This is a genomic window from Microbacterium sp. Root1433D1 (assembly GCF_001426835.1).
Taxonomy (GTDB): domain Bacteria; phylum Actinomycetota; class Actinomycetes; order Actinomycetales; family Microbacteriaceae; genus Microbacterium; species Microbacterium maritypicum.
Genome location: NZ_LMFN01000001.1, coordinates 398,281 through 509,379 on the forward strand (window position 1 = coordinate 398,281; position 111,099 = coordinate 509,379).

At 68.4% G+C, this 111,099-nt stretch carries 118 protein-coding genes, 5 tRNA genes and 1 other RNA gene (2 of these 124 cut by a window edge); 43 read left to right on the top strand and 81 right to left on the bottom strand.

Annotation, left to right across the window (positions count from 1 at the left end; genetic code table 11):
- The 3 genes from ASD13_RS01795 to ASD13_RS01805 form a co-directional block, all read left to right on the top strand.
- On the top strand, positions 1-552 hold the 3' portion of the coding sequence (locus ASD13_RS01795; RefSeq protein ID WP_017828926.1) for a response regulator transcription factor. It extends 141 nt beyond the left edge of the window; only the last 552 of its 693 coding nucleotides appear in the window; its start codon lies beyond the left edge, outside the window; the stop codon is at positions 550-552.
- 61 nt (positions 553-613) lie between these two features.
- Positions 614-2,308, top strand: a complete 1,695-nt coding sequence (locus ASD13_RS01800) for a sensor histidine kinase (protein WP_082524257.1) — start codon at positions 614-616, stop codon at positions 2,306-2,308.
- Positions 2,309-2,449: 141 nt separating this feature from the next.
- Entirely contained in the window at positions 2,450-2,737 is a 288-nt protein-coding gene (locus ASD13_RS01805; RefSeq protein WP_055865175.1) for a WXG100 family type VII secretion target, read from the top strand.
- A gap of 67 nt (positions 2,738-2,804) precedes the next feature.
- Here the strand turns inward: ASD13_RS01805 and groL are convergent, their stop codons facing one another.
- The 4 genes from groL to ASD13_RS01825 all read right to left on the bottom strand — a co-directional run bounded on the left by groL (position 2,805) and on the right by ASD13_RS01825 (position 6,468).
- Positions 2,805-4,424, bottom strand: a complete 1,620-nt coding sequence (groL, locus tag ASD13_RS01810; RefSeq protein WP_017828929.1) for a chaperonin GroEL — start codon at positions 4,422-4,424, stop codon at positions 2,805-2,807.
- A 124-nt stretch (positions 4,425-4,548) separates the two neighbouring features.
- Positions 4,549-5,127 carry a LytR C-terminal domain-containing protein gene (locus ASD13_RS01815; RefSeq protein WP_229778816.1) on the bottom strand — a complete coding sequence of 193 codons (579 nt, stop codon included), beginning with the start codon at positions 5,125-5,127 and terminating at the stop codon, positions 4,549-4,551.
- Positions 5,128-5,208: 81 nt separating this feature from the next.
- Positions 5,209-5,466, bottom strand: coding sequence for a DUF3263 domain-containing protein (locus tag ASD13_RS01820; protein WP_017828931.1), 258 nt, complete (start codon positions 5,464-5,466; stop codon positions 5,209-5,211).
- A 9-nt stretch (positions 5,467-5,475) separates the two neighbouring features.
- Positions 5,476-6,468, bottom strand: a complete 993-nt coding sequence (locus tag ASD13_RS01825) for a DUF2332 domain-containing protein (protein WP_055865182.1) — start codon at positions 6,466-6,468, stop codon at positions 5,476-5,478.
- A gap of 71 nt (positions 6,469-6,539) precedes the next feature.
- On the opposite strand from ASD13_RS01825, the gene msrB reads away from it, so the two are divergent.
- A complete protein-coding gene (gene msrB / locus ASD13_RS01830) occupies positions 6,540-6,944 on the top strand; it encodes a peptide-methionine (R)-S-oxide reductase MsrB (RefSeq protein ID WP_017828933.1) in 405 nt (134 codons plus the stop codon).
- A complete protein-coding gene (locus ASD13_RS01835; RefSeq protein ID WP_055865183.1) occupies positions 6,941-7,510 on the top strand; it encodes a nitroreductase family protein in 570 nt (189 codons plus the stop codon). The genes msrB and ASD13_RS01835 overlap by 4 nt, the downstream gene beginning before the upstream one ends.
- Positions 7,511-7,514: 4 nt before the next feature.
- Here ASD13_RS01835 and ASD13_RS01840 read toward each other — a convergent pair whose 3' ends face one another.
- Positions 7,515-8,426 (bottom strand): DMT family transporter, encoded by a 912-nt coding sequence (locus ASD13_RS01840; RefSeq protein ID WP_055865186.1) that lies wholly within the window; start codon positions 8,424-8,426, stop codon positions 7,515-7,517.
- Between the two features lie 102 nt (positions 8,427-8,528).
- Between ASD13_RS01840 and ASD13_RS01845 the strand changes: the two genes are divergently transcribed.
- The 5 genes from ASD13_RS01845 to ASD13_RS01865 all read left to right on the top strand — a co-directional run bounded on the left by ASD13_RS01845 (position 8,529) and on the right by ASD13_RS01865 (position 12,941).
- Positions 8,529-9,155 (top strand): SOS response-associated peptidase family protein, encoded by a 627-nt coding sequence (locus ASD13_RS01845; RefSeq protein ID WP_055866798.1) that lies wholly within the window; start codon positions 8,529-8,531, stop codon positions 9,153-9,155.
- Between the two features lie 95 nt (positions 9,156-9,250).
- Complete coding sequence (locus tag ASD13_RS01850) at positions 9,251-10,162, top strand: ABC transporter ATP-binding protein (RefSeq protein ID WP_055865189.1); 912 nt, start codon at positions 9,251-9,253, stop codon at positions 10,160-10,162.
- Positions 10,159-10,974: an ABC transporter permease gene (locus ASD13_RS01855; RefSeq protein ID WP_017828938.1), complete on the top strand. Its 816-nt coding sequence runs from the start codon at positions 10,159-10,161 to the stop codon at positions 10,972-10,974. The genes ASD13_RS01850 and ASD13_RS01855 overlap by 4 nt, the downstream gene beginning before the upstream one ends.
- A 9-nt stretch (positions 10,975-10,983) precedes the next feature.
- Positions 10,984-12,258 carry a sensor histidine kinase gene (locus ASD13_RS01860; protein ID WP_055865193.1) on the top strand — a complete coding sequence of 425 codons (1,275 nt, stop codon included), beginning with the start codon at positions 10,984-10,986 and terminating at the stop codon, positions 12,256-12,258.
- Positions 12,255-12,941, top strand: a complete 687-nt coding sequence (locus ASD13_RS01865; protein WP_055865196.1) for a response regulator transcription factor — start codon at positions 12,255-12,257, stop codon at positions 12,939-12,941. Before ASD13_RS01860 ends, ASD13_RS01865 begins: the two co-directional genes overlap by 4 nt.
- A 1-nt stretch (position 12,942) precedes the next feature.
- Here the strand turns inward: ASD13_RS01865 and ASD13_RS01870 are convergent, their stop codons facing one another.
- Both ASD13_RS01870 and ppk2 read right to left on the bottom strand, forming a co-directional pair.
- Positions 12,943-13,896, bottom strand: coding sequence for an aldo/keto reductase (locus tag ASD13_RS01870; RefSeq protein WP_055865199.1), 954 nt, complete (start codon positions 13,894-13,896; stop codon positions 12,943-12,945).
- A gap of 66 nt (positions 13,897-13,962) precedes the next feature.
- Positions 13,963-14,793 carry a polyphosphate kinase 2 gene (gene ppk2, locus ASD13_RS01875; protein ID WP_055865201.1) on the bottom strand — a complete coding sequence of 277 codons (831 nt, stop codon included), beginning with the start codon at positions 14,791-14,793 and terminating at the stop codon, positions 13,963-13,965.
- Between the two features lie 232 nt (positions 14,794-15,025).
- On the opposite strand from ppk2, the gene ASD13_RS01880 reads away from it, so the two are divergent.
- Positions 15,026-15,349, top strand: a complete 324-nt coding sequence (locus ASD13_RS01880; protein ID WP_055865203.1) for a DUF7882 family protein — start codon at positions 15,026-15,028, stop codon at positions 15,347-15,349.
- Positions 15,350-15,384: 35 nt separating this feature from the next.
- Here the strand turns inward: ASD13_RS01880 and ASD13_RS01885 are convergent, their stop codons facing one another.
- From ASD13_RS01885 to ASD13_RS01910, 6 genes are all read right to left on the bottom strand, one after another.
- Positions 15,385-15,663, bottom strand: a complete 279-nt coding sequence (locus ASD13_RS01885; protein ID WP_017828944.1) for a hypothetical protein — start codon at positions 15,661-15,663, stop codon at positions 15,385-15,387.
- A gap of 82 nt (positions 15,664-15,745) precedes the next feature.
- A complete protein-coding gene (locus ASD13_RS01890) occupies positions 15,746-15,958 on the bottom strand; it encodes a hypothetical protein (protein ID WP_055865206.1) in 213 nt (70 codons plus the stop codon).
- 97 nt (positions 15,959-16,055) lie between these two features.
- Positions 16,056-16,346, bottom strand: coding sequence for a hypothetical protein (locus ASD13_RS01895; RefSeq protein WP_055865210.1), 291 nt, complete (start codon positions 16,344-16,346; stop codon positions 16,056-16,058).
- Between the two features lie 9 nt (positions 16,347-16,355).
- Entirely contained in the window at positions 16,356-16,652 is a 297-nt protein-coding gene (locus ASD13_RS01900; RefSeq protein WP_157535557.1) for a hypothetical protein, read from the bottom strand.
- Positions 16,653-16,759: 107 nt separating this feature from the next.
- Positions 16,760-16,832 (bottom strand) — tRNA-Thr (locus tag ASD13_RS01905).
- Positions 16,833-16,877: 45 nt separating this feature from the next.
- A complete protein-coding gene (locus tag ASD13_RS01910; RefSeq protein ID WP_017828951.1) occupies positions 16,878-17,822 on the bottom strand; it encodes a DsbA family protein in 945 nt (314 codons plus the stop codon).
- A gap of 230 nt (positions 17,823-18,052) precedes the next feature.
- On the opposite strand from ASD13_RS01910, the gene ASD13_RS01915 reads away from it, so the two are divergent.
- Together ASD13_RS01915 and ASD13_RS01920 are read left to right on the top strand one after the other, a co-directional pair.
- Positions 18,053-19,156 carry an ABC transporter ATP-binding protein gene (locus ASD13_RS01915; protein WP_055865216.1) on the top strand — a complete coding sequence of 368 codons (1,104 nt, stop codon included), beginning with the start codon at positions 18,053-18,055 and terminating at the stop codon, positions 19,154-19,156.
- Between the two features lie 84 nt (positions 19,157-19,240).
- Complete coding sequence (locus ASD13_RS01920; RefSeq protein ID WP_055865219.1) at positions 19,241-20,545, top strand: DUF4032 domain-containing protein; 1,305 nt, start codon at positions 19,241-19,243, stop codon at positions 20,543-20,545.
- Positions 20,546-20,557: 12 nt separating this feature from the next.
- Here the strand turns inward: ASD13_RS01920 and ASD13_RS01925 are convergent, their stop codons facing one another.
- From ASD13_RS01925 to ASD13_RS01945, 5 genes are all read right to left on the bottom strand, one after another.
- A complete protein-coding gene (locus ASD13_RS01925) occupies positions 20,558-21,199 on the bottom strand; it encodes an NAD(P)-dependent oxidoreductase (protein ID WP_055865223.1) in 642 nt (213 codons plus the stop codon).
- A 22-nt stretch (positions 21,200-21,221) separates the two neighbouring features.
- Complete coding sequence (rlmB, locus tag ASD13_RS01930; protein WP_017828955.1) at positions 21,222-22,235, bottom strand: 23S rRNA (guanosine(2251)-2'-O)-methyltransferase RlmB; 1,014 nt, start codon at positions 22,233-22,235, stop codon at positions 21,222-21,224.
- Positions 22,228-23,628: a cysteine--tRNA ligase gene (gene cysS, locus ASD13_RS01935; RefSeq protein WP_055865226.1), complete on the bottom strand. Its 1,401-nt coding sequence runs from the start codon at positions 23,626-23,628 to the stop codon at positions 22,228-22,230. Before cysS ends, rlmB begins: the two co-directional genes overlap by 8 nt.
- Positions 23,625-24,860, bottom strand: coding sequence for a 2-C-methyl-D-erythritol 4-phosphate cytidylyltransferase (gene ispD / locus ASD13_RS01940; RefSeq protein ID WP_055865228.1), 1,236 nt, complete (start codon positions 24,858-24,860; stop codon positions 23,625-23,627). Before ispD ends, cysS begins: the two co-directional genes overlap by 4 nt.
- Before the next feature lie 71 nt (positions 24,861-24,931).
- Complete coding sequence (locus ASD13_RS01945) at positions 24,932-25,414, bottom strand: CarD family transcriptional regulator (protein WP_017201416.1); 483 nt, start codon at positions 25,412-25,414, stop codon at positions 24,932-24,934.
- A 137-nt stretch (positions 25,415-25,551) separates the two neighbouring features.
- Here ASD13_RS01945 and ASD13_RS01950 point away from each other — a divergent pair, with 137 nt between their 5' ends.
- The gene (locus tag ASD13_RS01950; protein ID WP_055865231.1) at positions 25,552-26,085 is read left to right on the top strand and encodes a hypothetical protein; all 534 of its coding nucleotides are present in this window, start codon (positions 25,552-25,554) and stop codon (positions 26,083-26,085) included.
- A gap of 87 nt (positions 26,086-26,172) precedes the next feature.
- Here ASD13_RS01950 and ASD13_RS01955 read toward each other — a convergent pair whose 3' ends face one another.
- Positions 26,173-26,856, bottom strand: coding sequence for a response regulator transcription factor (locus ASD13_RS01955; RefSeq protein WP_017828959.1), 684 nt, complete (start codon positions 26,854-26,856; stop codon positions 26,173-26,175).
- Positions 26,853-28,076: a sensor histidine kinase gene (locus tag ASD13_RS01960; protein WP_055866802.1), complete on the bottom strand. Its 1,224-nt coding sequence runs from the start codon at positions 28,074-28,076 to the stop codon at positions 26,853-26,855. Before ASD13_RS01960 ends, ASD13_RS01955 begins: the two co-directional genes overlap by 4 nt.
- A 216-nt stretch (positions 28,077-28,292) precedes the next feature.
- Between ASD13_RS01960 and phoU the strand changes: the two genes are divergently transcribed.
- Positions 28,293-29,003: a phosphate signaling complex protein PhoU gene (gene phoU, locus ASD13_RS01965; RefSeq protein ID WP_055865234.1), complete on the top strand. Its 711-nt coding sequence runs from the start codon at positions 28,293-28,295 to the stop codon at positions 29,001-29,003.
- Positions 29,004-29,074: 71 nt separating this feature from the next.
- On the opposite strand, the gene ASD13_RS01970 is transcribed toward phoU, so the two are convergent.
- Positions 29,075-29,824, bottom strand: coding sequence for a phosphoglyceromutase (locus tag ASD13_RS01970; protein WP_021199094.1), 750 nt, complete (start codon positions 29,822-29,824; stop codon positions 29,075-29,077).
- Between the two features lie 58 nt (positions 29,825-29,882).
- Here ASD13_RS01970 and ASD13_RS01975 point away from each other — a divergent pair, with 58 nt between their 5' ends.
- The gene (locus ASD13_RS01975; protein WP_055865238.1) at positions 29,883-30,710 is read left to right on the top strand and encodes a class I SAM-dependent methyltransferase; all 828 of its coding nucleotides are present in this window, start codon (positions 29,883-29,885) and stop codon (positions 30,708-30,710) included.
- Between the two features lie 23 nt (positions 30,711-30,733).
- Here the strand turns inward: ASD13_RS01975 and ygfZ are convergent, their stop codons facing one another.
- From ygfZ to ASD13_RS01990, 3 genes are all read right to left on the bottom strand, one after another.
- Positions 30,734-31,864 carry a CAF17-like 4Fe-4S cluster assembly/insertion protein YgfZ gene (gene ygfZ, locus ASD13_RS01980; RefSeq protein ID WP_055865241.1) on the bottom strand — a complete coding sequence of 377 codons (1,131 nt, stop codon included), beginning with the start codon at positions 31,862-31,864 and terminating at the stop codon, positions 30,734-30,736.
- A 1-nt stretch (position 31,865) separates the two neighbouring features.
- Positions 31,866-32,468, bottom strand: a complete 603-nt coding sequence (locus ASD13_RS01985) for an FABP family protein (RefSeq protein WP_055865244.1) — start codon at positions 32,466-32,468, stop codon at positions 31,866-31,868.
- Between the two features lie 150 nt (positions 32,469-32,618).
- Complete coding sequence (locus ASD13_RS01990) at positions 32,619-32,909, bottom strand: hypothetical protein (protein ID WP_017828966.1); 291 nt, start codon at positions 32,907-32,909, stop codon at positions 32,619-32,621.
- A 71-nt stretch (positions 32,910-32,980) separates the two neighbouring features.
- Here ASD13_RS01990 and ASD13_RS01995 point away from each other — a divergent pair, with 71 nt between their 5' ends.
- The 7 genes from ASD13_RS01995 to pstB all read left to right on the top strand — a co-directional run bounded on the left by ASD13_RS01995 (position 32,981) and on the right by pstB (position 41,080).
- Positions 32,981-33,664, top strand: coding sequence for a winged helix-turn-helix transcriptional regulator (locus tag ASD13_RS01995; RefSeq protein WP_055865247.1), 684 nt, complete (start codon positions 32,981-32,983; stop codon positions 33,662-33,664).
- A gap of 51 nt (positions 33,665-33,715) precedes the next feature.
- Positions 33,716-35,881 carry an RNA degradosome polyphosphate kinase gene (locus ASD13_RS02000; protein ID WP_055865249.1) on the top strand — a complete coding sequence of 722 codons (2,166 nt, stop codon included), beginning with the start codon at positions 33,716-33,718 and terminating at the stop codon, positions 35,879-35,881.
- On the top strand, positions 35,878-36,867 hold the full coding sequence (locus tag ASD13_RS02005; RefSeq protein ID WP_055865252.1) for an NUDIX hydrolase: 990 nt from the start codon (positions 35,878-35,880) through the stop codon (positions 36,865-36,867). Before ASD13_RS02000 ends, ASD13_RS02005 begins: the two co-directional genes overlap by 4 nt.
- A 150-nt stretch (positions 36,868-37,017) precedes the next feature.
- Positions 37,018-38,124: a phosphate ABC transporter substrate-binding protein PstS gene (gene pstS, locus ASD13_RS02010; RefSeq protein ID WP_055865256.1), complete on the top strand. Its 1,107-nt coding sequence runs from the start codon at positions 37,018-37,020 to the stop codon at positions 38,122-38,124.
- 92 nt (positions 38,125-38,216) lie between these two features.
- The gene (gene pstC, locus ASD13_RS02015) at positions 38,217-39,167 is read left to right on the top strand and encodes a phosphate ABC transporter permease subunit PstC (RefSeq protein ID WP_055865259.1); all 951 of its coding nucleotides are present in this window, start codon (positions 38,217-38,219) and stop codon (positions 39,165-39,167) included.
- A 1-nt stretch (position 39,168) separates the two neighbouring features.
- On the top strand, positions 39,169-40,272 hold the full coding sequence (gene pstA / locus ASD13_RS02020; RefSeq protein WP_055865262.1) for a phosphate ABC transporter permease PstA: 1,104 nt from the start codon (positions 39,169-39,171) through the stop codon (positions 40,270-40,272).
- A gap of 28 nt (positions 40,273-40,300) precedes the next feature.
- Positions 40,301-41,080: a phosphate ABC transporter ATP-binding protein PstB gene (gene pstB / locus ASD13_RS02025; RefSeq protein WP_017828973.1), complete on the top strand. Its 780-nt coding sequence runs from the start codon at positions 40,301-40,303 to the stop codon at positions 41,078-41,080.
- Between the two features lie 92 nt (positions 41,081-41,172).
- Here pstB and ASD13_RS02030 read toward each other — a convergent pair whose 3' ends face one another.
- From ASD13_RS02030 to sigK, 4 genes are all read right to left on the bottom strand, one after another.
- Positions 41,173-42,057: an aminodeoxychorismate lyase gene (locus tag ASD13_RS02030; RefSeq protein ID WP_055865265.1), complete on the bottom strand. Its 885-nt coding sequence runs from the start codon at positions 42,055-42,057 to the stop codon at positions 41,173-41,175.
- A 164-nt stretch (positions 42,058-42,221) separates the two neighbouring features.
- Positions 42,222-42,851, bottom strand: coding sequence for a hypothetical protein (locus tag ASD13_RS02035; RefSeq protein WP_017828975.1), 630 nt, complete (start codon positions 42,849-42,851; stop codon positions 42,222-42,224).
- A 29-nt stretch (positions 42,852-42,880) separates the two neighbouring features.
- Positions 42,881-43,681, bottom strand: coding sequence for an anti-sigma factor (locus ASD13_RS02040; RefSeq protein ID WP_055865268.1), 801 nt, complete (start codon positions 43,679-43,681; stop codon positions 42,881-42,883).
- Complete coding sequence (gene sigK / locus ASD13_RS02045) at positions 43,678-44,277, bottom strand: ECF RNA polymerase sigma factor SigK (protein WP_031205569.1); 600 nt, start codon at positions 44,275-44,277, stop codon at positions 43,678-43,680. Before sigK ends, ASD13_RS02040 begins: the two co-directional genes overlap by 4 nt.
- A gap of 195 nt (positions 44,278-44,472) precedes the next feature.
- Between sigK and ASD13_RS02050 the strand changes: the two genes are divergently transcribed.
- On the top strand, positions 44,473-45,129 hold the full coding sequence (locus tag ASD13_RS02050; protein ID WP_017828978.1) for a fasciclin domain-containing protein: 657 nt from the start codon (positions 44,473-44,475) through the stop codon (positions 45,127-45,129).
- 137 nt (positions 45,130-45,266) lie between these two features.
- Positions 45,267-45,339, top strand: a tRNA-Lys gene (locus ASD13_RS02055).
- A gap of 99 nt (positions 45,340-45,438) precedes the next feature.
- On the opposite strand, the gene ASD13_RS02060 is transcribed toward ASD13_RS02055, so the two are convergent.
- Both ASD13_RS02060 and ASD13_RS02065 read right to left on the bottom strand, forming a co-directional pair.
- Entirely contained in the window at positions 45,439-45,879 is a 441-nt protein-coding gene (locus ASD13_RS02060; protein ID WP_055865269.1) for a DUF1622 domain-containing protein, read from the bottom strand.
- 113 nt (positions 45,880-45,992) lie between these two features.
- Positions 45,993-46,448, bottom strand: coding sequence for a hypothetical protein (locus ASD13_RS02065; RefSeq protein ID WP_055865271.1), 456 nt, complete (start codon positions 46,446-46,448; stop codon positions 45,993-45,995).
- A 180-nt stretch (positions 46,449-46,628) separates the two neighbouring features.
- On the opposite strand from ASD13_RS02065, the gene ASD13_RS02070 reads away from it, so the two are divergent.
- The gene (locus tag ASD13_RS02070; RefSeq protein ID WP_017828981.1) at positions 46,629-47,174 is read left to right on the top strand and encodes a type 1 glutamine amidotransferase domain-containing protein; all 546 of its coding nucleotides are present in this window, start codon (positions 46,629-46,631) and stop codon (positions 47,172-47,174) included.
- Positions 47,175-47,180: 6 nt separating this feature from the next.
- Here ASD13_RS02070 and ASD13_RS02075 read toward each other — a convergent pair whose 3' ends face one another.
- The 14 genes from ASD13_RS02075 to ASD13_RS02140 form a co-directional block, all read right to left on the bottom strand.
- The gene (locus ASD13_RS02075; protein WP_082531367.1) at positions 47,181-48,125 is read right to left on the bottom strand and encodes a DUF1254 domain-containing protein; all 945 of its coding nucleotides are present in this window, start codon (positions 48,123-48,125) and stop codon (positions 47,181-47,183) included.
- Positions 48,126-48,206: 81 nt separating this feature from the next.
- Complete coding sequence (locus tag ASD13_RS02080; RefSeq protein WP_055865274.1) at positions 48,207-48,722, bottom strand: CGNR zinc finger domain-containing protein; 516 nt, start codon at positions 48,720-48,722, stop codon at positions 48,207-48,209.
- 230 nt (positions 48,723-48,952) lie between these two features.
- Positions 48,953-49,486: a DUF1697 domain-containing protein gene (locus ASD13_RS02085; RefSeq protein ID WP_055865277.1), complete on the bottom strand. Its 534-nt coding sequence runs from the start codon at positions 49,484-49,486 to the stop codon at positions 48,953-48,955.
- Positions 49,483-50,064 (bottom strand): isochorismatase family protein, encoded by a 582-nt coding sequence (locus tag ASD13_RS02090; protein ID WP_055866807.1) that lies wholly within the window; start codon positions 50,062-50,064, stop codon positions 49,483-49,485. Before ASD13_RS02090 ends, ASD13_RS02085 begins: the two co-directional genes overlap by 4 nt.
- A gap of 67 nt (positions 50,065-50,131) precedes the next feature.
- Positions 50,132-50,204 (bottom strand) — tRNA-Thr (locus ASD13_RS02095).
- A 69-nt stretch (positions 50,205-50,273) separates the two neighbouring features.
- Positions 50,274-51,827 (bottom strand): alpha/beta hydrolase, encoded by a 1,554-nt coding sequence (locus tag ASD13_RS02100; RefSeq protein WP_055865286.1) that lies wholly within the window; start codon positions 51,825-51,827, stop codon positions 50,274-50,276.
- On the bottom strand, positions 51,824-52,981 hold the full coding sequence (locus tag ASD13_RS02105) for a DNA polymerase III subunit delta' (RefSeq protein ID WP_017829060.1): 1,158 nt from the start codon (positions 52,979-52,981) through the stop codon (positions 51,824-51,826). Before ASD13_RS02105 ends, ASD13_RS02100 begins: the two co-directional genes overlap by 4 nt.
- Before the next feature lie 70 nt (positions 52,982-53,051).
- On the bottom strand, positions 53,052-53,681 hold the full coding sequence (gene tmk, locus ASD13_RS02110) for a dTMP kinase (RefSeq protein WP_055865287.1): 630 nt from the start codon (positions 53,679-53,681) through the stop codon (positions 53,052-53,054).
- Entirely contained in the window at positions 53,678-56,539 is a 2,862-nt protein-coding gene (topA, locus tag ASD13_RS02115) for a type I DNA topoisomerase (RefSeq protein ID WP_055865290.1), read from the bottom strand. The genes tmk and topA overlap by 4 nt, the downstream gene beginning before the upstream one ends.
- Positions 56,540-56,619: 80 nt before the next feature.
- Positions 56,620-56,946 carry a hypothetical protein gene (locus tag ASD13_RS02120; RefSeq protein WP_017829063.1) on the bottom strand — a complete coding sequence of 109 codons (327 nt, stop codon included), beginning with the start codon at positions 56,944-56,946 and terminating at the stop codon, positions 56,620-56,622.
- Entirely contained in the window at positions 56,946-57,323 is a 378-nt protein-coding gene (locus ASD13_RS02125; protein ID WP_055865293.1) for a TadE family type IV pilus minor pilin, read from the bottom strand. Before ASD13_RS02125 ends, ASD13_RS02120 begins: the two co-directional genes overlap by 1 nt.
- Positions 57,324-57,340: 17 nt before the next feature.
- Positions 57,341-57,538: a DUF4244 domain-containing protein gene (locus tag ASD13_RS02130; protein WP_017829065.1), complete on the bottom strand. Its 198-nt coding sequence runs from the start codon at positions 57,536-57,538 to the stop codon at positions 57,341-57,343.
- Positions 57,539-57,597: 59 nt separating this feature from the next.
- Positions 57,598-58,494, bottom strand: a complete 897-nt coding sequence (locus tag ASD13_RS02135) for a type II secretion system F family protein (RefSeq protein ID WP_055866810.1) — start codon at positions 58,492-58,494, stop codon at positions 57,598-57,600.
- The gene (locus tag ASD13_RS02140) at positions 58,494-59,501 is read right to left on the bottom strand and encodes a TadA family conjugal transfer-associated ATPase (protein WP_229778813.1); all 1,008 of its coding nucleotides are present in this window, start codon (positions 59,499-59,501) and stop codon (positions 58,494-58,496) included. Before ASD13_RS02140 ends, ASD13_RS02135 begins: the two co-directional genes overlap by 1 nt.
- A 402-nt stretch (positions 59,502-59,903) precedes the next feature.
- Between ASD13_RS02140 and acs the strand changes: the two genes are divergently transcribed.
- The gene (acs, locus tag ASD13_RS02145; protein WP_055865296.1) at positions 59,904-61,871 is read left to right on the top strand and encodes an acetate--CoA ligase; all 1,968 of its coding nucleotides are present in this window, start codon (positions 59,904-59,906) and stop codon (positions 61,869-61,871) included.
- A 106-nt stretch (positions 61,872-61,977) separates the two neighbouring features.
- Here acs and ASD13_RS02150 read toward each other — a convergent pair whose 3' ends face one another.
- Both ASD13_RS02150 and ASD13_RS02155 read right to left on the bottom strand, forming a co-directional pair.
- Positions 61,978-62,436, bottom strand: coding sequence for a RidA family protein (locus tag ASD13_RS02150; RefSeq protein WP_017829069.1), 459 nt, complete (start codon positions 62,434-62,436; stop codon positions 61,978-61,980).
- Positions 62,433-62,657, bottom strand: a complete 225-nt coding sequence (locus ASD13_RS02155; RefSeq protein ID WP_017829070.1) for a hypothetical protein — start codon at positions 62,655-62,657, stop codon at positions 62,433-62,435. Before ASD13_RS02155 ends, ASD13_RS02150 begins: the two co-directional genes overlap by 4 nt.
- An 89-nt stretch (positions 62,658-62,746) precedes the next feature.
- On the opposite strand from ASD13_RS02155, the gene ASD13_RS02160 reads away from it, so the two are divergent.
- The 6 genes from ASD13_RS02160 to ASD13_RS02185 all read left to right on the top strand — a co-directional run bounded on the left by ASD13_RS02160 (position 62,747) and on the right by ASD13_RS02185 (position 68,565).
- On the top strand, positions 62,747-65,311 hold the full coding sequence (locus tag ASD13_RS02160; protein ID WP_055865299.1) for a transglycosylase domain-containing protein: 2,565 nt from the start codon (positions 62,747-62,749) through the stop codon (positions 65,309-65,311).
- Positions 65,302-66,243: a metallophosphoesterase gene (locus ASD13_RS02165; protein ID WP_055865303.1), complete on the top strand. Its 942-nt coding sequence runs from the start codon at positions 65,302-65,304 to the stop codon at positions 66,241-66,243. Before ASD13_RS02160 ends, ASD13_RS02165 begins: the two co-directional genes overlap by 10 nt.
- 55 nt (positions 66,244-66,298) lie before the next feature.
- Positions 66,299-66,375: transfer RNA gene (locus ASD13_RS02170), tRNA-Pro, on the top strand.
- Between the two features lie 66 nt (positions 66,376-66,441).
- Positions 66,442-66,918 carry a VanZ family protein gene (locus ASD13_RS02175; protein ID WP_055865306.1) on the top strand — a complete coding sequence of 159 codons (477 nt, stop codon included), beginning with the start codon at positions 66,442-66,444 and terminating at the stop codon, positions 66,916-66,918.
- Positions 66,915-67,670, top strand: a complete 756-nt coding sequence (locus ASD13_RS02180) for an HAD-IIB family hydrolase (RefSeq protein WP_017829074.1) — start codon at positions 66,915-66,917, stop codon at positions 67,668-67,670. The genes ASD13_RS02175 and ASD13_RS02180 overlap by 4 nt, the downstream gene beginning before the upstream one ends.
- Before the next feature lie 52 nt (positions 67,671-67,722).
- Positions 67,723-68,565, top strand: a complete 843-nt coding sequence (locus ASD13_RS02185; RefSeq protein ID WP_055865309.1) for a DUF1295 domain-containing protein — start codon at positions 67,723-67,725, stop codon at positions 68,563-68,565.
- 43 nt (positions 68,566-68,608) lie between these two features.
- On the opposite strand, the gene ASD13_RS02190 is transcribed toward ASD13_RS02185, so the two are convergent.
- The 16 genes from ASD13_RS02190 to ffs all read right to left on the bottom strand — a co-directional run bounded on the left by ASD13_RS02190 (position 68,609) and on the right by ffs (position 87,725).
- The gene (locus ASD13_RS02190; RefSeq protein WP_055865311.1) at positions 68,609-69,868 is read right to left on the bottom strand and encodes an alpha-hydroxy acid oxidase; all 1,260 of its coding nucleotides are present in this window, start codon (positions 69,866-69,868) and stop codon (positions 68,609-68,611) included.
- 10 nt (positions 69,869-69,878) lie between these two features.
- On the bottom strand, positions 69,879-70,601 hold the full coding sequence (locus ASD13_RS02195; RefSeq protein WP_055865314.1) for a FadR/GntR family transcriptional regulator: 723 nt from the start codon (positions 70,599-70,601) through the stop codon (positions 69,879-69,881).
- Positions 70,602-70,762: 161 nt separating this feature from the next.
- Positions 70,763-71,416: a thymidine kinase gene (locus tag ASD13_RS02200; RefSeq protein ID WP_055865320.1), complete on the bottom strand. Its 654-nt coding sequence runs from the start codon at positions 71,414-71,416 to the stop codon at positions 70,763-70,765.
- Between the two features lie 9 nt (positions 71,417-71,425).
- Entirely contained in the window at positions 71,426-72,898 is a 1,473-nt protein-coding gene (locus tag ASD13_RS02205; protein ID WP_055865323.1) for a malate:quinone oxidoreductase, read from the bottom strand.
- An 83-nt stretch (positions 72,899-72,981) separates the two neighbouring features.
- Positions 72,982-74,052 carry an aspartate-semialdehyde dehydrogenase gene (locus ASD13_RS02210; RefSeq protein WP_055865326.1) on the bottom strand — a complete coding sequence of 357 codons (1,071 nt, stop codon included), beginning with the start codon at positions 74,050-74,052 and terminating at the stop codon, positions 72,982-72,984.
- Positions 74,053-74,233: 181 nt separating this feature from the next.
- The gene (locus ASD13_RS02215) at positions 74,234-75,514 is read right to left on the bottom strand and encodes an aspartate kinase (protein ID WP_031205603.1); all 1,281 of its coding nucleotides are present in this window, start codon (positions 75,512-75,514) and stop codon (positions 74,234-74,236) included.
- 128 nt (positions 75,515-75,642) lie between these two features.
- Positions 75,643-76,560, bottom strand: coding sequence for a DMT family transporter (locus ASD13_RS02220; protein ID WP_055865328.1), 918 nt, complete (start codon positions 76,558-76,560; stop codon positions 75,643-75,645).
- The gene (gene recR / locus ASD13_RS02225; protein WP_017829084.1) at positions 76,557-77,150 is read right to left on the bottom strand and encodes a recombination mediator RecR; all 594 of its coding nucleotides are present in this window, start codon (positions 77,148-77,150) and stop codon (positions 76,557-76,559) included. The genes ASD13_RS02220 and recR overlap by 4 nt, the downstream gene beginning before the upstream one ends.
- Positions 77,150-79,438: a DNA polymerase III subunit gamma and tau gene (locus tag ASD13_RS02230; protein WP_055865333.1), complete on the bottom strand. Its 2,289-nt coding sequence runs from the start codon at positions 79,436-79,438 to the stop codon at positions 77,150-77,152. Before ASD13_RS02230 ends, recR begins: the two co-directional genes overlap by 1 nt.
- A 45-nt stretch (positions 79,439-79,483) precedes the next feature.
- Entirely contained in the window at positions 79,484-81,988 is a 2,505-nt protein-coding gene (locus ASD13_RS02235) for a glycoside hydrolase family 65 protein (protein ID WP_055865336.1), read from the bottom strand.
- A complete protein-coding gene (locus tag ASD13_RS02240) occupies positions 81,985-82,743 on the bottom strand; it encodes an HAD-IA family hydrolase (RefSeq protein WP_055865339.1) in 759 nt (252 codons plus the stop codon). Before ASD13_RS02240 ends, ASD13_RS02235 begins: the two co-directional genes overlap by 4 nt.
- Before the next feature lie 100 nt (positions 82,744-82,843).
- Positions 82,844-84,064, bottom strand: a complete 1,221-nt coding sequence (locus tag ASD13_RS02245) for an acetate/propionate family kinase (protein ID WP_055865342.1) — start codon at positions 84,062-84,064, stop codon at positions 82,844-82,846.
- The gene (pta, locus tag ASD13_RS02250) at positions 84,061-86,193 is read right to left on the bottom strand and encodes a phosphate acetyltransferase (RefSeq protein ID WP_055865346.1); all 2,133 of its coding nucleotides are present in this window, start codon (positions 86,191-86,193) and stop codon (positions 84,061-84,063) included. Before pta ends, ASD13_RS02245 begins: the two co-directional genes overlap by 4 nt.
- A gap of 65 nt (positions 86,194-86,258) precedes the next feature.
- Positions 86,259-86,954 carry a hypothetical protein gene (locus ASD13_RS02255; protein WP_055865349.1) on the bottom strand — a complete coding sequence of 232 codons (696 nt, stop codon included), beginning with the start codon at positions 86,952-86,954 and terminating at the stop codon, positions 86,259-86,261.
- The gene (locus ASD13_RS02260) at positions 86,951-87,562 is read right to left on the bottom strand and encodes a rhomboid family intramembrane serine protease (protein WP_055865351.1); all 612 of its coding nucleotides are present in this window, start codon (positions 87,560-87,562) and stop codon (positions 86,951-86,953) included. The genes ASD13_RS02255 and ASD13_RS02260 overlap by 4 nt, the downstream gene beginning before the upstream one ends.
- Positions 87,563-87,628: 66 nt before the next feature.
- Positions 87,629-87,725: signal recognition particle sRNA small type (gene ffs / locus ASD13_RS17105), an RNA gene on the bottom strand.
- A gap of 144 nt (positions 87,726-87,869) precedes the next feature.
- Between ffs and ASD13_RS02265 the strand changes: the two genes are divergently transcribed.
- Genes ASD13_RS02265 through ASD13_RS02275 form a run of 3 tightly spaced genes read left to right on the top strand, consistent with a single transcriptional unit; the run spans position 87,870 to position 92,315 of the window.
- Positions 87,870-88,859 (top strand): AAA family ATPase, encoded by a 990-nt coding sequence (locus ASD13_RS02265; protein ID WP_055865354.1) that lies wholly within the window; start codon positions 87,870-87,872, stop codon positions 88,857-88,859.
- 11 nt (positions 88,860-88,870) lie between these two features.
- Positions 88,871-90,061 carry a DUF58 domain-containing protein gene (locus tag ASD13_RS02270; protein WP_055865356.1) on the top strand — a complete coding sequence of 397 codons (1,191 nt, stop codon included), beginning with the start codon at positions 88,871-88,873 and terminating at the stop codon, positions 90,059-90,061.
- Positions 90,048-92,315 carry a transglutaminase family protein gene (locus tag ASD13_RS02275; protein WP_055865359.1) on the top strand — a complete coding sequence of 756 codons (2,268 nt, stop codon included), beginning with the start codon at positions 90,048-90,050 and terminating at the stop codon, positions 92,313-92,315. Before ASD13_RS02270 ends, ASD13_RS02275 begins: the two co-directional genes overlap by 14 nt.
- 42 nt (positions 92,316-92,357) lie before the next feature.
- On the opposite strand, the gene trhO is transcribed toward ASD13_RS02275, so the two are convergent.
- The 14 genes from trhO to mpaB (ASD13_RS02325) all read right to left on the bottom strand — a co-directional run bounded on the left by trhO (position 92,358) and on the right by mpaB (ASD13_RS02325) (position 103,004).
- Complete coding sequence (trhO, locus tag ASD13_RS02280; RefSeq protein WP_055865361.1) at positions 92,358-93,248, bottom strand: oxygen-dependent tRNA uridine(34) hydroxylase TrhO; 891 nt, start codon at positions 93,246-93,248, stop codon at positions 92,358-92,360.
- A gap of 63 nt (positions 93,249-93,311) precedes the next feature.
- Positions 93,312-94,046 carry a hypothetical protein gene (locus ASD13_RS02285; RefSeq protein WP_055865364.1) on the bottom strand — a complete coding sequence of 245 codons (735 nt, stop codon included), beginning with the start codon at positions 94,044-94,046 and terminating at the stop codon, positions 93,312-93,314.
- Positions 94,043-94,771 carry an ABC transporter permease gene (locus ASD13_RS02290; protein ID WP_055865367.1) on the bottom strand — a complete coding sequence of 243 codons (729 nt, stop codon included), beginning with the start codon at positions 94,769-94,771 and terminating at the stop codon, positions 94,043-94,045. The genes ASD13_RS02285 and ASD13_RS02290 overlap by 4 nt, the downstream gene beginning before the upstream one ends.
- Complete coding sequence (locus tag ASD13_RS02295; RefSeq protein WP_055865370.1) at positions 94,768-95,484, bottom strand: ATP-binding cassette domain-containing protein; 717 nt, start codon at positions 95,482-95,484, stop codon at positions 94,768-94,770. Before ASD13_RS02295 ends, ASD13_RS02290 begins: the two co-directional genes overlap by 4 nt.
- Positions 95,465-97,141 carry a daptide biosynthesis intramembrane metalloprotease gene (mpaP, locus tag ASD13_RS02300; protein WP_055865372.1) on the bottom strand — a complete coding sequence of 559 codons (1,677 nt, stop codon included), beginning with the start codon at positions 97,139-97,141 and terminating at the stop codon, positions 95,465-95,467. The genes ASD13_RS02295 and mpaP overlap by 20 nt, the downstream gene beginning before the upstream one ends.
- Before the next feature lie 16 nt (positions 97,142-97,157).
- Positions 97,158-97,985 carry a daptide-type RiPP biosynthesis methyltransferase gene (gene mpaM / locus ASD13_RS02305; protein ID WP_055865375.1) on the bottom strand — a complete coding sequence of 276 codons (828 nt, stop codon included), beginning with the start codon at positions 97,983-97,985 and terminating at the stop codon, positions 97,158-97,160.
- A 63-nt stretch (positions 97,986-98,048) separates the two neighbouring features.
- Entirely contained in the window at positions 98,049-98,168 is a 120-nt protein-coding gene (gene mpaA3 / locus ASD13_RS17770; RefSeq protein WP_017829101.1) for an MpaA3 family daptide-type RiPP, read from the bottom strand.
- Between the two features lie 36 nt (positions 98,169-98,204).
- Positions 98,205-98,330, bottom strand: a complete 126-nt coding sequence (gene mpaA2 / locus ASD13_RS17695) for an MpaA2 family daptide-type RiPP (protein ID WP_255162400.1) — start codon at positions 98,328-98,330, stop codon at positions 98,205-98,207.
- A 40-nt stretch (positions 98,331-98,370) separates the two neighbouring features.
- Positions 98,371-98,505 (bottom strand): MpaA1 family daptide-type RiPP, encoded by a 135-nt coding sequence (mpaA1, locus tag ASD13_RS17700; RefSeq protein WP_017829103.1) that lies wholly within the window; start codon positions 98,503-98,505, stop codon positions 98,371-98,373.
- Complete coding sequence (gene mpaC, locus ASD13_RS02310) at positions 98,506-99,696, bottom strand: daptide-type RiPP biosynthesis dehydogenase (protein WP_055865378.1); 1,191 nt, start codon at positions 99,694-99,696, stop codon at positions 98,506-98,508.
- Positions 99,693-100,232 carry an aminotransferase class III-fold pyridoxal phosphate-dependent enzyme gene (locus ASD13_RS17705; RefSeq protein WP_268776178.1) on the bottom strand — a complete coding sequence of 180 codons (540 nt, stop codon included), beginning with the start codon at positions 100,230-100,232 and terminating at the stop codon, positions 99,693-99,695. Before ASD13_RS17705 ends, mpaC begins: the two co-directional genes overlap by 4 nt.
- Before the next feature lie 44 nt (positions 100,233-100,276).
- The gene (locus ASD13_RS17710; protein ID WP_268776179.1) at positions 100,277-100,951 is read right to left on the bottom strand and encodes an aminotransferase class III-fold pyridoxal phosphate-dependent enzyme; all 675 of its coding nucleotides are present in this window, start codon (positions 100,949-100,951) and stop codon (positions 100,277-100,279) included.
- Complete coding sequence (mpaB, locus tag ASD13_RS02320) at positions 100,948-101,997, bottom strand: daptide biosynthesis RiPP recognition protein (protein ID WP_055865381.1); 1,050 nt, start codon at positions 101,995-101,997, stop codon at positions 100,948-100,950. The genes ASD13_RS17710 and mpaB (ASD13_RS02320) overlap by 4 nt, the downstream gene beginning before the upstream one ends.
- Positions 101,997-103,004, bottom strand: a complete 1,008-nt coding sequence (gene mpaB, locus ASD13_RS02325) for a daptide biosynthesis RiPP recognition protein (RefSeq protein ID WP_235562447.1) — start codon at positions 103,002-103,004, stop codon at positions 101,997-101,999. The genes mpaB (ASD13_RS02320) and mpaB (ASD13_RS02325) overlap by 1 nt, the downstream gene beginning before the upstream one ends.
- Before the next feature lie 236 nt (positions 103,005-103,240).
- On the opposite strand from mpaB (ASD13_RS02325), the gene ASD13_RS02330 reads away from it, so the two are divergent.
- Positions 103,241-103,328 (top strand) — tRNA-Ser (locus ASD13_RS02330).
- Positions 103,329-103,390: 62 nt separating this feature from the next.
- On the opposite strand, the gene ASD13_RS02335 is transcribed toward ASD13_RS02330, so the two are convergent.
- Complete coding sequence (locus ASD13_RS02335) at positions 103,391-104,167, bottom strand: tyrosine-type recombinase/integrase (RefSeq protein ID WP_235562448.1); 777 nt, start codon at positions 104,165-104,167, stop codon at positions 103,391-103,393.
- 309 nt (positions 104,168-104,476) lie between these two features.
- Here ASD13_RS02335 and ASD13_RS02345 point away from each other — a divergent pair, with 309 nt between their 5' ends.
- Positions 104,477-104,782 (top strand): hypothetical protein, encoded by a 306-nt coding sequence (locus tag ASD13_RS02345; RefSeq protein ID WP_055865390.1) that lies wholly within the window; start codon positions 104,477-104,479, stop codon positions 104,780-104,782.
- Positions 104,779-105,072 (top strand): hypothetical protein, encoded by a 294-nt coding sequence (locus ASD13_RS02350; protein ID WP_055865393.1) that lies wholly within the window; start codon positions 104,779-104,781, stop codon positions 105,070-105,072. The genes ASD13_RS02345 and ASD13_RS02350 overlap by 4 nt, the downstream gene beginning before the upstream one ends.
- 52 nt (positions 105,073-105,124) lie before the next feature.
- On the opposite strand, the gene ASD13_RS02355 is transcribed toward ASD13_RS02350, so the two are convergent.
- Positions 105,125-106,030 (bottom strand): hypothetical protein, encoded by a 906-nt coding sequence (locus ASD13_RS02355; protein WP_157535558.1) that lies wholly within the window; start codon positions 106,028-106,030, stop codon positions 105,125-105,127.
- Positions 106,031-106,119: 89 nt separating this feature from the next.
- Here ASD13_RS02355 and ASD13_RS02360 point away from each other — a divergent pair, with 89 nt between their 5' ends.
- Genes ASD13_RS02360 through ASD13_RS02370 form a run of 3 tightly spaced genes read left to right on the top strand, consistent with a single transcriptional unit; the run spans position 106,120 to position 107,514 of the window.
- Positions 106,120-106,569, top strand: a complete 450-nt coding sequence (locus ASD13_RS02360) for a hypothetical protein (protein ID WP_055865401.1) — start codon at positions 106,120-106,122, stop codon at positions 106,567-106,569.
- Positions 106,569-106,913 (top strand): hypothetical protein, encoded by a 345-nt coding sequence (locus ASD13_RS02365; RefSeq protein ID WP_055865404.1) that lies wholly within the window; start codon positions 106,569-106,571, stop codon positions 106,911-106,913. Before ASD13_RS02360 ends, ASD13_RS02365 begins: the two co-directional genes overlap by 1 nt.
- A gap of 19 nt (positions 106,914-106,932) precedes the next feature.
- Positions 106,933-107,514, top strand: a complete 582-nt coding sequence (locus ASD13_RS02370) for a DUF3824 domain-containing protein (RefSeq protein ID WP_157535559.1) — start codon at positions 106,933-106,935, stop codon at positions 107,512-107,514.
- Positions 107,515-107,759: 245 nt separating this feature from the next.
- Here the strand turns inward: ASD13_RS02370 and ASD13_RS02375 are convergent, their stop codons facing one another.
- The 3 genes from ASD13_RS02375 to ASD13_RS02385 form a co-directional block, all read right to left on the bottom strand.
- A complete protein-coding gene (locus ASD13_RS02375) occupies positions 107,760-108,290 on the bottom strand; it encodes a hypothetical protein (protein ID WP_157535560.1) in 531 nt (176 codons plus the stop codon).
- A 90-nt stretch (positions 108,291-108,380) separates the two neighbouring features.
- The gene (locus ASD13_RS02380; protein ID WP_055865411.1) at positions 108,381-109,076 is read right to left on the bottom strand and encodes a hypothetical protein; all 696 of its coding nucleotides are present in this window, start codon (positions 109,074-109,076) and stop codon (positions 108,381-108,383) included.
- Positions 109,077-109,085: 9 nt separating this feature from the next.
- On the bottom strand, positions 109,086-109,334 hold the full coding sequence (locus tag ASD13_RS02385) for a hypothetical protein (protein ID WP_157535561.1): 249 nt from the start codon (positions 109,332-109,334) through the stop codon (positions 109,086-109,088).
- A 111-nt stretch (positions 109,335-109,445) separates the two neighbouring features.
- Between ASD13_RS02385 and ASD13_RS02390 the strand changes: the two genes are divergently transcribed.
- Positions 109,446-111,099, top strand: partial view of a phage tail tape measure protein gene (locus ASD13_RS02390; RefSeq protein ID WP_268776180.1) — the 5' portion only. Its footprint extends 743 nt past the window's final position; only the first 1,654 of its 2,397 coding nucleotides appear in the window; its start codon is at positions 109,446-109,448; its stop codon lies beyond the right edge, outside the window.

The following is a 111,099-nucleotide window of genomic DNA, read 5'->3' on the forward strand; positions in this document are numbered from 1 at the left end:
CCAGACCTCATCATCCTGGATGTCATGCTGCCCGACATGAACGGGTTCAGCGTGACCAAGCGCCTCCGCGGCGCGGGTTTCACCGCCCCGATCCTGTTCCTGACGGCGAAGGACGGCACCGACGACAAGATCGAAGGCCTCAACGCGGGTGGCGACGACTACGTCACCAAGCCGTTCAGCCTCGACGAGATCGTCGCCAGAGCCCAGGCGATCCTCCGCCGCACGATGCAGGCCGACGAGGAGTCGATCATCCGCGCCGGTGAGCTCTCCATGGATCAGGACACGCACGACGTCCACGTCGGCAAGGAGCCGATCGAGTTGAGCCCGACGGAGTTCAAGCTGCTCCGCTACCTGATGCTCAACCCGAACCGCGTGCTGTCGAAGGCCCAGATCCTCGACCACGTCTGGGAGTACGACTTCAACGGCGACGCCGGCATCGTGGAGAGCTACATCTCCTACCTCCGCCGCAAGATCGATCCGCACACCGAAGAGTCGTTGATCCAGACCAAGCGTGGCTTCGGCTACATGCTCAAGGTCGGCAAGACGGTCTGACGACCACCGCACCACCATCGACGCCGCCCCGCGGCGGAGTCGCCGCATGAGGGAGGACCGCATGGCGCACAAGCCCGATGCGGTCACCAGCTGGTGGCGACGCATCAGCCTTCGGGCGAAGGTCACCGGCGTCACGGTCGCGGTGCTCGCCCTCGGCCTGCTCGTCGCGGGTATCGGCACGGTGCCGATCCTGCGCAACGCCCTGGTCGCGAACATCGACGCCCAGCTTCCCGCCCTGGTCTCCAGTGACCTGGTCGATCGCTACTTCGACACCGTGACGGTCGATGGCGTCAGCACCTACACCCCCCGCGACGAGCAGCCTCGGGACTTCTCCTTCGCGATCTACGACGCGACGGGCGAGCTCCGCGCGACGGCACGCGGCACCGCGGGCCAGGCGCCTCTGTTCCCCGCCCAGTACTCCCTCACGAAAGCGACGGCGAACACCGACCAGATCCCGCTCGAGATGGAGGGAGCCGACGGCCAGCGCTTCCATGCCGCCGTCGCCGTGGTCCCCTCGGAGGGCGGAGTGCTGCGCATTCAGCTGGTGGCCCTGCCCCTCTCGCCTGCCGATCGCATCATCAGCCAGTACTTCGGCATCTACATCACGATCGCCCTGATCACCATCCTGATCGCCGCACTCCTCACGCGTGGACTCGTGACCCTGACGTTCCGCAGGCTCGGCCAGGTCGAGGCGACAGCCATGTCGATCGCCGCCGGCGACTTCCGGCAGCGGCTGACCGACCTCGAGCCGACCACAGAGGTCGGGCGGTTGAACACTGCCATCAACACGATGCTCGATCGCGTCGACCGCTCTCTCGCGCAGCGGGACCGCACGGTGCAGCACATGCGGCGGTTCATCGGCGATGCGAGCCACGAGCTGCGCACGCCGCTGGTGAGTGTCCGCGGCTACGCGGAGCTGTACCGCATGGGCGCGATCAAGGGCGAGGAGGATACGGCCCGGGCCATGGAGCGCATCGAGAAGGAAGCCATCAGGATGGGTGTCCTGGTGGAGGACCTCCTCGCTCTCGCCCGGTTGGACGAGGAACGCGAGCCGGAGATCGTGCCGCTCGATCTGCGGCCGATCGCGAGGGACGCCGCCCTCGATCTGCGTGCCGCGGCTCCCGGACGCACGGTCACCGTGATCGACCGCACCGCCGACAGCAAGACCGTGATCCCCGTTCACGAGATCCCACCGCTTCAGCCGCCGCAGCCCCCGACCCCGCGCGGCCTGTCGCGCGCCACGCTCTCGCGCCTTCGCCGTCGTCCCCGGCCGCAGGAGCAGGCCCCAGCCATCGACTTCACAGAGGTCACCGATCTCCCTGTGCGCACACCGCCGATCGTGCTCGGCGAAGAGAACAAGGTCCGTCAGGTGGTCACCAATCTGCTGGGCAATGCGCGCCGATTCTCCCCGGAAGACGGTCCGATCGAGATCGTCGTCGACTCGGACCGCGTCGCGGGAACCGGAAGCATCGCGATCGTCGATCACGGCGAGGGGATCCCTCCGCAGATCCGGGAGCAGATCTTCGAGCGGTTCTGGCGAGCCGACACCTCACGCGCCAGGGAGACGGGAGGCTCCGGCCTCGGGCTCGCCATCGTCGCATCGATCCTGAAGGCGCTGCACGGCGGCGTCGACGTCTCGGAGACCCCTGGTGGCGGCGCGACGTTCACCGTCACACTTCCTCTCGCACCGGCGCAGGCCACTCCCGCGCATCTCCTCGAGGACACGCAGCCTCTGGAACGGCTCGATCTGCCCTGAGCCCAGGCCCGGACCGCCTGCGCTCCTGCACCACCGCTGCCGCGCACCGATTGCGCACAGCACGCGGAGCTCACTGTCTTCGTCGGTGCACACGGCAGCGACGTCCGCTTAGCCTCGGAACCCCTACGAGAAGGAGTTCCCATGTCTGTCTTCACCGTCGACACCGAAGCCGTCCATGCGGCCCACGGAGCGACACGCGCCACCATCGAGCGCTTGCAGAGCGAGTCCGCGACCCTGATGGCCCAGCTCCGCCAGCTGCAGTCCACCTGGTCGGGGACGGCGTCCAATGCCTTCCAGACGTGCGCGGAGCAGTGGCAGGGCGCTCAGGTCCACGTGGAGCAGGTGCTCGAATCGATCGGCACCTCTCTCGGCTCGGTGGCCACCCAGTACGCAGACGCCGATCAGTACTCGGCCAGTCTGTTCCGGTGACACCACCTCGGCATCAACGCAGAACGCCCCCGGCCGAAGCCGGGGGCGTTCTGTCAGGAGAGCTGGATCAGAAGTCCATGCCACCCGACGGGTCACCCATGGGAGCTGCAGCCTTCTCGGGCTTGTCAGCGACGACGACCTCGGTGGTGAGGAAGAGGGCCGCGATCGAGGCTGCGTTCTGCAGCGCCGAGCGGGTCACCTTCGCCGGGTCGATGATTCCCGCAGCGAACATGTCGACGTACTCACCCGTGGCCGCGTTGAGGCCCTGGCCCGAGGGGAGCTCGGAGACCTTGTTCGCGACGACACCCGGCTCGAGACCGGCGTTCAGCGCGATCTGCTTGAGCGGAGCCTCGATCGCGACGCGGACGATGTTCGCACCGGTCGCCTCGTCGCCCGAGAGCGAGAGGGAGTCGAGGGCCTTGGTGCCCGACTGGATGAGCGCGACGCCACCACCGGGGACGATGCCCTCCTCGACGGCTGCCTTCGCGTTGCGAACGGCGTCCTCGATGCGGTGCTTGCGCTCCTTGAGCTCGACCTCGGTCGCGGCTCCGGCCTTGATGACGGCGACGCCACCGGCGAGCTTCGCCAGGCGCTCCTGGAGCTTCTCGCGGTCGTAGTCGCTGTCGGTGTTCTCGATCTCGCGACGGATCTGCGTGACGCGACCCTCGATCTGGTCTGCCTCGCCGGCACCTTCGACGATGGTGGTCTCGTCCTTGGTGACGATCACCTTGCGTGCACGACCGAGCAGGTCGAGCGTGGCGTTCTCGAGCTTGAGGCCGACCTCTTCGGTGATGACCTGACCACCGGTGAGGATCGCGATGTCCTGCAGCTGCGCCTTGCGGCGGTCGCCGAAGCCGGGAGCCTTGACGGCGACCGACTTGAAGATGCCCTTGAGCTTGTTCAGCACGAGCGTCGCGAGAGCCTCGCCCTCGACGTCCTCGGCGATGATGACGAGCTCCTTGCCGTCCTGGATCACCTTGTCGACGATGGGCAGGAGGTCCTTGATGTTGGAGACCTTCTGGTTCGCGATGAGGATGTACGGGTCCTCGAAGACCGCCTCCTGGCGCTCCGGGTCCGTGACGAAGTAGGGGTTCAGGTAACCCTTGTCGAAGCGCATGCCCTCGGTGAGCTCGAGCTCGGTGCCGAACGTCTGCGACTCCTCGACGGTGACGACGCCCTCCTTGCCGACCTTGTCGATCGCCTCGGCGATGAGCTCGCCGATCGCGGGGTCAGCAGCGGAGATCGAGGCCGTGGCGGCGATCTGCTCCTTGGAGTCGATCTCCTTGGCGCTGGCGAGCAGCTCCTCGGTGATCGCAGCGACGGCCTTCTCGATGCCGCGCTTGAGCGAGATGGGGTCGGCGCCGGCTGCGACGTTGCGCAGACCCTCGCGGACCAGAGCCTGGGCGAGGACCGTGGCGGTCGTGGTGCCGTCACCTGCGACGTCGTCGGTCTTCTTGGCGACCTCCTTGACGAGCTCCGCGCCGATCTTCTCGTACGGGTCGTCCAGCTCGATCTCCTTGGCGATGGAGACGCCGTCGTTCGTGATCGTGGGGGCGCCCCACTTCTTCTCGAGAACGACGTTGCGGCCGCGCGGGCCGAGGGTGACCTTGACCGCGTCGGCGAGGATGTTCAGGCCGCGCTCGAGGCCGCGGCGGGCCTCCTCATCGAAAGCAATGATCTTTGCCATGAGTTTTTTCGTCCCTCCTGGACGTAGACGTTGGGTTTAGCACTCAGAGTGAGAGAGTGCTAACGCCATTCTGGCACTCGACACCTTCGAGTGCAAGCCGCCGGAGGTGAGATCCACCCGGGGGTCAGGGGGCCGGAGTCTCCCCGGGCGTCTCGGACGCCGAGCTCGATCGATCGAGGCCGATCACCACGGTGAACTGCTTCTGCCCGTCCTCCGTCTGACCGGAGTAGTAGTCGCTCTGCTGCACGGCTGCGCCGCCGAGGAGGTTCGCCAACCCGATCGCTGCGAGCTCGTCCTCGTCGTTGAGGTAGAAGACCGTCGTGGCGGGGAAGTCCTGGCTGGAGCTGTCGCCCGCGAAGACGATGTCCGACGCCCACCCGTTGTTGATGAGCAGATCCCTCATCTGCGTGTCCAGGCCCTCGTCCGGCGTGCCGTTGAGGATCAGCACGGAGATCGAGGTGTCCACCACGCCGGTCTCCTCCGGGGTGGGCACGGCGGTGGGCACGGCCTCGGGGAAGAGCGAGACGCGACCCATCACCACGAGGGACCCGAAGATCCCGCCGATGATGAGCACGAGCGCGGCGACGAAGGACCACAGCAGCACGACCCAGCCGTTCATCCCCGGCGCTTCGGCGCGGTGCGCTCCTACACGTCCGGAGGAACGGGGAACGTCATCGAAGCGATCGCGGGAGGGCTTGGACACCCCTCGATGCTAGCGGCACCTTCCTGGCAATCCGTTCCTCGGCGCGGATCATGCGATGCACAAGGCTGTCAGTGCGTGCGTTCAGCCCACGAAACCCGGCGTCCGGGCCGAGCGCTGCCTGGCACGGGAATCCCGGATCCGACGCAGTCTCCGCACCAGCATCGGGTCGTACTCCAGAGCGGCTTCCGATTCGATCAGTCGCCCGAGGAGCTGGTAGTAGCGCGCCGCGCTCATCCCCAGCTGGGCACGGATGACCTCTTCCTTGGCCGAGCCGTGGCGCGGCCACGCGACCTCCATCGCGAGGATCGCGCGGTCGCGCTCCGTGAGATCTCCGAGCATGGGTCCAGGTTAGGACGCTTCCGCGGGGAGGGCTGTTCGCCACTCCCACCAGGCGCCGAGAGGATCCGCGGCCGCACGCACCTGCCCGTCGATCGCGACGACGAAGCCCGGCCAATCTTCCGTGTCCACCGGAGGCACCCAGACATCCAGGGCACCGGGCGGATCGATCGTGACCCAGCGCGCGTCCAGGGCGGAGATGCGCGCGACCAGGGCGCTCCTGCGCTCCCGCGGGATGTGGACAAGAACGCCGGGTGTCGTGATGACGAGCGTCGCCTCGGTCGGTGCGGCGGCCGCGAGCGCCTCGATACCCTCCAGAGCATCCCCGGCGACGAGCAGAGGCGGATCGGATGCCGCGATGTTCAGCGCGGCATCGATGCGCTCCTCCCTCCCCCTCTCCCCCGGCCACACGAGTCCGCGCAGCCACCTCCGATCCCGTTCGTCCGCCGCATCCAGCGGAGCCAGATCGATGCCTGCCCTCCAGACGATCTCCGGAAGACGCAACCGGGGCAGAGGTCCGGTCACCGTGCTCTCCAGCACGACTGTCGACGGTCCTTCCAGGGGGTCGAGCGCGGCTCGGAGCGCGCCGTCGTCACCGAGGAAGCGATACGAGTAGCGGTCCGGGTATAGGCAGAGCCCCGCAGAGGCTCCGACCTCGAGCAACGCGATCGGGCCGTCGATCTCGGACAGCACGGGAAGCAGCGCGGCGAGGCGGAGCGGCTCATTGGTCTGCAGGCTGCGACTCGCGCACTCCGCGACGACCTCGTCGGCGTTGCGGAGCACGAACTCCCGCCACTGCGGATACGCCGCGAGTCCGGCGCCGAGCATCCGGGTCACGGCGAACACGAGAGGCGGTTGCCTCCGCGTCTCCGGAATCCGCAGCAGGACACCCCGCACCTCTTCGTCAGCGGCGACTCCGGCGGCCCATGCCGCGTAGAGGGCGCTGCGACCGGGCGCCTCGTCACGGGCGAATCGTGCATAGCGCTCCTGCACAGCATCCGTCATCCGTCCATTCTGACCCGGAGCACCCGAGACCTCGCCGCGCGGGGGAGAATGGAGACGACTCAGGAGGACACATGTCGTACAGCGTGGACAAGACCGAAGACGAATGGCGCGAAGAGCTCGGCGAGGAGCAGTACGCCGTGCTGCGGCAGGCCGCGACCGAACGGGCCTGGACCGGTGAGCTGCTCGATGAGGAGCGTGCGGGCCTCTACACGTGCGGCGCCTGCAACGCCGAGCTCTTCAAGAGCGGCACGAAGTTCGACTCCGGATGCGGATGGCCCAGCTTCTACGAGTCGATCCGCCCCGATGCGGTCGAGCTCATCGAAGACGACAGCCTCGGGATGGTGCGCACCGAGGTGCGCTGCGCCAACTGCGGGTCGCACCTCGGCCACGTGTTCCCCGACGGGTTCGGAACTCCGACGGGCGACCGCTACTGCATGAACTCGATCGCACTGAACTTCACCCCCGACGCGTCGTGAGCGCCCTCGACGCCGTCCGGGCACGGCAGTCCTGGTCGAAGGTCGAAGACACCGCGCCGACCCGCGAGGAGCTGCTGACGTTCGTCGCTGCGGCAGGCCGCGTCGCCGACCACTCATCGCTGCGGCCCTGGCGGCTGATCGAGCTTCGCGGCGCGGATCGCGAGGTGCTGGGCGCGGCGATCGCGAAGGCCCAGGGAGATTCCTCCCCCTCGTCGAAGCCGCTTCGCGCTCCGCTGCTCATCGCCGTCGTCGCGAGCTACCGCAAGAGCGAGAAGGTGCCCCGGTGGGAGCAGGAGGCGGTCGCGTCCGGTGTCGCGCACGTGCTGAGTCTTCTGCTCGACGAGGCCGGGTGGGGCGTCATCTGGCGCACGGGCCACTACACGCGTGCCAAGGCGGTGGCCAAGGCCCACGGGCTCGGCAAGAACGAGGAGCTCCTCGGCTGGCTCTACGTGGGTGGCAAGCCCGAAGGCAAGAAGCCCGGCCGGCGCAAGAGCGTCGATGCCCGCAAGCTCGTCACGCGCCTGCCCGCGGCGAGCACCGAGAAGGCGAAGAAGAAGAAGAAGTAGCGCCTCAGCGTCGACGCCGCCACGGCACGGCCACGACGACCGACCCGACGGCGACCACGACCATCGCGAGCACCTGCCAGAGCGCGGGTCCCGCCGCCGGTGGCCACAGGAGGTCGATCACGACCGACGTGACCAGCTGCCCGAGCACCGATCCCAGGCCCATCAGCAGCACACCCGTCTGGGCCACGATGAAGGTGCCGAGCAGGATGTAGGCGGCGCCCAGGAAACCTCCGAAGTAGAGCCAGGGCTCCCCCGGCAGCGCAGCAGGTGCGCCGCGGAACGCGATGCTCACGCCCGACGCGAGCGCGAGGACCACGGTGCCGGCGATGAAGCTCATCAGCGTCGCGGCCAGCGGCGAGCGCGCGCGCTGCGCCAGCCGCCCGTTGGTCGCCGCCTGCCACGCGATGCCGACGCCCGCTGCGAACGGCAGCAGCAGCATCCACAGCGGTGCGGAGGCGAGCACATCGCCGGAGAGCGAGATGCCGACCGCCGCGAGCGCGAGCAGACCGCCGAGGACCCGACCGGGAGTGACCGCGACGACGCCTGCCGGACCGAAGCCGATCCGATCGAGCACGAGGCCGTGCACCGTCTGCCCGGCCACCACGCCGACGGTGAACAGCGAGACGCCGAGCACCCCCGCCGTGAGTCCCTGGGTGGAGACCGTGAGCGCGCCGCAGGCGCCCCCGAGCAGCATCCAGAACGGGATCGTCTGCTGCCGGATGCCGTCGCGGAGTCTCGCCACTCCTCGTCGGGCCGAGGGGAGACAGATGATCACGACCGCGAGCGCCAGAAGACCCACGGAGAAGGAGACGAAGCCGGCGACGATCCCATCGTCGACACGCACTCCGAGCACTCCGTTGATCCGCGCCTGGATCGCCGTCATCACCCCGATCGCCACCGCACCGCCCAGTGCCACCGGGGCGGGAAGTAGACGGGGCTCTGGCACCTGTCGACCCTACCCGAGCCCGTGGGCGATCCCGTCCCTGCGGATGTCGGAGCCCGGCGCTACGCTGACGGCATGTGCGCGAGCTACGGTCTCGATCCCCGATTCACCGATGCGGAACTCCTCGCCGCCGCCGACGACGCGGTACTCGAGGGCCTGCGGGTGTGGGCACGCGAGAATGCGGGTGAGACCGTCCGTCCCACGGGCAAGAACCTGCGCAACCTCAATCCCCTGGTCGTGCAGCCCGATGCCGCGCCGACCCTGGAGCCCGCGTGGTGGGGCTTCCTCGTGAACGGCGAGCCGGCAAAGTTCCCCTCGATCAACACCCGCGCCGAACGCCTTCAGGAGCGTCCAGGAGGGGCGAAGTCGAGAGCGATCGTGCCGGCGACGAGCTGGTACGAGATGCAGAAGCCCTCTCGCCAGTGGAACGAGTTCATCATCGACGACGGCACCCTGTTCGGCATGGCCGCGGTCACCCAGCGCGGGCGCACCGCCGACGGCGAGTGGTTCACGTGCTACTCGATCGTGATGCGCCCCGCCCCGGCACACCTCGTCGATCTGCACGATCGGATGCCGCTGCTGGTCCCCGCCTCGTTGAGCCACGACTGGCTGACCGCGCCGGCGTCGAGGGAGATCATCGACGAGGCGGTCCTCGCCTCCGACGAGATGGCCGCGCGCGTGCAGACACGTCCTCGCCCCTGAGGTGCGGATGTCCGCCGCCGGGCGGACCCTCCCTCCGTCAGATGTGTACCTGAGGAGGACGCGCGATCCCGGGGTCGCTCCGTAACGTTGTCCTCATGATCACAGCAGAAGGCCTCACCAAGAGATTCGGAGACAAGACCGCCGTCGATGACGTGTCGTTCACGGTCAAGCCGGGCAGCGTCACCGGATTCCTGGGCCCGAACGGCGCCGGGAAGTCGACCACCATGCGGATGATCGTCGGCCTCGACCGGCCGACGTCCGGCCGTGCCGCCATCGCCGGCCGCGAGTACCGCAAGCTGCGCGCACCGCTCACCGAGGTGGGCGTGCTCCTCGACGCGAAGGCGGTGCACACCGGCCGCACCGCGCGCAACCATCTCCGCGCGATGGCCGCGACCCACGGCATCCCCTCCTCTCGCGTCGACGAGGTGATCGACCTCGCCGGCATCGGATCGGTGGCCCGCAAGCGTGCAGGCGGGTTCTCGCTCGGCATGGGACAGCGCCTCGGTATCGCCTCGGCGCTGCTCGGCGACCCGCACACGCTGATCCTCGACGAGCCGGTCAACGGCCTCGACCCCGAGGGCGTCCGCTGGGTCCGCCAGTTCGTCCGCCACGCCGCCTCCGAGGGGCGCACCGTGCTTCTCTCGAGCCATCTGATGAGCGAGATGGCGCAGACCGCCGACCACGTCATCGTGATGGGACGAGGCCGCGTGCTCGCGGATGCGCCGCTCCCCGAACTCGTGCGCTCGTGGACCCGCAACACGGTCAGGGTGCGCACTCCCCGCCCGGCCGATCTGGCCGCAGCCGTCGGCGGACCCGATGTCGAGATCGTGAGCTCGGCTCCCGACCTGCTCGACATCGTGGGGCTGCCTGCTGCGCGCATCGGCGACCTCGCTGCGGACCGCGGCATTGCGCTGCACGAACTCACCCCGACCACCGGTTCGCTCGAAGACGCCTACCTCGCCCTCACCGGCGACTCCGTCGAGTACCGCACCAAGGAGATCTCATGACCACGACACAGGCCCCCGCCGCCACACGGCCGCGCGTGGACACCGGTCGAAAGCTGACGTTCGTGCGCGCGCTGCGCGGTGAATGGATCAAGCTCGCCACCCTGCGCTCGACCTGGTGGTCCATCGGGATCGCCGCCGCTCTGACCGTGGGGATCGCGGTTCTCATCGCCCAGGCCCTCGACATGCCGGACTTCGAGCCGATCCAGGCCGTCATCATGCCCATCCAGTTCACCATGCTGCTCGCCGGCATCATCGGTGCGATCTCGGTCACCGGCGAGTACTCGACCGGAATGATCCGCTCGACCCTGACGGCGAACCCTGTTCGCGGATCGGTGCTGGCGGCGAAGTCGACCGTGCTGGCCATCTTCATGTTCCTGTCGTCGCTGGTGATCTTCGCCATCGCAGCCCTCGCCGTCACCCTCATCGTGGCGCCGCGGGATCAGAGCATCGACTGGTCCGACCCGTCGGCCTCGATCCTGCCGATCGTCGTGGCCTCGCTGTCCATGGCCGTCTTCGCCCTCATCGGCGTCTCGTTCGGGTTCATCCTGCGCTCGGGGGCCGGAGCCATCGCCGCCACCGTCGGTGTGCTGTTCGTGCTGCCGATCGTCGCGAGCTTCTTCTCCTTCGCCGGGGAGGCATGGGCGTGGGTCATCGAGGCCTCGTCCTACCTCCCGGTGGCGGCTGCGCAAGCCGCGATCATGCCCAGTGAGACGGCGGCTCTCGATGCACCCACCGCGTTCCTGACGCTGGGCTGCTGGGTCGCCGGTGGTGCCCTGGTCGCGTGGGGCGTGCTGCGCACGCGCGACGCGTAAAGTCGGCCTGTGAGCAGAACGCGAAGCCGCAGCGACTCGATCCGTGAGGACGAGGAGCTGCGGCTTCCGCGTGCCCCTGGCCTGTTCCGACGCTTCTGGGCGCGCCACCCGCTGTTCGCCGACATCCTGCTCGCCCTGATCTGCCTGTTCCTGTCGCTCGCACCGGCCGCGCCCTACCCCGACCCCTCGCTCCCGGAGGGCACCTACATCGCCCTCAACATCGCGACGGTGGCGATGGTCGCGATCGGGTGCAGCACCCTTCTCTGGCGCCGTCGAGCACCGCTGGGCCCCTTCCTCGCTGCGGTGATCCTGGGTACCGTCGGTCTGTTCACGGGCATGTCCGGCGGCATCGTCCTCCTGCTCGTCGCCTGCTACGGCGTCGCGGTCTATCGCTCGGCCCGCCTGGCCTGGATCTGCTACGGGATCGGCGCGGCATGGTTCCTCGGCTTCACCACGGTGCTCATGCTGACCGGCGCGACCGTGCTCCAGGTCGGCCTCGACACCGCACTCAGCTACGTCGCGCTCGGTCTCATCGGCACACTCGTCGGAGTCAACGTCGGTGACCGCAAGCGCTACCTCCTCGCCATCATCGACCGCTCACGCCAGCTCCTGATCGAGCGCGACCAGCAGGCGCAGCTCGCAGCCGCGTCCGAACGCGCCCGCATCGCCCGAGAGATGCATGACATCGTCTCCCACTCGCTCACCGTCATCGTCGCCCTGTCCGAAGGTGCGGCCGCGACACCGGACCGGGAGCAGGCACGCAAGGCCGCGGCATCCGCCGCCGACACCGCCAGAGGTGCGCTCACCGAGATGCGCTCGATGCTCGGAGTGCTGCGCGACGACGAATCCCCGTTGCCACTGGCCCCGATGCAGCCCGTACCCGCGCGCGACACCGTGGAGACCGCGCAACGAGCCGGCTATCCGGCGACGCTCACCGTCGTCGGGCAGGCGGAGGTCTCCCCCGCCGTCGCGCATGCGATCGGAAGGATCGTCCAGGAGGGGGTGACCAACGCGATGCGTCATGCTCCCACCGCGAAGACCATCGCGGTGCGACTGGAGTACACGACCGAGACGGTCACGATCGAGATCGTGAACGACGGCGTCACAGGCGAGGTCGGGTCGGATGGATTCGGCGTACGCGGACTGTCCGAGCGCGCTGCGCACGTTCACGGAACGGTGCGGTCGGCACCTGCGGACGGGGGACGATGGGTTCTGCGGGCCGTGCTCCCCACCTCGGGAAGCACACCCGCCGCACGACGAGAGACGATGGAGGACGACGGATGACGGATGCGATCAGGGTGCTGCTGGTGGATGACCAGGAGCTCATCCGAGTCGGGTTCCGGATGGTGCTCGACGCCGAGGAAGACATCGTGGTGGTCGGTGAGGCCGGCGACGGCAAGGCGGCGATCACGCAGACCGCCCTGCTCGCCCCCGACCTGGTGCTCATGGACATCCGGATGCCGGAGCTGGACGGCATCGCCGCCACCGAGGCGATCGTCCGCGACCACCCGCAGACCAAGGTGCTCGTTCTCACCACGTTCGATCTCGACGAGTACGCGTTCGGAGCGATCCGCGCGGGCGCGAGTGGATTCCTGTTGAAGGACGCGCAACGCCACGAGATGATCTCTGCCGTGCGCGCCGTGTCCCGCGGAGATGCAGCGCTCTCCCCTCGGGTCACGAGAGCGCTGATGGAGCATGTGACACCCCGACTCGGCGCGACCTCTTCCGCCGCTCCGGCCGCCGAGGAGAGCGCCGCACTCGAATCGCTCACCGATCGCGAGCGCGACGTGTTCCTCGCGATCGGCCGCGGCCTCACCAACGCGGAGATCGCCCAGACTCTCTATGTCGGCGAGTCCACGGTGAAGACGCACGTCGGTCGCGTGCTCGCGAAACTCGGTGCCCGCGACAGGATCCACGCAGTCATCCTGGCGCACCGGCACGGACTCGTCGGCGACGAGCGAGGCTAGCTCAGGTCCGGGCCGGAGTCCACTCCGAGACCTGGTTGAGCCGCTGCACCTCGTCGTCCGAGAGCTCGAGGCGGGCACCGGCGAGGAGATCGGGAACCTGGTCCACGTTGCGCGCGCTCGCGATCGGTGCGACGACCGTCGGCTGCGCGCGGAGCCAGGCGAGTGAGGTCGCGGCGATCGAGGCGTCATGCACGTCGCCGATCTCCTGGAGCGCATCGATGACCCGCAGCCCCGCCGGCGTCGCGTACTTCGCCGCGCCGTGGGCCCGCGGCGAGCTCTGCCCTTCGGCATCCGTCGAGCGGTACTTGCCGGTGAGGAAGCCGCTCGCCAGCGAGTAGTACGGGACGAGACCGAGCCCGTACTCCTCGGCGACCGGGATGATCGTGTCCTCGACCTCGTTGCGGTGCACGAGGTTGTAATGCGGCTGCACAGCGACCGGCAGCGCGGCACCGGTGCGACGGGCGATCTCGATCCACTCGCGGATGCGATCGGCGGAGTAGTTCGACACGGCGATGTGCCGCACCAGACCGTCGTCGACGAGCTGACCGAACGCGGCGACAGTCTCCTCCAGCGGAACCGTCTCGTCATCGAAGTGCGCGTAGTAGAGGTCGATCTCATCGACGCCCAGGCGCGCCAGCGAGGCTTCGGCGGCCTTGCGGACGTTCGACGCGGCAAGACCGCGGAACTTCGGGTGCTGGCTCACCTTGGTCGCGACGACCACCCCTGCGGGCCTGCGAGAAGCCAGCCATTCGCCGACGATCGTCTCACTCTCTCCGCCCTCGTTCCCCGGCACCCAGGAGCTGTACGAGTCAGCGGTGTCGATGAAGTCACCACCGCCATCCACGAACGCGTCGAGAACCGCAAAGGAGGTGTCACGGTCGGCCGTCCAGCCGAACACGTTGCCGCCGAGCGAGAGCGGGAGGACGTCGAGATCACTGGTGCCGATGCGAGTCATGAGGGGAACAACCTCCGAGTCCACCCCTCGCATTCCCGGATGCCCTCCGGTGGCGACCCTCAGACATCACCGCGTCGGCCTCTCCCCCTCGTGGCGGATCTGAGAGGGGCGCCCCACGAGCCGCGGATCAGGGGCGTGAGCGATCAACGGATCCTTGCCCGGGTAGTCGAACCGCGAGAGGACGCACCTCATCGCCTCCAGCCGCGCGCGCCTCTTGTCGTTCGACGCGATGACGACCCAGGGGAGGGCAGGGGTGTCCGTGCGGAGGAACATCGCCTCCTCCGCTGCGATGTACTCGTCCCAGCGGTCGACGCTCGCGAGGTCGGTCGGGCTGAGCTTCCACTGCGCGACCGCGTCTTCGCCCCGGTGCGCGAAGCGGCGCCGCTGCTCCGCCTCATCTATCGAGAACCAAAGCTTCACGAGGCGGATGCCCGAGCCGACGAGCATGCGCTCGAACTCCGGCACGGTCTGGATGAACTCCTCGTACTCGGCCGACGAGCAGTAGCCCATGACCCGCTCGACACCGGCGCGGTTGTACCAGGAGCGATCCATCATCACGATCTCGCCGCCGGAGGGGAGATGCGCGACGTAGCGCTGGAAATACCACTGCGTCCGCTCCGCATCGGTGGGTTTGTCGAGTGCCACGACACGGGCACCCCGGGGGTTCAGGTGCTCCATGAAGCGCGTGATCGCGCCGCCTTTTCCCGCCGCGTCTCTTCCCTCGAACAGGATGAGCACGCGGTCGGACGAGCGCGTGATGTGCGCCTGGAGTTTGAGGAGTTCGATCTGCAGCAGGCGCTTCTCGCATGCGTACGCCTCCCGCGTGAGCGCGGTCTCATACGGGTCGCCGCTCTGCCACTCCGGCATGGACCGCTGCGACTCCGGCGAGCTGCTCATGACATACCCCTCCCCCGGTGCTCCATGGATCACGCCCTTCAGGGGCAAGCGCAGGTGGCCGCGGCGGGGAGTCGGCCACCTGCGCAGTCATCCACCTGGTGTCACGACGTCGTACCCACCAGGAAACTCAACGTTCAGTAACATATCACCCTCTAGTGCGATACTCCGATATGCTCTTTCACCATCACGATCTGGCGCGGAAAGTGCGCGCGGTGGCGGCTATGGTGCAGAGATGGGAACGATCCAGTACGGCAACGGCGAGGAGATCCATATCGAGGACCGCGCGCTCGCGCATCTGAAGGTGGTCATCGCCACCAAGTTGCGACGCAACGAGAGCTTCACCCTGTCGTGGCGTCATCCCGACGGAGATCCCGCAGGACGCTCGACGATCTGGCTGCACCCCTCGATTCCGCTCCGCTTCACCTTCGACGAGCCGGAGGCGCCCCCGCTGAACCCCTCGTGGATTCAGGACCTCATGCAGTCGGCGAGCTCGACAGGCGGGATCGGCCTCATCGACGAGGTCGTCGACACACCAGAACCCGTCTCAGTCGACTGAGTCCACCGAGAGCACGGATCAGAGACGCGTGAGCCTCAGCTCGTCCGCCATACGGAGAGCAGCTGCCACCCCTCGGGCACCTGCGACTCGAGGGCAGCCATGTCGTCGCCTTCGATCTCGCGGATACCGTCACGACGCAGGAACTTGCCTTCGACCGAGCGCATCGATCCTGCTTTCTCCATCGTCGCCATCGCCGAGACGAGGTCCCATCCGGCGGGAGCCTGAGCGGTGAGCTGCGCGCGAACCTCGGCGAGGTCTTCGCCCTTCAGCGTCACGCTGTGGGCCTCGACAGGGCGAATCAGTCCGTGGAGCATCACACCAGCCTAGGACGAGGGAGGGGCGGATGTGTCGCTCACTCCCCTGCACCCCTGCTCTCCGAAGCGCCGGAGGAGCGACCTACTCGTCCTCGGCCTCGGGCTCGCCGTTCTTCCACGAATACTCGAGTCCTGCACCGATCGCGAGACCCACAGAGATACCCACACCTGCGCCGATCGCAACGCTGTCGAAGAAGATCAGCCCGGCCGCAACGCCCAGCGGTAGCCCGAGCGCCATCCCTGTGGCGATGCCATACCCCGGCTTCTTCTTCGAAATCTCCTCGGATGCGGTCATGGGTGCAACGGTACGCAGGCACGTGAGCAGGCGCATCCCCCGTGAGACGGACATCACTCGACCCGCCGAAGCCGGAGGTAGCGAAGCGAAGAACCGCTCACTCCGTTCGCTTCTGGACGCCAGCTCCCGGGCCGTGTCGAGTCTCGAAGGCCCGGGTCTCCCACAGCGCCGTGCGGAGCTGGACAGCCCCGATCGCGGCACCGAGCGCGAACACGACGATGCCGATCCAGCGCCACACGTTGGGGCCGTCGAGGACGAGAACGAAGATCCAGCCGGCCAAGACGACGGCTGAGAACCCCAGTTGAGATACCGCCCCCACCCGCCTGCGCTGGAGGGCGAGTCGCTGCTGGATCAGCGACGGGGTCGGCTCCGCATCGGGCTCGCTCATGCCCAGAGCCTACGACCTACGCGGCGGGGCATACCGGGCAAAATCGCCGACGACGGACAAGCCCGGCCCGAGCTCTGCCTGCAGATCTGCCACGAGCTGCTCGCCCTCAGCGATCCATGTGCGTCCGATCTGTGGATCTGGCCATCGCATTTCAGTGACCGGATCCAGCACGGTCTCCCAGACCTGATTCCACTCCCGGAGCCGCTTTCGCAGCTCAGCTGAGACCACAAACCTCTCCGGTATCCGGTCGCCTCGGAACCACTCCGGGTACAGCAGAAACGTGTTCATACGCTCTTCAGGAGTCATCCCCCGACTATCTAGGTTCGCCATCAGGGCGACGATAGCAATGCGGGAGCGTGCAATACGCATCTCGGCATTCGTCGCCTCTCGGCTGATGCCGTCGGTGTTTCTTGAGCCGACTACGGGACTCGAACCCGTAACCCCCGTATTACAAGTACGGTGCGCTACCAATTGCGCCAAGTCGGCGGATGCCACCCACAAGCTTAGCGATGGCATCGACCCCGCTTCGACCTAGGGGGCAGGCGTGGTGGTCGGTGTGGGAGTCGGCGTCGGCGTGGCACGCGAGGCATCGCTCGCGACGCTGAGCACGAACTGCGAGAACTCGGCCGGGTCGTCGAGCGCTCCGACGTACGCTTCGCCGTTCGCGACGACCATCGGAGCCGACTGCAGGACCAGGTCCTTGGAGCCCGCGAGCGGTCCGTCCAGCGCGCGCGTGGTCGCATCCTTCGCCCAGCTGACGAAGTCGCCGTTCTCGATGCACGACCGCACGGCCTTGGTGTTGTCGGTGCCGACCGCCGCGGCGAGGTTCGCGAGCTCTTCATCGGACATGCCGTCGCTGCCGACCTCGGGCTGGTTGTCCAGCAGGTCGTGATTGAACGCGTAGAACTGTGCGGGCGAGTGCGTGGCGACGCAGGCGGCCGCGGCCGCCGAGCGCAGCGAATACTTGGTGCCGTTCGAGCTCGCGGTGAGCAGAGCGACCGGGTGGTAGCTGACGGTCACGGCGCCCTCGCTGATCCAGCCGGCGAACTGACGCGCGTTCGCCCGCTCGAACTTCCCCGCGTCCGGCGAGAGGTAGTCGACGTAGACGTGGATGTCGACCTTCTCAGAGGTGGTCGCCTTGGGAGTCGGCTCGGTCGACGCACCCGCATCGGTCGGTTCTGCGGACGGTGTCGCGGGGACCTCGTCGGATCCTGCGACCGCGGTGATGTCGGTGACGACCACGCCGTCCGACTCCATCCCCGTCGGGGTGAGCTTGGGCTTGGACACCTGGGCGGACACCGCAAGGGTCACCGCAGTGCCGATCGCCCCCACCGCGACGACCGCGACGGCGCCGATGATGATACGTCGCATGAGGCGCGCCCTCGACTGCTGGGCGTGCACTTGCTGAGCCTTCTCCCGCACGGCCTCGCGAGAATTGCGAGGTGTGGGGACGTTCGGCGTTTCGTCGCTCGACATCGTTCCTCTTGTGAGTCTGCGGGGGTCCGGGTTGGCCCCGACCGCCGCTCAGCGACGATCGCCGCTGCGCGCGGCCGAGTTCGATGCTAACCAGTGAGGCTGAGAAATACCCAGGTACAGCCGTTCATGTCATACTGATTTCGACCCAAAGACGGGTCACGGTGACTCATATCACCGCTTCATCACTACGGATCGTCCGGCACGTACCTGCCGGTGAAGGAGAAACGACAATGGCATCTGTGACTTTCGACGAAGCCACCCGCCTGTACCCCGGTGGAACCCGTCCGGCCGTCGACAAGCTGAACCTCGAGGTCGGTGACGGCGAGTTCCTCGTCCTCGTCGGTCCTTCCGGTTGCGGCAAGTCCACGTCCCTGCGCATGCTCGCCGGCCTCGAAGAGGTCAACGCCGGCCGCATCCTCATCGGCGACCGCGACGTGACCGACGTCCCGCCGAAGGACCGCGACATCGCGATGGTCTTCCAGAACTACGCGCTGTACCCGCACATGACCGTCGCCGAGAACATGGGCTTCGCTCTCAAGATCGCCGGCGTCGGCAAGGAAGAGCGCGCCACTCGCGTGCTCGAGGCTGCGAAGCTCCTCGACCTCGAGCCCTACCTGACCCGCAAGCCGAAGGCCCTCTCGGGTGGTCAGCGTCAGCGTGTCGCCATGGGCCGTGCGATCGTGCGCCAGCCGCAGGTGTTCCTCATGGACGAGCCGCTGTCGAACCTCGACGCCAAGCTCCGCGTCCAGACCCGTACGCAGATCGCGTCGCTGCAGCGTCGTCTCGGCGTCACCACGGTCTACGTCACCCACGACCAGACCGAGGCACTGACCATGGGTGACCGCATCGCGGTCCTCAAGGACGGCCTGCTCCAGCAGGTCGGCTCCCCGCGCGACCTCTACGAGAAGCCGAACAACGTCTTCGTGGCCGGCTTCATCGGCTCGCCCGCGATGAACCTGTTCTCGGCGGACCTCGCCGAGGGCGGCATCCGCTTCGGCACCGAGGTGGTCCCGCTCGACCGCGACACCGTCGGCCGCGCAAACGGTTCGCAGGTCACGGTCGGCGTGCGCCCGGAGGACATCGTCGTCGGCCCCGCCGATGGCAAGGGCCTCTCGGTCACGGTCGACCTCGTCGAGGAGCTCGGCGCTGACGGCTACCTCTACGGGCACACCGAGATCAACGGCAAGCGCGCCGACCTCGTCGCTCGCGTCGATGGTCGCAACCACCCGAACGCGGGTGAGACGGTCACGCTCGCAGCCTCGGCCGGCCACGTGCACGCGTTCGACATCGAGTCGGGCGAGCGCCTGAACGACAAGCCGGTCGTCTCCGCCTGATCGGATCCACAGACGCGGCGCAGGCTGACTTCGGTCGCCTGCGCCGCGTCTCTTTTTCCTCTTCGCACGCAACCAGGGAGCACCATGCAGGATTCGCTGCGGATCACCGCCAGCAAGATCGACCCGGGGTTGCTCTCCCTCCCCTGGTCCACCACGTTGGCGAAGTGGCCGTCCGAGCACATCGTCTCGCTCCCGAAGGGGCTCTCCCGCCACCTCGTGCGCTTCGCCGACCTCTCCGGTCGCGTCGTCGCCGTCAAGGAGACCACCGCGGAGATGGCGCAGCGCGAGTACGACATGCTCGGCAACCTCGCCCGACTCGATGTGCCCTGCGTCGACCGGGTGGCCGTGATCGCCGGGCGCACCGACGCGCATGGTGACCCACTCCCCGCCGCGCTGGTCACCTCGCACCTGCGCTTCTCGATGCCGTACCGCGCTCTGTTCACACGCGTTCTGCGCCCGGACACCGCCAACCGTCTGGTGGACGCACTCGCGCTGCTGCTCGTACGCCTGCACAACGTGGGCTTCTACTGGGGCGACGTGTCACTGTCGAACACCCTGTTCCGTCGGGACGCCGGCGCATTCGCCGCCTACCTCGTCGACGCGGAGACGGGAGAGCTGCACGAGGAGGGGCTCACCGACGGCCAGCGCGCCTACGACCTCGACCTCGCCCGCACCAACATCGCCGGCGAGATCATGGACCTCGCTGCCGGCGGACGACTCGAGCACGGCGTGGACGCGGTCGCGATCGCCGACGGCATCGTGTCGTCGTATCGATCGCTGTGGGCAGAGCTGACTGCACAGGAGTCGTTCTCCGCCGCGGAGACATGGCGCATCACCGAACGTGTCGAGCGGCTCAACGCCCTCGGCTTCGACATCGACGAGATGTCGATGTCGACGACCGCGGACGGCACCGTGGTGGAGATCCAGCCGAAGGTCGTGGATGCCGGACATCATCAGCGCCGTCTCATCCGCCTGACCGGCCTGGACGTCGAGGAAAACCAGGCACGACGTCTGCTCAACGACCTCGACGAGTTCCGGGCCCGCTCGACGAAGCAGTGGGCGGACGAGGAGATGTACGCGCACGAGTGGCTGACCCGAGTGTTCGAGCCGGTCGTGCGTGCGATCCCCTACGAGCTGCGCGCCAAACTCGAGCCGGCCGAGGTGTTCCACCAGGTGCTGGAGCACCGCTGGTACCTGTCTCAGGCGGAAGGACGATCCATCCCGCTCGCCGAAGTGCTCACCAGCTACATCAACGAGGTGCTGCGGCATCGGCGCGACGAAGCCACCATCATGGGTCCGCCCACCGAGACGATGAGTCTTCCCGTCATCACCGGCATGACGCCGGTCGCCGATGAGGACGAGGACGTGGACTGGCGGGATCTGGTCTGATCGACCGGCGGCTCAGTAGCCGACGGTGAACCGCTCCCTGTGGTGGTTGCCCTGCTCGATCTCGTCGACCACCGCGACGGCGAAGTCGGCACCCGAGATGTACGACTTGCCTTCGGCGTCGCGGACGATCACGTCGCCGCCGTCCCGGTAGTGGCCGGTGCGCTCGCCCTCCGCCCAGGGTCCGAAGACCTCGGCGGGGTGGATGAAGAACCAGTCCAGGCCCGCGTCGGTCGCCTCGAGGAGGGCCAGCGAGTCGATGCCGACCTGCGCCTCGTGCTTGTACTCCTCCGGGAAGCCCTGATCGAACAGGCGCGGCCCACCGGGGGCCACGAGGCTCCCGCCGGCGCCGCCGACGACGCCGAGACGCGTGTCCGTACCCGCGAGCTGCTCGACGACATTCGACAGCGCCTCGAGCGCACGGTCGGCCATGTCACCGCGCGGCGAGAGAGCCGAGACCACGGCGTCCGTGCCGACGAACGCTTCCGCGAGCGGTGCCAGGTCGAGAGCGGAGCCCTGCAGATATGCGGCCCCCGCCACCGGATCGGCCGGCGCAGAACGCGAGATCGCGATCACGGCATGGCCACGGCTCACCGCCTCCGTGACGATGTGACGACCGGCGTAACCGGTCCCTCCGAGCACGATGATGCGAGCCATGGTCTGCCTTCCCTCGAACGGTCTAGTTCTTCTTCGCGGCGCGGAGCGACGCGACCTGGTAGAGCGCGACGGAGGTCGCGATGCCGGCGTTCAGCGACTCGGTGGCCGCAGAGATCGGGATCGAGACGATCTGATCGCAGGTCTCGGAGACCAGGCGGGACAGGCCCTTGCCCTCCGACCCGACGACGATCACCACGGGACGATCGGCGAGCTGGAGCTCCGGGAGCGACACATCGCCGTCGCCGTCGAGGCCGAGCACGAACACGCCCTGCTTCTTGAACTCCTTGAGCTGCGTGGTGAGGTTGGTCGCCAGCGCCACCGGGGTGCGAGCGACGGCTCCGGCACTGGTCTTCCAAGCGGCGGAGTTGACGCCGGCCGAGCGACGCTGGGGAAGGATGATCCCCTGACCGCCGAACGCCGCAGTGGAGCGGATGATGGCGCCGAGGTTGCGGGGGTCGGTGATGCCGTCGAGCGCCACGAACAGCGGCACCTCACCGCGGTCGATGACCTGCTCGAGCAGATCCTGCGGGTGCGCGTACTCGTACGGCGGCACCTTGATCGCGACGCCCTGGTGCACACCGTCGAACCCGGCCATGCGGTCGAGCTCCGGACGTGTGACCTCCATCACGGGGATGCCCCGATGCGTGGCGATCGAGAGCATCTCCTTCACGCGGTCGTCCATCTCGACGCGCTGCGCGATGTAGAACGCCGTCGCCGGGATCTTCGCCCGCAGTGCCTCGAGGACCGAGTTGCGACCCGTCACGTTCTCGGTGTCGTCTCCCGCCTTGGCCTTCGGCGCACGGTTGCCCCCGCCACCGGAGCCCGGCCGGCTGCCACCGGGGCGGCCCTTGCCGCCCGTCGCGGCGGCGTAGCGCTCGGCCGCGGCCTTGCGCTTGCCGGCGGGGTGCCACGCGCGGTCCTCCGCCTTCGGCGTCGGTCCCCGACCCTCGAGCGCCTTGCGCCCGAGTCCGCCGGTGCCCTTGGTCGGGCCCTTCTTGTTTCCCTTGCTCGCGCCGGGGCGCCCTGGCTTAGCCATCGATACTCCAATGAGTTCCGGCCGGAGTGTCCTCCAGCGTGATTCCTGCGGCGGCGATCGCATCTCGGATGCGATCCGCCGCCGCCCAGTCCTTGTCAGCGCGTGCCTGAGCGCGCTGGGTGATCATCGTCTGGACGAGGGCGTCCAGAGCGGATTGCGAGGCGTCGGCCTTCGCCCCGGATGTGTGTGTGAGGCCCAGGACCGACGTCATCGCCAGCACGGCGCGCAGCGCGTCGAGCGCGGCGTCGTCCTCCCCCGCGTCCAGCGCCGCGTTTCCCGCACGCACCGTCTCGTGCAGCACGGCGAGCGCCTGGGGCACGCCGAGATCATCGTCCATCGCCGCCGCGAACGCCGCGGGGAGGCTCTGCGACAGGAAGAACCCGATGCCGCCTCCGGCAACACGTGCGGCGCGCTGCTGGAACGTGCTGATCCGGCTCAGAGCCGCTTCGGCCTCCGCCCACGACGAGTCGCCGAGGTCGAGGCTCGACCGGTAGTGAGCGGCGGCGAGCGCGTAGCGCACCACCAGGGGATCGTGCACGGCCAGCACGTCTGCGGCCAACGTGAAGTTCCCGAGCGACTTCGACATCTTCTGGCCGTCGACGGTGACGAGACCGTTGTGCATCCAGTAGCGCGCGAAGCCGTCACCTGCCGCCGTCGACTGGGCGAGCTCGTTCTCGTGATGCGGGAATCGCAGGTCGAGCCCACCGCCGTGGATGTCGAACTCGGGCCCGAGATAGCGCTTCGACATCGCGGAGCACTCGATGTGCCATCCCGGACGCCCGGCGCCCCACGGCGACGCCCAGGTGGCGTCTGCCGGCTCTTCGGGCTTGCTGCCCTTCCACAGGGCGAAGTCCTGCGGATTGCGCTTGCCCCGAGGGTCGGCGTCCTCCGCGGCTTCCATGGCATCGAGGGATTGATGGGTGAGCGATCCGTAGTCCGGCCAGGAGCGCACGTCGAAGTACACGTCTCCCGAACCGTCAGGGGCGGGATATGCGTGACCGCGCTCGATCAGCAGCGCGATGAGCTCCTGCATCTGCGGCACCGATGCCGTGGCTCGCGGCTCGTACGTCGGGGGCAGGATGCCGACCCCCGCATACGCCGCGCTGAACTCCTGCTCCATGCGATACGCGAGCGCCCACCACGGCTCGGAGTCGGTGGCGTTCGCGAGCACCTTGTCGTCGATGTCGGTGACGTTGCGCACGAAGGTGACCCGACCGTGGCGGTACTGCAGCCAGCGGCGCAGCAGATCGAAGCTCAAGGCCGCCCTGACGTGCCCGATGTGGGGGCCTGATTGCACCGTGGGTCCGCACACGTACATCGTGATGTTCTCGGGATCGAGAGGCACGAAGTCGCGCAGCTGCTGCGCGCGGGTGTCGTAGAGGCGGACTGTCACCGCTCAAGCCTACTCGGGGACGGCTGAGCGCCCGCCTTCAGATGACGATGAACGCCGGGAACCACCGACGCGATGGCCGTCACCGCGATGCCCTCTCCCCTGCCGGGGAACCCGAGCCCGTCCGTGGTCGTCGCCGTCACGGACACCGGAGCGCCCAGGACGGCGGACAGAACCCCTTCGGCCTCGGCCCGCCGCGGGCTGAAGCGCGGTCGATTGCCCTGGAGCTGCACCGAGACGTTGCCGATCTCGAACCCGGCTTCGGCCAGCAGCTCCCGGGTGCGAGCGAGGAAGACGTCCGCATGCGCGCCGGCGTACTCGGGGTGGGAGGTGCCGAAGTGCTCTCCGATGTCGCCGAGCCCCGCGGCACCCAGCAGCGCGTCGACGATCGCATGGGCGACCGCGTCTCCGTCCGAATGACCGGAGAGGGGCTGCTCCCCCGGCCACTCGAGGCCGGCGAGCCACAGGTTCCCCTCGCCCCCGAAGGCGTGGACGTCCGTGCCGATGCCCACCCGGGGGGTGCCGGTCGCCGCGACGCTCGCACCCAGCAGGTGGCGGGCGCGCTGGAGGTCAGCGGGCGTGGTGATCTTGAAGGCGCGTTCCGAACCGGCGATGTACCGCACGGGGTGGCCGGCCGCCGAGAACAGGGCCGCATCATCGGTGTACTCGATCCCGCTGTCGCCGGCGGCAGCGTACGCCGCCTCGAGCGGGCCCCTCGGAAACCCCTGCGGCGTCTGCGCCGCAGCGAGCTCAGAGCGGTCGACGGCCCCGACGACGGCCCCGTCCACGACCTTCTTGAGCGTGTCGACGACGGGCAGGGCCGGGATGATGCCGTGCTCTGCTGTCACGGCAGCGGTGACGGCGTCGATCTGCGACGGAGGAGTGAGCGCGCGCGCCGCATCGTGCACCAGCACGATCTCGACGTCTCCCCAGAGCGCGGCGAGACCTGCCGCCACCGACTGCTGCCTGGTCGCACCACCGGTGACCACACGACCGAGATCAGCCCGGTCGCCGGCCGCGGCGCGCAGTTCCGTCTCGGCGTCGCCTTCCCATCCATCGGGGGCGACCACGACGACCTGCGCAGGCGATGCGGCGAAGACGCCGTCGAGCGCGTGGCGGAGGACGGAACGGGCGTCGATGCCGACGAAGGCCTTCGGAGCTTCGGCACCCAGACGCGTGCCGGAGCCTGCAGCCACGACGATGATCGCTGAACGCGGGACAGGGAGGATGGTCACAGCATCACGTTACCGGCGAAGACGACGAAAGGCGGATGCCGAAGCACCCGCCTTTCGTCGTGAAAAAGAGCTCAGGAAGCGAGGACCTCGTCGAGCAGTGCGCCCGCCTTGTCCTCATCGGTCTTCTCGGCCAGCGCGAGCTCGGAGATGAGGATCTGACGAGCCTTCGCCAGCATGCGCTTCTCGCCCGCGGAGAGGCCGCGGTCCTGATCGCGACGCCACAGATCGCGCACGACCTCGCTCACCTTGATCACATCGCCGGAGGCGAGCTTCTCGAGGTTCGCCTTGTACCGGCGCGACCAGTTCGTGGGTTCTTCCGTGAAGGGTGCTCGCAGCACCTCGAAAACATGATCGAGGCCTTCCTTGCCGATGACGTCACGCACGCCGACCAGGTCGACATTCTCCGCGGGGACCTCAATGATGAGATCACCCTGGGTGACGTTGAGCTTCAGGTATTTCTTCGCCTCACCCTTGATGATGCGCTCCTTGACCTCAATGATGGTCGCAGCGCCATGGTGGGGATAGACGACGGTCTCGCCAACCTCAAAAAGCATAAAAACGTGTCCTTTCGGCAACCTCAAGGATACCACAGGGGACATGCGCTAAGGTTCGCGCCCCCGGTGCCGCAGGAGCCCTCACGACTTACGCATAGAATGGATGCGGATATCCCCGCCGGACCTCAGGAGGACCCGTGAAATCGCGCCTTGTTGCGTCTGCAGCCCTCAGCGCCCTCGTTCTGCTCGGCGCGACCGGGTGCACGTTCATCACCCCACAGTCCACCAAGACCGAGTACGCCGCATCCGACGGCGTGAACGTCTCCGACGCCGACGGCCCGATCGACGTGCGCAACGCCCTCGTGGTGGCCACCGAAGACGGCTCTGTGGGCAATCTCATCGCGGCGTTCGTCAACCCCACCGATGAGAAGGCGACTCTCACGATCACGGTCGCGGGCGTCGACCCGCTCGTCGTCACCGTCCCCGCCGGCGACACGGTGAGCCTGGGCGCCGGTGCCGAACCGCTGCGCATCGTCGGCCTCGACACCAAGCCGGGCGCGACGGTGGAGATGCACTTCCAGTCCGGCGACTCCACCGGGGTCAAGACGGAGGTTCCCGTGCTCGACGGAACGCTCCCCTACTACTCGGACCTCGCCCCCTCGGAGAAGACAGCCCCTTCGACGCCGACGCCGAAGCCCACCGACACGGCGGCTCCGGCCCCCAGCAACTGACACCTCAGAGCACGAAGACGAAGAGGCCGGCGCCCAGGGGCGCCGGCCTCTTCGCTGTCTCGACGGGCTCTTCGTCCCGCCGGGAGATCAGCCTTCGAAGCGGTATCCCAGACCGCGCACAGTGACGAGCATCACCGGCTCGCTCGGGTTCTCCTCGATGCGCGAGCGGATCCGCTTGATGTGCACATCGAGCGTCTTGGTGTCGCCGAAGTAGTCGCTCCCCCAGACCCGGTCGATGAGCTGGCCGCGGGTCAGTACGCGCCCGGAGTTGCGCATCAGCACCTCGAGCAGCTCGAACTCCTTCAGCGGCATGTTGATCTGGGCTCCGGCCACGGAGACGGTGTGCCGATCGATGTCGAGCGAGACCCGTCCGCCGTCGAGCACGCGCTCGTCGAGCTCGCTGTCCGCCTGCACGACCCGGCGCAGCACGGCACGCATGCGGGCGAGCAGCTCCCGGGACGAGTAAGGCTTCGTGATGTAGTCGTCGGCTCCGAGTTCGAGGCCCACCACGATGTCGACCTCGGAGTCCTTGGCCGTGAGCATGATGATGGGAACGGCAGAGGTCGACCGGATCTGCCTGCACACCTCTGTTCCCGGCATGCCGGGAAGCATCAGGTCGAGCAGCACGATGTCGGCCCCGCGCTCCCGGAAGGCCGCGAGCGCTCCGGGGCCGTCCTCCGCGATCTCCACCTCGTAGCCCTCACGCCGGAGCAGGTACGCGAGCGGGTCGGCGAGGTCGGGCTCGTCTTCGACGAGAAGGATTCGGGTCATGCTCTCTCTCCGTTTCGAACGCGCGCGGATGCGGCGGACTTGGCCGCTTTGCGCGCGCGCTTCTTCTTGCTCTTCTTGCCCGCGTCGAGGTTGTCGGGGGCGTCGATCCGGGGAAGACGGATCGTGAACGTGGACCCGCGGCCCGGACGCGACCACAGCCGCACCTCGCCGCCGTGCCGCTGGGTGGCGTGCTTGACGATGGAGAGCCCGAGGCCGGTCCCTCCGGTGCGCCGCGAACGGGCCTCATCGGCCCGGTAGAACCGCTCGAAGATACGCTCGCGATCGGCTTCTGCGATGCCGATCCCCTGGTCGGACACCGCGATCTCGACCACGCCGTCCTCCGCCCGGACGCCGACTCCGACGCGGGAGCCGCGGGGCGAATAGACGATCGCATTGGCGATCAGGTTTCCGACCGCCTCGATCAGGATCTGGGCGTCGCCGCGCACGAAGACGCCGCGGTCCCCTCCCCTGGTGAGCTCGACCCCTGCGGAATCGGCCTGCACGACGTGAGCCTCGATCGAGGAGGCGATCACCTCGTCGATCGCGACCGGGCCGACCTTCGTCAGACCGTCCTCGGCCTGGAGCCGGGACAGGCTCATGATGCGCCCGGTGAGCTGTCCGAGCCGCCCCGCCTCTGCGGAGATACGCGCGGCGAAGATGCGCACCTGCGCGGGATCGTCGGCCGCGGACTCGATGGCCTCGGCGAGAAGGCTCACCGCGCCCACGGGCGTCTTCAGCTCGTGGCTCGTGTTCGCCACGAAGTCACGACGCATCTGATCGAGCCGCTCCTGCTCCGTGACGTCGCGGATGATCAGCAGCACCAGACGCGTGCCGATCACGCTGGCGCGGGCCGAGACCAGGCGGGGGTCGAGGCTCAGACCCCCTCGGGTGAGGCGCATCGACTCGGTGGCGGTACCGCCGGCCTCCCTGACGCCGCGCACGAGCTGGCGCAGCTCCGGGTTGTCGAGCGTCGAGCCGACATCGATCCCGAACCGGGTCGCCGCCTGCGAGGAGGCGAGTACCAGACCGGAGGTGTCGACGATCGCCGCGGCATCGTCCATGCTGTGCAGGACATCGGTGATGCCGGCGGGAATCGCCAGCGATGTCTCCTCCTGCACGCGGGCCCGCGCCCGGTATGCCCACACGACGAGCAGGGAGAGGCCGACGCCGATCACCAGCCCGATGGCGAGCGAAGACAGCGCGAGCTGCGGCAAGGTCATGACATAAGCGTAGAGTGCGTTCACCGTCCGTCCGGCGGGTTTCCGCGCCCTCGCGGGAACAGGAGAAGTACTATTCACGTGCTGGGCACCGTTCGTTAACCTTCGAAGCAGACAATCGCTTCGGGCTTGTGCGGGAGCACAGACCTGCTCTCGTGCGGACGACCCGCCGTCTCGCGCTGACACAGCCGAGATCCGAATGAAAGGTTGCGCCCCAACATGCGCGAAGTCTTCCACCAGTCCCTCGAGGACCTTCAGAACCGCCTCGTCGAGATCGCCGACCTCGTCACGGTCTCGATCGACAAGGCCACCAGGGCATTCGCCACGAGCGATGTGGCACTGGCCGAGGAGGTCATCGCCGATGACGCCAAGATCGACGAGCTGGCCGTCGCCCTCGATGAGCAGGCGATCGAGATCCTCGCCCGCCAGCAGCCGGTCGCGCGCGATCTGCGCATCGTCGTGACCGCTCTGCGTGTGAGCGCCTCGCTCGAGCGCATGGGCGACATGTCGGAGCACATCGCCCAGCTCGCCCGCCTCCGCTTCCCCGAGCGCGCCATCCCGAAGGGCCTCAAGGGCACCTTCGTGAAGATGGGCGAGCTCGACGTCGAGGTGGCCCGCACGCTCTCCGAGTTGCTGCGCACCCAGGATCTGCGCTTCGCCGACGCCATCCGCAACGCGGACGACGATGTCGACGAACTGCACGCCACCGTCTTCGAGAAGGTGCTCAGCGACAACTGGAAGGGTGAGGCGACGGCGACCGTCGACGCCACGCTCGCCAGCCGGTACCACGAGCGCTTCGCCGACCACGCGGTCGCCGTCGCGAAGAAGGTCGTCTATCTCGCCACCGGTGACTGGGCGGTCGATGAGGATGACATCCCCCTCGCCGTCGAGCAGCAGGAGCTCGGCCAGCAGGAGTTCGGCCACGCCTGATCGCACCCACGGCAACGCAGAAGCCCCCGATGCCTTCGCATCGGGGGCTTCTGCGTGAGGAGCAGAGGCTCCTACTTCTTGCCCTGGGCCGCGACCGCTGCGGCACCGGCGGCCGCAGCCTCCGGGTCGAGGTAGCGTCCTGGGCCGGTGGGAACGTTGTTCTCGTCCAGCTCGTAGACCAGCGGGATGCCGGTGGGGATGTTCAGCTCGGCGATGTCGTCGTCGCTGATGCCCTCGAGGTGCTTCACCAGGCCACGCAGCGAGTTGCCGTGCGCCGTGACGAGCACGGTCTTCCCGGCCTCGAGGTCGGGGACGATCGCGCTCTCCCAGTACGGCAGCAGACGGTCGATGACGAGCTTGAGCGACTCGGTGCGCGGCACCTCGCCGTCGATGCCCGCGTAGCGGACGTCGTTCACCTGGCTGAACTCGCTCTCGTCGTCGAGCACGGGCGGCGGCACGTCGAACGAGCGGCGCCACAGCTGGAACTGCTCGGGGCCGAACTCCTCGAGGGTCTGCGCCTTGTCCTTGCCCTGGAGCGCACCGTAGTGACGCTCGTTGAGCCGCCACGAGCGGGTCACCGGGATCCACAGACGGTCGGCGGCGTCGAGGGCGATGTTCGCCGTCTGGATCGCACGGCTGAGCAACGAGGTGTGCAGCACGTCGGGGAGGATGCCGGACTCTGCCAGCAGCTCGCCGCCGCGGCGCGCCTCCTTCTCGCCCTGCGCGTTGAGGCGGACGTCCACCCAACCGGTGAACAGGTTCAGTTCGTTCCACTCGCTCCGGCCGTGGCGGAGCAGGATGAGGGTGCGCGTCGCAGTCATGCGGCCAGTTTATCCGCCCGGAGCCGAAGCCCGAGTCGGATGCTGGGAGGATGGAGACATGGCGTCATCTCCCCTCGGTCGGCCGACCCGCGGCACCACGGGGACCAACCGGCTGCGACGCAACGATCGCTGGATCGCCGCGAGCGACGCCCTGCGCCGAGCATCCGATCCGCTGGTCGTCGATCTTGGCTACGGAGCCAGCGGCGTGACCGCGTTCGAGCTCGCGACGCGCCTCGTCCGGGTGCGCGACGACGTCGAGGTGCGCGGCCTGGAGATCGATCCGGCGCGCGTCGCGACGGCCGACGCCCAGCTCGCCGAGGTGCGCGCGGGGCGGACGCCCTTCGCCCGCGGCCTCCCGGTCTCGTTCGGGCGCGGCGGATTCGAGGTTCCGCTTCCCGGCGGACGCCGGGCCGCGGTCATCCGTGCCATGAACGTTCTGCGGCAGTACGACGAGCAGGACGTTCCCGATGCGTGGTCCCGCATGGCCTCACGCCTGGCGCCGGACGGGCTGCTCTTCGAGGGCACCTGTGATGAGATCGGCCGCGTCTCGAGCTGGGTCGACGTCGATGCGCACGGCTCACCGCTGCGCTTCACGATCTCCCTCCGGCTCGCCGACCTCGAGCGCCCGAGCATCGTCGCCGAGCGATTGCCGAAGGCGCTGATCCACCGCAACGTCGCCGGAGAACGCATCCACGGGCTGCTCGTCGATCTCGACCGCGAGTGGGACCGCGCGGCGCCCCTGTCGACCTTCGGAGCCACGCAGCGCTTCCTCGCCGCCGTATCCGCTCTTCGCGCGCAGGGCTGGCCGGTCCTCGGCGGACGCACGCGTTGGCGTCTGGGGGAACTCACGCTGCCGTGGGCCGCAGTCGCTCCGCTGACGGACTGAGTCGTCCTGCCGCCGAGGGCGGGTCAGAGCTCGACGCCGGAACCGCGAGGGTCGGGAGCCGTGGGCCGTCGCGACAGCCGGGTGAGGCGCGGGATATCCGCCGTCGCACCTGCATCCGCCGGGACGATCACCTGCTGAGAGGCGGCGATGTCGATGCCGTCGGCGCGAACCACGAGGTCGCCGATCGGTGCGCGCCGAGAGAGGATCGCGAGCGCGATCGGACCGTCTTCGTGATGACGCGCCACCGAGGTCAGGTACCCGACCTCGTCGTCGCCGGCGAACACCGGCGCACCCGGCGCGGGCAGCACCGCATCGCTGCCATCGAGGTGGAGGGCGGCCAGACGGCGGGGCGGGTGACCGAGGTTGTGCACCTTCGCGACGGTCTCCTGCCCGCGGTAGCAGCCCTTGTTCAGGTGCACCGCGCTGCGGATCCAGTCGGACTCGTGCGGCAGCGAGCGCTCGTCGACCTCTGTCTTCCACCGCGGGCGCCAGGCGGCCACGCGCAGCGCCTCCGCGGCGAGGAGGCCCGCGAGCGACTCCCGATCGATGGATGCGGCGAGGGCGTCAGCAGCCTCCTCCTCGAGGATCGCGACGCGCCAGGCGAAGTCGGCGGCGGGGTGCTCGGCGACCTCGGAGTACTGGTGTCCTCCGACGCTGATCCGCTGCCACGGGTCGGCCCAGACGAGGGCGGTGCCGTTCGGAGCTGACGCGGCAGCGGTCACCGTCGATGCGACGGAGCCGCCCTCGACATAACCGACCAGCACGAGGTCGGGTCGGATGTCGACCGTGGCCTGGGTGCGGAGCTTCATGCGCGTCAGCCAGGCGGCGAGCGCATCGGCGTCGTCGGCGTCGACGATGAGCCACGTGGATGCGCCGTCGTCGAGCACACCGGCCGCGTGCTCGACGCGGCCCTGTGGATCGAGCACGAGGAGCTCTGTGCTGTCGCCGGCGGCGAGACGCCCCACGGCCTGCGACGTGATCGAGTCGAGCCAGGTCAAGCGCTCGGGGCCCGCCACCTCGATCACGGTGCGGTCGCCGAGCGGTGCGAAAGCCGAACCACCGGCGAGACGCCGCTGCTCGCGGAAGGCGTCTCCGAAGTGCACGATGAGGTCGCCGTCGGACACGACGCCGTCGATCTGGCTGAAGCCGGACACGTCAGACCTTGGCCAGGCGCGCCGACGCGTGCGAGCGCAGCGGGGTGCCGAGCGCGGCGATGTCCCACGCCCACAACAGATGTCCGTCGACGAGGCCGTACATGCGCGACGATGCGGTGTGCACCTTCGCACCGGCGCTGCGCACGACGGCGTCGGAGCCGATGTCGATGCGCGGACCGTTGATCTCGCCGAGGTAGAGCTCGAGAGCGCCGTCGGCGTGCGCGAGCGAGACCTCGATCGGGAACCCACCGCTGGGTGCGCGCAACTCTTCCACGTCGTTGACCGTGCGCGTGTGCACGGGCGCGGTGGGGGGAAGCAGCGCGGGGCCGGGATCTGCGGCCGTCGCCGGGCGCGCGAGTCGCCAGAAGCCCGTCTCGGCGAGGAGCGCCGCGGCGGGAGCCCCGTCCTCCGTGAGGAACGTGGCCGTGCTGGAGTAGTTCAGGAACGGTCCGCCGTCGTGGCTGAAGCTGATCCGGTGGGTGAACTCGCCCTGCAGACGCTCATCCCCGACCGGGTAGTCGATGACGCCGGTGCCCTCCCAGACGCCGATAAGCCACGCGAAGGGAACGATATCGGCCGGAAGGTCGACGGGCAGTTCGAGCATTATCGCGTCAGCGCTGGCCGCGGAAGAGGTTGCGCAGCACCACTGCCGAGACGAAGACGATAGCGAGGCTCGCAAGGCCCAGCAGGCCGATGAAGAAGATTTCGAGCGCCATGAGGTCCATGTCATCCACCTTACCGCGCTGCGCCGGTGTCAGGAGGGGATCAGCGCCGCGAGGCCGAAACCGACGGAGATGATGCCCATCAGCAGAAGAGCGCCGATGACGCTTCCGGAAACGCGGAAGATGAAGCCCTGGGTGCGCCCGTACCAGAGCTGCACCGCGAAGGAGAGCAGTACGACGCCTCCGAACCCGACGAGCAGCCAGGGCACACGCCATTCCTCCGGCACGAAGATGCCGATGGCGACGGTGGCGAGGAAGGCCGTGGCCCAGACGACGAGCACACCGACGAACGCATTGCGTGGTGCGAGTGCGGGATCCGTCATGTCTCCATTGTTGCGCATCGCTCCCGGTATCATGGCGGCACGACGTCGATCCGCGTCTGTGAGGAGTGCGCGTGGCCCAGGTGCTGGTTCTGACCAACGCTCCGCTCTCCGAGCAAGTGCTCCCCGCGCTCGAGCTGCTGAGCCACCGCACGCGCCAGATCCCCGCAGAGACGTCGCAGCTGGTCAGCGCCCCCGACTACGACGTCGTGATCGTCGACGGCCGCCACGATCTCGTCGCCGCGAAGTCGCTGTGCCGCCTGCTGCGGACAGCAGGGCAGGATGCGCCACTGCTGCTCGTCGTCACGGAAGGCGGGATGAGCGCGCTCTCGGGAGACTGGGGAATCGACGACGTCCTGCTCGCCACAGCCGGTCCTGCCGAGATCGATGCCCGACTGCGTCTCGCGCTGGCTCGACGCGATGAGGTCGCCGAGCCCGCACGCGTGCAGGCATCCGGCGTCACGATCGACGAGCAGTCCTACTCGGCGAAGTTGCGCGGCAGGCCTCTGGATCTCACCTACAAGGAGTTCCAGCTGCTGCACTTCCTGGCGACCCACCCCGCTCGTGTGTTCACCCGCGAACAGCTGCTGAGCGAGGTCTGGGGCTACGACTACTTCGGAGGCACCCGCACCGTCGACGTGCATGTGCGACGGCTCAGGGCGAAGCTCGGCGACCAGGAGCAGATCATCGGCACGGTGCGAAACGTCGGCTACCGCTTCAACGTCAACGAGGACGAGAGCCTCGCGAGCGTGGTCTGACGATCGACTCCGTTCACACGCGCGTCACCTCTCGGTGCTTAGATGTACCCCATGATCGATCCCGCACTCGCCGACGCCGGGCTGGGTGACGCCGAAGACGACGACTTCGACGCCATCGAGTCCTACGACTCCCAGCTCCCGGACCACCGCTACCTGGATCGCGAGCTCAGCTGGCTCGCCTTCAACCAGCGCGTGCTCGAGCTGGCAGAGGATCCGTCGCTCCCCGAACTCGAACGCGCCAACTTCCTGGCGATCTTCGCGAGCAATCTCGACGAGTTCTTCATGGTGCGCGTCGCCGGACTCAAGCGCCGCATCATGACCGGTCTGGCCGTGCCCACCAACATCGGCCGCTCCCCCGTCGACGCGCTCGCCGACATCTCTCGGGAGGCGCACGCTCTGCAGCTGCGTCATGCCGACGCCTGGACATCGCTGGTGCGACCCGCCCTCGCCGAATCCGGAGTGGAGATCACCGAGTGGTCAGAGCTCACCGACGGTGAGCGCGCGGCGCTGTCGGAGTACTTCGGTGCCCAGGTCTTCCCGGTGCTGATGCCGCTCGCGGTCGATCCCGCCCATCCGTTCCCCTACATCTCCGGCCTGTCGCTGAACCTCGCGATCCGCATCCGCAACGCCCGCACGGGGCGCCAGGAGTTCGCGCGCCTCAAGGTGCCGCCCATGCTTCCGCGCTTCGTCGAGGTGCCAGGAGGCGGCGAGATCAAGCGCTTCCTGCGTCTGGAAGAGCTCATCGCCAACCATCTGGGCGATCTGTTCCCCGGCATGGAGGTGCTCGACCACCACGCGTTCCGCCTCACCCGCAACGAGGATGTGGAGATCGAGGAGGACGAGAGCGAGAACCTCATCCAGGCGCTCGAGGCCGAGCTCCTGCGCAGGCGGTTCGGCCCGCCCATCCGTCTCGAGATCACCGACGACATGGATGACGTCACGATGGACCTGCTGGTCCGCGAGCTCGACATCACCGACCTCGAGGTCTACCGTCTCCCCGGGCCGCTCGACCTGCGCGGTCTGTTCGACCTCTCGCGCATCGACCGCCCCGACCTGCGCTACCCGCCGCATCTGCCCACCACGGCGGTGGCGTTCCAGCCCGCGGGATCGAGCGCCCGCGCCGACATCTTCAAGGCGATCCGCAAGTCGGACGTGCTGGTGCACCACCCGTACGAGTCGTTCACCACGAGCGTGCAGGCGTTCCTCGAGCAGGCCGCCCGCGATCCGCACGTGCTCGCCATCAAGCAGACGCTCTACCGCACCTCCGGCGACAGCCCCGTCGTGCAGGCCCTCATCGACGCGGCGGAAGCGGGCAAGCAGGTACTGGCCCTCGTCGAGGTGAAGGCGCGCTTCGACGAGGCGAACAACATCGTCTGGGCGCGCAAGCTCGAGAAGGCCGGCGTGCACGTGGTCTATGGGCTCGTCGGGCTCAAGACGCACTGCAAGCTCGCGCTCGTGATCCGCGAGGAAGATGGGATGCTGCGTCACTACTCCCACGTGGGCACCGGCAACTACAACCCGAAGACCAGCCGCATCTACGAGGACTTCGGACTGTTCACCGCGGATGCGCAGGTCGGCAAGGACCTGACGCGACTCTTCAACGAGCTCAGCGGCTACGCGATCGAGAAGAAGTTCAAGCGCCTCCTGGTGGCGCCGCTGCATCTGCGCAAGGGGCTGATCCGCCAGATCGACGCCGAGCGGAAGAACGCCGAGGCCGGGATTCCCGCGCACATCCGCATCAAGGTGAACTCGATGGTCGATGAGGAGATCATCGATGCGCTCTACCGCGCGAGCGCAGCGGGTGTGAAGGTCGATGTCTGGGTGCGCGGCATCTGCAGCCTCCGCACCGACCTCGACGGCATCAGCGACAACATCACGGTGCGCAGCATCCTGGGGCGTTACCTGGAGCACTCGCGCATCTTCGCGTTCGAGAACGCCGGCGACCCGCAGGTGTACATCGGCAGCGCCGACATGATGCACCGCAACCTCGACCGCCGCGTCGAGGCTCTGGTGCGCGTGACCGACCCCGCCCACCTCAAGGAGCTCGGGACGTTCTTCGACCTGGCGATGGACGCCGGAACGACGTCGTGGCACCTAGGCGCCGGCGGCGTCTGGGAACGCCACGCCGTCGATGCGGAGGGCAAGCCCCTCGTCGACCTGCAGGATAAGACCATGGGGTTGATCCAGCGGCGCCGTCGCGCACGGGCGGTTCGATGACTGCGCGACAGCTGCAGCTCCCGGCCGACACGGCGACGAGCTCGAAGTGGACGGACAAGGCCGTGTACGCGGCGGGGGCCGTCGTGTGGCGCCTGGTCGACGGCAAACTTCGCATCCTGCTGATCCACCGCACCAAGTACCGCGACATCACCCTCCCCAAGGGCAAGGTCGATCCCGGTGAGATGCTCGCCGAGACGGCCGTGCGCGAGGTGCACGAGGAGACCGGCATCCGCGTCTCTCTCGGGGTGTCGGTCGGCGTGAGCCGGTACCACCTCGCCTCGCAAAAGCAGAAGGTCGTGCACTACTGGGCTGCGGAGGCGACGGATGCGGCGATCCGGGAATCGACGTTCGTTCCCAACCGCGAGATCGCCGCGCTGGAGTGGGTCAGTGTGAAGAAGGCGCGTGCACGCCTGAGCTACCCCGTCGACCTGGAGATTCTCAACTTCTTCTCCAACCTCGTCGACGACGGCGTGCTGCGCACCTTCCCGGTGATCGCGCTGCGTCATGCGAAGGCCACACCTCGTTCGGAGTGGGACGGTTCGGATGCCTCGCGACCGCTCACCGAGCGCGGGCGCACGCAGGCGAAGTCCATCGTCGGACCGTTGCGCGCGTTCGGCGTGCGTCGGATCGTGACCAGTGACGCGGTGCGCTGCGTCGAGACGATCACCCCGCTCTCCCGCGCGCTCGATCGCAAGCCGGTGAAGACCGAGAAGATCAGCCAGGACGCCTGGGAGGACGGCGGGTCCGACCTGCGTGCGGTCGTCGGCCGCCGCATCCGCGCCGGCAAGCCGGCCGTGCTGTGCAGCCATGGCCCGGTGCTCCCCGGCCTGCTCTCGGAGATCGCGCTGGCCACCGGCACCATCCAGGGGTCCTACCTCAGCAGCGCAGCAGACCTCGAGCCTGCCGCGTTCTCGGTCGTGCACCTCTCGGCCACGAATCCCGGATCCGGGATCATCGCCATCGAGACGCACATCCCCAAAGTCTGACGTCCCCTGATTTCTCGCGGGAGCACCCCAGAGAGTCGCCCGTCGTTCACCTGCCGTTCACCTGCTCGGGAGAGTCTCGTTAACCGTCGCCCATAGCGTCACTGTGTGCCCTGCACCGGGCCCCACCCATTCCAGATCGAAGGATCCACAGTGAAGATCTCCCGAATCGCACGAATCGGCGCCATCGGCGCCGTCGCCGCTCTCGCCCTCGCCGGCTGCGCCGCGAACGAAGGCGGCACCGGCTCCACCGACGAGCCCACCTCCAACACTTCCGCCGTCAGCGGCTCCCTGGTCGGCGCGGGCGCTTCCTCGCAGCAGGTCGCCATCCAGGCGTGGACCGCCGAGTTCCAGAAGACCAACCCCGACGCCCAGGTCGAGTACGACCCGCAGGGCTCGGGCGGTGGCCGCGAGTCCTTCCAGCAGGGTGCGGTCAACTTCGCCGGTTCCGACCGTGCGTTCAAGACGGACGAGATCTCGGCCGGCGGCTTCGGCGCGTGCGTCGACGGCTCCGACATCATCGAGATCCCGGCCTACATCTCCCCGATCGCGATCGTGTTCTCGCTCGACGGCGTGGACGAGCTGAACCTCGCCCCCGAGACGATCGCGTCGATCTTCGCCGGCAAGATCACCAACTGGAACGACCCGGCGATCGCCAAGGACAACCCCGACGCCAAGCTGCCCGACCTCGCCATCACGCCGGTGCACCGCTCCGACAAGTCGGGCACGACGGGTAACTTCACCGACTACCTCGCACAGACCGCGGGCGACGTGTGGACCGCAGGCAGCGTCGAGGAGTGGCCGGCCGACCTCGCCGGCGAGTCCGCCGAGAAGACCTCGGGTGTCGCCAACGCCGTCAAGGGCGGACAGGGCCTCATCGGCTACATCGACTCCTCGCAGGCCGCCGACTTCTCGGCCGTCAACGTGAAGGTCGGCGACAAGTTCGTGCCGCACTCGGCCGAAGGCGCCGCCGCGACGCTCGACGCATCGAAGATCGAGGAAGGCCGCACCGACGGCGACCTCGCCTTCGCGATCGACCGCACCACCACCGCTGACGGCGCCTACCCCGTGCTGCTCGTCAGCTACCTCATCGGCTGCGCCGAGTACGAGGACGAGAACGTCGCCGCACTGACCAAGGCGTTCTTCACCACCGCGATCAGCGCCGAGGGCCAGGACGCCGCCGCGACCAACGCGGGCAGCGCCCCGATCTCGGACGACCTGCGCACGCAGGCCCAGGCTGCGATCGACCTCATCAAGTGAGTGAATGACGGTCTCCGGGATGCCTCACGGCATCCCGGAGACCGTCTGCTCGCGTCAGACACCCGATCTCCACTGAGCAGGAAGCAGCTCCCATGACAGCCACGACCTCGCCGGCGTCGACGCGCATCGTCGCGAAGAAGCGCGCCGGTGACCTCTGGTTCTCCGGAACGGCGGTCGCCGCCGGGTCCATGATCATGATCACGCTGGCCGCGGTCGCGATCTTCCTCATCGTTCAGTCGATCCCGGCCTTCACCGCGACCGCTGAGGACGCCTCACTCCTCAAGACGAATTTCTGGGACTACGTCGGTCCGCTCCTGTTCGGCACCGTCTGGGCGGCCTTCCTGGCCCTCCTGCTGGCCGTGCCGCTCTCCCTCGGCGTCGCCCTCTTCATCACGCACTACGCCCCGCGACGACTCGCTCAGGGCCTGGGCTACGTGGTCGACCTGCTCGCCGCCGTCCCCTCGGTCGTCTTCGGCCTCTGGGGCATCCTCGTCCTGGCCCCGGCCGTGCAGCCCATCTACGTCTGGCTGAACACGAACGCCTCCTGGATCCCGCTCTTCAGCGGGGTCGTCTCCCCCACCGGCCGCACGATCCTCACCGCAGCCATGGTGCTGGCGGTCATGGTCGTCCCGATCATCACAGCCATCTGCCGCGAGATCTTCCTGCAGACGCCTCGACTGCATGAGGAAGCCGCTCTCGCCCTCGGCGCCACCCGGTGGGAGATGGTGCGCATGGCCGTGCTGCCCTTCGGCCGCTCCGGCATCGTCTCCGCATCCATGCTCGGCCTCGGCCGCGCGCTCGGTGAGACCATGGCCGTCGCGATGGTGCTCTCGGTGAGCAAGGCCGTCACGTTCGAACTGCTCACCTCCACGAACCCCTCCACGATCGCAGCCAACATCGCGCTGACGTTCCCCGAGGCGTACCAGGTCAACATCAACATCCTCATCGCGACCGGTCTGATCCTGTTCGTCGTGACGTTCGCGGTGAACGCTCTCGCACGCTGGTTCGTGAACCGCCGCAAGGAATTCTCGGGAGCGAACTGACATGACCGTTACCGCCCCTGAACCGGCTCGCACGGCGAGCGCGGCTCCTTCCCAACTCTCGCTCAGCTCGGGCCACCTCCCCCGCTGGTCGCCCTGGGCCCTCCTCGCCCTCTCGTTCCTCATCGGCTTCACGCCCTTCGCGCTCGAAGCAGTCGCCAGCGGATCCGACCTCAACGTCGCCGGCTCCGTCGTGCTCGGAGCGGTCATCTACCTGGTGCTCATCTACGTGATGTCGCGCATCATCGAAGGCTCGCGGAAGGCGCTGGACCGCCTCATCACCGGCGTCGTCACCTCGGCGTTCGCGATCGCGATGGTGCCGCTGGTGTCGGTCGCGATCACCGTGGTCGCCAACGGAGTCGCCCGCTTCGACGGGCTCTTCTTCTCGTCATCGATGCGCGGAGTGCTCGGCGAGGGCGGCGGCGCCCTGCACGCCGTCATCGGCACGCTCCTGGTCACTCTCGCCGCGGCGGTCATCTCGATCCCGATCGGTCTGATGACGGCCGTCTACCTGGTCGAGTACGGCAAGGGCGGGCGCATGGCGCGCACCATCACGTTCCTCGTCGACGTCATGACCGGCATCCCCTCGATCGTCGCGGGTCTGTTCGCCTACGCGGTCTTCGCGCTGATCTTCGGTCCCGGTGTGCGCATGGGCATCGCGGGCTCGGTCGCCCTGGCCGTGCTCATGATCCCGGTCGTCGTGCGCTCCACCGAGGAGATGCTGCGGCTGGTGCCGAACGAGCTGCGCGAGGCGTCGTACGCTCTCGGCGTGCCGAAGTGGCTCACCATCGTCAAGGTGGTCCTTCCGACCTCGATCGCCGGCATCACGACGGGTGTGATGCTCGCCATCTCCCGCGTGATCGGCGAGACCGCGCCGCTGCTGCTCACGGCCGGATTCACCGATGCCATGAACTACAACCTGTTCAGCGGACGCATGCAGACGCTCCCGGTGTTCACGTACTCGCAGTACGCGTACCAGGGCATCCCCGCTGAGGCATACGTGGAACGGGCCTGGGCCGCCGCCCTGACGCTCATCATCATCGTCATGCTGCTCAACCTGATCGCGCGGCTCGTCGCGAAGATCTTCGCACCCAAGACCGGCCGCTGAGCCTCGACCCGACAAGCAAGGAACTGCAGTGTCCAAGAGCATTGAAGTCAACGACCTGAACGTCTACTACGGCGACTTCCTCGCCGTGGAGGGCGTGTCCCTCGACATCCAGCCGCGCAGCGTCACCGCATTCATCGGCCCGTCCGGCTGCGGCAAGTCCACGTTCCTGCGCACCCTCAACCGCATGCACGAGGTCATCCCCGGCGCCCGCGTCGAGGGCGAGGTGCTGCTCGACGGCAAGGACCTCTACGGCCCCGGCATCGATCCGGTGCTCGTCCGCCGCCAGGTGGGCATGGTCTTCCAGCGTCCGAACCCGTTCCCCACGATGTCGATCAAGGAGAACGTCCTCGCCGGTGTGAAGCTCAACAACAGCCGCATGTCGAAGAGCGACCAGGACGCCCTCGTCGAGAAGTCGCTCACGGGCGCGAACCTGTGGAACGAGGTCAAGGACCGCCTCGACAAGCCCGGGTCCGGCCTCTCGGGCGGTCAGCAGCAGCGTCTGTGCATCGCCCGCGCGATCGCCGTGTCGCCCCAGGTGCTGCTGATGGACGAGCCGTGCTCGGCTCTCGACCCCATCTCGACCTATGCGATCGAGGAGCTGATCGGCGAGCTCAAGAACGAGTTCACGATCGTGATCGTGACGCACAACATGCAGCAGGCGAGCCGCGTGTCCGACAAGACCGCGTTCTTCAACATCGCCGGCACCGGCAAGCCCGGGAAGCTGATCGAGTACGACGACACCACGTCGATCTTCACCACTCCCTCCGTGCAGGCCACAGAGGACTACGTCTCCGGCCGCTTCGGGTGAGCTGAGGAAACACGTGAAGAGGGCCCAGGAACTTCGGTTCCCGGGCCCTCTTCACGTTCCGGCGCGTCTTCGCGTGCCGGCGCCTCGAGGGATCAGTCGCGGGGCGAGAGCAGGTAGCGGTTCAGGTCCGCAGTCAGCGTGTGGTCGACCGGAAGTGCGACATCGTCGACGGCCGTGATCGCGGCGGCGAGACGGACGCTCGACACCAGCCACGCGGCATCCGCTTGGGGGAGGTCGGTCGCCGGGATGCGGTCGTAGCCGACGTCGAACCCCTGGGCGGCGAGATACTCGTAGACGCTGAGCTGCGTCGTGCCGTGCAGGATGCCGCCGTTCGGAGCCGGGGTCACGAACCGGTCATCGAAGCGGAGGATCAGAGAGGCGGTCGGAGCCTCCAGCACGAACCCGTCGCTCGAGAGGAAGATCGCATCGTCGGCGCCGCGTCGGTGCGCCTCACGCAGGGCGGCCATGTTCACGGCGTACGACAGCGTCTTCGCGCCCAGCAACAGCCACGGGGCCCGTTCCGCCGCACCCAGGTCGTACCCGCGGTCGAGCGTGACGACGCGTACGCCTCTCTCGCGCACGGCCGAGAAGTCGGCAGCCGGGGCCGCGGTCACCCACGCGGTCGGCGTGGGGCCGTGCTCCACCCCACGGCTGAGGATGAGCTTGATGACCGACTCGCCCGCACCCAGCCGCACGGCCGCGTGGTCGATGGCCTGGCGCCACTGCGCGAGGTTCGGCACGGGAAGGTCGCACAGTCGAGCCGAATGCGCGAGGCGTTCCAGGTGGGGCACGACCTCCTGGGCATGCCCGTCGACCACGCCGATCGACTCGAACACGCCGTCACCGCGCTGTGTGCTCAGCTCCCCGACACTGAGCGCAGGGGCCGCAGCGTCGACCTGCGTGAAGGTGTCGGCGAAGTCGCTGCGCTGCACGTCGGCGGCGACGGGATCGATCATGAGTGCAAAGCGCCCTGTCATGATCCGAGCCTAGATGGCGGGAATACCCACCGCCTCATCGCGTTACAATTGAGTGGCCGGGCCGCATAACCCCGGGCTCCAATTTTTGCCGCTTTGAGCGGCCTTCCGCCGAGAGGCGTTCTTGCGGCCCGGTCTTTTCATGTCCGGGCAGTCTCTCCGCCGCCTCAGGCGAGAGCATCCATCCGCCACAGCACAGCAGCCGCGGCCAGATCCTGACCGTAGCTGCTCAGCCGCAGCGCGCGCGTGGTCAGCTCGCTGGCCCGAGCCGGCTCGGTCGGCTCGTAATCGTCGGCGGCATGGGTCGCCCCCGAGGCCTGCACGCGGCAGAACGCCGCGGCGCGGTCGAGTGCGACGGCGAAGTCGCCGCGGAACGCGCCCCGCAGGATCGTGTCGATCAAGGCGACCAGCTCGTCCGGACTCGCCGGCACGGGCGCCCCCGCGATAACCGCATCCGCCGACGGCAGTTCGACGCGCCCCCGGTCGTAGAGGAGTGCGGCGGTCTGCGGGTCGCCGTGGATCGCGAGCTGCAGGACGTAGAGGCGCCAGAGTGCGCCGGGCAGCGTGCGCGACGGCGCCTTCGACCACAATTCGGCGATCTCGTCGATCCCGTGCTCGGCGGTGAAGGCCACGAGACGTTCCGCACTCGCCCCACTCTCATCTGCGCGGACACGGGTCAGCAGAGCGGATGCCGTGGCATGCGCGACGCGCGTCTCCTCGGCGGGATCGTGCGCGCCGACGATGTTGTCGAAGGCACTCGTGGGGCGGCGCACAGGGCGGTGGTACTGCTCGGGCATCCCTCCAGGGTACGCGCGATCAGTGCGGCTCAGGCCGTGGGGATCACGATCACCGGGTCGGTGGTCGGCTGACCGGACGGCGAGCCGCCGGACTGCTCGACGGTCACGGCGATCGCGTCGCCTGCCTGCATGTCACCCGTGAGCAGAGCTGTGGCTTCCCCACCGTCGACGTCGAAGACGCCGGCGGCGACGGGGCCGTCGCCGCGCACGAACCACAGTTCGTAAGTCTGTCCGTCACCCGGGCTCGGCAGTCCGTCGGCCACCAGCACCGCCTTGCCGGCGGACGCCGACCAGTGCGCTGTGGCGCTGCCGCCGTCGTCGAGCTCGACGGTCGCCTGCTGGGCATCTCCGGCGGCTTCGATCTCCTGCAGAGCGACCACGCTCGCGGGCGGGTTCAGCTGCTGGTTGAGAGCGACCGCACCGATTCCGACGCCCACGAGCACGGCGAGGCATGCGGCCAGGGCGAACACGCTCCGTGTCCAGCGGCGCTGCTTCGGCTTCGGTGAGATCGCGGGCTCGGCACCGGCGCCGGCGCCGTACGAGTCGGCTGTGCTCTCGGCGTTCGCCGAGGAGGGGTCCGGATCCGTTCGCGATCCATCGTCCTGCGGCATGTCCGCGATCCGCGCGAGCAGAGCGGTACGGATGTGCGAGGGCGGGGTGACAGGCTCGACCGGGTCTGCGAGCGACGCAGCGGTGGCGGTGTCCGCATCCACAGTGTCCTCCCATTCCGGGTGCTCAGTGAGGGCAGCGCGATAGCGTCGCTCGTCTTCTGCGTCGAGCGAGTGCAGCGCGGCACCTGCCGCGAGTTCCGCGAAGTCCTTCTCGTTCATGCCGTCACCCCCATCGCCGTGCGCAGACGAGTGAGCCCGTCTCGCATCCGTGTCTTGATAGTCCCCAGCGGCGCTCCCACGAGGGCCGCGATCTCGTTCTGACTGTAACCGCCGTAGTACGCGAGGACGAGCGCTTCGCGTTGCGCTTCCGGAAGACCCGACAGCGCTTCGACGACCTTTCCTCCCTCGATCCCCAATTCGACCTGCTCCGCGACACTGTCGTGCGCGACGCCGATGTCCTTGAATCCTGCTCGTACGTCTCGGTCGGCGCTCGACTGCGAAGCTCGCACCCGATCGACGGCCCGGCGATGAGCGATCGTCATGATCCACGCTCGTCCCTGACCTCTGTTCGGAGCGAAGCGGGAAGCGGATTGCCAGATCTCCAGAAAGACTTCCTGGAGCACCTCCTCGCTCTGCGCGCGGTTGATCAGCACGCGGAGGATGAGGCCGAACACGCGGGAGGAGAGCATGTCATAGAGAGTCGCGAAGGCAGCCTGATCACCGGAGGCGACGCGGACGATGAGGTCGGCGACAGCATCCTGCGTCGCTCCGTCCTCGGGAACGTCGAACCCATCGATGACCATCTCCATAAGCATGCCGTATCTCCTCCCCGATCACGTGCAGACGTCGCCCGAATGTGAAGGAAAAGAGATCGCGGAAATGTCCGCGCCTGCGCGGTCGTGGAGGCGATTTCAAAGATTTCTCAGATTCGTCCCATCCGATCGCGAGCGGGCTCCGAACAGCCCTCGACGCCACGGAGAGGCCGTGGCTCAGTTCTGAAGGAGCTCGACATGTTCAGCACCAAGAAGAAGGTCACCGCAGCGATCACCCTCGGCCTGGCGAGCGCGTTCCTGCTCTCCGCCTGTTCCATGGGCAGCGGCAGCACCACGGAATCGTCCGAGCCGACGGCACCGGAGACGTCGGAGTCGACGCCGATGGAGATGGACCCGGCGGCCAACCTGGTCGGCCCCGGCTGCGCGGCATACGCCGACGCCGTGCCGGACGGCGCAGGCTCGGTCGAGGGAATGTCGCAGGACCCGGTTGCGGTCGCGGCTTCGAACAACCCGCTGCTGACCACGCTGGTCGCTGCGGTGAGCGGACAGCTCAACCCCGACGTCGACCTCGTCGACACCCTGAACGGTGGCGAATTCACCGTCTTCGCACCGGTGGATGACGCTTTCGCGAAGATCGACCCCGCCACGATCGAGGCCCTCAAGACCGACAGCGCCACGCTGAGCTCGATCCTGACGTACCACGTGGTCCCCGGACAGATCGAGCCGGCTGACATCGACGGCATGCACACGACCGTGCAGGGCGCCGACCTCGAGGTGACCGGCAGCGGCGATGACCTGAAGGTCAACGGCGCCAGCGTCATCTGCGGTGGAGTGCAGACCGCGAACGCGACCGTGTACCTGATCGACACGGTTCTGATGCCCCCGGCTTCCTAAGCCAGGGACAGCCGGGTGGGAGGACGCCCGGCACACGCCCTTCTCGGGTTCTGGAGGAGAGACCCGGGAAGGAAAGGGGCCGTCGGTGGTGCTGTGTCGCCGACGGCCCCTCGTCGTGCGCACTAGACTTTGATGAGGGGCCTCTAGCTCAGTTGGCAGAGCATCGGACTTTTAATCCGCGGGTCGTGGGTTCGAGCCCCACGGGGCCCACCCAGAAGACGATGCGCTTGGGGTATCCGCACGAGCCGTCAGCAGCCCCGGGCGTCCACGCCTCCGTCGATGAGGACGGCACATCCGCGCGCAGGTCGCTCAGGATGTCGGCGCCTCGGGTGCAACGGCCGTCGCCTCCGCGGCACGGTCTCGGCGGACGTTCTCCGCGATCAGCTGGCCGCCACTGGTCAGGAGGGCTCGACGCCAGGGCGCGACACCCTCGATCTCGATCTGGATCGACATCGAGAGCACCGTCCGGATGAGCACGATGAGGCCGAGGATCACGGCGTCCTCGATCGACGGCTTCGACGTGATGGTGCGGATGAGATCGGCAGCGACCAAGACTTCGAGGCCGAGCAGGATAGCGGCGCCGAGCGTGTTGCGCAGGAGCAGATAGGCGGCGTGACCGTCGCCCGACCGTCGCAGCGAACGGACGGCGAGCACCACGGCGATGATGAACCCGACGACCATCGCGAGTGCACCGAGCACCTCGAAGCCCACCGCGATCACGGTGAAGAACGATTCGATCCCCTCAACCACGTGGCCCCCTCATTCTCGTTCGGTCAGGTCGCCCCACCGACAGGATCACTCTACGGTGACGTCGAAGACGCGCGGATGCTCTGTCCGCCGCAGTTCGCCTCTCGGCAGCCGTCTCAGGACTCGCCGCCGGGCGCTCCGGTCAGCAGTTCTTCGCGGATGTCGGCCACTCCATCCGGGAGGGTCTCCCCTTCGAGGGCGAACACCGGCGCCTCCTGGGTGCCGCCGATGCCGCACACCGCGACGCTGTCCGCACCGTCGAGCGTCTTGGGGATGACCACGAACCAGAGCGATGACGGTTCGAGCCGTTCGGTGGTCGCCATGTCGCCGAAGTACGTCGCGTTCGGGGCCAGGGCGCGAGTCCTCTCGGTGCAGAGCTGCACGAGCACCGAGGGAGTGAATTCCGTCCCCGCCGCCGGCGGTTCCGCGGTCTCGGACGCCGAGGGAGACGGCGTGGGGGTCGGCGAAGACGTCGTGGATGCGGAGGGCGAGGGGCTCGCCGCCGGCTCGGGAGCGCACCCCGCGAGCAGGACGAGCGCCGAGAGGAGGACGAGTGCAGGACGAACGCGCATGCCTGGATCGTACTGCCGAGGCTCCTCGATCCGAGCGGAGCGCTCCGCGGGCCGCCGCTTCTCCCGCTCACCTGTATCACCGGCTCGCCTGCGCGGCCACCCCCTTCCTTCCTCTTCCGCTGCGGGGGATCGTGGAGTCGTCCCCCGAACGGCGGACGACTCTCCAGGAAAGGACGAACGATGACTCTCAGCGGCAGCCGCGTGGCATTCCTCGCGACCGACGGATTCGAGGACAGCGAGCTCACGAGTCCCTGGGATGCGGTGACGGCGGAAGGCGCGAGCGCGACCATGATCGCCCCGGACGGTGCAGCCATCACCGGCAAGAACGGACATGAACAGGCCGTGGATCTGCACGCGTCGGCGACCACTGCGGATCAGTTCGACGCGCTTGTTCTGCCCGGCGGCGTCGTCAACGCGGACCATCTGCGCATGGACAAGGCCTCCGTCGATCTGGCCAGGGCCTTCTTCGAGCAGCACAAGCCGGTCGGCGTGATCTGCCACGGCGCCTGGATCCTCATCGAGGCCGGTGTGGTCGACGGGCGCACGCTCACCAGCTACCCGAGCCTGACCACCGACCTGCGCAACGCGGGCGCGACGTGGGTCGACGAAGAGGTCGTGGTCGATGAAGGCCTCGTCTCCAGCCGCACGCCCGACGATCTGCCGGCGTTCAACGCGAAGCTCGTCGAGGAGATCGGCGAGGGGAAGCACGCCGGGCAGACCGCCTGACCGTCTTCAGTGGGCGGGCTCGACCGAGGGAACGGTCCAGCCCGCCACCTCGGCCAGCCGTGGACGGTAGAGGCGGATCAACAGGTTCCATCCCTCGGGCGTCGGTATCCGGTTGGGGCGATCGTCGTCGAAGTCGCCGAGCCACACCGTCATGGATCCGTCGTCGTTCTTGACGCCGAACACATCGTTGACGTTCGTGATGCCGGAAGCGCTCGGCTCGAAGTATCCGTCGCCGTTGTACACGCTGACCGAGTAGAACGCATCCGCCGGCACGTCGCGGAGCGTGAGCCGGTAGCGCCCGGGCTCGAGCCCGGGGAACAGTGCGACGTACTGCGCCTCATCGTCGGGGAGCCCGCCCCAGCCGGCAGCGGTTCCCAGCAGGTGATGCACGGGGTCCACCTGCTCGACGCTCCCGAAGCTCCGCGAGAATCCGGGAAGACCCTCCGCGAGCGCCAGGAGATGATCACGGGTGACCTTATGGGTCACCGGGTCGAACGCCGACGGTGCGAACGGGGCGGCAGAGCCCGCATCCACACGCATGCCGTCCTGGATGCGGTGGACGGCATCGAGGTCGTCGGGATCAGTCGGATCGAACAGCACACGGGCGGCGACCACCACGTAGTCGGAACCGAACTCGTCGACCGTGAGATCGTATGTTCCCGGCTCGTGCAGCACCCGGTTGATGTAGTGGTCCTGGTTGATGATCATGACCGAGACGTATCGGTCGCCGAACGGCGGAAGCGTGAACGTCGCTCCGTGAGAGATGTCGACGATCGCGACCGAGTAGAGCGTGTCGCGGTTCTGTCGGATCACGGGCTGCCTGTCGAGCGGTGCCAACTGCCGATCGTGGTAGATCGCGTTCACGGCCCCGGCCTGTTGCAGAATCCGATCGATCATCACGTCCGTCTCAGCACGGGCGAAGTTGTCGACATTCACGATCACATCAGACACGTCGTCTCCTCATCGTCTCTCGGCCATCGTGGCACGGAAGCCTCGCGCATGGTGTGGCCGAAAGTCTCGATTCGCCGTCTGTCAGATCCGGGCGCGGTGTCTGCGCACCGCCGCACGGTTGGCGCAACGCACGGAGCAGAAGCGCTGGCGGCCGTTGCGGGTCACGTCCGCGACGACTCTCGTGCAGGGCGCGGCCTGGCAACGACTCAGCCGGCTCATCCCCCGGGTGACCAGATGCAGCGAGGTGCCCAGGCTGATGACCGCGCGGAGCACGTAGGGCATCGACGGCACGTCATCGCGGTAGTGCAGGTGCCATCCTTCGTCGTCGTGGTTCGTCAGGCGCGGGTAGGCGGCTGCGGCGGCGAGTTGTGCGTTGAGGAGGGCCGCTCGCGCGTCGGGGTCGGGTTCATCGACGATCGAGAGCCATTCGTCGATGACCACCCTGACCCGCTCATGGTCATCCGCGGCGGGCGGGAAGGTCTGCGTCATCCCCAGTTCGAGTGTGCGCGCCTCGATCCCTGCTCGATCCACCGGCCAGTCGTTGGCCAGTGACGCGGCCAACAGCACGGCATACTCGCCGTAAGGGTTGAGATGCATAAGACCATTACATCACGCTGGTTGCATGACCTCGCTGAACACGCTTCCGATCCCCCGCGTCCACCCCGCTGCGCCGGCGCACGAGCATGCCTGGCTCGTGGAGTCACGTCATCCGACGAGCGAGGGCATCGTGCTCTATGTGCGGTGCTCGGCCTGCGACACCCGCCGGGTCGACCTGCAAGCCCACCCGCACACGCCACCGGCAGCGATGAGTACAGATCTGGGCGGAATCACGCCGTCAGCTCGATGAGCGTCCGCGTCGTCCGCAGGTTGCGTGCCGTCCCCGCGACGCCGAGCGCCCGATCCAGCACCGCCTTCGTGAGTCGGGTGGAGTGTATGCCGCCCTCGCCGTAGTCGATCCACATGTCGTCACCGACCAGCGCGATCCGCTCCGCCGGAAGGAGGCGCTGCTCCAACGCCTCGATCGCACCCTCCGACGGCGAGCCCTGGAGGAACATCGCATGCACGAACTTCACGTCGCCCTCGGGGAACGGCTGCGCGGATTCCGAGGACACCAACTGCGCGTGAGTGCGGTGGATGACGGGGGTGTCCACCCCGAACTCGACCCGGATGGCCTCGCGCACAGCGTCGCACGCGGCATCGGGATCCAGTGGCGCGCGGCAGAGGATGTTGCCGCTGGCGATGTACGTGGAGACGTCGGCCAGGTCGGTCTCGGCGGCGAGCACTTCGCGGAGACGCACCATCGGAACGCTGTTGCGGCCGCTGACGTTCACGGCCCGCAGGAGCAGGACGCTCCGGCTCACGCCTTGGGGCTCTCGGCCAGTTCCGCTCCCGCGTGCACGAGCTCGGTGAGTGCGGCCTCGCTGGGCGCGGGTGCGACTCCGGCGACGAGGTCGGTGAAGATGCGGACGCGAACGCCGTGCGCGATGGCGTCGAGGGCTGTCGCCCGCACGCAGTGGTCGGTCGCGATGCCCACCACATCGGCCGTGAGCGCGCCCGCCGCGGTCAGGATCGCGCCCACCGTCTCCCCCGCCTCCGTCCGACCCTCGAACATCGAGTACGCCGGCTTCCCCTGCCCCTTGCGGACATGGTGGGTGACGGCATCGGTCGCCAGAAGCGGGTCGTACTCGGCCCCCGCTGTTCCCGCGACGCAGTGCACCGGCCACGAGTCGACGTAGTCGGGAGCCAGCGCGAAATGCCCTCCGTTGTCACCGTCGGCGTCGTGCCAGTAGCGCGAGGCGATGATCACGTCGTAGTCGCCGGCGTGGGCGGTGAGAAAGAGGGTGACGGCCGCGGCGACCGCATCGCCTCCCTCGACGGCGAGTGCCCCGCCTTCGGTGAAGTCGTTCTGGACGTCGACGATGAGAAGCGCTCTGCTCATGCTTCGAGAGTACGCCGTGAGGAACGGGAAAGGCCCCGTGATGTTCTTCGCATCACGGGGCCTTCGGAGCCGCTTGTCAGAATCGAACTGACGACCTTTTCATTACGAGTGAAATGCTCTGCCGACTGAGCTAAAGCGGCGTGCGACGCGTGAGCGGCGCGATCACCGATATTACCCTGTCTCGCGCTCTCTCGCGAATCGAGGCCGCATCACTCGCAGCGGAGGCCGTCTTCGGGCACGACATCATCGAGCAGGAAAGCCTCGACCGCGTCGTCGACGCAGGCGTTGCCCTTGTTGTACCCGGTGTGCCCTTCGCCGACGCGCGTGATCAGAACACCCTCTTCGAGCTGGTTCGCGAGTGATTCGGACCACTCGTACGGGGTAGCCGGGTCGTTCGTGGTGCCGATCACGAGAATGGGGCCTGCACCTTCGGCCTTGATCTCGCCACGCGTGCCCGTGGGAGGGTACGGCCAGACCGAGCAGGAGTCGGGGCCGGTCCAGTACGGCGCGATCGTCGGTGCGCCCTGAGCGATCTTCGCGTTGATCGCTGCCTCTGCTGCGGGATCGTCTTCTACCGGGTAGTCCATGCAGTTGTAGGCACGGAACGCTTCGGCGGAGTTGTCGGTGTAGGTGCCGTTCTCGCGTCCGTTGTAGAAGTCGGCGAGGAACAGCGCCGATGTCGGGTCACCCTGCAGCGCCTCATCGAGCGCCTGCGTGAGGTAGCCCCAGCTGTCCTGCGAGTAGAGCGCCGCGATGATGGCGGTCATCAGGGAGTCCGCGCCCAGCATGCGGCCGTCTCCACTCTTGAGCGGTGTGCTGTCGACGCTCGCGAGCAGCGCTCCCAGGTCGGTCATCGCCTCATCGACGGTGCCGTTGAACGGGCACTCCCCCGAGTCGAGGCAGTCCTGCATGTAGGCGCGCAGCGCGGATTCGAACCCGAGCGCCTGTGTCGCTCCGACCTCGAGCCCCGGAACGGCGGGATCGATGGCGCCGTCGAGCACGAGACGACCGGCCTTCTCGGGGTACAGCTTCGCGTAGGTCGCCCCCAGGAACGTGCCGTACGAGTAGCCGAGGTAGTTCAGCTGCTTGTCGCCCAGCACCGCGCGGATCAGATCCATGTCGCGAGCGGCGTTGACCGTGGTGATGTAGGGCAGGATGCCGCCGCTGTTCGCGTCGCACGCCTCGGCGAAGGCCTTGTGCGAGTCGAGCAGCTCAGCCTCCCACTCCGCCGTGCCACGGGCCGCAGCGGGGATGCCGTACAGGTACTCGTCCATCTGCGGGGCGTCGTAGCAGGTCACCGCGGTCGATGCCCCGACCCCGCGCGGGTCGAACCCGATGACGTCGAAGTTCTCGATGAGGTCGGAGCCGACGGCGTAGTCGAGGTTGTTGAGGATCAGGTCGACACCGCTCGCCCCGGGGCCACCCGGGTTCGTCAGCAGCGAGCCGACGGGGGTGCCCTCGGCGCGGTGCCGAACCACCGAAAGGGTGATCTCACCCTTGCCCGGGTCTTCCCAATCGAGAGGCGCCGTGACGTCGGTGCAGTCGAAGCCGACACCGCACTCCGTCCACGTCAGCTCCTGCGAGTAGAAGGGCAGCAGGTCGTCGGCGACGCCCTCGGTATCGGGGGCGCTGGTCGTCGACGGCCGCGAGGACTGCTCGGGGATCATCGCGTACAGACAGCCCGAGAGCGCGACGGACGCAGCGGCCAGCCCTGCGACGATCGCGGCGGCGCGACGCAAGCGGGAAGTCGATCGATTGTTCACGGTTTCCTCCCGCTCGTGATGGTCACGAGCAAGCTCTCCAGGGCGAGCAGAGGGGCGACGTTGCGCTCCAACGACTGCCGCGTGTCGGCAAGGTGGTCAAGTACGACAAGCGTACGGGTCTCGGACCAGGCGGATGCGAGCTCGGTCAGCTCGGTGCGAAGCTCACTGTTGATGAGATCGTCGCCACGGCCGAACTGCAGCATCACGACGTCGCGGAACAGCGACTGCAGATCGGTGAGCACGCGGTCGATCCCGTCGCGCAGACTGCGCGTCGCACGCTTCTTCTGATCGTCTTCGAGCGCGGAGAGCTGCGTGCGCAGTGCCGGCGGGACCGCCTGCCCCTCGGCGATGCCGATCGTGCGCAGCAGCGACGCCCGCTCCTGGGCGTCGCGCTCGGCGGTGAGCGCCTTCGCGTCCTCCGTGGCGGCCTGGATGATGCGACCGGCGACCTCGACCGCATCGCCCACCCCCCTGACACCGAGGACGGAGCGAAGAGTCTCGTCTCGGCGACGCCGAGCCGCATCGTCGGTGGCGAGTCGCTGGGCCATGCCGATGTGACGCTGCGCGTGCCGCGCCGCCTGTTCTGCGACGACCTCATCGACGCCGGTGCGCAGACTGATGAGCCGGGCGACATCGGCGACGTCGGGTTCCCGCAACCGCAGTGAGCGCACGCGGGATCGGATCGTGGGCAGCAGGTCGGCCTCGCTGGGCGCGCACAGGATCCACACCGTCTGCTCCGGCGGCTCTTCGAGCGCTTTCAGGAGCACGTTGGAGGTGCGCTCGACCATGCGATCGGCGTCTTCGACGACGATGACCCGATAGCGCCCCGCAGACGGTGCGAAGTAGGAGCGTTCGACGAGACCGCGCGCCTCGGCGATGGTGATGATGACCTTGTCGGTGCGCAACGCCGTAACGTCGGGGTGAGTGCCGGCGAGCACCTGGCGCATGACATTCTCGTCATCGGGCCGGTCGGCGATCAACGCTGCGGCGAAGGCGTACGCGAGGGTGGAGCGTCCCGAGCCCGGCGGGCCCGTGATCAACCAGGCGTGCGAGAGGGCGGAGGGATCGGATGCCGCGGCGCGGAGCGTGTCGACGGCGGCGTCCTGCCCCCACACATCCGCCCAGGGAAACGGGGCGGGAACGGTCTGGGGCATGGTCTCAGCCTAATCGCGACCACCGACGGTCACGGCACGGAGGATCGCTTCCTCGCTCGGTCGAGCCGGCTCAGTCGAGCAGCGCTGCGACTCTGGTCCTGATCCGCTCGGCGATGACCTCCGGCGCCGCTGCCGCGTCGAGGACGAGGAACCTGTCCGGCTCGGCCGCCGCGAGATCGAGGAAGGCATCGCGGACACGGCCATGGAACTCCGCCTGCTCGGCCTCGAGCCGGTCGAAGGGCTTGTCGACGGAGTCCAGACGGGTGCGGGCCTCGGCGGGGTCGAGATCGAGCAGGATCGTCAGGTCCGGGAGCGCGTCCTCCGCCGCCCAGAGCGACAGATCTCGGATCTCGGTCGCGTCGAGAACCCGTCCGGCGCCCTGGTAGGCCACGGACGAATCGAGGTAGCGATCCTGCAGCACGATCTCGCCACGACGGAGCGCCGGTCGCACGACGGTCGCGACATGGTGCGCCCGATCCGCGGCGTACAGCAGCGCCTCCGCGCGCGGCGCGATGTCGCCGCGATGGTGCAGGACGATGTCGCGGATGAGCTGCCCGACCTCGGAACCGCCGGGTTCGCGGGTACGGACGACGGTACGCCCGGTGTCTTCGAGCCACTGCGCGAGCAGGTTCGACTGCGTGGTCTTGCCCGAGCCGTCACCGCCCTCGAGCGTGATCCACACCCCGCGACCTGAGGTCACGAGTCCGCCTTCTCCGCCGCCTTCGCCGCAGCGTTGGCGGCGCGCGTGGCTGCCGCCTTCTTTGCAGCAGCCGACCGGGCAGCGGACGTGGCAGCTGTGGTCTTCTTCGCGGGCGCCTTCTTGGCGGCAGGCTTCTTCGCGGCCGGCTTCTTGGTGGCAGGAGCCTTCTTCGTGGCCGGCTTCTTCGCAGGAGCCTTCTTCGCTCCGCGCTTGGTAGCCGGACCCTTGGCACGCTTGTCGGCGAGCATCTGCACCGCGACCTCGAAGGTGATGTCCTCGACGGTCTGACCCCGCGGGATCGTCACGTTCGTCTCACCGTCGGTCACATACGCGCCGAAACGTCCGTCGCGGATGCGGATCGGCTTCCCGCTGACGGGATCGGCTTCGAACTCGGCGAGAGCGCTCGATGCCCGGCGACCCGCGCCGTACTTCGGCTGCGCGTAGATCTCGAGCGCCTGGTCGAGCGTCACATCGAAGATCTGCGACTCCGATTCGAGCGACCGTGAATCCGCACCCTTCTTCAGGTAGGGCCCGAACCGGCCGTTCTGCGCCGTGATCTCATCGCCCGACTCCGGGTCGACGCCCACGACGCGCGGGAGGCTCAGCAGACGCAGCGCGGTGTCAAGATCGATCTCGTCGACCGACATCGAGCGGAAGAGCGAGGCCGTGCGCGGCTTGGGCGCTGCTTCCTTCTTCGCGCCGCGCTTGGGCTTGGGAGCCTCGACGACCTCGCCGGTGGTCTCGTCGACCGCGGCGTCTTCCGACACAGGGTCGTTCTCCTGCACGTACGGCCCGAACCGGCCGTCCTTCACCACGATGATCTTGCCGTTCTCAGGGTTCTCCCCCAGCACGCGGTCGCCGGCGACGGGAGCGTCGATGAGCTCCTGAGCCTTCTGGGCGGTCAGCTCGTCGGGTGCGAGGTCTTCCGGCACGTTGACGATGCGCGGCTTGGCCTCGGGGTTCGCGGGGTCGGCCACCTCGAGATACGGGCCGTACTTGCCGAAGCGAAGCGTGGCTGTGTCGGTGATGCGCGTGGAGTTCAGCGCACGAGCGTCGATCTCACCGAGGTTGTCGACGACCTGGCGCAGACCCACGTGGTTGTCGGAGCCGAAGTAGAAGGACTTGAGCCACTCGACCCGGTTCTGCTCGCCGCGGGCGATCGTGTCGAGGTCGTCTTCGAGCGCAGCCGTGAAGTCGTAGTCGACGAGGTCGGCGAAGTGCTCTTCGAGCAGACGCACGACGCTGAACGCGAGCCACGTCGGCACGAGGGCCGGGCCGCGCTTGACCGCGTATCCACGGTCGAGGATCGTCTCGGGGATCGAGGCGAACGTCGAAGGACGACCGATGCCCTTCTCCTCGAGAACCTTCACGAGCGAGGCCTCGGTGTAACGGGGCTTCGGCGTGGTGCGGTGCCCCTTGGCCTCGGCGTCGGACACGGCGAGCTGATCGCCGACCGCGACAGCCGGCAGCGACTGGTTCTCCGCAGCGTCCGCGTCACCGCGCTTCTCGTCGCGGCCCTCCTCGTACGCCTCCAGGAAGCCCTTGAAGGTGTAGACGGTTCCGGAGGCCGTGAACTCGGCCTTCTTCCCGGCGGCGTCGACGGCGATCGTGACGGTCGTGGTCTCGTACTTGGCGTCCGACATCTGGCTGGCGACGGTGCGCTTCCAGATGAGGTCGTAGAGGCGCTGCTCGTCGCGATCGAGCTCGGAGGACAGCGAGGCCGGCGTGCGGAAGTTGTCACCGGAGGGGCGGATGGCCTCGTGGGCCTCCTGCGCGTTCTTGCTCTTGGACTTGTACACCCGCGGCTTCAGCGGCACCGCGGCGTCGCCGTAGAGTGCCACCGCCTGGCTCCGCGCCGCCTGCACCGCCTGGGTGCTCAGCGACGTGGAGTCGGTACGCATATAGGTGATGTAGCCCTTCTCGTACAGACGCTGGGCGACACCCATCGCCTGCTTGGCTCCCATCGAGAGCTTGCGCCCGGCCTCCTGCTGCATCGTGGAGGTCGTGAACGGCGCGTAGGGGCTGCGCGTTCCCGGCTTGGCCTCGACCTTCGTCACGCTTCCGGTGCCCACGGCGTCGACCGCCTGGGCGAGAGCGGTTGCGGCCGCCTCGTCGAGGATGACGACGGCCTTCTTGAGCTTGCCGTCGTCATCGAAGTCGGTGCCCCGCGCGAGCTGGCCACCGTCGACGCGGACGAGACGGATCTTGAACGAGGTGCCCGTCGCCGAAGCCGCGGCATCGACGTCCCAGTACTCGGCGGAGGTGAACGCCATGCGCTCGCGCTCTCGATCGACGATCAGACGGGTGGCCGCAGACTGCACGCGTCCGGCCGAGATTCCGGTCTTGACCTTGTACCAGAGCACGGGCGAGACATCCCAGCCGTAAAGGCGGTCGAGGATGCGGCGGGTCTCCTGCGCGTCGACGAGGTCGTGGTCGAGTTCGCGGGTGTTGCCGACCGCAGCCTGGATCGCGTCCTTGGTGATCTCGTGGAAGACCATGCGCTTGACGGGAACCTTGGGCTTGAGGGTCTCGAGCAGGTGCCAGGCGATCGCCTCACCTTCGCGGTCCTCATCAGTGGCGAGCAGGAGCTCGTCGGCATTCTTCAGCGCACGCTTGAGTTCGGCGACCGTCTTGGTCTTCCGATCGGAGACGACGTAGTACGGGTCGAATCCGTTGTCGATGTCGATGGAGTACTTCCCATAGGCCTGCTTGTCAGCGGCCGGGATGTCCTTCTTGTCAGCGAGGTCGCGGATGTGGCCGACGGAGCTGAGCACCTCGTAGCCGTCGCCGAGGTATCCCTGAATAGACCGCATCTTCGTCGGGGACTCGACGATGACGAGCTTCTTGCCTTCAGCCAAGGGTGCGTCCTTTCTTCGAAGCACACCATACACACCACTGTGTGGGGTCGTTCACAGTGAGCGAGGTCGCGCTGCCGTCGCTATCCCTCGGGTGGCCCGGCACGGGCTCGGGAGACGGCTGCGAGTCCAGCGTACGCCGCCTGCACCTCCACGGTCGCCACGAAGCCCTCGAGAACGCACCCCGTGAGGGTGGCACCCGCCGCCTGCGCGACCCTCGCGGCGAGTTCACACGGCTGCTCCCCGGTGGGCACTGCGCCGCTCGCGGCGTCTGCTGCGGCGAGCGCGGCGGCGTCGGCCGCCCCCGCCGTGCGCTGCGCCGTCACCGCCGCGCCGCCGACGGCAGCGAGCCCGAGGGACAGGGCAGCGGCGACGGCGAGAACTCCGGACGCGAGAGCGGAGCCCGCCATCAGAGGCCCCCGTCGAGCGCGCAGCTCGTGGCCCGAAGCGGCATGCGGATCAGCGACCCGATGGAGGCGTCGACCGAAGCGGTGACGCACACGAGGTCGCCGGAGAGCGAGGAGGACATACCTGCTCCGGAGACCGCCGCGTGCACCACGCGCTCCGCCGCATCCTGCCCTTCGCCGCGTCCGAGAAGACGCGCCGCATCGGCCGAGGCATCTTGAAGCGCCACCTGGCGGGATGCCGCACCGAGTGCACCCGCGCCGAGCAGAAACGCGAGCACGACCGCGGGCAGGGCCAGCGCCAACTCCGCCGAGACGGACCCGCGGTCACCCGCGTGTCGCGGCCGTCGTGGCGCATCCTCGGGGGTGCGAGGAGGGGGCATCCGTCGAGCTCCGCGCATCATGACACCGTCAGCGCCCGCCGCACGAGATCGGTGAGGATGCCGCGGACCTCGTCGGATCGCATGATGACGACGAGGAGCCCGGCGAACGCGACGGCCGCCATCGTCGTGATCGCATACTCGGCTGTGGCGGCGCCGGTGTCGTCGCCGAACAGGGTCGCAGCACGCCGACGGTCCAGCGGGGGGATGCTCTTCATGGTGTTCCTCTTTCTATGGGATGCGTGGGCATCGGATGGTGGGGGTGGGCTGGATACGGTCACAGCGACATCGGCGTGGAGGCGAGGACGCTGAGCAGGAGCGGCGCGACCCCGAGGAGGAGGAATGCGGGCAGCGTGCAGACGCCGAGGGGGAACAGCAGGCGCGTCGAGAGCTTCGCGGCGCGGAGGCGCCCCTGCACCCTGGCGGCGTGCCGGTCCTGGGCTGCGGATGCCCGAAGAAGTTCCGCAGCCGGCACACCCGCAGCGCGGGACAGGTCGAGCACGGCGCGGACGCGTTCCTCACCGTCGCCCGAGGTGCCGCTCTGCGACACCAGTTGCAACGCGCGATCGATGGAGGCACCGCCAGAGAGCGCGATGGCGACAAGTTCCGCTCGCATGCCCGGGGTGCCGGGAGCAGGCCGCGCCTGTCGAAGCAGACGTGCTGTCCAGGCGCGTGCCGCCACCACGAGGAGCAGGCCGAGGACCACACACGCGGCGCCGAGCACGTTCCCGAAGATCACGCCGATGGTGTCGAAGCCGAGCGCGAACCCGAGCAGCAATCCGGCGAACGGCATCCAGAGCAGCAGCCGCGCCGTACCCGCCGGTTCTGCGAGTGCGATGCGCACATCGTCGGCTGCGGCAGCCGCATCCCTCAGTGTCTCTGCGATCGTCCGGAGAACCTCGGCGAGCGGTGCGCCCACGGTCGCCGCGATCTCCCAGGCGGCGGCGAGATCGACCCACGCCCCGCCCTCGGCCTCGATGGCGTCGAGCAGCGGGACTCCGCGATCGACCCGGTCGACCACTGCCCGGGCCTGCGGATCATCGCTGTCAGCCAGGTGCCGCCAGGCGACGACCGGCACCGCCCCGGCCTGCAGCAGCACGGCCAGCGTCTGCACCGCGGTCGCGGCATCCGTCGCACCCGTCTGCGCCTTTCGCGGCATACGACGCGGCCGCATCACCACGGCTGCACCTCTTCGATGTCGAGTCGATCCCCGGCGATCACGAGCCGCCCTGCCTGACGGATGCGACGTGTACCTCCGGGTGCTCGATCGAGATGGAGGACGATGGTGAACGCGCTGACCGCCTGACGTGCGAGAGCGACCGCATCCATCCCGGCGAGAGCCCCGAGAGCTTCGAGCCGAGCGGGAACGTCACGCAGTCCGCTCGCGTGCAGAGTGCCGGCACCGCCGTCGTGCCCGGTGTTGAGAGCGGTCAGCAGCTCGCGCACCTCTTCTCCGCGACACTCACCGACCACCAGCCGATCGGGACGCATGCGCAGCGACTCTCGAACCAGCCGCGCCAGGGTGATGGCGCCTGCTCCCTCCAGGTTCGATTGCCGGGCCTCGAGGGAGACGTGATGCGGGTGGCGCGGGCGCAACTCGGCGACGTCTTCGATCGTGACGATGCGCTCCGTCGGAGGCACTTCCGACAGCAGCGCCGACAGCAGCGTGGTCTTGCCCGTACCCGTTCCCCCGGTGATGAGGATGTTCGCCCGCTCGGCCACCAGTCCCAGAAGCCAGACCTGTTGGGACGCGTCGAAGGCTCCGAGAGCGGCGAGCGCGTCGAGGTCGGCGGCGCGCACACGGGGAATGCGTATCGACAGCGCGGTTCCGGTGGTCGAGACCGGCGAGAGCACCGCATGCACGCGGATACCGGAGTCGAGGCGGACGTCGACGCAGGGCGCCTGGTCATCGAGATGTCGGCCTCCGAGGCCGACGAGCGCGACCGCGAGATCTCGGACTTCTCGCTCCGATGCCCTCCACCCCTCTGCGGGCTCGGCTCCGTTCCCGCGGTCGACGAACAGCCCGCCCGCTCCGTTCACGAACACATCGGTGACGGCATCGTCGAGATGGGCGAGGAGCGGTCCGAAGGCAGGATCCATGTGAAGGCGCTCGGGCGAGGCTTCCGCCACCGATGCGGCAGACCGCTCTCCCCTGGGCTGGATGACGAAGGAATCGGGCATGACGGTGACGCTATGCGGCGCCGCGCCGAGGAGAGGGCGCCGATCGCCGGACGACTCGACCCCTGTGAAGAAGCCGACTCCTGTGCGCGCGGTGCAGGACTGGGTGACGATCACACGCGAGCGAGAAGGGAGCGCTCCCAAAGGAATGGGCGGCATCTCACGGGGGGAATGAGATGCCGCCCACGGCGGTCCACGATTGGGGGAATCGGGCACGCCAAGGCCGGAATGAGAATTCGGCTGTCGTCGAGTGTACGCAAGGCGACCGTCCGGACAAAACCGGCAGCACTACCGACTTTCGGCAGTATGCGATGGGTGGTCGCACGGATAGATTCGCCGTGACCTGGTCGCCCACCCCCACGACCATGCTCGCAAGACCCGTAAGCCGCAAAGGAGCGCCTGCCGATGAGCAGCCAGATCGACCACCTTCTCGACGAGACCCGGAAGTTCCCGCCGTCGGAGGAGTTCGTCGCCCAAACCATCACCTCGCCCGAACTGTATGAGCGTGCTGCCGCCGACCGCGAGGCCTTCTGGGGCGAGCAGTCCCGCGAACTCGTGCACTGGCACAAGCCCTTCACCCAGGTGCTCGACTGGAACAACCCGCCGTTCGCGAAGTGGTTCGACGATGGCGAGCTGAACGTCGCCTACAACTGCCTCGACCGTCACGTCGAGGCGGGCAACGGCGACCGCGTCGCCCTGCACTGGGAGGGCGAACCGGGTGACACCCGCCGCATCACCTACGCCGAGCTCACCGACGAGGTCAAGCGCGTCGCCAACGTGCTCGAGGGACTGGGCATCGGCCAGGGCGACCGCGTCGCGATCTACCTGCCCATGATCCCCGAGGCGATCGCCTCGATGCTCGCGGTCGCGCGCGTCGGCGCCATCCACTCCGTCGTGTTCGGTGGTTTCAGCGCGGACAGCCTGCGCTCACGCATCGACGACGCCGGCGCCAAGCTGGTCATCACGGCCGACGGCGGCTACCGCAAGGGCCGCGTCTCGGCACTCAAGCCCGCCGTCGATCAGGCTCTCGCCGACCGCGGCGACGGCGAGCAGCAGACCGTCGAGCACGTCCTGGTCGTCAAGCGCGGCGAGAACGAGGTCGACTGGACCGACGGCCGCGACATCTGGTGGCACGACGCCGTTCCCGCCGCATCCGCCGAGCACACCGCACAGGCCTTCCCTGCGGAGAACCCGCTCTTCATCCTCTACACCTCGGGAACGACGGGGAAGCCCAAGGGCATCCTGCACACCTCCGGTGGGTATCTCACCCAGGTCGCGTACTCGCACAAGTACGTCTTCGACCTGCACCCGGAGACCGACGTGTTCTGGTGCACGGCCGACATCGGCTGGATCACCGGACACAGCTACGTCGCCTACGGGCCCCTCGCCAACGGCGCGACCCAGGTGCTCTACGAGGGAACCCCCGATGCCCCGCACCCCGGCCGGTGGTGGGAGATCATCGAGAAGTACAAGGTGTCGATCTTCTACACCGCCCCGACCGCGATCCGCTCGTTCATGAAGATCGGTCGCAGCGTCCCGGCGAAGTTCGACCTTTCGTCGCTGCGACTGCTCGGTTCGGTGGGAGAGCCCATCAACCCCGAGGCGTGGATGTGGTACCGCGAGGTCATCGGGGCGAACAAGACGCCGATCGTCGACACCTGGTGGCAGACCGAGACCGGCGCCATCATGGTGTCCGCTCTTCCGGGCGTCACCGAGACCAAGCCCGGGTCCGCCCAGGTCCCGCTCCCCGGGATCTCGATCGACGTCGTCGACGAGAGCGGCATCGAGGTCGGCAACGGCAGCGGCGGCCTGCTCGTGATCACCGAGCCGTGGCCGAGCATGCTGCGCGGCATCTGGGGCGACCCCGAGCGCTATCGCGAGACCTATTGGGAGAAGTTCGAGGACCAGGGCTACTACTTCGCCGGCGACGGAGCGCGCCTCGACGAAGACGGCGACCTCTGGCTGCTCGGACGCGTCGACGATGTCATGAACGTCTCGGGGCACCGCCTGTCGACGGCGGAGATCGAGTCGTCCCTGGTCGCGCACGAGGCGACCGCCGAGGCTGCGGTGGTCGGCGCCTCCGACGAGACGACCGGACAGGCGGTCGTCGCCTTCGTCATCATCAAGGAGAGCTACCTCGCCGCACACGAGCCTGCGGGCCTCGCCCAGCAGCTGCGGCTGTGGGTGGGCGAGCAGATCGGAGCCATCGCCCGCCCGCGCGACGTCTACATCGTCGGCGAGCTGCCGAAGACCCGCTCCGGCAAGATCATGCGTCGCCTGCTCCGCGACGTCGCCGAGGGCCGCGAGGTCGGCGACACCACCACGCTCGCCGACACCGCGGTGATGAGCATCATCTCGGCCCAGGTGAAGTAGGTCGGCTCACGCCTCCGAGGCGTGACAGACACAGAACGCGCCTCCCCTTTCCGGGGAGGCGCGTTCTCTCGTTCTGAGGCGACGGTCCACGCCGCGTACGTCGTACTCAGGCGAGAAGGAAGGCGACCTCGACCTCGACCGGGCTGCCGAGCGGGAGCTCCGCGACGCCGACGGCCGCGCGGGCATGACGACCCGCATCACCGAAGATCTCTCCGAGCACGTCGCTCGAGCCGTTGATCACGCCGGGCTGACCGGTGAATCCCTCAGCGGAGGCGACGAAGCCCCCGACTCGCAGCACGCCCGCGATGCGGTCGACGCCGCCGGCCGCATCCGCTGCCGCGGCGAGAGCGTTCAGCGCGCACGTGCGGGCGTAGGTCTTCGCGTCTTCCGCGGAGACCTCGGCGCCCACCTTGCCCACGGCGGGAAGCGCTCCGTCGACGAAGGGCAGCTGTCCCGAGGTGTAGACGAGACCGCCGTGCACGACGGCCGGCACGTAGGCGGCGACCGGAGCGGCGACAGCGGGCAGTTCGATGCCGAGCTCGGCGAGACGGTCCGAGACGCTCATGCCTGATCTCCCTCGAACTGGCGTGCGGCCTGCTCGGCGGCGGCGAGGCCGGCGTTGGCCGACGCGTCGGAGGTCACGGGGCGCTTCAGATAGGCGACGAGTCCGCCCTCCGGTCCCTGCACGACCTGCACGAGCTCCCAGCCCTGCTTGCCCCAGTTGTTGAGGATGGCTGCCGTGTTGTGGATCAGCAGCGGCGTGGTGAGGTACTCCCACGTGGTCATGGCACTCCTGTCGATCGGGGCGCGACACCGGAATTCCGGGGCGAGCTCGTCAAAGGCGGTATTCAGGGAACTCCCCTACGATCAAGCGTATGCCCCAAAAGAATCGCACGGTGAGAGGCGTGCTCGGCGGTCTCGTCGGGCTCGTCGGTCTGAGCGCCGTCGCCGGTCTCCTCGTCACGGCCAGCGTCACCCCGGTGCTCGCGATGACCGGCCTCGCAGGCACCCAGGCTCTCACCCTCTTCGATCAGCTCCCCGAGAGCCTCGACCCGAGCACGCCGATGGAGCAGTCGACGATCTACGCGACCGCCCCGGACGGTTCGACGGTCGAGCTCGCCTCGTTCTACGAGCAGAACCGCGTCCCGGTCACCTACGAGCAGGTCTCCCCGAACCTGTACGACGCGATCCTCTCGAGTGAGGACAAGAACTTCTACAGCCATGGCGGCGTGAACATCGGCGCCACGGTGAAGGCTCTCGTCGACAACGTGCGCGGCACGTCCAGCCGCGGCGCTTCGACGATCAGCCAGCAGTACGTCAAGAACGTGCTCATCCAGAAGTGCGAGCAGGAGGTCGACACGACCTCCGACACCTACTCCGAAGATCTCCAGCAGTGCTGGCTCGACGCGACCAACGCGACAGGGAGCAAGGGCATCGAGCGCAAGCTGCAGGAGATGCGGTACGCGATCCAGATCGAGAAGGACTTCTCGAAGAACGACATCCTGCTCGGGTACCTGAACATCGCCAACTTCGGTGGCACCGTGTACGGCATCGAGGCCGCAGCGAACTACTACTTCTCGACGACGGCGGCGAACCTCACGGTCGCGCAGTCGGCGACGCTCGCCGGCATCGTGCAGAACCCCAACACGTACCGCATCGACAAGGCCGAACAGGGCACGATCACGAACGCCGAGGGCGTCGCGCTGAACAACGCCGCTGACGGCTACGCGCTGACGAAGGACCGCCGCCACTACGTGCTCGGTCGCATGCTCGCCGACGGCAAGATCACGCAGGCGCAGTACGACGAGGCCGACGCCTCGGACATCGCGCCGGCCCTGAATCCTCCGACCCAGGGCTGCGCGTCCGCTGGGGCCAGCGCATACTTCTGCCAGTACGTGAAGTCGATCGTGCTGAACGACGAGGCCTTCGGCAAGACCCAGCAGGAGCGGACGGACCTGCTCCGCCGCGGCGGTCTGAAGATCTACACCACGCTCGACTACCGCATCCAGACCCCCGCCGCCGAGAAGATGGCCGAGGTCGTTCCCGCGAACGCCGACAACGCGTACTTCGGCGCTGCCGGCGTCTCGGTCGAGGTCGGCACCGGTCGCATCCTCTCCATGACGCAGAACACGCTGTTCACCGAGACCCCCACCGACGACCAGGCCTATTCGTCGCTGGTGTTCGCCGGCGACAGGGAGCACGGCAACTCCGGCGGCTTCCAGGTCGGCTCGACCTACAAGCTCTTCACCCTGATCGACTGGCTCGAGAAGGGACACTCCGTCAACGAGGTTCTCAACGGAAGCGTGCAGACGAACCTGAAGATCCCCGTCTGCGGCGCAAAGCAGAACGCCAACACGAAGGAGATCGGCAACTTCGGCGGCGGTGGCGGTGGAACCGGGTCCGTGCTGAGCTTCACGAAGAACTCGCTCAACAGTGGTTACTTCGCGATGGCGTCGAAGCTCGACATCTGCGACATCAACAAGGTCGCCGACCGTATGGGTGTCACGCTGGCGAACGGCGGCAAGGTCACCGACGAGAACGTGCCCTTCGACGTGCTCGGCCCGAAGAACATCTCGCCCCTCGCGATGGCGAACGCCTACGCGACCGTCGCGAGCGGTGGCACGTACTGCACGCCGCGCGCGATCGATCGCGTCGTCGGCCCCGACGGTCAGGAGCGCGAACTGCCCGCCTCCTCGTGCACCGAGGGCGTGATCTCTCCCGAGGTCGCAGCGACCGCTGCCTTCGCGCTGCAGAGCGTGATGGGTGGCGGCGGCACCGGTTCCCGGGCCAACACCAACGACGGCACGCCGCTGATCGGCAAGACCGGAACGCACGACACCTGGTCGACCATGATGATCGAGTCCAGCACCAAGGTCGCCACGGCGGTCTGGGCCGGTCGCTGGCAGGGTCAGGAGAACATCTACCGTAAGAGAGCCAACGGCTGGAACCTCAACGACATGCGTTACCCGGTGGCACAGGCCGCACAGGCCGCAGCCAATGCCGCCTACCCCGGAAGTGCCTTCCCGAAGCCCGACGGCAAGCTGACCCGCCAGCAGCTGGCGACCGTTCCGAGCGTCGTGGGCAAGTCGGTGGAGGAGGCGACCGCGATCCTGACGGACGCGGGCTTCCAGGTCTCCGTCGGAGGGGCCGTCGACAGCGATCTCGCCGCCGGTCTCGTCGCAGCTCAAGATCCCAACGGGGAAGCTGCGACCGGCGCGACCGTCACCCTCACGACGAGCAACGGGCAGGGCACGACCGTTCCCGCGAATCTCGTCGGGATGTCGAGAGCCCAGGCCTCTGCCGCGCTCGGTGCCGCAGGATTCACGAACATCGAGTTCGACAACTCCTGCAATCCACCGACCTCCGTCGTGGGGAGTTCCGACCCTGCTCCCGGTACCGCGGCCAGCAAGTCCACGTCCGTCCGTGTGACGTGCCAGTAGTCGCACGCCGCGCCGCACACCCGGCCCTCGTCGCGCTCGGCGCGGTGGGGGCCGTGGGTGCGGCGGCCGCGATCTGGGGCATCGGCATCGAGAGGTACCTCTTCACGGTGCGGGAGGCCACGGCGAAGGCGCTGCCGTCCGGATCCGCGCCGCTGCGTATCCTGCACATCTCCGATGCGCACATGGCGCCGTGGCAACACCGCAAACAGGACTGGCTCGCCTCCCTCGCGGAGTTGAAGCCCGACCTCATCGTGAACACCGGAGACAACCTCGGCCACGAGAACGGCCTGGAAGGCATCCGACGCGCTTTCGACCCGCTCGCGGGCATCCCCGGCGTCTTCGTGCACGGATCGAACGACGTCGCCGCGCCGTCGCCGCGCAACCCGTTTCGCTACTTCCTCGGACCGTCCAAGAAGCACCACAAGCCGGAGCTTCTGGACACCGACGCGATGGACCGCTACTTCACGGACGAGCTCGGCTGGACCGACCTGAACAACGCGGCGGCGCGGCTGCGCATCGCCGGCGCCGAGGTCGACCTCTTCGGCGTCAATGACGCCCACCGCGACTGGGACCGGCTGGATGAGCTTCCCGACGCCATCGCCGCTCTCGGGGCCCGCGAGTCCACGACTCCGGTGCTCGGGGTCACACACGCGCCCTATCAGCGCGTGCTCAACGGCTTCACCGATCTCGGAGCCGACGCGATCCTCGGTGGCCACACGCACGGCGGTCAGGTCTGCCTCCCGGGATTCGGCGCGCTCGTGGCGAACTGCGACATCCCCCTCAAGCAGGCCAAGGGCCTGAGCACGTGGTCGCACGGCGACCGCACCGTGCCGCTCAACGTCAGCGCGGGCTGCGGACACTCCATCTACGCCCCCGTGCGCTTCGCGTGTCGGCCCGAGGCGACGTTGCTCACGCTGACCGCGGAGGACTGATCCCGCCTCGATTCGGCGCAGAGAGCATTTCCCTGTAGACTCGGAGGGTTGCAAACGGGGTGTGGCGCAGCTTGGTAGCGCGCTTCGTTCGGGACGAAGAGGTCGCAGGTTCAAATCCTGTCACCCCGACCAGTGACACCGGAAGGCCGCCCTCAGGGGCGGCCTTCTCTGTATCGGGATCGCGCACGAAGGGAACGCATGAGCTCTCTGCTCCCGCCGCCGCGCCGCTTCACACGTGCCTGGGCCCTCGTCCTCGGCATCCCTTTCCTGATCGGCCTGGCCGCTCTCACCCTCACGCCCTCCCGGGTCGAGGAGACCATGCCGAACCTGCTCGATGTCGTGCTCACCACAGCCCATCGTCTCGGCTGGGAATCGCTCGACTTCACCCGCCTCGAGATCATCGCGAACGTGCTCGTGTTCGTGCCGGTCGGCATCCTCGCCTTCCTGCTCCTCCCCCGTCGGGTGTGGTTCCTCGCGCTCCTGGTCGGCCCCGTGCTTTCGGCGGCGATCGAGACGGCGCAGCGCGTGGCGCTCCCCCACCGTGCGGCGACGGTGAACGACGTCGTGGCCAACTCCACGGGCGCGATCCTCGGGGTCGCCCTCGCTGTCGTGGTCACTCTGCTCGTCGCCCCGCGTTCCTCCCAGCGTCCACCTTCTAGGCTGGAGACATCATGACCGCGCCCACACTCGTCGCCTTCGACCTCGATGACACGCTCGCTCCCTCGAAGGGTCTGATCGACCCGCGAATCGCCGCCCTGCTGCGCGCCCTCCTGCGCACGGTCGACGTCGCCATCATCTCGGGTGGTAACGAGGCCCAGTTCCGCTCGCAGGTGGTGTCACGCCTCGGCGACGCCGACCCCGCGGATCTCGCGCGTCTGCACCTGCTGCCCACGTGCGGCACCCGCTACCTCCGCCACGACGGCACCGACTTCATGCCGGTCTACGCCCACGACCTCAGCGACGCCGAGAAGCAGGCCGCGCTGACGGCCCTGCGCGAAGAGGCCGAACGGCTCGGGCTCTGGGAGGCCGAGCCGTGGGGCGAGATCCTCGAAGACCGCGGTTCGCAGATCACTTTCTCGGCGCTAGGACAGAGCGCCCCGCGCGAGGCGAAGCATGACTGGGACCCGACGGGGGCCAAGCGCGGTGCGCTGCGCGATGCGGTCGCTGCACGTCTTCCCGGTCTCGAGGTGCGCTCGGGCGGCTCGACCTCGATCGACATCACCCAGGCCGGCATCGACAAGGCCTTCGGTATGCGGCAGCTCGCCGCCCGCACGGGCATAGCGCTGACCGACATGCTGTTCTACGGCGACCGGCTCGACGAGGGCGGCAACGACTACCCCGTGCTCGCGATCGGTGTGCCCTCGGTGGCGGTGGAGGGCTGGGAAGACACCGCCGACAAGCTCGACGCTCTTCTGCTCACGCTCTGACCTGAGCAGTGTCGTGCAGCGCGACACGGCAGCGGAGTCCTAGCATGGCGTCATGGATGCCCTGCTGATCGTCATCATCGTCGCCGCGGTCACCAGTGCCGCCTGCTGGGTGCTCTCCCTGATCACCCGAGACACATCCTGGGTCGACCGCGCATGGTCGATCGTGCCGGTTGTCTACGTCTGGATCTTCGTCGCCGGGGCCTTCGTGAACGGCGAAGGATCCGCCCGTGTGGTCGTGATGGGAGTGCTCGCCACCGCGTGGGGCGCACGCCTGACCTTCAACTTCGCCCGCAAGGGCGGCTACACGGGGATGGAGGACTACCGGTGGGCCATCCTGCGGGGACGGATGCGCCCCTGGCAGTTCCAGATCTTCAACCTGCTGTTCATCATCTGCTACCAGATGGCGCTGCTCGTGCTCATCACGCTGCCCGCCGCCGTCGCCGCGCAGAATCCCTCCGCCCTCACCGGGTGGGATGCGCTGTTCATCGCCGCGTTCGTCGCCTTCCTGGTCGGGGAGACCGTCGCCGACCAGCAGCAGTGGCGGTTCCATCAGCGCAAGAAGGAGGCGGGCGGCACTCTCGCACCCGGCTTCGCCACGACGGGCCTGTTCCGCTACAGCCGGCACCCGAACTTCTTCTTCGAACAGGCGCAGTGGTGGGCCTTCTACGCGATCGGCGCGACCGCAGCGGTCACCGGCGGCGCCGGTGTCATCGGAGGGGTGCTGAACCCCACCATCGTCGGCCCCGCCCTGCTCACGGTGCTGTTCATCGGGTCTACGATCTTCACCGAGTCGATCACCGCGTCGAAGTACCCGGCCTACGCCGACTACCGCCGCACGACGTCGATGCTGGTGCCGTGGCCCCCGCGCGCACGAGCGGTGGCCACGCAGTCCTGAGACCGCAGAGCCACCGCGCGCGCGGGATCGAACGAGCGGGGTCTCAGCGCACGCGAGCCTCGGCGGCAGCCCGGGCGACCGGGACCAGACGGGTCAGCTGCGTCACGTGCGCGGGCTCGAGCTCGGCGAGGGAAGCGACCCCCAGCAGGCGCATCGTGCGCTCGATCTCGCTGCGCAGGATCGCGATCGTCCGGTCGACGCCCTGACGCCCACCCGCCATCAGGCCATAGAGGTACGCCCGTCCGATCAGGGTGAAGTCCGCTCCGAGGGCCACGGCCGCGACGATGTCCGCGCCGTTCATGATGCCGGTGTCGATCATGACGGTGAAGTCGTCGCCGACGGCCTTGCGCACCTCGGGGAGCAGGTGGAAAGGGATCGGCGCACGGTCGAGCTGGCGTCCTCCGTGGTTGGAGAGCACGATGCCGTCGACACCCGCATCACGCAGGCGCACAGAGTCCTCGACGTTCTGCACGCCCTTGATCACAATCTTGCCGGGCCAGATGTCGCGGATGACCGCGAGGTCGTCGTAGCTGATCGTCGGGTCCATCGCCGCGTCCAGCAGCTCGCCGACCGTGCCGCCCGTGGTGCTGAGAGACGCGAACTCGAGCTTCGGGGTGGTGAGGAAGTCGTACCACCACCAGGGCCGCGGGATCGCATTGATGATCGTGCCGAGGGTGAGCTGCGGCGGGATGCTGAACCCGTTGCGCTTGTCGCGCAGGCGGGCACCGGCGACGGGGGTGTCCACCGTGAACTGCAGGGTGTCGAACCCCGAGGCGGCCGCACGACGGGTGAGCTCATACGAGATCTCGCGATCGCGCATGACGTAGAGCTGGAACCAGTTGCGCCCGTGCGGGTTGGCGGCCTTCACACCCTCGATCGACGTGGTGCCGAGCGTCGAGAGCGTGAACGGGATGCCGGCTGCCGCCGCGGCGCCCGCACCCGCGGTCTCCCCCTCGGTCTGCATCAGACGTGTGAATCCGGTGGGCGCGATTCCGAACGGCAGGGCAGAAGGCCCGCCGAGAATCTCGACGCTCGTGTCGACCGTGGGCGCCGGGCGCAGGATGCCGGGGTGGAACTCCACATCCTGGAACGCCTGGCGCGCGCGAGTGAGGGAAAGCTCGCCTTCGGCCGCTCCGTCGGTGTAGTCGAAGGCGGCCTTGGGCGTGCGCCGCTTGGCGATGAGACGCAGATCATCGATCGTGAGGGCACCCTCCAGACGCCGCTTGCGCCCGTCGAGTTCGGGCTTCTTGAACTTCATCAGCTCGAGGAGCTCGACGGGGTTCGGGAACTGGCGCTGCACCATGATGTGCCTCTCAGGTGTGGGGGTGGGTGTCACGGGTGAGCCCCGCGGACGTGTAGTAGCCGGTGATGTGGGTGTGGACCAGCGCGCGCGCTGCATCGACATCGGCGGCATCGATGGCGGCGACGAGGGCGCGGTGCTCGGAGCGGAGACGAGCCGCCATCGCTTCCCAGTCCGGGATCGCGGAGACTCCCGCCTGCACATAGGACTCGATCGAGGAACGAAGACCCGCCATCATCGCGGCGATGACCGTATTGCCGCTGGCTTCGGCGAGGGAGAGATGCAGCTGAGCGTCGAGGGCGAGGAACTCCGCCGGGGCGAGGCCTCGAGCATCCATCGCCTCGAGCAGTTCGTGGGCGCGGCTCGTATCGCGGTCGGACGCCGCAGCCAGCACCTGGACGACCGCGTCTTCGAGCACCAGACGTGTGCGTACGACATCGTCCAGAGGGAAGCCCTGAGCCGCGACCTGCAGCCGCAACAGCGCCGACATGCCCCCGGTGGGCGTGGCGATGACGATGGCGCCCGACTGCGGGCCTGAGCCGGTCGCGGTGCGGATGAGTCCCATCACCTCGAGGACGCGGAACGCCTCCCGAACACTGGATCGGCCGACGCCGAGCTCGGTGGCCAGATCACGCTCGGAGGGCAGCCGGTCGCCCGGGCCGAGGCGGGCATCGAGGAGGTCGCGTTCGATGTGCTCGAGCACGAGTCGCCATGCGCGCGCCGGCTGTTCCGCCATCGATCCTCCTGTGGTCTGACCACAGAGTATCGCCTGTGGTCAGACCACGCAAACAGGCGCGGAAAGACAGAGCCCCTCGCGGGAGGCACGCGGGAGTCTCCTTCACCGCGCGCGACGAAAAGCGCTCTTCCTGGAGCGTGGAGAGGGAGCCGTGCGGAGCCTCAGCCCAGGCGCCCGCCGGACTCTTCGAGGTAACAGGTGCCGCACAGCGACTCATAGGTGGTCAGCTCGGGCGAGGCCGAGCCTGTGGCGCCCTCGTCGATCGCGACCTGGTCGCCGTCGAACACGAAGCGCCCGCCGACCACGCGACCGTTGAACACGGCCTTGCGTCCGCAGCGGCAGATGGTCTTGAGCTCCTCGAGCGAGTGCGCGATCGCGAGCAGGCGCGCGGACCCGGGGAACGCGTGCGTGAGGAAGTCGTTGCGGATGCCGTACGCGATGACCGGGATCCCATCGACCACCGCGATGCGGAAGAGGTCGTCGACCTGCGACGGCGTGAGGAACTGCGCCTCATCGATCAGCAGGCAGGCCACGTCGATCGGGCCTTCGGGGAGCAGCTCGTCATCCGACGTGTGCTGCATGCGTCCTCGATGAGTGGCGAAGATCACGCGGGCATCGTCGTCGGGAGCGATGAGGAAATCGACCTGGCGCGTCACGCCCAGTCGACTCTCGATCTCTGACGCTCCTTTGGTGTCGATCGCCGGCTTCGCCAGCAGCACCCGCTGTCCGCGCTCTTCGTAGTTGTAGGCGGCCTGCAGCAATGCCGTCGACTTGCCCGAGTTCATCGCGCCGTAGCGGAAGTAGAGCTTCGCCACGGTGCCGGCTCAGACGTTGATGCCGAGTGCGGCTGCGGTCGCTTCGGTCGACTTCTCCGCGAGTGCCGCGTCCTCGTTCAGCTTCTCGCCGAAGGTGGGGATCAGCGCGCGCAGCTCAGGCTCCCAGCCCGGGTACTCCGCGGGGAAGCACTTCTTGAGCAGGTCGAGCATGATCGGGACGGCGGTCGAGGCACCGGGAGAGGCGCCCAGCAGACCGGCGATCGACCCATCAGACGCGGCGACGACCTCGGTGCCGAACTGCAGGATGCCACCCTTCTTCGGGTCTTTCTTCATGACCTGAGCTCGCTGACCGGCGTCGATGAGGGTCCAGTCCTCATCCTTCGCGGTCGGCATGAAGGTGCGCAGGCTGTCGACCTTCTTGGCGTGGTTCTTCAGCAGCTCGCTGACGAGGTAGGTGATGAGGTCGGGGTTCTTCACCGCCACTTGCAGCATCGGCAGCAGGTTGTGCGGGCGCACCTGGGTGACGATGTCGAGCATCGACCCGTTCTTCAGGAACTTGGGGCTGAAGGTCGCGAACGGCCCGAACATGAGCGAGGCCTCGCCGTCGACGACGCGGGTGTCGAGGTGCGGGACCGACATGGGCGGAGCACCGACGGACGCCTGCGAGTACACCTTCGCCTTGTGCTGAGCGACGACGGTCGGGTTCGTGGTCTTGAGGAACTGTCCGCCGATGGGGAAGACTCCGTAGCCCTTGATCTCGGGGATACCGGAGTTCTGCAGCAGCTTGAGCGCCCAGCCGCCGGCCCCGACGAACACGAAGCGCGCCTTGACCTCGTTCGGGGTGTGCCCGATGCGGTTGCGGTACTTGACCAGCCAGGTGCCGTCCTTCTGCTTCTTCAGGCTGCGCACCTCGTGGTTCGTGCGCAGCGTGACGCCGGAGTCGGTCAGGTGGTCGAAGAGCTGGTTGGTGAGGGCGCCGAAGTCGACGTCGGTGCCGGCGGGGACGCGGGTCGCGGCGAACGGCTCACCCTTGACGCGCTGCTGCATGAGCAGCGGTGCCCACTTGTTGATGACGCGGGAGTCTTCGCTGTACTCGATACCGGCGAACAGCGGCTGCTTCTTGAGCACCTCGTAACGGTTCCTGAGGTACGCGACATCCTTCTCGCCGCGCACGAACGTCATGTGCGGCGTCGCGTTGATGAAGGTCGACGGCGCGTCGAGCACGCCCTTCTCCACGAGCGACGACCAGAACTGACGGCTCTGCTGGAACTGCTCGTTGATCGAGACCGCCTTGGCCGGGTCGAGCGGAGCGTCTCCCTGCTGCGGCATGTAGTTCAACTCGCACAGCGCAGCGTGCCCCGTGCCGGCGTTGTTCCACGGATTCGAGCTCTCCTGAGCCACCTCGGAGAGTCGCTCGAAGGCGACGATCTTCCACTCCGGCTGCAGCTCGTGCAGGAGAGTACCCAGGGTGGCGCTCATGATGCCACCGCCGATCAGGACGACATCGACGTTTTCAGTCACCGAACCAGTCTAGTTCGCGGGCGCGTCGTCGCAGACCATGCGGACCTGCTGCGCCAGACCGCTTCCGCATCGCGGGCATACCGTCAGGCTATGACCGCCAGGCGCTCCGCCAGGATCTCGGCGATCTGCACGGCGTTCAGCGCGGCGCCCTTGCGCAGGTTGTCGTTGCTCAGGAAGAGCACGAGCCCCTTGCCCTCTGGTGCGGACTGGTCGGCGCGGATGCGACCGACGAAGCTCGGGTCCTTGCCGGCAGCCTGCAGCGGCGTGGGAACCTCGTCGAGGACGACACCGGGGGCCGCGCTCAGCACCTCCCTGGCACGCTCGGGAGTGATGTCACGCGCGAACTCGACGTTGATCGAGAGCGAGTGGCCGGTGAAGACCGGGACCCGCACGCAGGTGCCGGCCACGCGGAGGCCGGGGAGTTCGAGGATCTTGCGGCTCTCGTTGCGGAGCTTCTTCTCCTCGTCGGTCTCGTTGTCGCCGTCGTCGACCAGGTTGCCGGCGAAGGGGATCACGTCGAAGGCGATCGGGGCGATGTACTTCTCTGGTTCGGGGAAATCGACCGCGGATCCGTCGTGCACGAGACGGAGGGTGTCGCCCTGGGCGAGCACACCCTCGACCTGGCCGAGCAGCTCCTGAGCGCCGGCGAGTCCCGAGCCGGAGACGGCCTGGTAGGTGGACACGATCAGACGCTCGAGGCCGGCCTCGGCGTGCAGCGCCTTCAGCACCGGCATCGCCGCCATCGTGGTGCAGTTCGGGTTCGCGATGATGCCCTTTGGGCGCTCGTCGATCGCGTGCGGGTTGACCTCGCTGACCACGAGCGGAACCTCGGGGTCCATGCGCCAGGCGCTGGAGTTGTCGACGACCACGGCACCGGCAGCGGCGAAGCGCGGCGCATAGGCGCGGCTCGCCGTGGCTCCCGCCGAGAACAGGGCGATGTCGATGCCCGTGGCATCCGCCGTCTCGACGTCTTCGACGATCACGGTCGCGCCGCCGAACTCGATGGCCGTGCCGGCGGAGCGCGCGGAGGAGAACAGTCGCAGGTCGCGGATCGGGAACGACCGCTCGGCGAGAATCTCGCGCATGACGGTGCCCACCTGGCCGGTGGCGCCGACGATGGCGACGGAGAGTCCTGATTCGGAGATGCGGGTCATGATGTTCCTTGGCGTCGTGCGGTACTGCGTACGAGGCTTCGGGCGCGGCGTCGGGGTGCTGAGGCTGCGCCTGGCGCCGGTGTCAGGGTTTCGGTGAGTCTATCGTGCCGCCGACAGGCCGCCGGCCCTGCGCTGCGGGCTCTCGCACGGTCGGCAGGAAAACGGCGGCGAGCGGCAGAGATCAGCGGCCGGTGCCCGCGTGGACCGTGGCCTCGGCGTCGCCGTCGAGCCCGTAGGCGGTGTGCACGGTGCGTGCGGCCTCGGTCAGGTCGGTGTCGCGCAGCACCACGGAGATGCGGATCTCGGAGGTCGAGATCATCTCGATGTTGATGCCGCCGGCCGACAGCGCCTCGAAGAGGGTGGCGGAGACGCCAGAATGCGTGCGCATCCCCGCACCGACGACGGAGAGCTTGCCGATCTGGTCGTCGTGGATCAGGTTCTGGAATCCGACCTCGGTCTGCTCACCGGCGAGCGCCTTGAGAGCTCCCGCCGCATCGGCCTTGGGCACCGTGAAGGAGATGTCGGTGCGTCCGGTGGCAGAGACGTTCTGCACGATCATGTCGACGTTCGCGCCCGACTTGGCGACGATCTTGAAGATCTCGGCAGCCTTGCCCGGCACGTCGGGCACCCCCGCGACCGTGATCTTGGCCTGGCTGAAGTCGGTGGCGACACCGGCGACGATCGGTTCTTCCATGACTGCTCCCTCGGCTTCGCGGGGGTTCTTCATACCCTCGCCCAGAACGTATGTGCCCTCGGCCGACGAGAAGGTCGACCGAGCGTGAATGAGGACGCCGTGACGGCGCGCGTACTCGACGGCGCGGATGTACAGCACCTTGGCGCCGTTGGCGGCGAGCTCGAGCATCTCCTCGCTGGAGACATGATCGAGCTTCTGCGCCTTGGGGATCACGCGCGGATCGGCGGTGAAGATGCCGTCGACGTCGCTGTAGATCTCGCACACGTCGGCGTCGAGCGCAGCGGCGAGGGCGACGGCCGTGGTGTCGGAGCCACCGCGACCGAGCGTGGTGATGTCGCGGGTGTCGCGGTTGAAGCCCTGGAACCCGGCGACGATCACGATCGCCCCCTCGTCGAGGGCTTCACGCAAGCGGACGGGAGTGACGTCGACGATGCGGGCGGCCCCGTGCTGGGAGTCGGTGATCATGCCCGCCTGGCTGCCCGTGAACGAGCGCGCTTCGAACCCCATCGAGTGGATCGCCATGGCCAGCAGCGCCATCGAGATGCGCTCTCCGCTGGAGAGGAGCATGTCGAGCTCGCGCGGGGCGGGGATCGGTGCGACCTCGTTCGCGAGGTCGAGTAGCTCGTCGGTGGTGTCGCCCATCGCGCTCACGGCGACGACCACGTCGTGGCCGGCACGACGCGTGTCGACGATGCGCTTGGCGACGCGTTTGATGCTCTCTGCGTCGGCGACGGACGAGCCGCCGTACTTCTGCACGATGAGGGCCACGATCACTCCCTGGGATGACGGGCGGATCCGCCCACGCTCATTCTACGATCGGCGCGTATGCTCCGTTGCGCATGTGTCACCCGTCCGGTTGTCTGGCCTCGTCCGCGTGACCGGATGCGCGAGCGCGGCTAGAGGGCGGGCGGGAGCGCCTGAGCCGAGACCGGACGCAGTCGTCCGCCCGTGGCGGCGAACCAGCAGCCGATGATGATCAACGGGAAGCCGATCAGCAGGCCGGGGGTCAGGGGCTCGGCGAGGACGATCGCGCCGAGGATGATCGCGACCACCGGGTTCACGTAGGTGAACAGCGGTGCGCGCACCGGCCCCACCTCCCGGATGAGCGCGAAGAACGCCAGGAACGCCACCGCCGTGCAGATCACGGCGAGCGCGAGGAGCGCGGCGATCGAGGGCACGCTGGGCACCTGATGCTGGGTGAGCAGACCGATCGGGAGGTAGAAGACGCCGATCATCAGAAGCGACAGGGTGATGGTGCCGAGCGAGGGCACATCGTTGAGCTTGCGCGCGACGATGAAGGGAGCGATCGCATACAGCACGGCGACCAGGAGCACCTCCCCCGCAGCGAGAAGACTGACCTCGCCGCCGAAGAGCCCGGGACCGGCGACCACGATCGCGACGCCGATGAAACCGATGAGCAGTCCGATCCCGCGGGCAGGCCGGAGCACTCCACGATCGCCGCCGCCGAGGGCGATCAGTGCGGCGAACAGCGGAACGGTCGCCACGAGCAGACCGGTCATTCCCGAAGGCAGCGTCATCTCGGCGTGGCCGAGCAGCAGGAAGGGCCCGGCCATCTCGACCGCGCCGAAGGCGAGCACCCACGGCCAGTGCTTCAGCGCGGCGCGCAACGCACCGCTGCGGATCGCGAACGGCAACAGCAGCAGAGCGGCGATGAGCGTGCGCCCCGCCACGATCGCCGGCGGCGAGAACGACTCGACCGCGACACTGATGAACAGATACGGCACTCCCCACAGCAGCGCCATGGCTCCGAAGAGAAGCCAGCCGCGACGCGAGAAACCCGCGTTCGGGCTCACAGGATCCGTCGGCCCTCGAAGGCACGCCCGAGGGTGACCTCATCGGCGTACTCGAGGTCGCCGCCCACGGGCAGCCCGGAGGCGAGACGGGAGACCGTGATCTGCATGGTCGTCAGCAGACGGCTGAGGTAGCTCGCAGTCGCCTCCCCCTCGAGGTTCGGGTTGGTGGCGAGGATGACCTCCTGCACCGTGCCGTCGGCGAGACGGGTCATGAGCTGGGCGATGCGCAGATCGTCCGGTCCGATGCCGGCGATGGGGCTGATGGCTCCGCCGAGCACGTGATAGAGGCCGCGGAACTCCCTGGTGCGCTCGATGGCCGCGACGTCTTTCGCGTCTTCGACCACACAGATCAGTGCCTGGCTGCGACGCGGGTCACGGCAGATGGCGCAGCGCTCCTGCTCGGCGACGTTGCCGCAGATCTCGCAGAACCGCACGCGGATGCGGATCTCGCTGAGCAGCTCGGCAAGACGTGCGACGTCGAACGTCGGCGTCTGCAGGATATGGAAGGCGATCCGCTGGGCGGACTTCGGGCCGATGCCGGGGAGCCGACCGAACTCGTCGATCAGCTCCTGAACGATGCCGTCGTACATCAGGAGAACCTCGTCGGGGGCTCGTAGGGCTCTTCGCGCAGGAACGTCGCGCCGAGCACCTGGCGGATCACGGCCTCACCGTAGCGCTGCACTCCCCCGACGGAGGGCGAGCGCTCGATGACGACCGGCGGAGCGGCCACGGCCGTGCGCTGCGTCTGCGGCGCGGACCGTTCGGGAGGAGAGTGGCGCGACACGGACGGCTCGGCCGGCGGCTCGTACGACGGGTCGTACGGAGGTTCGTCGTCATAGGCCGGAGCCTCGTCGTCGCCGGGCAGCGGGGGCTCGTCGCGGTCCACGACACCGTCCGCAGGGGGAACCGGAGCCGAGGCCGCAGCCTCCACCTCTTCGGGCTCCTCGTCGACGGGAAGGGGCGCCGAAGGAGCCGGGGCGTCGCGCACCTGCTCCTCGTGCGCGGTCGGGATCGGTGCGACGGCCCACTCCGTCACCGACGATGCGGATGCGCCACGGACCTGCGAACGAGGAGACCCCGCTGACGCAGGCTCCGATGCGGGGGCGGAATCGGCCGGTGTCGATGCGCCGGACGATGCGGGCTGGCGCGGAGCGCCCCCGGCGGGCATCGGCGCGGGAAGGTACTTAACCCGCACGCCGAGCTCGTTCTCGATCGCCGAGCGCAGGTGATCGGACGGGCCTGAGCCCGGAGTCGTCCCCTTGAACTTCGCGACGTCGTGCTGGCTGGTGAACCCGAGCGTCAGCACCTCGGTCTCGGTGACGTAGGCCAGCGGCTGCACGGCCGTGGCCAGCAGCCAGGATGTGCGGCTGATGCTCTCGAGCCGCGTGAGCACCGCCGGCCAGGCCGCACGGACGCGCTCGAACGTGACCGGTCCCTGCGGGGCGGCCGGCTCGGCGGGAGCGGCCTCCGGCGCGGTGGTCTCGCTCGCCGGCGCGGCGACGGGACTCTGCACGGCGACGGGGCTCTGCTCGGCGACAGGGCTCGGTTCCGCGGCGGGGCTCTGCTCGGGAGCAGGGCTCGGTTCCGCGGCGGGGCTCTGCGCGCCCGCGGCACTCGGTGCGGACGCCGCGGCTGGTGCGGATGCCGCGGCAGCAGGAGCGGAGACCGTCGGGGCGGGAGCGGAGACCGTCGGGGCGGCCTGACGGACGGGGGCCACCGCACGCTCGCCCGCGGGGGCAGGCGCCACGGCTGCAGCCTCGGTCGCGCCGGCGAGGACGCGCGCGACCATGAGCTCGAGGTGCAGACGCGGCGATGTGGCACCCGACATGTCGTCGAGGGCCGCACTCACCACGTCGGCCGTGCGCGAGAGCCGCACGGAGCCGAACACGTCGGCCTGGGTGCGCATGCGCTCCAGGTCGTCTTCCGCGATACCGCGCAGAACGGCCGAGGCACCGGCACCGACCGCGGCGATCACGATGAGGTCGCGCAGGCGCTCGAGCAGGTCGTCGACGAAACGGCGAGGGTCTTGCCCGGTCTGCACCACGCGGTCGATCGCGGGGAACGCGGCTGCCGCATCTCCTGCGGCGAGCGCGTCGACGATCTCGTCGAGGAGGGCGCCGTGCGTGTAGCCGAGCAGGGAGACGGCGCGCGCGTAGCCGACGGTGACGGTCTCGGATCCGGCAGGTGCGTCGGAGCCGGCGATCAGCTGGTCGAGCAGCGAGAGCGTGTCACGGGGCGAGCCGCCACCGGCGCGGACCACGAGCGGGAGGACACCCTGTTCGACGATCACGCCCTCTTCGGCGCACAGCTTGGCGACGTACTCGAGCATCGCGGCCGGCGGCACGAGCCGGAACGGATAGTGGTGCGTGCGGGAGCGGATGGTGCCGAGCACCTTCTCTGGCTCGGTGGTCGCGAAGATGAACTTGACGTGCTCCGGCGGCTCTTCGACGAGCTTCAGCAGTGCGTTGAAGCCCTGCGGCGTCACCATGTGCGCCTCGTCGAGGATGAAGATCTTGTACCGGTCGCGGCTGGGGGCGAACGTCGCCCGCTCGCGCAGGTCGCGTGCGTCGTCGACGCCGTTGTGGCTCGCCGCGTCGATCTCGACGACATCGAGCGATCCACCGCCGGCGCGCGAGAGCTCGACGCAGCTGGGGCAGACGCCGCAGGGCACGTCTGTCGGCCCCTCGGCGCAGTTCAGGCAGCGCGCCAGGATGCGCGCTGACGTGGTCTTTCCGCACCCGCGAGGCCCGGAGAACAGGTAGGCATGTCCGACCCGGTCACCGCGCAGCGCCGTCATGAGCGGATCGGTCACCTGGGACTGCCCGATCATCTCGCCGAACGTCTCGGGTCGGTAGCGGCGGTAGAGGGCTGTGGTCACCTCAACAGCCTACGGCGTGCCACCGACCTTCGGCGGGCCCGAGCGTCAGTCGATCGCTTCGATCACCGGGATCGTCGTCGTGATCACGGGAACGGACGCCGACATGCGCGTGCCATCCTCGCGTCGGGCGTCGGCGAACTGCCGGAGCGTCGGGCGACCGGGGATCAGCGGACCCTGATCGGCGAGCGGCACGACGACCTCGTCCTCGACCGTCGCGATGTACGAGGCCTCCCGCACGCTGAACGGCACCGGGGGGCCGCTGCGCACCTGCACGCGCAGCTCGTCCTTCGTCACCGTCACGTGCAGAGTCGATCCCTGCCACTGGAGCGGGAACGACAGCGACGGCCAGCTCGCCGGAAGCCGCGGGTCGAAGCTCAGGTCGCCTGCGTAGTCGCGCATGCCGCCGAAGCCGCACACCAGGGCCGTCCACACCCCGCCGGCGGAGGCGACGTGCACGCCGTCGGCCGCGTTGTGGTGCAGATCATGCAGGTCGACGAACAGCGACTGCTCGAAGTACTTCTGCGCGAGGTCCTGGTAGCCGACCTCGGCCGCGAGGATCGACTGCACGACCGCCGACAGGGTCGAGTCGCCCGTGGTCAGCGGGTCGTAGTAGTCGAAGTCGGCCTTCTTCTCCTCGGGCGTGAAGTGGTTGCCCTGCAGGAACAGCGCGAGCACGACATCGGCCTGCTTGAGCACCTGGAACCGGTAGATCACCAGCGGGTGGAAGTGCAGCAGGAGCGGTCGCTGCTCGGCGGGTGTGTTGGCCAGATCCCACACCTCGCGCTCGAGGAACAGGGAATCCTGCGGATGGATGCCGAGCCCCTCGCTGTACGGGATGTACATGGCCTCTGCGGCGCGGTCCCACGCTTCGGCCTCGCCCGGACCGAGGCCGGTGCGGTCGACCAGCTTCACGTAGTCGTCGGGGTGGCTCTCCTTGATCTCGCGCACGATCTTGGCCGCGTAGCGCAGGTTGTAGCGCGCCATCACGTTCGTGTAGAGATTGTCGTTCACGACCGTCGTGTACTCATCCGGCCCGGTGACGCCGTGGATGTGGAAGGTCTCGATCCCGTCTCCCGGCGCTCCCTCGACGAGACGCGAGGCACGCCAGAAGCCGAGGGTCGCCCACAGCCGCGCCGTCTCGATCGCGATGTCGGCGCCCTCGCGCCGCAGGAACTCCTCGTCGCCCGTCGCGCGCACGTACTTGCCGAGCGCGAAGCTGATGTCGGCGTTGATGTGGTACTGCGCGGTGCCGGCGGCGTAGTAGGCCGAGGCCTCCTCGCCGTTGATGGAGCGCCAGGGGAACAGCGCCCCCGCCTCGTTGAGCTGCGATGCCCGTCGACGCGCCGCCGGGAGCATGCGCACCCGTGCACGCAGCGCGTTGTACGCCCATCGCGGTGACGTGTATGTCAGGAACGGGAGCACGTAGATCTCGGTGTCCCAGAAGTAGTGCCCGCTGTACCCCGAACCGGAGACGCCCTTGGCGGGGACTCCGGCCCCGTCGGCGCGCGCCGACGCCTGGGCGAGCTGGAACAGGCACCAGCGCGTGGCCTGCTGCAGATCGTCGCGTCCGCCGATCTGCACGTCGCTGCGCTCCCAGAACGCGTCGAGCCACTCCCGCTGACGGCGGAACACGGTCTCGACGCCCTCGTCCGCCGCGCGGTCGAGGGAGCGGCGGCAGCGATCGACCAGCTCACGCGGAGGCACGCCTCGTGACGTGTGGTAGCTCACGAGCTTGGTGACCGTGATCGGCACCCCGGCCTTCGCCTGCACGCGGAACACGTTCTTGGCGATGTCGGCCTCGATGAGCGTGCGGGCGTTGTACTCGTTCTCGGTCTCGACGACGTGATCCGCGACCACGGCGACGGTCATCCCCGAGTCGGCGACACGGTACGACAGGGCCGAGCGCAGCCCGTCCTGCCAGTGCTCAGCGGGCTCCAGAACGCGATCGGCGATCTTCTCGGCCTTGCGCGGGTCGAATGCCGCGGCCTTCGTGCCGATCGGTGTGCCCGCATAGACACCGGCACCGTCCTGCCGGTTGAGCAGCTGGCAGCTGATCGTGACCGGGGCATCGGAGTTCTCCACCACGACCTCGAGCCGCAGCACCGCGAGGTGGCGCTCCTCGAAGCTCACGATGCGCTCGTCGCGCATGCGCACGCGCTTTCCCGACGGAGTCTCCCAGACCACGAGGCGCTCCAGCACACCGGTGCGCAGATCGAGCGTGCGCCGGTACTCGCGCACGTCGGCGTCGTCGAGCGAGACGGGCTCGTCGTCGACGTACACGCGCATGACCTTCGCGTCGGGGGCGTTGACGATCGTCTGCCCGACCTCCGCGAAGCCGTAGGCCTGCTCGGCGTGACGGATCGGCCAGGTCTCGTGCAGGCCGTTGATGAACGTCCCGTGCTCCTGGGCGCCGCGGCCCTCGATGTGGTTGCCGCGCAGGCCGAGGTAGCCGTTGCCGACGGAGAACAGCGTCTCGCCGACGCCCTCCTCCGAGTAGTGCGTGTCGATCAGACGCCACGGGTCGACGGGGAAGCGGTCGCGGTCGATCATGCGGTCTCCGGGATGTCGTTGCGGGAAGCGGGAAGGAACACGTCGAGGTCGTCGACCACGACGGTGGCGCCGGCGGCACGCAGGGCGTCGGCGCCCGCGCCGCGGTCGACGCCGACCACGGTCGCGAAGCCGGCTGCGGCTGCGGATGCGGCGCCGGACGTGGCGTCCTCGACGGCGACGGCACGTGCCGGGTCGACCCCGAGGGCTGCGGCACCGGCGGCGAACATGTCGGCCGCGGGCTTGGAGGCGAGTCCGTCGCGTTCGGCGACGACGCCGTCGACCACGATCCGGAAGAAGGAGCGCAGGCCCGCGGCCCCCAGCACCTCTTCGGCGTTCTTGGAGCTCGACACCACGCCGAGCGGGATGCCCACGACGTGCAGGCTCTCGACGAGCGCGAGCGAGCCGGGGTACGGCGCGATCCCCTGAGCGCGCAGAGACGCGGCGAACGCGGCGTTCTTGCGGTTGCCGATGCCGCAGACGGTCTCGGCGGTCGGGTCGTCGTCGACATCGCCCCAGGGCAGCTCGACGTTGCGGCTGCGCATCAGGCTCGCGACACCGTCGTAGCGCTTCTTGCCGTCGACGTAGTCGTAATAGTCGGCGTCGGTGTAGGGCGCCGTGATGCCCCATCGCGCGAACACATCGTCGAAGACGGCCTTCCAGGCACGCATGTGCACCTCGGCCGTCGGGGTGAGCACGCCGTCGAGGTCGAAGAGCACGCCGTCGGCGTGGAACAGGTCGGGCAGTGCTTCAGGCACAGAGCCTCCAGGAGAAGGGCGATCGTCGGGCCGGCACCTCTCCGTGCCACTGTGCAAGCGTAATGCGGCGGCGCGCCGCGGGGTAACCCCCGCGGACGGATCAGATCAGCTCGGCCGTCTGCCGGGCGATCTGCAGCTCTTCGTCGGTCGGCACGACGAGCACGGTCACCGGGGACGCATCCGCGGAGATCCGACGGATGCCGCGCTCGCGTGCCGCGTTCCTGACGGGGTCGATCTCCACGCCGGCGAAGCCGAGCGTGGCCATCGCGGCAGCGCGCACCGGCGCGGCGTTCTCGCCCACACCGGCGGTGAAGGAGATGACGTCCACTCCCCCGAGCTGTGCGATGTAGGCCCCCGCGTAGGCGCGCAGCCGGTGCACGTACACGTCGAAGGCCAGAACCGCCGCGTCCTCCCCCGCCTCGACCCCGGCGAGGATGTCGCGCATGTCGCTGCGTCCGGCGAGACCTGCGAGCCCGCTGCGGGTGTTGAGCAGGGAGTCGAGGTCGTCGATCGAGAGACCGGCACGGCGGGACAGGTGCACGAGTGCCGCGGGATCGATGTCACCCGAGCGCGTCCCCATCACGAGTCCCTCGAGCGGGGTGAGGCCCATCGAGGTCTCCACCGATCGTCCGCCGTCGATCGCGGTGACCGACGCCCCGTTGCCGAGGTGGAACACCAGCTGGCGGAGATCGGCGAGGTCACGGCCGAGGAAGTCCGCCGCCGCCGCGCTCACGTACTGGTGGCTCGTGCCGTGGAAGCCGTAGCGGCGCACCCGGTGCTCCGCGGCGAGCGCGGCATCGATCGCATAGGTGTAGGCGGCGGGCGGGAGCGTCTGGTGGAACGCGGTATCGAACACCGCCACGTGCGGCACCTCGTCGAACACCGCGCGCGCGGCGACGATGCCGGCGAGGTTCGCGGGGTTGTGCAGCGGCGCGAGCACCGCGAGCTCGTCGATCTGCCGCTCCACGTCGGCGTCGATGAGCGTCGGGGCGTAGAAGCGGGCGCCGCCGTGGACCACACGGTGCCCGACCGCGACGGGGCGATGCTCCTCGAGCGAGGGGCCGTGCGCGGCGAACTGCTCACGCATCATCTCGAAGGCCGCAGCGTGATCGGTGATCGGCCTCTCGCTGCGATAGGTCGCATCGAGCATGGTCGGCACGGCGTCGCCGTCGACCGCGGGGCGCACCGTGTGCGCGACCGGGCTGACGTCCTGCCCGATGCGCTCGATCAGTCCGCTGGCGAGCAGGTTCTCCTGCTCGATGTCGATCAGGCTGTACTTCAGCGAGGAGGACCCGCTGTTGATCACCAGGATCGCGCTCATGCAGCGCCTCCCGTCTGCGCAGACCCCTGGGCCTGGATGGCCGTGATGGCGACCGTGTTGACGATGTCGTCGACGAGCGCGCCACGGGAGAGGTCGTTGATGGGTTTGTTGAGCCCCTGCAGCACCGGGCCGATCGCGACCGCGCCGGCCGAACGCTGCACCGCCTTGTAGGTGTTGTTGCCGGTGTTCAGATCGGGGAACACGAACACCGTCGCGCGCCCCGCCACAGCGGAGCCGGGGAGCTTCGCCTTGGCGACCGCGGCATCCGCGGCAGCGTCGTACTGGATCGGCCCCTCCACCGGCAGCTCGGGTGCACGCTCGCGCACGAGGGCGGTCGCCGCGCGGACCTTGTCGACGTCCGCTCCCGATCCGGACTCCCCCGTCGAGTACGACAGCATGGCCACGCGCGGTTCGATGCCGAACTGGCGGGCGGTCGTCGCCGACGAGATCGCGATGTCGGCGAGCTGCTCGCTCGTCGGGTCGGGGATCACGGCGCAGTCGCCGTAGACGAGCACCCGGTCGGCGAGAGCCATCAGGAACACGCTGGAGACCACGTTGACGCCCGGTTTGGTCTTGATGATCTCGAACGACGGACGGATCGTGTGCGCCGTCGTGTGCGCGGCGCCGGACACCATGCCGTCGGCGAGACCGAGGTGCACCATCATCGTGCCGAAGTACGACACATCCGTCACGGTGTCGGCGGCCTGGGCGAGGGTGATGCCCTTGTGCGCCCGCAGCCGCGCGTACTCCGCGGCGAACCGCTCGACGAGGTCGGGGTCGGTCGGGCTCAGCACCTGGGCGGCGGTGATGTCGATGCCGAGCTCGACGGCCCGCGCACGGATGGACGACTCGTCGCCGAGGATCGTCAGATCGGCGACCTCCCTCGCGAGGAGCGTGGCCGCGGCGCGCAGGATGCGATCGTCGTCGCCCTCCGGCAGCACGATGCGACGACGGTCGGCGCGGGCGCGTTCGATGAGTCCGTACTGGAACATCAGGGGCGTCACGACGTGCGCCTCTGCGAGCCCGAGCTGCTCGGTGAGCTCCGCGATGTCGACGTGGGATTGGAAGAGACCGAGCGCACGGTCATACCTTGCGCGCGAATCCGCCGAGATGCGGCCGCGGGTGCTCATCACACGCACCGCCGTGTCGTAGGTGCCGAGGTCCGTCGTGATGATCGGCACCGACGAAGCGAAGCCGTCGAGCAGCCGAACGATCGGCTCCGGCAGCGGGAACGGGCCGTTCAGGATGATGCCGGCGATGCGGGGGAACGTGCCGGAGGAGTCGGCCAGCAGCGCGGCCAGCAGCACCTCGGTGCGGTCGGCGGGGATCACCACGACCGCTTCCTCGGTGAGTCGCGGCAGCACGTTCACCATCGACATGCCCGCGACGACGATCGTCAGCGCCTCCCTCGTCAGACGATCGTCATCGCCTTGGAGCAGGGTGCCGTCGACGGCGGCGAGGATGCCGCGGATCGACGGTGCCACCAGCGCGCGGTCCTCGGGGATCGCCCACACCGGGGTGTTCTCGGCGGGGAGTGCGGCGTGCACGGCCTCGATGATGGCGTCGAGGGCTTCGGGATCGGCGCGATTGACGGCGACGGCGAACAGCTCGGCCCGCTCCTCGGCCAGCTCGGACAGCGCGAGGGCGGCGATCTGCGCGATCGCCCCGGCGGGACGCGCCGTGGTGGTCCCCAGCTGCTCGGCCTGGCGCTGCTGATCGCGGCCGCTGAGCACGAGGAGAACGGGTGCTCCGAGGTTGGCGGCGATCCTGGCGTTGAACCCGAGCTCGGCGGGGCTCGCGACGTCGGTGTAGTCGCTGCCGATGACGACGACCGCGTCGCACTGCGCCTCGACCGCCTTGAACCGCGCCACGATGGTCGACAGGGCGGCCTCGGGGTCGGATCGCACGTCGTCGTAGGTGACGCCGATGCAGTCCTCGTAGTCGAGGTTGACCCCGTCGTGCGCGAGCATCAGCTCGAGGATCTCGTCCCGCGCGGTGACCGAGCGGGCGAGGGGGCGGAACACGCCCACCCGCGGCGACACGCGCATGAGGGCGTCGAGCGCCCCGAGGGCGATCGTCGACTTTCCGGTATGGCCTTCGGCCGAGGTGATGTAGATGCTCTGCGCCACGGCTTCAGCTTAGGCGCGGCGCCCGTGAACCCACCGAGCATCTCACCGGAGCAAATGGCGCGGCATCACTCGCACGGGCCGGACATCGCGTCGACGACCGCCGTGGCGTCCGTCTGGAACCGCGAGTAGTAGTCGCGGTCGGTGTTGATCTGCACCCGGTGGATGGCATGCGAGGGCTCCATCGTCTGCCACTCTGGCAGCCGCCCGAGGCGATCGAAGAACAGCGTCGTCGCGGTGGCCGGGTCCATCCGCTGCTCGACGCTCCCCCACCACTCCTGCTGCTGGAAGAGGCCGATGCTGGTCGTGCGCGTCCCGTCGGGATTGGTGAATCCGCGCGTCTCCCAGTCGCCGTAGTCGATGTTGTGCAGGCTGCTCTCGCCCATCGCCGTCATCACCCCGAGGATCTGCCCCTCCCTCGGGAAGCCGAGGGCGCCGGCCGTGCGGATGATCGTAGCGGCGTTCTCGAGCTGCTCTCCGGTCCAGCCCTCGATCCCCGCTTCGGGGAACGTCTGCGGATCTTCGATGCAGATCGGGGCGGGATCGCGCGCGAGGCCCAACGGGATGAGCACCAGCAGTCCGACGGCGACGGCCAGCGCACCGGCCGACAGCAGCGTCCGCCGCAGGATCCTACGACGTCGCCGACGGTTCGCCGCCTTCCCTCTCGTGCCGGTCGTGCGACGTCTCGGTGTCCTGGTGCGTCTCGCCGCAAGCCTCTTCGTCGCCGGCCGGCGCTTCGCCCTCGATGCCGGTGCGGGGCTCATGACGTCAGGGCTCCGCCGGACGTGCGAGCACGACGCCCGACGAGAGCGGCGAGGCCGCCGCCGATCGCGCCGAACAGGTGCCCCTGCCAGGAGATGCCCTCGGCGACGCCGAAGACCCCGGCGAGCATGGATCCGCCGTAGAGCGCGATCACGATGACGGCGATCACGGCGTAGAGGATGCGGTGCGCGACGCGACCGGGGGCGAACACCCGCATCACGACGTAGCCGAAGTAGCCGAAGACCAGACCCGAGGCACCGACTGTCAGGGTTCCTGGGGCGTTGAACACCCAGGTGCCGATACCGCCCACGACCGCGACGATGGCGGTGACGGCCCAGAACCGACGCGTTCCCTCGACCGCCACGAGACAGCCCAGCACGAACAGAGGAACGGAGTTCGCGATGAGGTGCTGCCAGTTCGCGTGCAGGAGCGGACCGAGCACGATGCCGCCGAGCCCCGAGACGTCCCAGGACCGCAGCCCGAATCCGGTGAACGAGCCGGGAAGGATCGCATCGGCGAACTGCACGACCCACATCACGACGAGCAGGAGCACCGGCGAAGCGAATCGGCCGAGCGGATGCTGCGCCTTCTGCGGCGGGGTGACGGTCACCGGACGATTGTCGCAGGTGCAGCCACGAGCGGCCTGAGCGTGCGGTCGGGAGAGCCCGCGGGAAAAGAAAATGACTCTCCGCGCACCCAGCAGAGCCCGGTTACCCTTGCTGCGTTTCCGCCCTGGGGGAATTGGCCTGGATGCCGCCACGCGGAGAGCCGTCAACCATCCTAACCCGACCGGCGCGATGGTCCGAATCGTGCCTCTCCTCCCCGCGCATCCTCAGGGGAACCTGCCAGAGCGGCGCACCCTGTGCAGGGTTACGATCGAATAACGCGCACCGCTGCGCCGACGTGAGAGGGAACGCATGCCAGAGAACGCCCCCCTGATCCCGGTATCGATCGATGCCGAGACGTTCGCCGCGCAGACCTCTGCGATCCTCGGTTCGATCGGCCAGGTCATCGACGGCAAGCCGGATGCGGTGCGCAGCGCTCTCGTCTGCCTGCTGGCCGAGGGGCACCTGCTGATCGAAGACGTGCCGGGCGTCGGCAAGACAATGCTCGCCAGGGCTCTCGCCGCGAGCGTGGACGCGACCGTGCGCCGCATCCAGTTCACGCCCGACCTGCTCCCCGGTGACGTCACGGGTGTGTCGGTCTACAACCCGGTCGATCGCGAGTTCGAGTTCAAGCGCGGCGCCGTGTTCGCCCACATCGTGATCGCCGACGAGATCAACCGCTCCTCCCCCAAGACGCAGTCCGCCCTGCTGGAGGCGATGGAGGAGGGTCAGGTCACGGTCGACGGCGCCACGCACCTGCTGCCCCAGCCGTTCCTGGTCGTCGCGACGCAGAATCCCCTGGAGATGGAGGGCACCTACGCCCTCCCGGAAGCGCAGCGCGACCGATTCATGATGCGCATCTCGATGGGGTATCCGGATCCCGCCGCCGAGGCGCTCATGCTGCGTCAGCGCGACGTCGTCAGCCCGCTCGCCGCCGTCACGCCCGTCGCGGACGCGGCATCCATCGCCCAGCTCATCGCGTGGGCGCGGGCGGTGCACGTGGCCCCGGCTCTCGAGGAGTACACGGTCGCCCTCGCCCAGGCCACCCGCTCCGACCCGAACCTCCACCTCGGCGCAAGCCCCAGGGCCACTCTGCAGCTGGTCAGGGCCGCGAAGGTATGGGCGGCCCTCGACGGACGCGAGTACGTGATCCCCGACGACATCACCGCCCTGCTCATCCCGGTCCTCGCACACCGTCTGCTCCCGGCGCGCGGCGCGCACCGCGCAGGCGCACAGCCGATCGAGGCCGCCCTGACCCAGATCGTCGAGCGGGTGCGCGTGCCCGTCGCGACGCGTTCCTGACAGCTCTCATCATGCGACGACGTCGATCCCTCACCGGCCGCGGTGCCGGAGCGCTCGTCGCCGCGCTCTGCTGCCTGATCGCTGCGAACCTCCTGGGCGCGCGCGTGCTGCTCTACCTCGGTGTGCTGCTCGCTGCCGTCACCCTCTTCTCGCTCCTCGCGGTCCGCCTGCCGCGACGATCCGGCACCGTCACCCGCCAGATCTCGACCGACCTGCTGACCGTGTCCGAGACCTCACGAGTGACCGTGCGGTTCTCCCTGCGCGCCATCCGCGTGCCGCGCGGACTCTGGCACGACGTGCTCCCCGACGCCGTCTCCGCGGACTCCGGCGGCGAGTATCCTCCGGAGAACGGCCGGCTCAGCTACCTGATCACGGGTGTGCGGCGCGGCGTCTGGCCCGTCGGCCCGCTGATGCTGCGCACGGTGGACCCGTTCGGTCTGGCACAGCGCGAGCAGGCGTTCGGGGAGACCAGGAGCGTGACCGTCGTCCCCGAGGTGTTCGCCCTCGCACCTCTCGCCGTGCGGGTCGGTGCCGCCGGTGGAACCGCGCACACCTCGTCGACCCGGCTCGGACAGGGCAGCGACAACCTCTCGCCGCGGGGATACATCCCGGGCGACTCGATGCGTCGCATCCATTGGAGGGCGACGGCGCACCGGGGTCAGCTGATGGTGCGGCAGGAAGAGGAGGAGTCCAGCCCCGACGCGGTGGTCGTGCTCGACCGGAGCGGCCGCCGCTGGGATGCCCCCGGGGCCGAGGCCGATCCGGCCTTCGAAGCCGCCGTCTCGCTGTGCGCCTCCGCTGCGGTGCACCTGGCCTCCGAGGGCTACAGCGTCGACGTTCTCGACAGCGCGGGCACCCTCCTCGGCGCTCTCCGCGGCCACGAAGACGACCGCGACGGGCTGCTCACGGCTCTCGCGATGGTCACGCCCCGCGGCGAGAGCCGCGACCTGGTGGCACTCATCGGCGGAACACCGCCCGGCCCACTCGTCTACATCACCGGCCGCCTCGACGAAGAGGACGCCGCGGCGCTGCGTGCCGCCGGCGCCGCTGCGCCGATGCTGTTCAGCACCGAACTGCTCCCGGGCGCCACCGAGGCCTCCACCCGTCACGGCTGGACCGTGGCACGGCTCGGCGACGACATCTCCGCCGCCTGGGAGGATGCCGTCTCGGCACGGATCGGAGTCGGCGATGTTCCGCGCTGAACAGGCCCCGCCGGCCGCACCCGCCGCGGTGCGCCGACCAGCGTTCTGGCACCGCGACCACGAGGAGCCGGCCGGGGTGGTCGGCACCGGGGCACTGGCGGCGACGGCGGCGCTCGTGGCCATGTGGCCCTTCACCTCGGTCATCGCTCCCGGAGCCTGGTCGTTCACCGTCATCGCCGTGATCGTCGCCGTGGCCGGCACCGGAATGCTGATGCGGCACCTGCTGCGCCGACGAGCCGAGTGGGTTCAGGACCTCGCCACGCTCGCCACGCAGGTCGTGGTCGCCGTCGCCGTCGTGACGCTGCTCATCGCAGGTGACACCGCCCTCTTCGGGATCATCCCGACCTCCGCGACGCTGACGCTGTTCGGGGTGCTCGGCGCCTCCGCTGTCGAGGCGGTCGTGTTCGGCTCCGCGCCGCTGGATCCCTCCCCCGGGCTCGCGGCCGCCATGGGCATCGGCTTCGCGGTCGTCGCGATACTCCTGGACCACCTCGTCACCCACCGTTCCGCCGTATTGGCGGTGCTGCTGACCGGGGCCGTCGGCGCTGTGCCGATGATCGTCACCCTCGGCGAGACGAACGTCGTCTGGTTCGTGCTCTTCGGTGCGGTCGCCCTCCTCGTCTTCCGCCACACGGCGCGCAGACATCCGGAATCCCCACGCCGCTCCTCCGCATCGGTCGCCGTCGCGATCGGGGCCGCCGCGATGGCGACGACCATCGCCGTCGCCCCGATGCTTCCTGTCAGCACCAGCCTCGCCGGCACCGGCGTCGGGGTCACGGTCGATGCATCGCTGCGTCTGGGTGACGATCTGCGCCAGCCCAATCCGGTCGAGGTCCTGACCGTGGCGGCGAAAGGCGAGACCGCGCCGTATCTGCGCCTGACGACGCTCTCGCGGTTCGACGGACGCGTCTGGCAACCCGACGACGGGGATCTGCAGTCGCAGGGCGACGGATTCGGTCCCCCGGAATGGGGAGAGGACATCACGACGGAGGAGCAGACCACCTCCATCCGCGTGCTGCGGATGTCGAGTTCCTGGCTCCCCGTGCCCTACCCCGCCACCACCGTGCAGGGTCTCAGCAACGCATGGCGGATCGCCCCCGAGAACCGCACGCTGTACTCCCGCGGCGCCGATGCCGTCGGGAACGACTACACGGTCACCTCGTCGCGACTCCTCCCCACGCTCGAGCAGATCCGGGCCATCGATGCCGCCGCTCCCGTCGTCGATCCCGACGCCGAGCCGGTCGAGCTGCCCGCCATCATCGGTGAGCTGGCCACCGAGGTGACCGCAGCTGCGAGCACCGACTACGACCGGCTCATCGCCTTGCAGAACTGGTTCCGTTCGCAGTTCGCCTACTCGCTGGAGACCCCGGTGGAGGAAGGCTTCGACGGCACGGGGGCAGAAGCCGTCGCGGAGTTCCTCGACGCGCGATCCGGATATTGCGTGCACTTCGCGGGGGCGTTCGCGCTGATGGCGGAGACCCTCGGCATGCAGGTGCGCATCGTCGTGGGATACCTTCCCGGCTCACTCACCGACGAGAAGCGCGGCAGCGAGTCGGTGTTCTCGGTGACCAGCGATCGTCTGCACTCCTGGCCCGAGGTGCTGTTCCCCGGTGTCGGGTGGGTCCCGTTCGAGCCCACCGCGTCGCTGGGTGTACCCACGGCCTTCCGCCCGGGGGTGACGCAGGGCGGCGGATCAGGGAACCCGTCCGCACCGGCACCCACCACGGCACCGCAGGCCGAGCAGACCTCGGGTCCCGAGGTCGACCGCAACGACGCCGGCGGAGACTCGGCCAGCGGCGGCGAGCTGCGCCGCCTCGACCCGACACCGGTCGCCCTCACCACCCTCGGCGTCGTCGTGCTGCTGCTGCTTCCCGCGCTCATCCGGCTCGCGGAACGTCGGGCGCGCCTGAGCAGGGCGCGCCGTGGCGACCCTGCCGCCGCCTGGGCGGAGGTGCGCGACACCCTGATCGACCTGCAGATTCCCGTCACCGACGCCGACACTCCCCGCGTGCGCGCGGCCGGTCTGGTGCGGCAGAACGGCGTGGATGCACACGCAATGCGTCGGCTGACGGATGCGGTCGAGCGGTCGAACTATGCCCGCTCCGGCGAGGCATCGGACGATCTCGCCGAACCACTGGGTGAGGTGCTCGCGAGCCTGCGACAGAGCGCCGATCGAGCGACGAGGGTGCGGGCGGTGCTGGTGCCCCGTTCCCTGTATGCGCCGCGAGCCGCCGAACCCGGTATGACGGCCTGAACCGTAAGCGTCAAGCGGCGTGCAGGTCAGGCGGCGTGCGGGTCAGGCGGCGTGGGCGGTACAGGGGACCGCGACGCAGTCCTCGCACACGACGAACTGCGAACGGCACGACGGATCGGGACAGTTGGCGGTGCGCTTGGTCGCAGCCCCGCACCCTACGCATTCTCCGATGACCGCGGCGTGGTCGGAGAAGTCGACGGAGCCGCGGCCGTCGAAGACGTACAGGGAACCGTCCCAGAGGCCGTCGTCGCCGTACTTCTCGCCGTATCGGACGATGCCGCCCTCGAGCTGGTAGACCTCTCCGAAGCCACGGGCCGTCATCAGGCTCGACAGCACCTCGCAGCGGATGCCGCCGGTGCAGTAGGTCACGACCGGCTTGCCCTTGAGGTCGTCGTAGACGCCCGAGTCGAGGAGCTCGACGAAGTCTCTGGTGGTCTCGGTGTCGGGCACGACCGCGCCGCGGAAGCGCCCGATCTGCGCTTCGAGCGCGTTCCTCCCGTCGAAGAACACCACATCCTCGCCGCGCTCATCGATCAGACCGTGCAGCTCTTCGGGCGTCAGACGAGTGCCGCCGCCGACGACGCCGTTCTCATCGACGCGCAGCTCCCCCGGTGCGCCGAACGACACGATCTCGTCGCGCACCTTGACGCTGAGCTTCGGGAAGTCGACGCTGTGCCCTTGGGCGTCCACCCCGGTGCCTTCGCTCCATTTGATGTCGGCGTCGGCGAAGGGCTGGTACGAGCGGAACGACCGCAGCCATTTCTTGAGCGCACCGATGTCGCCCCCGAGAGTGCCGTTGATCCCGTCCTTCGAGATGATCAGACGCCCGCGCAGGCCCAGCGCCTCGCCGATGTCTCGCTGCCAGACGCGGATGGCGTCGGGGTCGGCGAGCGGGGTGAACGCGTAGAAGAGGACGATCTTGGGTGTTGCCACCTAGGGATCCTACGTCGTGGGCCACGGCCGATCCGAACCTGCGCTGACGCGCTGTCGAGGCGGCTACGTCACATCGCGCCTCAGGAACGCGAGCGCCCCCGCCAGAAGAGCCGCCACCATCCATCCGGCCGTCACCCCCGCGGCCAGGGAGCCGTCGAGCCGATCGGTCGCTGCGACTCCGAGCGCGCCGATGTCGAGGCGGAAGGCTTCGAGCATCACGAGGGGTGGAAGGTAGACGGCACCCGCTCCCCAGAGCATCGCGAGAAGCACCGGCCCGCTCATCGACAGGGACACGAGGAAGAGAGCCACGAGATGGACCTGCACGACCACTCCCAGTCCCATCCCCCACAGTCCTGCCACCGCGCCGAGGGCGAGTGTGGATCCGACCGTGGACCACTCCACGGGAATGCCGCCCGCGGTGACGGTCAGTGCGAGGTGACCGCCGACCATTCCTGCGAGGGACACGACCGCCCCGCCGACGACGGCACCGGGTACGCGGACGAGCAGGGTCACCCACCGGGACTGCAGCATCAGGCGCTGAGCGATCACGCCGTCACGCCGGTCGACCGTGTAGCGGAACGAACCGTACACCGCTGCGAGAACCGCGCCGTACATCGCGATCACGGCCGTGAGCGACCCGGCGAGCGCTTCTCTGGCCTCGAGCGGAGCACCCGCGAGGTCAGGTGGGATGCTCATCGCCAGGGAGAGGGACATCAGCAGCGCCGCCACGGTCACCCCGAGGAGAACGATGTCGCCCGCGAAGCTGCGCGCCTGTGCTCGCAGGGCGCGGCCGATCACCCCACCCTCCGGCGTCCTGTGAACCAGGCGACCGCCACGAGCCCTGCGGTCCATGCGAGTCCGACTCCGAGGGCGGGGGCGAACGCGAGCAGCCGGTCCTGGAATCCGGGAACCCCCACGGCGGCGATGGCCAATCCTGGCGAGAACTTCGCCACCTCGGGTGCTGTGCGCAGCAACGCGAACTCGACGACCATCGGCAGAACGAGGACGATGATCGCCGTCGCATAGTAGTTGCGGGTGATCCAGCCGACGGCTCCTCCGATGAGCGCACCGAGCACCGCACCGGCCAGCGCGCCGGCGTACAGCTGCCAGGACTGCAACGACAGAGCGAGTGTCAGCCCGTTCTCGGCCAGGACGAGGAAGATCCCCAGCGTCCAGGTGACGAAGATGCATACGGACAGCGCGATCGCGATGAGCGCCCCGGCGATGAGCTTTCCCGAGAAGGCACGTCGGAAGCCGACCCCGGTGAGGGTTCGCTCCATCGAGGAGTAGTAGTACTCGCGCGTGACCGCGTACGCCCCGACGAACGCTGCGGAGATGACCGACCACGCGAGCGGCTCCAGAAGGCGGGAGGTCGCCGTGTGGGAGTCGACCCCGGCGAGGTCGAAGCGCGAGCCGTCGGAGAACAGCACGAACAGCGGCATGAGCAGGGCCACGAGATAGACCGGCAGGACGGAGGGTCCGCTCACCGCGCGCAGCAGCTCACTGCGAATCGCGTTCCTCATGCGGACGCACCGCCGACCAGGTCGAAGTACTTGCTCTCGAGCGAATCGTCGTCGCTGGTGACCAGGTCGCCGAGCCGCCCGGCGAACAGGGCTCGTCCCTTGATGACGACGACCTCATCCACGACCTGTTCCAGTTCGGCGAGCTGATGGCTGGAGAGCAGGACGGTGCCCCCGCGTTCGGCGAAGGCGCGCAGGAACCGGCGGAGCCAGCGGATGCCGTCGGGATCCAGACCGTTGGCCGGCTCGTCCAGGACGAGTGTGCGCGGGGAACCCACCAGAGCCGTCGCCAGCCCGAGACGCTGGGCCATGCCCGTCGAGAACGTCTTCACCCGGCGACGGGCATCCGCGGCCAGCCCCACCTCGTCCAGCACCTCGTCGGCCCTGCTGCGCGGTGCCCCAGCCGCGAGTCGGCAGATCTCCAGGTGTCTTCTGGCGGAGATTCCCGCTTCGAACCCGAACCCGTCCATGTGGACGCCGACGTGCGATGCGGGGTTGTCGAGGGCCGAGAACGGCACACCGTCGATCAGGCTGTCTCCGCCCGAGGGCCGGAGCAGGCCGACGATCGCTCGCAGAGTCGTCGATTTCCCCGCCCCGTTCGGGCCCAGCAGCCCGACGATCGATCCGCGCGGGACGACGAAGGACAGCTCCTCGACGGCGGTCCGCTGGCCGTACCTCTTCGTGAGTCCGCGCACCTCAATGGCGTAGTCGTTCATTCTCATCCTCTTCCGCTCTCTCGCTCTGCAGGGTCGCCAGTGGCAGCGTCACGCCCGTCGCCCAGAGCGACTGCCACACGTTTCGGACGCCGAGTTCGACGCGTGCCTGCCCCGTCGCAGGCAGTCTCGGGTTCCCGTCGGTGAGATCTACGCCCGCGACGATCACCGCCGGCAGGGTCACACCCTCCGCCGTCACGGGGAAGAGCGCGTCGAGCGGCACCTCCGTCGGTATCGCTCGCGGTCGGGTGACCGTCCCCTCGCCGACCCGCTCATCGGCGAGGATGCCGCTGCTCATCAGCACGACGCGCGCGCCTTCCGGCACTTCCGTCTCGGCGGCGCCGCCGGCGTGCAGGAGGACCACGTGGCCGCCCTGCGCCGAAAAGCCGAGCGTGGCGGTCACCGGTACCGGGATCAGGACTCCTGCGACCGCGATGGTCGAGACCAGTGCGGCGAGGACGGTGAAGAACCGCAGTCGCGAGACACCTGACCGGAAGGCGCGGTGCAGTGCCCTCGAGACGAGGACGACGCCGACGACGACCACGACGGCTTCCAGGGCGATGACCAGCAGACCGAGGACCGGTCCGCCGCCGGCGACCGCTCGAGCCGCCCGGCCGACGGCGAACAGCACCAGGACCGCCGGAGCGATCAGGCTGGCCAGGCCGAACGGCACGCTCCACCACGTGCTCAGGCTCTTGGCCGCCCTCTGCCCGCCGAACAGGAAGCGGGTCAGGAAGTTCGCGCCGTCACGAATCGTCCGTGCTCTCAGGTTGGGCTCATCCAGCGCGCTCATGAGCGCGATGTACCCGTCGAACCGCACGAACGGGATCAGGTTGACGAGGACGATGGCAGCGCAGGCGAGCGCGAGAAGCACCAGCGTCTGGCGCACCTCGGTGTCGGGCAGCGCGAGCGCGACGAGAAGGGCCACGGCGGCGACGGCGGCATGCACGGCGGGCCCGGCCAGGGCGATCGCGACGCGTTGCCGGCGATCGGGGAGGCGCCAGCCATCGGTCACGTCGACGAAGAAGGCGGGGGTGAGATAGAAGATCATGAAGCCGGCCCTGCGGGGTCTTCCCCCGAACCTCGTGAGCGTGAGGCCGTGCGCGCCCTCGTGGAGCAGGGTCAGGAGCGAGAGCACGGCGACGAGGATCACGAGGCCGGACAACGGTATGGGCGAGGTGAGCGCGCTGCGCAGCTCTCCCGCCTGCAGGATCGCCGCCACGAGTCCGAGGCCGAGCAGCACGGCGACGGTGGCACGGACCGCCCTGCCCGAGAGCGGAACGACCAGATGGTCCACGCGGCCGAACAGGGCAGGCGCTCGAAGCGTCGCGATCTGCAGGGTGAACGGGGGCCGATAGTCCCAGCGGCCAGGTGGCAGCTTCGTGTCTCCGTCGAGGAGTCCGCTCGCGCGGAAGCGAAGCACCAGACCGAGAAAGCTCTCCCACGACTCGGCGGCGGCGAAGCGCATGTGCAGAACGTGAAGCGGGGTCTCGCCGTCCAGCGCCGTCAGCATGTCGACGACCGCGCCCGAGACCCGCGACGAAGGCACGCCGTGCAGCATCACGATCCATGCCGCTTCGTCGATCCCCTTCTCGAAGGCGACCCCGGCGGCCAGGAGCGGACGCGCGTCGGGGGTGAGCGCCGTTGCGGTCCGCGGCACTCTTCGACGCACGAAACTAGTCGGAGGCATCGCCAGGTGCCTCTCTCCTGGGTCCCGCGAGCGACGTCGTGAGGAGGAGGATCTCCACTCCGTGACTCGTGCGCACGGGCGAGACGGCAGGCGGGGCGAAACCGGCCTCCACGACCTCTCGAGAGAGCATCTCCTGGCTGAGCACCTGAAGGCGGCTCGTGAGGACGGTCACCTCCGCACCGGCCACGAGCTCGGAGGCGCGAACCCAATTGACCACACGCGCCCCGCCGTCATGGTCCAGCTGCTGTGAGAAGAGGTAGGTCTCTTCTCCCTCGGGTCCGGGCACACCGATCTCGTGATCTCGGGGAACCGCGAGGCTCTCGGCAGCGTCGCCGCCGGCGACGGTGAAGGCGAAGACACCTCCATCGGCGAGATGCCGTCGCACGCTCGCGTAGAGGCCGGACCTTCCCGCACGATCGAGCAGCGTGATGGAGGTCGCCCCGATGACGATCAGGTCGTAGTGACGCCCCAGGGAGAAGTCGCGCATGTCCGCGACGACGCAGTCGAGTGAGGCGTGGTCCGGCAGCGCCCGTCGTAGGTGGGAGAGCATGTCGTCGGAGAGATCCATCGCGGTCACCGTCTTGCCCGATCTCACCAGCGGGATCGTCAGCCTCCCGCTCCCCGCCGCGACGTCGAGGATCGGCCCCGAGGAGTCTCTCGCGAGCGCGAGCACTTCGCGGATCTCGGCACGGTCCGCGCCGACGAGCCGCTCGTAGAAGTCGGTGCCGACTCCGGCGTACAGGTCTTGTGCCGTGGGCACCGCGCCGACCGCCTCGAGTCGCGCCGACAGCGCTTCGGTGATCAGGTCTGACATTCGCACATCGCCTCTCGGGGGAACAGGGGGTGCGGGCGTGCGAGATACGCCCGCACCCCGCGGTCAGGTTGCGATCGCTGCCGCTCCGCCGATGATGGCGATGATGTAGCTGGCGTGCTCCCACCATTCGAGCGGTGCGTCGATGTGTTCGAGTTCTGTGAATTCCAGCGATTCCGTCTGCAAGGCGAACCTCCTTTGTCGAGCTTTCGAATGCTGGGTCTAGGTCAAGGCGAGAATTCCGATGATCACGCCCACGGCGAATCCGCGGATGTAGTCATCGGTGTCGTTCAGGGCCTCCATGGCCTCGAGTTCCGTGAACTCGAGCGTCGGCATTGCGGTGTGCATCCTTACCTCCCTTCCGCTTCTCGTGTTCCGCCACCAGAGGTCACGTCGCGGCGGCTGCGCCGATCCCGATGAGAACCAGCGCACCTATCGCGCCCTGATAGAAGCTCTCCCAGCTGGGGGCCTCCATCGTTTCCAGTTCCTGGAACCGGATACTCGTCTCCTCATTTCTGCCCATCTAATTCACCTCCTTCGAAAGCACGGTCGATGGTCGGCGATCTGCGCCGACCGGCTCAGGGCTCCAGCACGATTCGCGGAGCAGATCACGGAAGTCGCCCGCGGTGAGACCGGGGAGCATCGGCTGGCGATTTCCCCATGCCGCTTCGGTGGCGGCGGAGATGCGGTCCACGTCATGAGCGCTCGGCTCGGGCGGACGCGGAATCCCCCAGCGGTCGAGGAGCGCAGCGATCCCGGCGGGCGGTTCGACGGGCAATGTCGTTCCGATCGACGCCCGCGCCCAGAACCCCTCCAGGCTCTTCCGATCGCCCCAGCGCGTGTCTCCCGAGCAGATTCGTCGCCAGACCGCGGCGATGACCGCCGCCGTGGCGACGATCTTTCGGACCTGCAGCAGAAAGGCCACTTCGTTCGCCACATACCAATGACGGGCACTGTAGGGATCCCGCCCTCTGAGCGCCGCGCTGCGCTGGGTCGCGGCACTCAATCGCGCGATGCGGAGCCTTCCCGCCACCGAGTCGGGGTCGCGGGTCGCCGCGTCGATGAGCGCTCTGCCGAGGGCGACGGCGTCGCGGTTCCCCCTGGCGCTTCTCCGCGCGCTCGTCGAGGCGCCCGCCAGACGGAGGAACGCCTCCAGCGCTCCCTCCCTCACGGCTTCGGGCGTGAGGGAGGTGAGGTTGCAGGGATCGATGATCGCGTGCCGTGGTCTCAGGGCGTGCCCCACGATGAGTCGGTGACCGCGGTCGGTCGTGAGGATGCCGACGCTGTTCGTCTCGGACGACGTGCCCAGCGTCGTCGGCACGGCGATGATGTCCACAGCCGGCAGAGCGTGGGGCAGGAACGTGAGCGCCGACCTCGATGCATGCCCGATCGCGTAGTCGAACACGCGCCCGCGGGCGAGCGCCAGTGCGGCGATCTTGCTGGCGTCGAGCACGGTTCCTCCGCCGACGGCCACGATGACGCTCGGCGACCGGTGGACTATCTCCTGCGCCATCGTGACGACGGCTGCCACGTTCACCGCGGGTGCGTCGATCGTCATCGTTCTCGCCGAGTGGCCGTCCAGGAAGGGGGCCGCGACAGCCGCGTCCGCCACCACGAGAGTCTCGCGGCCCGCCGTGAGGCGCTCCATCATCTGCCGCGCGATCCCTTCTCCGTGCCACAGGGTGGGAACTCGACCAGCGAAGTCCGAGGTCATGCGGATGCCTCCTGCGCCTGAGCCAGCCCTGAGCGGATGGCTGCGCCCACCTCATGCAGCTCGTCCGCGGTGAACCCGTAGGCGGGAATCAGCTCGATCGAGCTGGGACCGGGCTGCACCAGGACGCCGTTGCGCGCGATGGCCGCGACGGCGCGGAGCACCTCCGCCCCGGAGAGCGGGGCCTGATCCTCGGTGCGAAGCCCGAGCCCGATGAAGCACCCTCTTCCGGTGATCTCCGTGACCACGCCGTACGACAGCAACGACGTCGCCAACTCCCCCAGCCCGGCTCCCAGCGCTCGGGCGGTCGATTCCACATCGATGCGGCGCAGTTCCTCGATCACCGCGATGATGGCCGCCGCGCAGGCCGGGGTCCCCGCCTGCGTCTCGCCGTGGACGAACGTCCAGCCCCCGCGGACGAATTCGGAAGCGACCCGGTCACCCACCAGGAGCGCCGCGGCGCCCATCGCGCCGTTCGTCAGTGCCTTGGAGAGGATCAGGACGTCCGGTGCCGCCGCCCAGGTGTCGGTGGCGAGCATCGTCCCGGTGCGGCCGAACCCCGTGGCGACCTCATCGGCGACGATCAGGAAGCCGTACTCCTCCCGAGGGCGAGGAGGCGATCGATGAACGCTTCCGACAGTGCGTACGCGCCGCTGCCGAGGACGGGTTCCACGACGACCGACGCCACCCTGGATCCTTCTCGCTTGAGCAGCGTCTCCAGCTCTTCGCCGTCGTCGCTGTGAGAGACGTGTCTCACCGCTCTGCGGTCGACGAAGTAGGCGGATTGGAGGAGGTCGTCTCCGCTCAGGGCATGGCTTCCGTACATCGTGCCGTGATAGCCGCCTCTGAGGCCGACCACGATCGAACGGGACCCGCCCGACTTCTGCGACCAGTACTGGCGTGCGAGCTTCATCGCAGCGTCATTCGCCGCCCCGCCCGACGTAGAGAAGATGACGCGGCGGTAGCGGCTCGGGTCCGCCAATTCGATGAGGGCTTCCGCCGCGTCTTGCGCGTACCGATGGGGCGCTCTGAACAACGACAGGTACGAGGCGTCACGCGTGGCCCTGTCCACCGCGTCGGCGACCGCCGGGTTCCCGAAGCCGAGCGGAACGTTCCAAAGACCGCTCGTCGCGCACAGACGTGTGGATCCGTCAGCGAACTCGATGCGGTTCCCGGCCGCGCCGACGGCCACGCGGTCGTGCGTGAAGATCTCGTCCGCGGGGAGCATCGACGTCCACAGCGCGTTCGGCAGGCTCACCCTTCGACCCCCGCGGTTCGGAAGCGCGCATCGGCGGGCGTGCCTACGTGGACGCTGAGCGCCGTGCGGGCTTCGCGGCACAGGGCGCGGGCGTCGGATGTCGCGATGCCGAGCCTTCGAGCCACGCGGTCGGCCGCGACCTCGGTCGAACGGGAGGTCTGCGTGGCGGCGACGACGACGGCCGTCGACGCCGACAGCAGTTGGCGGCGCAGGGATCCGATGTCCGCGAGCAGGAAACCGTCGTCGGTGTCGAGCAGGAACGGATCCGTGGCCAGCGGTTCGGCGTCGGCGCGCCCGTCATCGATCAGCGACCAGCCGAAGCCGGAGATCTTGGCGGTCGCAGTCTCCAGCCGGAGCATCTTGATGAGGTCCGTTGCTCCGAGGTAGCGCCCCATCCACTCGCGACTCGCCAGGTCGGCTGCGAGCACATCACGGGGCACGACGCCTCCCAGTGCCGCAGCGCCGGGCAGCGGAACCGTGAGCAGCGCCTCGAGATCGGCGGTGCTGCCGAGGATCTCGCCCTGCAGGCCCAGGCTGACCGCGCCGTCAGGGCTCAGTCTGAGAGCGCTCGGGGCCTCCAGCCGACCCGGCCTCACCAGCGCAGCGCGATCGGCGAGAAGCACCCGCGGATCGGTCAACGCCGAGGGGAAGACTCCGGTGCGTCGCGCGAGCTCCGCATCGTCGAGGAAGGCTCGCCAGCTGGTCTCATCGAAGAAGCGGACGGCGGTGGGACCGATGATCTGCACGAACGCCGCCGCGACGTAGTCCTGGAGCTCGACGCCGCGTTCGCCGAAGAAGAGCTCGTCGCCGACCTCGCGCAGCGCGCCGCTGTACCGGGCGGTGCCGGCCGGCCCGTCATACGGCGCGCTCTCCGCCGGCAACAGGACCACGTCGTCGTGACCGGCCACGTCGTCGAGGTCGCTGACGTCTGCTCCGCTCTCGAGGAGGAAGATCCGGGAGTGCTCCGTATGCTCGCCGGTGATCCATTCGCGCAGCGCCCTGGCGCCGAAGAGCTCCGGCTGAGCAGCGTGGTCGTCGTCTCGCATCAGAGGCCTTCGTCCCGGCTCGCGGCCACGTCGAGACCCACCGCTGCCAGGTCGCCGCGGACCTCCCGCACCACGGGAGCGACGCTGCTCGCGCGTCTGTCGAGCTCGGCAGCGAGCAGGGACACCGCCGCCGACTCGTCTCCCGTCGCGATCAGGCATTCGGCCGCACGCGCGGCGTCGATGCCGAGGCGGAACCGACGACGAGTCACGGGATCCACCAGCAGATACTCGTCATCGCCGCCGGTCAGCAGGAACGGCGCGTCCGCGGATACGACGCCCAGGAGCGCGGGGAGTTCGTCGAGCGCGCGCACGAGGTGCCCACCGAACCCCGAGATCGCCGGACGCGCCGGGATCCCGTCCCACTGACGCAGTATCTCGAGCGCCGCCACGTACCGCGCGAGCCACCGCCTGTCGTCGAGGTCGGCCTCGAACATGCCGCGGTCGACGATGCGCGCGAAGGCCCGTCCTCGGCCCGCGCCGTCGACGGCGCGGGCCTCGACGTCCGTACGCTCGTCTCCGACCTCACCGATCACCAGCCCGTCGGGGCCGTCCCGATAACCGCCGTCTGCGCTCACATGGACACGCACGAGGGCGTCCGGCTCGTGATCGGTCCCGACGAAGGAGACGAGAGAGTCGAGGAGAACGGCGCTGCTCAGCAGCTGCTCGACGAAGACGCCGGATTCCCTCGCCGTATCGGCGTCGCTGAAGAAGGCGGCCACGCCCTCCGCGCTGCACTGCCGGATGACGGTGGGCCCGACGATCGCCACGAAGGGCGCCGCGACGTACTCCTGCAGTTCGAGCGTCTGCCTGCCGTCGAAGGTCAGCTGGTCACCGGGCCTGCAGAAGCGCCCGTCGTATTCGACGACGCGCGGATCGCTCCGCACGGCCGTGCCCGCCGGGGTGAAGACGACGTCCCCCGGCCTGCTCCCGCTCAGCACCGCCTCGAGGTGCGTGCCGGATTCCAGGAAGAACACCGCTCCCTCGACGAACCCGCGCCGTGCGCTCACATACTGCTCGAAAGCCGTCGCGGTGCGGTGGCCGCTTCGTGTCGCCGTCGAACTCGCCTGCATGCTTCCCCCAGAGAAACGTCGTATCACGACAGAAGGCGATACGTCCTCACATGAGGCTATACAGACGGCAGGTGACGTGCAATATTTCACATCCGGGGGTGCCGGAGGCTCGGTTGTCGGCGGTCTGTCCTGTCGCACGCCCGGCATCGGATAGGATGGACAGGTTGTTCCTTGGTGACGTGTCCGAGCGGCCGAAGGAGCACGCTTGGAAAGCGTGTGTTGTGCAAGCAACCGCGGGTTCGAATCCCGCCGTCACCGCCACGATGAAGGCCCCGACTCCCCTACGAAACACAGGGAAGGCGGGGCCTTTCTCGTGGGCTGACCTATGCCCGTGGCAACACTTCGGCAACAACCGCCGCACGGCGAGCCTGATCGAGAGCGTCAGCGACGCCGTCGAGGTCGTCGTCGAACAGGTCCGCGTAGGTGTCGAGCGTCATGCTCGCCGAGGCGTGCCCGAGCATCCGCTGTACGGCCTTCACGTTCGCGCCGGCCGAGATCGCGAGCGACGCCGCGGTGTGCCTGAGGTCGTGCGGGGTCACCCTGGGGAACTCGTCGTCAGCCTCGCGCACCCGCTTGACCGCGAAGGCGAACCACCCGCGCACGCTGTTGGGTAGCCGCATGTGCGTCACGCCGTCGCCGAACAGGAGATCCTCGCGCCGCTTGCCCTCGCACAGCCGCGCGATCTCGAGCGACAGGAACGCGGGGTAGGGCACCGAGCGCGCCTCGTGCGTCTTCGGCGTCCCGACGTGCACCACTCCCCCGACGAGCACCGCGTTCTCCTGGACGCTCACGCGTCGCCTGAGCGCGTCTACGTGCTTGACCCGCAGTCCGGTAGCCTCACCCCAGCGGAGGCCCGTATACGCCAGAAAGAGGACCAGCACGGGGTACGTGGCTGCCGCGGCGAGTGCGGCGACCTGCTCGTGCGTCAGGTAGGGCTTTGACTTCGGCACCTTCCGAGGCAGCGCGACACCTCGGGCGACATTGCGACTCACCCGCCGATACTTCACCGCGACGTCAAGCACCGCGGCGAGCACGCCGTGCGCGCGCAGCACGGTCGTGGCAGCACGGTCGCGCGAGAGCTCGGCCACCCAGTCTTGCACCTCGGAGTGCTTCACACTCCCGACCGCGCGAGCACCCCAGCGAGCCTGCACGTGCGTCTCCCACGAGCCCCGGAGCGCTGGTAGCTCGACGGCTTCATGACCTGCTCACGCGCCATGAGCCACGCCGTAGCGATCGACGCAACATCCTCCCGGGCATCGGCCGGGTTGACATAGTCGCCTTTCGCCTTCCCGACCTCGACCACGCGCGGCATCCTGTGCGAGACGTGGTCCTTCGACAAGCGAGGTACCTACCGCCACGGCCTCGACTTCTTCAGCACCGACTCATCCCGCCAGAAGAAGAAGATCGGGGTGCATCTGGCCGACGACGCCCTCATTCTCTGGCACGGCACATACGACCTTCTGCACCGCGACGGCGAGACCGGGATCGTCGTGAGCGCAGAGGGCGTCGACGACCACGATGCGGCGCACCGCCGCGACGTCCGCCACGTTCGCGCCGTCGCACGCCGCGAGGGCCTCAAGATCAAGGTCCGCGATCGAGACGTCACGCTGCTGGACCAGGCTGGCATCGTCCTACACACCGGCACGGCCCTCACGACGCTCGCATTCATCGCGGGCATCGACCTGGACAAGCCCGCAGAGGAGCCCCGCGGATGACCATCACTGAGGAACAGTTCACCCGCGAGCATGCCGAAGAGCTCTGCGCGTTCGCCATCGGCCCGAGTGGCCCCGACGGGATCTTCATCCTTGATCTCGACGGGAGGGCCGCCACAGAAGCACTCAGCAAGAACGTGGCCACAGCTCTAGCGACGCGCCTCGTCGAACTGGCTGCACAGCTGCCGAGCCGCCACGGATCCTCCGCAGGGCGACCGATGTGGACCGCCACTTACGAGCACTGGACGGTTAGGACGGCCGCACTCCCAGGTGGAGGCACTCCTCACGCGTGAGTGCCTCTACCCGGGAGCAGAGAGCCCCCGGGCTCCCAGAGCCTGACGGGCCCTAGTCGACGCCAAACAGCTTCGCGGTTTTCTCCACGTGCGCGCCGCCGTCCTTCTGCGGCATCTTCCGAGCGGCGACAACTATCGACCGTCGGATCTCCAGGGCCGGGTCATATCCGGAGCCGACGAGGTACTGGATCCCGGCTAGCGAGAGAAGGGAGACTGCGTCGTCCAGAATCTCGGTCAGACGGTCAGGATCAGGGTGGCCTATGGAGTGATATTGGCCGGGTCGCCATTCCACCCGATCGACGAATGTCTGGAGCTCGAGAATGGCCCAGTCCTTTCCGTGAGCTGCCGCGCTGCATACTCGCCAGTTAGCTTCGTGTCGGTCTGGGTCCTGGTTAGTCTCGGTCGCTGCATCCCGAATCATGCTGACCATCGACGGGAGCCTGTCAGTGTTAGGCCCGAACTCGACCAGCTCCGCCGCGGCTGCCTCGTGAAAGACCACGCGTGCGTCGACGGGCCCAACGTCCGACCCCATCGCAAGCCAGGCAAGTCTCTGCTCACGCAGATCGTGACGGACTGCCCGGACAAGTCTGGTCTTCGCAACATCTACCGTCTTTGCCCGACTCAACCAAAGAGACTGCGCCGCTCCCTCAATCGCCCCTCGCATCAGCGTGAACGACCACCGGAAACCCTCATGATGAACGACGACCCCCTCCGGCTGCTCCAAAGGCACCGCATGGTTGGCCCAGATACGAATGTGATCAAGGGCCGAGCGCAAGCCTTCTCGCGTCCACTGGCTAAATGCCTCACGCGGATACGCGTCATCCACAACGTTGAAGTAGCTGCCAAGTTGCGGTCGACTACACCGCTCCACGATGTCATCAAAGGCTCGAACCTTGAGCGCGAGCTCCGCCCACTGCTGAACAGTCGCTTCGTCGACGCGCACAGAACGATCACTCACATCGCGAGACTATCCACTCACCAAGTACCAGCGCGACGCCTTCGAGGGCGAATAGGTTGTCGCGATGGGGTTAGGGTTACTATGACCCTATGTCACCCGATGCGGCATACGACCAGCTCTCCCGAGCGCTCGAGATGCGCGCCCCGAAGTGCAACGGTGACCCCCGCTTCACGGAAGACCGCATCACGCCCACGGTCGCGAAAGAACTCGCCGAGATCTGCTGGACATGCGACGTCGCACTCCTCTGCCGTCAGTATGCGAACGTCGCGGACCCGAAGATTGGGTACTGGGCAGGCCACCGCGCCACCCCCAGGCCACCCACGTCGAACGCCGGCCGCCGCGGCGCAGCCAAGCAGACCCGCCCGAAGCGCGACACCGCTGCTACCGCCGCGGCGAAACGAATCGCCTGGTGCCGCGCCCACGCCGCACGCCTGCGCGACGCCGTCTCGCGCGGGGAGATCGAACCCTGGTACCTAGACACTGCAGCGCACTACGAGACGGAGGCGGACCAACACGAGCACGCGAGCGGGGCCGCCTGATGCCCGCCCCGCTCGCACCCGCGACGCGCAGCGCGATCGCCGACGACATCCGCATCGGCGAGCTCGGACGCAATGCGATCGCCAGGAAGCACCATGTGGCCGCCGGGACCGTCACCAACATCGCCCGACACGAAGGCCTCTGGTTCGGTGACGACTGGCGAACCAGTATCGGCACCTACGCACACCGAGTCGACTGCGACCTCAAGCGCCAACAACGCGAAGCGGAGCTGATGAACGACCTGCTCGCACTCCCCCAGACGACACGCCAGCGCGACGGCCGCGAGACGAAAGCCCACCGGCGCCTCAGCTACCAGCTATACGATCTCCACCGGCACCACGCGTGACTTCCGCCATGATTGCAGAATGGATGATGTTCCCTGGACGCAGATTGTCACAGCAAGTGCGACGTTGATCGCCGGCGCATCCGGGTACCTGCTAGGCGGCATCAACGAGGCTCGTCGTGACCGACGAATGGCCGTTCGCGAACGTGAGGCTCGCGCGGAAGACCGGGATGCGCTGGCAACACAGAAGCGCCACGAGTTCCAGCTAAAGACGTTGCTTGAACTCCAAGACGCGATCCAGCAGATGGCGAGACTCACCGGGCGCGCAATGTTCTTCGACCACATGCAAGCACGCGAGGGGAAGCAAACCCAACTCCCATCGGAACTTAGCGATGCGATGCACGTCAACGGGGTGGACGTGAACCGGCTCCGTACCCGCCTGCTCGACACGGAGCTCCGTGCAGCAGTCGACAGCTTTCGGTCTGCTTCGATCGCGGCCAGCCTCGATCCTGGCGTCTACGAAGGCCGTAGCGGCAATGACGTGGAGAACGCCGCCTTTGCCCGATCGTCGCGCTTCGCCGAGCACGTCGAGCGCATGATGGACGAGCTTGGTGCCGCATTGCGCACTGAGCTCGAGTGGACCCCAACACCTCCCGCAACATGAGATGACGAGTAGTCCGCTCGGGAATCGCAGAACGCGGCTCAGCTGTTCGTGGGAACTGCCTGCCGCGCTCTACACGCCACGATACCAAAGAGAAACGCGGCCCGGCTGTCCGAGGGGACTGCCTGTCGCGTTCCTGGCACGACCCTACTCCTCGCCTTCCGACTCGATCGGTCACACCTACGCGCGCACGCGTCAGGCGTGTACGCGTGTACGGCATCACGAGGCAGATCCGCTTCCTGCAACGCTCATGGAGCCGTCCCGCCAACGTCGGGCGCTACTCCGGCGAAGCGTTCCTGAGCTTTCGCCGCTGTGTGGCTTCCCTCACGCCAGGCTCGGATGATTTGACCCACGATCTCGACTTGCCTTCTCTGAACCGTCGACCCTTCGCCACTGTCCCCGATACGATCGATCGCATACTGCATTTGTTTGGTGGCGTCCGCGTCGGCGCCTCTTGCGACCATGCGGGCCAGGCTAGCTGACGCGCTGAGTTTCGTCGGTGGCGTGAGCGGCCACCCCTTGGCTGTCGCTAGTTCGCGCATCCGCTCCCCGATCTCCTCCATGGTGCGTTGCAGCGCCGCGTCGAGATTCCGCTCGTACCGGTCTGCCGCGTCCTTCTTCGACCGAGCTCGATCGAGCAGCCAAGAGCCGAGCAACGCGATCAGCGCGCCGACCACTGTTGCGAGGAGCGTAGCGACGAATGTTTCGCCACCGCCGCCACCAACAGAGTCCGCTATGCGCTCAAGCTGACAGCTGATTCGATACTCTTCACAGTCCACAATCGGCACTCTATCGAGCGGTGGGTCCGCCACCGTTGCGCCCCAGCGCGCACCCGGGTGGTGAGGCCTCGGCGGCAACGCGGTGCTCGATCAGGTGAATAGCTGGGCAACGAGCTCGCTCGCGGCCTTTCCCGCGCCCGACGTGGCAGCAGCACTCAGTACGCCCCGCAGCATGGGTAGTGCCTTCTTGATCACTGCCTTATCGGGCTCAGCCTTTGCAGCTTCCTCGACAACCTGCGTGGCAGCTTCCCTCGCGAACTCGATCTCGTCGGGGTCAATGCCTTCGGTCCGCTCGATCACCGCTAGCGCTTTGCCAACAGCATCCGCGAGCGCTTCATACCCGGCACTCACCGGAATCTGCTGCGTGATCGTGGCTCCCTCGAGTGCGATGTTCACGTTTGACCCGTTAACTACGATCACGTGCCCATCAACGCGCGGCACGCGCTTCTGCGGTGCAGTGGTGCCCGTCGTTGCTAGTTCGACTCTGACGTGCGCGAGGGAGGCAGCCGCGCCGCCCGCGTCGTTCACGTCGACCTGAGCCGCGAATCGCCGCATACGACCGCCGCGAGGGTCGTCCCATTCCAAGCCGTCACCCTCATATATGGGTGTGTCGACGTTGAACTGCGCGCTCTTCGCGGTGATCACCGCGGGATAGGTCGCGACGGGGCGTTCCGGGCGCTCGGTCCCCGGCGTCACCGTCACATCCTTCGTCCCGAAAGTGCTGCCGAACTGGTCGATGAAGTTCGTTCCGTCTCCGCTTCGAGGCGGTGGCTTGAGTGAGACCATGGCCCGATGCTAGCCGTCTTCGTCACCAGCTGACCACCGCCGGTATTGCTCCCGCACGGCCGTGCGGAGCAACCCCCAACGCCTGTGTCCGCGGTACCCGTACTTGTACCGGAGGTTGGCCTGGGCGAGCTTCCTGGCGCGCGTGCGGGCCTTGAGCGCCTCCCCTCGCGCCTCGATCCACTCTGGGTACGCGAGGTCGCGTCCAGCGAGTTCGCGCATCGCCTGCTCCCACGCCAGGTTCTCCGCCTCGTCGATCATCAGGCACTCAGTCTGGATCGCCCAGTTCCGGAGTAGCGCCCACTCCGCGTCGCACTGGTTGCTCGGCCAGCATTCGCCTTCTGCGGCGTCGAGCAGTTCGCCGCCGGTCAACTGCAGGTCGCGCGCAGCGCCGAGATCATGGCGACCACCCTGACCCAGTTCCGTCTTCCTGCGGAGCAGGCAGCGCACGTGTCCGACGTTCTCGCCGCGGGGGCAGGAAAGGCGCAAGGCTCGGTTGATGATCTCGCGCTCGCGCTGACGTACGTCGGTCCGCTCGCGGGTTCGGTAGGGCTCTCGCTCGACGAGACCGCGGGCACAATCGCCTACTTCGCTACACAGGGAATCATCGGCGAGAAAGCTGGCACATCGCTGCGCGGCGTTCTCGCGTCGCTCCAAGCCCCTTCCGCCGCCGCCGCGAGCGAGATGGACCGATACAACATCAGCATGTTCGACGGCAACGGGAACATGCTCTCGATTGCGGGCATTGCCGAACAGCTCAAGACCCGACTCGGTGGCCTCACGCAGCAGGAGCGCCTTGCCGCCCTCGGCCGGATCTTCGGCAACGAGTCCCTGAACGCCGCCACCCTTCTGTACGAGGGCGGCGCGGCAGCCGTGAACGAGTGGACCGCTGCTGTCGACGACTCCGGTTATGCCGCAGAGCAGGCCCGCATCCGACAGGACAACCTGGCCGGCGACATTGAGAAGCTCGGCGGCGCGTTCGACACTGCACTCATTCGCACCGGTAGCGCGGCGAACGACGTCCTCCGCGGCATGACGCAAGCCGTCACCGAGCTCGTCGACGTCTACGCCGGTTGGCCCCAGCCGATCCAGGCCACTGCGCTCGCCCTTGGCGTCGCCACCGCGGCCATCCTTCTATTCGGCGGCGGAGCTATCGGCGCACGCGTGAAGTTCCTGGAGCTCAAGGCGGCCCTGGCGGACACCAACACCACGATGGGAAAGACCGCCCGCGCCGGCGCGGGTGCCGGACTCGCGCTCACCGGAATCATCACTGTCGTCGGGCTGCTCATGGCAAAGCAGGCGGCCGCGCGCGCCGTCGCCGAGTCGTACGCCGACACCATCGAAGAGGGAACGAACCGTGTCGGCGAGGCCGCACGCGACCTCGCGATCGACGAGCTGCTGAAAGGTGGGGAGTTCTTGACCTTCAACTGGCAGTCCGCGGCCGATGCGGCGGAGAAGCTCGGTGTCGGCCTCGACGTCGTCACCGACGCCGCCCTCAAGGACAAGGACGCGATCGACGACCTGAGCCGGTACTACGCTGCGCTGAGTGGTGACCAGGACGCGTTCAACCAGATCCAACAGGAAACGGGGATGAACGCCTACGAGACCCGTCTCGCGCTCGAAGCGATGATCAACGGCATCCAGGCGCAGAATGACGGCATCAACCAAGGCATCCGACTCAAGAAACAGGAAGAAGACGCGAACAAGGGCTCCGCCGAGGGGACCAAGACAGCCGCCGAGGCCTACCTTGCCGAAGCGGACTCCGTGGAGCAGCTGAACAACGAGCTCTCGAAGCTACTCGATCAGATCAACGAGTCCAACAGCAACAACCAGGACGCGATCAGCGCGAACGCGGACTACCAGGCGGCGCTCGCGGGGATCTCCGATGAGGTGCAGAAGCAGAAAGATGCCTATGCGGCGGCGAACGGCACGCTCGATGGGTTCACGCTCTCCATGGACCGGAACACCGAGGCGGGATCCGCGAACGTGGACTCGCTCGCCGGTGTCGCCGCGGCAGCCCAGGAGG

Bases quoted from the DNA above. Each gene is read 5' to 3' on its own strand.
- ASD13_RS01800 (WP_082524257.1), top strand. From the start codon at position 614: ATGGCGCACAAGCCCGATGCGGTCACCAGCTGGTGGCGACGCATCAGC.
- ASD13_RS01805 (WP_055865175.1), top strand. From the start codon at position 2,450: ATGTCTGTCTTCACCGTCGACACCGAAGCCGTCCATGCGGCCCACGGA.
- groL (WP_017828929.1), bottom strand. From the start codon at position 4,424: ATGGCAAAGATCATTGCTTTCGATGAGGAGGCCCGCCGCGGCCTCGAG.
- ASD13_RS01820 (WP_017828931.1), bottom strand. From the start codon at position 5,466: ATGCTCGGAGATCTCACGGAGCGCGACCGCGCGATCCTCGCGATGGAG.
- ASD13_RS01825 (WP_055865182.1), bottom strand. From the start codon at position 6,468: ATGACGGATGCTGTGCAGGAGCGCTATGCACGATTCGCCCGTGACGAG.
- msrB (WP_017828933.1), top strand. From the start codon at position 6,540: ATGTCGTACAGCGTGGACAAGACCGAAGACGAATGGCGCGAAGAGCTC.
- ASD13_RS01845 (WP_055866798.1), top strand. From the start codon at position 8,529: ATGTGCGCGAGCTACGGTCTCGATCCCCGATTCACCGATGCGGAACTC.
- ASD13_RS01850 (WP_055865189.1), top strand. From the start codon at position 9,251: ATGATCACAGCAGAAGGCCTCACCAAGAGATTCGGAGACAAGACCGCC.
- ASD13_RS01855 (WP_017828938.1), top strand. From the start codon at position 10,159: ATGACCACGACACAGGCCCCCGCCGCCACACGGCCGCGCGTGGACACC.
- ASD13_RS01865 (WP_055865196.1), top strand. From the start codon at position 12,255: ATGACGGATGCGATCAGGGTGCTGCTGGTGGATGACCAGGAGCTCATC.
- ASD13_RS01870 (WP_055865199.1), bottom strand. From the start codon at position 13,896: ATGACTCGCATCGGCACCAGTGATCTCGACGTCCTCCCGCTCTCGCTC.
- ppk2 (WP_055865201.1), bottom strand. From the start codon at position 14,793: ATGAGCAGCTCGCCGGAGTCGCAGCGGTCCATGCCGGAGTGGCAGAGC.
- ASD13_RS01880 (WP_055865203.1), top strand. From the start codon at position 15,026: ATGGGAACGATCCAGTACGGCAACGGCGAGGAGATCCATATCGAGGAC.
- ASD13_RS01885 (WP_017828944.1), bottom strand. From the start codon at position 15,663: ATGCTCCACGGACTGATTCGCCCTGTCGAGGCCCACAGCGTGACGCTG.
- ASD13_RS01890 (WP_055865206.1), bottom strand. From the start codon at position 15,958: ATGACCGCATCCGAGGAGATTTCGAAGAAGAAGCCGGGGTATGGCATC.
- ASD13_RS01895 (WP_055865210.1), bottom strand. From the start codon at position 16,346: ATGAGCGAGCCCGATGCGGAGCCGACCCCGTCGCTGATCCAGCAGCGA.
- ASD13_RS01900 (WP_157535557.1), bottom strand. From the start codon at position 16,652: ATGACTCCTGAAGAGCGTATGAACACGTTTCTGCTGTACCCGGAGTGG.
- ASD13_RS01910 (WP_017828951.1), bottom strand. From the start codon at position 17,822: ATGTCGAGCGACGAAACGCCGAACGTCCCCACACCTCGCAATTCTCGC.
- ASD13_RS01915 (WP_055865216.1), top strand. From the start codon at position 18,053: ATGGCATCTGTGACTTTCGACGAAGCCACCCGCCTGTACCCCGGTGGA.
- ASD13_RS01920 (WP_055865219.1), top strand. From the start codon at position 19,241: ATGCAGGATTCGCTGCGGATCACCGCCAGCAAGATCGACCCGGGGTTG.
- ASD13_RS01925 (WP_055865223.1), bottom strand. From the start codon at position 21,199: ATGGCTCGCATCATCGTGCTCGGAGGGACCGGTTACGCCGGTCGTCAC.
- rlmB (WP_017828955.1), bottom strand. From the start codon at position 22,235: ATGGCTAAGCCAGGGCGCCCCGGCGCGAGCAAGGGAAACAAGAAGGGC.
- ASD13_RS01945 (WP_017201416.1), bottom strand. From the start codon at position 25,414: ATGCTTTTTGAGGTTGGCGAGACCGTCGTCTATCCCCACCATGGCGCT.
- ASD13_RS01955 (WP_017828959.1), bottom strand. From the start codon at position 26,856: ATGACCCGAATCCTTCTCGTCGAAGACGAGCCCGACCTCGCCGACCCG.
- ASD13_RS01960 (WP_055866802.1), bottom strand. From the start codon at position 28,076: ATGACCTTGCCGCAGCTCGCGCTGTCTTCGCTCGCCATCGGGCTGGTG.
- phoU (WP_055865234.1), top strand. From the start codon at position 28,293: ATGCGCGAAGTCTTCCACCAGTCCCTCGAGGACCTTCAGAACCGCCTC.
- ASD13_RS01970 (WP_021199094.1), bottom strand. From the start codon at position 29,824: ATGACTGCGACGCGCACCCTCATCCTGCTCCGCCACGGCCGGAGCGAG.
- ASD13_RS01975 (WP_055865238.1), top strand. From the start codon at position 29,883: ATGGCGTCATCTCCCCTCGGTCGGCCGACCCGCGGCACCACGGGGACC.
- ASD13_RS01985 (WP_055865244.1), bottom strand. From the start codon at position 32,468: ATGCTCGAACTGCCCGTCGACCTTCCGGCCGATATCGTTCCCTTCGCG.
- ASD13_RS01990 (WP_017828966.1), bottom strand. From the start codon at position 32,909: ATGACGGATCCCGCACTCGCACCACGCAATGCGTTCGTCGGTGTGCTC.
- ASD13_RS02000 (WP_055865249.1), top strand. From the start codon at position 33,716: ATGATCGATCCCGCACTCGCCGACGCCGGGCTGGGTGACGCCGAAGAC.
- ASD13_RS02005 (WP_055865252.1), top strand. From the start codon at position 35,878: ATGACTGCGCGACAGCTGCAGCTCCCGGCCGACACGGCGACGAGCTCG.
- pstC (WP_055865259.1), top strand. From the start codon at position 38,217: ATGACAGCCACGACCTCGCCGGCGTCGACGCGCATCGTCGCGAAGAAG.
- pstA (WP_055865262.1), top strand. From the start codon at position 39,169: ATGACCGTTACCGCCCCTGAACCGGCTCGCACGGCGAGCGCGGCTCCT.
- ASD13_RS02030 (WP_055865265.1), bottom strand. From the start codon at position 42,057: ATGACAGGGCGCTTTGCACTCATGATCGATCCCGTCGCCGCCGACGTG.
- ASD13_RS02035 (WP_017828975.1), bottom strand. From the start codon at position 42,851: ATGCCCGAGCAGTACCACCGCCCTGTGCGCCGCCCCACGAGTGCCTTC.
- ASD13_RS02040 (WP_055865268.1), bottom strand. From the start codon at position 43,681: ATGAACGAGAAGGACTTCGCGGAACTCGCGGCAGGTGCCGCGCTGCAC.
- sigK (WP_031205569.1), bottom strand. From the start codon at position 44,277: ATGCTTATGGAGATGGTCATCGATGGGTTCGACGTTCCCGAGGACGGA.
- ASD13_RS02050 (WP_017828978.1), top strand. From the start codon at position 44,473: ATGTTCAGCACCAAGAAGAAGGTCACCGCAGCGATCACCCTCGGCCTG.
- ASD13_RS02065 (WP_055865271.1), bottom strand. From the start codon at position 46,448: ATGCGCGTTCGTCCTGCACTCGTCCTCCTCTCGGCGCTCGTCCTGCTC.
- ASD13_RS02070 (WP_017828981.1), top strand. From the start codon at position 46,629: ATGACTCTCAGCGGCAGCCGCGTGGCATTCCTCGCGACCGACGGATTC.
- ASD13_RS02080 (WP_055865274.1), bottom strand. From the start codon at position 48,722: ATGCATCTCAACCCTTACGGCGAGTATGCCGTGCTGTTGGCCGCGTCA.
- ASD13_RS02090 (WP_055866807.1), bottom strand. From the start codon at position 50,064: ATGAGCAGAGCGCTTCTCATCGTCGACGTCCAGAACGACTTCACCGAA.
- ASD13_RS02105 (WP_017829060.1), bottom strand. From the start codon at position 52,981: ATGCCCCAGACCGTTCCCGCCCCGTTTCCCTGGGCGGATGTGTGGGGG.
- ASD13_RS02120 (WP_017829063.1), bottom strand. From the start codon at position 56,946: ATGGCGGGCTCCGCTCTCGCGTCCGGAGTTCTCGCCGTCGCCGCTGCC.
- ASD13_RS02125 (WP_055865293.1), bottom strand. From the start codon at position 57,323: ATGCCCCCTCCTCGCACCCCCGAGGATGCGCCACGACGGCCGCGACAC.
- ASD13_RS02130 (WP_017829065.1), bottom strand. From the start codon at position 57,538: ATGAAGAGCATCCCCCCGCTGGACCGTCGGCGTGCTGCGACCCTGTTC.
- ASD13_RS02135 (WP_055866810.1), bottom strand. From the start codon at position 58,494: ATGCGGCCGCGTCGTATGCCGCGAAAGGCGCAGACGGGTGCGACGGAT.
- ASD13_RS02140 (WP_229778813.1), bottom strand. From the start codon at position 59,501: ATGCCCGATTCCTTCGTCATCCAGCCCAGGGGAGAGCGGTCTGCCGCA.
- acs (WP_055865296.1), top strand. From the start codon at position 59,904: ATGAGCAGCCAGATCGACCACCTTCTCGACGAGACCCGGAAGTTCCCG.
- ASD13_RS02150 (WP_017829069.1), bottom strand. From the start codon at position 62,436: ATGAGCGTCTCGGACCGTCTCGCCGAGCTCGGCATCGAACTGCCCGCT.
- ASD13_RS02155 (WP_017829070.1), bottom strand. From the start codon at position 62,657: ATGACCACGTGGGAGTACCTCACCACGCCGCTGCTGATCCACAACACG.
- ASD13_RS02160 (WP_055865299.1), top strand. From the start codon at position 62,747: ATGCCCCAAAAGAATCGCACGGTGAGAGGCGTGCTCGGCGGTCTCGTC.
- ASD13_RS02175 (WP_055865306.1), top strand. From the start codon at position 66,442: ATGAGCTCTCTGCTCCCGCCGCCGCGCCGCTTCACACGTGCCTGGGCC.
- ASD13_RS02180 (WP_017829074.1), top strand. From the start codon at position 66,915: ATGACCGCGCCCACACTCGTCGCCTTCGACCTCGATGACACGCTCGCT.
- ASD13_RS02185 (WP_055865309.1), top strand. From the start codon at position 67,723: ATGGATGCCCTGCTGATCGTCATCATCGTCGCCGCGGTCACCAGTGCC.
- ASD13_RS02190 (WP_055865311.1), bottom strand. From the start codon at position 69,868: ATGGTGCAGCGCCAGTTCCCGAACCCCGTCGAGCTCCTCGAGCTGATG.
- ASD13_RS02195 (WP_055865314.1), bottom strand. From the start codon at position 70,601: ATGGCGGAACAGCCGGCGCGCGCATGGCGACTCGTGCTCGAGCACATC.
- ASD13_RS02210 (WP_055865326.1), bottom strand. From the start codon at position 74,052: ATGACCCGCATCTCCGAATCAGGACTCTCCGTCGCCATCGTCGGCGCC.
- recR (WP_017829084.1), bottom strand. From the start codon at position 77,150: ATGTACGACGGCATCGTTCAGGAGCTGATCGACGAGTTCGGTCGGCTC.
- ASD13_RS02235 (WP_055865336.1), bottom strand. From the start codon at position 81,988: ATGATCGACCGCGACCGCTTCCCCGTCGACCCGTGGCGTCTGATCGAC.
- ASD13_RS02245 (WP_055865342.1), bottom strand. From the start codon at position 84,064: ATGAGCGCGATCCTGGTGATCAACAGCGGGTCCTCCTCGCTGAAGTAC.
- ASD13_RS02255 (WP_055865349.1), bottom strand. From the start codon at position 86,954: ATGAGCCCCGCACCGGCATCGAGGGCGAAGCGCCGGCCGGCGACGAAG.
- ASD13_RS02265 (WP_055865354.1), top strand. From the start codon at position 87,870: ATGCCAGAGAACGCCCCCCTGATCCCGGTATCGATCGATGCCGAGACG.
- ASD13_RS02270 (WP_055865356.1), top strand. From the start codon at position 88,871: ATGCGACGACGTCGATCCCTCACCGGCCGCGGTGCCGGAGCGCTCGTC.
- ASD13_RS02275 (WP_055865359.1), top strand. From the start codon at position 90,048: ATGTTCCGCGCTGAACAGGCCCCGCCGGCCGCACCCGCCGCGGTGCGC.
- ASD13_RS02290 (WP_055865367.1), bottom strand. From the start codon at position 94,771: ATGAGGAACGCGATTCGCAGTGAGCTGCTGCGCGCGGTGAGCGGACCC.
- ASD13_RS02295 (WP_055865370.1), bottom strand. From the start codon at position 95,484: ATGAACGACTACGCCATTGAGGTGCGCGGACTCACGAAGAGGTACGGC.
- mpaM (WP_055865375.1), bottom strand. From the start codon at position 97,985: ATGTCAGACCTGATCACCGAAGCGCTGTCGGCGCGACTCGAGGCGGTC.
- mpaA2 (WP_255162400.1), bottom strand. From the start codon at position 98,330: ATGCACACCGCAATGCCGACGCTCGAGTTCACGGAACTCGAGGCCATG.
- mpaA1 (WP_017829103.1), bottom strand. From the start codon at position 98,505: ATGGGCAGAAATGAGGAGACGAGTATCCGGTTCCAGGAACTGGAAACG.
- mpaC (WP_055865378.1), bottom strand. From the start codon at position 99,696: ATGACCTCGGACTTCGCTGGTCGAGTTCCCACCCTGTGGCACGGAGAA.
- ASD13_RS17705 (WP_268776178.1), bottom strand. From the start codon at position 100,232: ATGCTCGCCACCGACACCTGGGCGGCGGCACCGGACGTCCTGATCCTC.
- mpaB (WP_055865381.1), bottom strand. From the start codon at position 101,997: ATGCGAGACGACGACCACGCTGCTCAGCCGGAGCTCTTCGGCGCCAGG.
- ASD13_RS02350 (WP_055865393.1), top strand. From the start codon at position 104,779: ATGACCATCACTGAGGAACAGTTCACCCGCGAGCATGCCGAAGAGCTC.
- ASD13_RS02360 (WP_055865401.1), top strand. From the start codon at position 106,120: ATGTCACCCGATGCGGCATACGACCAGCTCTCCCGAGCGCTCGAGATG.
- ASD13_RS02365 (WP_055865404.1), top strand. From the start codon at position 106,569: ATGCCCGCCCCGCTCGCACCCGCGACGCGCAGCGCGATCGCCGACGAC.
- ASD13_RS02370 (WP_157535559.1), top strand. From the start codon at position 106,933: ATGGATGATGTTCCCTGGACGCAGATTGTCACAGCAAGTGCGACGTTG.
- ASD13_RS02380 (WP_055865411.1), bottom strand. From the start codon at position 109,076: ATGGTCTCACTCAAGCCACCGCCTCGAAGCGGAGACGGAACGAACTTC.
- ASD13_RS02385 (WP_157535561.1), bottom strand. From the start codon at position 109,334: ATGATCGACGAGGCGGAGAACCTGGCGTGGGAGCAGGCGATGCGCGAA.